100 protein-coding genes and 2 tRNA genes (2 of these 102 cut by a window edge) are annotated in these 115,343 nt (G+C 42.4%); 68 read left to right on the plus strand and 34 right to left on the minus strand.

The window, feature by feature from the left end; translation table 11 throughout:
- The 14 genes from glmM to F0227_RS01170 form a co-directional block, all read left to right on the plus strand.
- Nucleotides 1–584, plus strand: partial view of a phosphoglucosamine mutase gene (gene glmM, locus F0227_RS01105; protein ID WP_171751314.1) — the 3' portion only. Its footprint begins 754 nt before the window's first position; the window shows 584 of its 1,338 coding nt (coding positions 755–1,338); its start codon lies beyond the left edge, outside the window; it ends in the stop codon at nucleotides 582–584.
- A 254-nt stretch (nucleotides 585–838) separates the two neighbouring features.
- Nucleotides 839–1,177 (plus strand): preprotein translocase subunit SecG, encoded by a 339-nt coding sequence (gene secG, locus F0227_RS01110; RefSeq protein ID WP_171751315.1) that lies wholly within the window; start codon nucleotides 839–841, stop codon nucleotides 1,175–1,177.
- Between the two features lie 16 nt (nucleotides 1,178–1,193).
- Nucleotides 1,194–1,278: transfer RNA gene (locus F0227_RS01115), tRNA-Leu, on the plus strand.
- Nucleotides 1,279–1,364: 86 nt separating this feature from the next.
- Nucleotides 1,365–1,441 (plus strand) — tRNA-Met (locus tag F0227_RS01120).
- Nucleotides 1,442–1,677: 236 nt separating this feature from the next.
- The gene (gene rimP, locus F0227_RS01125) at nucleotides 1,678–2,133 is read left to right on the plus strand and encodes a ribosome maturation factor RimP (RefSeq protein ID WP_171751316.1); all 456 of its coding nucleotides are present in this window, start codon (nucleotides 1,678–1,680) and stop codon (nucleotides 2,131–2,133) included.
- 37 nt (nucleotides 2,134–2,170) lie between these two features.
- The gene (nusA, locus tag F0227_RS01130) at nucleotides 2,171–3,658 is read left to right on the plus strand and encodes a transcription termination factor NusA (RefSeq protein WP_171751317.1); all 1,488 of its coding nucleotides are present in this window, start codon (nucleotides 2,171–2,173) and stop codon (nucleotides 3,656–3,658) included.
- 21 nt (nucleotides 3,659–3,679) lie between these two features.
- A complete protein-coding gene (infB, locus tag F0227_RS01135; RefSeq protein ID WP_171751318.1) occupies nucleotides 3,680–6,367 on the plus strand; it encodes a translation initiation factor IF-2 in 2,688 nt (895 codons plus the stop codon).
- A gap of 108 nt (nucleotides 6,368–6,475) precedes the next feature.
- Nucleotides 6,476–6,871: a 30S ribosome-binding factor RbfA gene (rbfA, locus tag F0227_RS01140; protein ID WP_171751319.1), complete on the plus strand. Its 396-nt coding sequence runs from the start codon at nucleotides 6,476–6,478 to the stop codon at nucleotides 6,869–6,871.
- On the plus strand, nucleotides 6,871–7,827 hold the full coding sequence (gene truB / locus F0227_RS01145; RefSeq protein ID WP_171751320.1) for a tRNA pseudouridine(55) synthase TruB: 957 nt from the start codon (nucleotides 6,871–6,873) through the stop codon (nucleotides 7,825–7,827). The genes rbfA and truB overlap by 1 nt, the downstream gene beginning before the upstream one ends.
- Nucleotides 7,828–7,935: 108 nt before the next feature.
- The gene (gene rpsO, locus F0227_RS01150; RefSeq protein ID WP_171751321.1) at nucleotides 7,936–8,205 is read left to right on the plus strand and encodes a 30S ribosomal protein S15; all 270 of its coding nucleotides are present in this window, start codon (nucleotides 7,936–7,938) and stop codon (nucleotides 8,203–8,205) included.
- A 375-nt stretch (nucleotides 8,206–8,580) separates the two neighbouring features.
- Nucleotides 8,581–10,707: a polyribonucleotide nucleotidyltransferase gene (pnp, locus tag F0227_RS01155; RefSeq protein ID WP_171751322.1), complete on the plus strand. Its 2,127-nt coding sequence runs from the start codon at nucleotides 8,581–8,583 to the stop codon at nucleotides 10,705–10,707.
- A gap of 92 nt (nucleotides 10,708–10,799) precedes the next feature.
- Nucleotides 10,800–11,696 carry a lipoprotein NlpI gene (nlpI, locus tag F0227_RS01160; protein WP_171751323.1) on the plus strand — a complete coding sequence of 299 codons (897 nt, stop codon included), beginning with the start codon at nucleotides 10,800–10,802 and terminating at the stop codon, nucleotides 11,694–11,696.
- A 114-nt stretch (nucleotides 11,697–11,810) separates the two neighbouring features.
- Nucleotides 11,811–12,224 carry a MarR family transcriptional regulator gene (locus F0227_RS01165; protein WP_171751324.1) on the plus strand — a complete coding sequence of 138 codons (414 nt, stop codon included), beginning with the start codon at nucleotides 11,811–11,813 and terminating at the stop codon, nucleotides 12,222–12,224.
- Nucleotides 12,225–12,296: 72 nt separating this feature from the next.
- Nucleotides 12,297–13,646, plus strand: a complete 1,350-nt coding sequence (locus F0227_RS01170; RefSeq protein WP_171751325.1) for an MATE family efflux transporter — start codon at nucleotides 12,297–12,299, stop codon at nucleotides 13,644–13,646.
- A gap of 68 nt (nucleotides 13,647–13,714) precedes the next feature.
- Here the strand turns inward: F0227_RS01170 and F0227_RS01175 are convergent, their stop codons facing one another.
- From F0227_RS01175 to F0227_RS01185, 3 genes are all read right to left on the minus strand, one after another.
- On the minus strand, nucleotides 13,715–14,587 hold the full coding sequence (locus tag F0227_RS01175) for a U32 family peptidase (RefSeq protein ID WP_171751326.1): 873 nt from the start codon (nucleotides 14,585–14,587) through the stop codon (nucleotides 13,715–13,717).
- A 23-nt stretch (nucleotides 14,588–14,610) separates the two neighbouring features.
- Complete coding sequence (locus F0227_RS01180) at nucleotides 14,611–15,624, minus strand: peptidase U32 family protein (protein WP_171751327.1); 1,014 nt, start codon at nucleotides 15,622–15,624, stop codon at nucleotides 14,611–14,613.
- Between the two features lie 134 nt (nucleotides 15,625–15,758).
- Complete coding sequence (locus tag F0227_RS01185) at nucleotides 15,759–17,795, minus strand: bifunctional diguanylate cyclase/phosphodiesterase (protein WP_171751328.1); 2,037 nt, start codon at nucleotides 17,793–17,795, stop codon at nucleotides 15,759–15,761.
- 190 nt (nucleotides 17,796–17,985) lie between these two features.
- Between F0227_RS01185 and F0227_RS01190 the strand changes: the two genes are divergently transcribed.
- From F0227_RS01190 to F0227_RS01210, 5 genes are all read left to right on the plus strand, one after another.
- Nucleotides 17,986–18,513, plus strand: a complete 528-nt coding sequence (locus F0227_RS01190) for an SCP2 sterol-binding domain-containing protein (RefSeq protein WP_171751329.1) — start codon at nucleotides 17,986–17,988, stop codon at nucleotides 18,511–18,513.
- On the plus strand, nucleotides 18,497–19,000 hold the full coding sequence (locus F0227_RS01195; RefSeq protein ID WP_171751330.1) for an N-acetyltransferase: 504 nt from the start codon (nucleotides 18,497–18,499) through the stop codon (nucleotides 18,998–19,000). Before F0227_RS01190 ends, F0227_RS01195 begins: the two co-directional genes overlap by 17 nt.
- 2 nt (nucleotides 19,001–19,002) lie before the next feature.
- Entirely contained in the window at nucleotides 19,003–19,404 is a 402-nt protein-coding gene (locus F0227_RS01200) for a DNA polymerase III subunit psi (protein ID WP_171751331.1), read from the plus strand.
- Entirely contained in the window at nucleotides 19,394–19,840 is a 447-nt protein-coding gene (gene rimI / locus F0227_RS01205; protein ID WP_171751332.1) for a ribosomal protein S18-alanine N-acetyltransferase, read from the plus strand. Before F0227_RS01200 ends, rimI begins: the two co-directional genes overlap by 11 nt.
- 100 nt (nucleotides 19,841–19,940) lie before the next feature.
- Nucleotides 19,941–20,132, plus strand: a complete 192-nt coding sequence (locus F0227_RS01210; RefSeq protein WP_171751333.1) for a ribbon-helix-helix protein, CopG family — start codon at nucleotides 19,941–19,943, stop codon at nucleotides 20,130–20,132.
- Here the strand turns inward: F0227_RS01210 and F0227_RS01215 are convergent.
- Together F0227_RS01215 and F0227_RS01220 are read right to left on the minus strand one after the other, a co-directional pair.
- On the minus strand, nucleotides 20,107–21,750 hold the full coding sequence (locus F0227_RS01215; RefSeq protein WP_171751334.1) for a SulP family inorganic anion transporter: 1,644 nt from the start codon (nucleotides 21,748–21,750) through the stop codon (nucleotides 20,107–20,109). The genes F0227_RS01210 and F0227_RS01215 overlap by 26 nt on opposite strands.
- A 154-nt stretch (nucleotides 21,751–21,904) precedes the next feature.
- Nucleotides 21,905–24,175 (minus strand): FAD-dependent oxidoreductase, encoded by a 2,271-nt coding sequence (locus tag F0227_RS01220; protein WP_171751335.1) that lies wholly within the window; start codon nucleotides 24,173–24,175, stop codon nucleotides 21,905–21,907.
- Nucleotides 24,176–24,236: 61 nt separating this feature from the next.
- Between F0227_RS01220 and F0227_RS01225 the strand changes: the two genes are divergently transcribed.
- From F0227_RS01225 to prfC, 6 genes are all read left to right on the plus strand, one after another.
- A complete protein-coding gene (locus tag F0227_RS01225) occupies nucleotides 24,237–24,926 on the plus strand; it encodes a helix-turn-helix domain-containing protein (RefSeq protein ID WP_171751336.1) in 690 nt (229 codons plus the stop codon).
- A gap of 406 nt (nucleotides 24,927–25,332) precedes the next feature.
- A complete protein-coding gene (locus F0227_RS01230) occupies nucleotides 25,333–26,589 on the plus strand; it encodes an extracellular solute-binding protein (RefSeq protein ID WP_171751337.1) in 1,257 nt (418 codons plus the stop codon).
- Nucleotides 26,590–26,601: 12 nt separating this feature from the next.
- Complete coding sequence (locus F0227_RS01235; RefSeq protein WP_171751338.1) at nucleotides 26,602–27,525, plus strand: sugar ABC transporter permease; 924 nt, start codon at nucleotides 26,602–26,604, stop codon at nucleotides 27,523–27,525.
- A 3-nt stretch (nucleotides 27,526–27,528) separates the two neighbouring features.
- Nucleotides 27,529–28,365 (plus strand): carbohydrate ABC transporter permease, encoded by an 837-nt coding sequence (locus tag F0227_RS01240; protein ID WP_171751339.1) that lies wholly within the window; start codon nucleotides 27,529–27,531, stop codon nucleotides 28,363–28,365.
- 23 nt (nucleotides 28,366–28,388) lie between these two features.
- Nucleotides 28,389–29,468, plus strand: a complete 1,080-nt coding sequence (gene ugpC / locus F0227_RS01245; protein ID WP_171751340.1) for a sn-glycerol-3-phosphate ABC transporter ATP-binding protein UgpC — start codon at nucleotides 28,389–28,391, stop codon at nucleotides 29,466–29,468.
- A gap of 355 nt (nucleotides 29,469–29,823) precedes the next feature.
- Nucleotides 29,824–31,413, plus strand: coding sequence for a peptide chain release factor 3 (prfC, locus tag F0227_RS01250; protein WP_171751341.1), 1,590 nt, complete (start codon nucleotides 29,824–29,826; stop codon nucleotides 31,411–31,413).
- Between the two features lie 133 nt (nucleotides 31,414–31,546).
- Here the strand turns inward: prfC and F0227_RS01255 are convergent, their stop codons facing one another.
- The 4 genes from F0227_RS01255 to F0227_RS01270 all read right to left on the minus strand — a co-directional run bounded on the left by F0227_RS01255 (nucleotide 31,547) and on the right by F0227_RS01270 (nucleotide 36,285).
- Nucleotides 31,547–32,512, minus strand: a complete 966-nt coding sequence (locus F0227_RS01255) for an ABC transporter permease (protein WP_171751342.1) — start codon at nucleotides 32,510–32,512, stop codon at nucleotides 31,547–31,549.
- Nucleotides 32,513–32,514: 2 nt separating this feature from the next.
- Nucleotides 32,515–33,627, minus strand: a complete 1,113-nt coding sequence (locus F0227_RS01260; protein WP_171751343.1) for an ABC transporter permease — start codon at nucleotides 33,625–33,627, stop codon at nucleotides 32,515–32,517.
- Nucleotides 33,624–35,195, minus strand: coding sequence for an ATP-binding cassette domain-containing protein (locus tag F0227_RS01265; RefSeq protein WP_171751344.1), 1,572 nt, complete (start codon nucleotides 35,193–35,195; stop codon nucleotides 33,624–33,626). Before F0227_RS01265 ends, F0227_RS01260 begins: the two co-directional genes overlap by 4 nt.
- Nucleotides 35,196–35,286: 91 nt before the next feature.
- Nucleotides 35,287–36,285, minus strand: coding sequence for a BMP family ABC transporter substrate-binding protein (locus tag F0227_RS01270; RefSeq protein WP_171751345.1), 999 nt, complete (start codon nucleotides 36,283–36,285; stop codon nucleotides 35,287–35,289).
- Between the two features lie 378 nt (nucleotides 36,286–36,663).
- Between F0227_RS01270 and F0227_RS01275 the strand changes: the two genes are divergently transcribed.
- From F0227_RS01275 to deoD, 8 genes are all read left to right on the plus strand, one after another.
- Nucleotides 36,664–36,801, plus strand: coding sequence for a DUF5363 family protein (locus F0227_RS01275; RefSeq protein WP_171751346.1), 138 nt, complete (start codon nucleotides 36,664–36,666; stop codon nucleotides 36,799–36,801).
- Nucleotides 36,791–37,591: a TatD family hydrolase gene (locus tag F0227_RS01280; RefSeq protein ID WP_171751347.1), complete on the plus strand. Its 801-nt coding sequence runs from the start codon at nucleotides 36,791–36,793 to the stop codon at nucleotides 37,589–37,591. Before F0227_RS01275 ends, F0227_RS01280 begins: the two co-directional genes overlap by 11 nt.
- 202 nt (nucleotides 37,592–37,793) lie before the next feature.
- On the plus strand, nucleotides 37,794–39,062 hold the full coding sequence (locus F0227_RS01285; RefSeq protein ID WP_171751348.1) for a NupC/NupG family nucleoside CNT transporter: 1,269 nt from the start codon (nucleotides 37,794–37,796) through the stop codon (nucleotides 39,060–39,062).
- A gap of 222 nt (nucleotides 39,063–39,284) precedes the next feature.
- The gene (locus F0227_RS01290; protein ID WP_171751349.1) at nucleotides 39,285–39,455 is read left to right on the plus strand and encodes a DUF1427 family protein; all 171 of its coding nucleotides are present in this window, start codon (nucleotides 39,285–39,287) and stop codon (nucleotides 39,453–39,455) included.
- A gap of 282 nt (nucleotides 39,456–39,737) precedes the next feature.
- Complete coding sequence (gene deoC / locus F0227_RS01295) at nucleotides 39,738–40,514, plus strand: deoxyribose-phosphate aldolase (RefSeq protein ID WP_171751350.1); 777 nt, start codon at nucleotides 39,738–39,740, stop codon at nucleotides 40,512–40,514.
- Between the two features lie 83 nt (nucleotides 40,515–40,597).
- Nucleotides 40,598–41,929, plus strand: a complete 1,332-nt coding sequence (deoA, locus tag F0227_RS01300; protein WP_171751351.1) for a thymidine phosphorylase — start codon at nucleotides 40,598–40,600, stop codon at nucleotides 41,927–41,929.
- Nucleotides 41,930–41,950: 21 nt separating this feature from the next.
- Nucleotides 41,951–43,171 carry a phosphopentomutase gene (gene deoB / locus F0227_RS01305; protein ID WP_171751352.1) on the plus strand — a complete coding sequence of 407 codons (1,221 nt, stop codon included), beginning with the start codon at nucleotides 41,951–41,953 and terminating at the stop codon, nucleotides 43,169–43,171.
- A gap of 80 nt (nucleotides 43,172–43,251) precedes the next feature.
- The gene (deoD, locus tag F0227_RS01310; protein ID WP_171751353.1) at nucleotides 43,252–43,968 is read left to right on the plus strand and encodes a purine-nucleoside phosphorylase; all 717 of its coding nucleotides are present in this window, start codon (nucleotides 43,252–43,254) and stop codon (nucleotides 43,966–43,968) included.
- Between the two features lie 113 nt (nucleotides 43,969–44,081).
- Here deoD and F0227_RS01315 read toward each other — a convergent pair whose 3' ends face one another.
- Nucleotides 44,082–44,696 (minus strand): AhpA/YtjB family protein, encoded by a 615-nt coding sequence (locus tag F0227_RS01315; RefSeq protein WP_171751452.1) that lies wholly within the window; start codon nucleotides 44,694–44,696, stop codon nucleotides 44,082–44,084.
- Nucleotides 44,697–44,802: 106 nt separating this feature from the next.
- Between F0227_RS01315 and serB the strand changes: the two genes are divergently transcribed.
- A complete protein-coding gene (gene serB, locus F0227_RS01320; RefSeq protein ID WP_171751453.1) occupies nucleotides 44,803–45,753 on the plus strand; it encodes a phosphoserine phosphatase in 951 nt (316 codons plus the stop codon).
- 31 nt (nucleotides 45,754–45,784) lie between these two features.
- On the opposite strand, the gene F0227_RS01325 is transcribed toward serB, so the two are convergent.
- Nucleotides 45,785–48,133 carry a PilZ domain-containing protein gene (locus F0227_RS01325; RefSeq protein ID WP_171751354.1) on the minus strand — a complete coding sequence of 783 codons (2,349 nt, stop codon included), beginning with the start codon at nucleotides 48,131–48,133 and terminating at the stop codon, nucleotides 45,785–45,787.
- A gap of 109 nt (nucleotides 48,134–48,242) precedes the next feature.
- Between F0227_RS01325 and radA the strand changes: the two genes are divergently transcribed.
- The gene (gene radA, locus F0227_RS01330) at nucleotides 48,243–49,622 is read left to right on the plus strand and encodes a DNA repair protein RadA (protein WP_171751355.1); all 1,380 of its coding nucleotides are present in this window, start codon (nucleotides 48,243–48,245) and stop codon (nucleotides 49,620–49,622) included.
- A 238-nt stretch (nucleotides 49,623–49,860) separates the two neighbouring features.
- A complete protein-coding gene (fusA, locus tag F0227_RS01335; protein ID WP_171751356.1) occupies nucleotides 49,861–51,948 on the plus strand; it encodes an elongation factor G in 2,088 nt (695 codons plus the stop codon).
- Between the two features lie 174 nt (nucleotides 51,949–52,122).
- Here fusA and F0227_RS01340 read toward each other — a convergent pair whose 3' ends face one another.
- Nucleotides 52,123–52,332, minus strand: coding sequence for a VF530 family protein (locus tag F0227_RS01340; protein ID WP_171751357.1), 210 nt, complete (start codon nucleotides 52,330–52,332; stop codon nucleotides 52,123–52,125).
- 203 nt (nucleotides 52,333–52,535) lie between these two features.
- On the opposite strand from F0227_RS01340, the gene F0227_RS01345 reads away from it, so the two are divergent.
- Complete coding sequence (locus F0227_RS01345) at nucleotides 52,536–53,000, plus strand: ASCH domain-containing protein (protein WP_171751358.1); 465 nt, start codon at nucleotides 52,536–52,538, stop codon at nucleotides 52,998–53,000.
- Nucleotides 53,001–53,063: 63 nt separating this feature from the next.
- On the opposite strand, the gene F0227_RS01350 is transcribed toward F0227_RS01345, so the two are convergent.
- Together F0227_RS01350 and F0227_RS01355 are read right to left on the minus strand one after the other, a co-directional pair.
- The gene (locus tag F0227_RS01350) at nucleotides 53,064–54,788 is read right to left on the minus strand and encodes an AMP-binding protein (protein WP_171751359.1); all 1,725 of its coding nucleotides are present in this window, start codon (nucleotides 54,786–54,788) and stop codon (nucleotides 53,064–53,066) included.
- Between the two features lie 144 nt (nucleotides 54,789–54,932).
- Nucleotides 54,933–55,697, minus strand: a complete 765-nt coding sequence (locus tag F0227_RS01355) for a helix-turn-helix transcriptional regulator (RefSeq protein WP_171751360.1) — start codon at nucleotides 55,695–55,697, stop codon at nucleotides 54,933–54,935.
- Nucleotides 55,698–55,877: 180 nt separating this feature from the next.
- Between F0227_RS01355 and F0227_RS01360 the strand changes: the two genes are divergently transcribed.
- From F0227_RS01360 to F0227_RS01430, 15 genes are all read left to right on the plus strand, one after another.
- Nucleotides 55,878–56,042, plus strand: a complete 165-nt coding sequence (locus F0227_RS01360) for a hypothetical protein (protein ID WP_171751361.1) — start codon at nucleotides 55,878–55,880, stop codon at nucleotides 56,040–56,042.
- A gap of 691 nt (nucleotides 56,043–56,733) precedes the next feature.
- The gene (locus F0227_RS01365; protein ID WP_171751362.1) at nucleotides 56,734–56,931 is read left to right on the plus strand and encodes a Flp family type IVb pilin; all 198 of its coding nucleotides are present in this window, start codon (nucleotides 56,734–56,736) and stop codon (nucleotides 56,929–56,931) included.
- Nucleotides 56,932–57,019: 88 nt separating this feature from the next.
- Nucleotides 57,020–57,517: an A24 family peptidase gene (locus F0227_RS01370; protein WP_171751363.1), complete on the plus strand. Its 498-nt coding sequence runs from the start codon at nucleotides 57,020–57,022 to the stop codon at nucleotides 57,515–57,517.
- A 36-nt stretch (nucleotides 57,518–57,553) separates the two neighbouring features.
- The gene (locus F0227_RS01375) at nucleotides 57,554–58,882 is read left to right on the plus strand and encodes an AAA family ATPase (RefSeq protein ID WP_171751364.1); all 1,329 of its coding nucleotides are present in this window, start codon (nucleotides 57,554–57,556) and stop codon (nucleotides 58,880–58,882) included.
- The gene (gene cpaB / locus F0227_RS01380) at nucleotides 58,879–59,631 is read left to right on the plus strand and encodes a Flp pilus assembly protein CpaB (RefSeq protein WP_171751365.1); all 753 of its coding nucleotides are present in this window, start codon (nucleotides 58,879–58,881) and stop codon (nucleotides 59,629–59,631) included. The genes F0227_RS01375 and cpaB overlap by 4 nt, the downstream gene beginning before the upstream one ends.
- An 11-nt stretch (nucleotides 59,632–59,642) precedes the next feature.
- On the plus strand, nucleotides 59,643–61,094 hold the full coding sequence (locus F0227_RS01385) for a type II and III secretion system protein family protein (protein WP_171751366.1): 1,452 nt from the start codon (nucleotides 59,643–59,645) through the stop codon (nucleotides 61,092–61,094).
- Between the two features lie 11 nt (nucleotides 61,095–61,105).
- On the plus strand, nucleotides 61,106–61,384 hold the full coding sequence (locus tag F0227_RS01390; RefSeq protein ID WP_171751367.1) for a hypothetical protein: 279 nt from the start codon (nucleotides 61,106–61,108) through the stop codon (nucleotides 61,382–61,384).
- A gap of 70 nt (nucleotides 61,385–61,454) precedes the next feature.
- Nucleotides 61,455–62,672, plus strand: coding sequence for a pilus assembly protein TadG-related protein (locus F0227_RS01395; protein ID WP_171751368.1), 1,218 nt, complete (start codon nucleotides 61,455–61,457; stop codon nucleotides 62,670–62,672).
- Nucleotide 62,673: 1 nt separating this feature from the next.
- Nucleotides 62,674–63,099: a TadE/TadG family type IV pilus assembly protein gene (locus F0227_RS01400; protein WP_171751369.1), complete on the plus strand. Its 426-nt coding sequence runs from the start codon at nucleotides 62,674–62,676 to the stop codon at nucleotides 63,097–63,099.
- Nucleotides 63,096–63,587 (plus strand): TadE/TadG family type IV pilus assembly protein, encoded by a 492-nt coding sequence (locus F0227_RS01405; RefSeq protein WP_253822002.1) that lies wholly within the window; start codon nucleotides 63,096–63,098, stop codon nucleotides 63,585–63,587. The genes F0227_RS01400 and F0227_RS01405 overlap by 4 nt, the downstream gene beginning before the upstream one ends.
- 10 nt (nucleotides 63,588–63,597) lie before the next feature.
- Nucleotides 63,598–64,812 carry an AAA family ATPase gene (locus tag F0227_RS01410; RefSeq protein ID WP_171751370.1) on the plus strand — a complete coding sequence of 405 codons (1,215 nt, stop codon included), beginning with the start codon at nucleotides 63,598–63,600 and terminating at the stop codon, nucleotides 64,810–64,812.
- A 17-nt stretch (nucleotides 64,813–64,829) separates the two neighbouring features.
- On the plus strand, nucleotides 64,830–66,284 hold the full coding sequence (locus F0227_RS01415) for a CpaF family protein (protein ID WP_171751371.1): 1,455 nt from the start codon (nucleotides 64,830–64,832) through the stop codon (nucleotides 66,282–66,284).
- Between the two features lie 9 nt (nucleotides 66,285–66,293).
- Complete coding sequence (locus F0227_RS01420) at nucleotides 66,294–67,259, plus strand: type II secretion system F family protein (protein ID WP_171751372.1); 966 nt, start codon at nucleotides 66,294–66,296, stop codon at nucleotides 67,257–67,259.
- Between the two features lies 1 nt (nucleotide 67,260).
- Complete coding sequence (locus F0227_RS01425) at nucleotides 67,261–68,211, plus strand: type II secretion system F family protein (protein ID WP_171751373.1); 951 nt, start codon at nucleotides 67,261–67,263, stop codon at nucleotides 68,209–68,211.
- A gap of 16 nt (nucleotides 68,212–68,227) precedes the next feature.
- Nucleotides 68,228–69,241 carry a tetratricopeptide repeat protein gene (locus tag F0227_RS01430; protein WP_171751374.1) on the plus strand — a complete coding sequence of 338 codons (1,014 nt, stop codon included), beginning with the start codon at nucleotides 68,228–68,230 and terminating at the stop codon, nucleotides 69,239–69,241.
- A gap of 25 nt (nucleotides 69,242–69,266) precedes the next feature.
- Here the strand turns inward: F0227_RS01430 and F0227_RS01435 are convergent, their stop codons facing one another.
- From F0227_RS01435 to ugpC (F0227_RS01445), 3 genes are all read right to left on the minus strand, one after another.
- The gene (locus tag F0227_RS01435; RefSeq protein ID WP_253822003.1) at nucleotides 69,267–70,424 is read right to left on the minus strand and encodes an HD domain-containing phosphohydrolase; all 1,158 of its coding nucleotides are present in this window, start codon (nucleotides 70,422–70,424) and stop codon (nucleotides 69,267–69,269) included.
- A gap of 213 nt (nucleotides 70,425–70,637) precedes the next feature.
- The gene (locus tag F0227_RS01440; RefSeq protein WP_171751375.1) at nucleotides 70,638–71,696 is read right to left on the minus strand and encodes a phosphatase PAP2 family protein; all 1,059 of its coding nucleotides are present in this window, start codon (nucleotides 71,694–71,696) and stop codon (nucleotides 70,638–70,640) included.
- A 178-nt stretch (nucleotides 71,697–71,874) separates the two neighbouring features.
- Nucleotides 71,875–72,960 (minus strand): sn-glycerol-3-phosphate ABC transporter ATP-binding protein UgpC, encoded by a 1,086-nt coding sequence (ugpC, locus tag F0227_RS01445; RefSeq protein WP_171751376.1) that lies wholly within the window; start codon nucleotides 72,958–72,960, stop codon nucleotides 71,875–71,877.
- Between the two features lie 322 nt (nucleotides 72,961–73,282).
- On the opposite strand from ugpC (F0227_RS01445), the gene F0227_RS01450 reads away from it, so the two are divergent.
- The 9 genes from F0227_RS01450 to galM all read left to right on the plus strand — a co-directional run bounded on the left by F0227_RS01450 (nucleotide 73,283) and on the right by galM (nucleotide 86,590).
- Nucleotides 73,283–74,203, plus strand: coding sequence for a sugar ABC transporter permease (locus F0227_RS01450; RefSeq protein ID WP_171751377.1), 921 nt, complete (start codon nucleotides 73,283–73,285; stop codon nucleotides 74,201–74,203).
- Complete coding sequence (locus F0227_RS01455; RefSeq protein WP_171751378.1) at nucleotides 74,203–75,054, plus strand: carbohydrate ABC transporter permease; 852 nt, start codon at nucleotides 74,203–74,205, stop codon at nucleotides 75,052–75,054. Before F0227_RS01450 ends, F0227_RS01455 begins: the two co-directional genes overlap by 1 nt.
- 147 nt (nucleotides 75,055–75,201) lie before the next feature.
- The gene (locus tag F0227_RS01460) at nucleotides 75,202–76,428 is read left to right on the plus strand and encodes an extracellular solute-binding protein (RefSeq protein ID WP_171751379.1); all 1,227 of its coding nucleotides are present in this window, start codon (nucleotides 75,202–75,204) and stop codon (nucleotides 76,426–76,428) included.
- 179 nt (nucleotides 76,429–76,607) lie between these two features.
- Nucleotides 76,608–78,725 (plus strand): alpha-galactosidase, encoded by a 2,118-nt coding sequence (locus F0227_RS01465; RefSeq protein ID WP_171751380.1) that lies wholly within the window; start codon nucleotides 76,608–76,610, stop codon nucleotides 78,723–78,725.
- A gap of 28 nt (nucleotides 78,726–78,753) precedes the next feature.
- Nucleotides 78,754–81,891, plus strand: coding sequence for a beta-galactosidase (locus F0227_RS01470; protein WP_216613291.1), 3,138 nt, complete (start codon nucleotides 78,754–78,756; stop codon nucleotides 81,889–81,891).
- A 278-nt stretch (nucleotides 81,892–82,169) separates the two neighbouring features.
- On the plus strand, nucleotides 82,170–83,180 hold the full coding sequence (gene galE / locus F0227_RS01475) for a UDP-glucose 4-epimerase GalE (protein ID WP_171751381.1): 1,011 nt from the start codon (nucleotides 82,170–82,172) through the stop codon (nucleotides 83,178–83,180).
- 63 nt (nucleotides 83,181–83,243) lie between these two features.
- Nucleotides 83,244–84,296: a UDP-glucose--hexose-1-phosphate uridylyltransferase gene (locus F0227_RS01480; RefSeq protein WP_171751382.1), complete on the plus strand. Its 1,053-nt coding sequence runs from the start codon at nucleotides 83,244–83,246 to the stop codon at nucleotides 84,294–84,296.
- A gap of 61 nt (nucleotides 84,297–84,357) precedes the next feature.
- On the plus strand, nucleotides 84,358–85,518 hold the full coding sequence (gene galK, locus F0227_RS01485) for a galactokinase (RefSeq protein WP_171751383.1): 1,161 nt from the start codon (nucleotides 84,358–84,360) through the stop codon (nucleotides 85,516–85,518).
- Between the two features lie 34 nt (nucleotides 85,519–85,552).
- Nucleotides 85,553–86,590 carry a galactose-1-epimerase gene (gene galM, locus F0227_RS01490; RefSeq protein WP_171751457.1) on the plus strand — a complete coding sequence of 346 codons (1,038 nt, stop codon included), beginning with the start codon at nucleotides 85,553–85,555 and terminating at the stop codon, nucleotides 86,588–86,590.
- A gap of 55 nt (nucleotides 86,591–86,645) precedes the next feature.
- Here galM and F0227_RS01495 read toward each other — a convergent pair whose 3' ends face one another.
- From F0227_RS01495 to F0227_RS01525, 7 genes are all read right to left on the minus strand, one after another.
- The gene (locus tag F0227_RS01495; protein ID WP_171751384.1) at nucleotides 86,646–87,071 is read right to left on the minus strand and encodes a C-GCAxxG-C-C family (seleno)protein; all 426 of its coding nucleotides are present in this window, start codon (nucleotides 87,069–87,071) and stop codon (nucleotides 86,646–86,648) included.
- A gap of 1 nt (nucleotide 87,072) precedes the next feature.
- On the minus strand, nucleotides 87,073–88,071 hold the full coding sequence (locus F0227_RS01500; protein ID WP_171751385.1) for a substrate-binding domain-containing protein: 999 nt from the start codon (nucleotides 88,069–88,071) through the stop codon (nucleotides 87,073–87,075).
- 356 nt (nucleotides 88,072–88,427) lie between these two features.
- Nucleotides 88,428–89,564, minus strand: a complete 1,137-nt coding sequence (locus F0227_RS01505; RefSeq protein WP_171751386.1) for a glycerate kinase — start codon at nucleotides 89,562–89,564, stop codon at nucleotides 88,428–88,430.
- 148 nt (nucleotides 89,565–89,712) lie between these two features.
- Nucleotides 89,713–90,837: a sugar diacid recognition domain-containing protein gene (locus F0227_RS01510; protein ID WP_171751387.1), complete on the minus strand. Its 1,125-nt coding sequence runs from the start codon at nucleotides 90,835–90,837 to the stop codon at nucleotides 89,713–89,715.
- A 179-nt stretch (nucleotides 90,838–91,016) separates the two neighbouring features.
- On the minus strand, nucleotides 91,017–92,048 hold the full coding sequence (dapD, locus tag F0227_RS01515; protein ID WP_171751388.1) for a 2,3,4,5-tetrahydropyridine-2,6-dicarboxylate N-succinyltransferase: 1,032 nt from the start codon (nucleotides 92,046–92,048) through the stop codon (nucleotides 91,017–91,019).
- 201 nt (nucleotides 92,049–92,249) lie between these two features.
- The gene (locus F0227_RS01520; RefSeq protein WP_171751389.1) at nucleotides 92,250–92,891 is read right to left on the minus strand and encodes a MarC family protein; all 642 of its coding nucleotides are present in this window, start codon (nucleotides 92,889–92,891) and stop codon (nucleotides 92,250–92,252) included.
- Between the two features lie 141 nt (nucleotides 92,892–93,032).
- Nucleotides 93,033–93,326, minus strand: a complete 294-nt coding sequence (locus F0227_RS01525; RefSeq protein WP_171751390.1) for a YebG family protein — start codon at nucleotides 93,324–93,326, stop codon at nucleotides 93,033–93,035.
- Nucleotides 93,327–93,539: 213 nt separating this feature from the next.
- On the opposite strand from F0227_RS01525, the gene recC reads away from it, so the two are divergent.
- The 3 genes from recC to recD are packed head-to-tail and all read left to right on the plus strand — an operon-like array spanning nucleotide 93,540 to nucleotide 102,565.
- Nucleotides 93,540–96,980: an exodeoxyribonuclease V subunit gamma gene (recC, locus tag F0227_RS01530; RefSeq protein WP_171751458.1), complete on the plus strand. Its 3,441-nt coding sequence runs from the start codon at nucleotides 93,540–93,542 to the stop codon at nucleotides 96,978–96,980.
- A 1-nt stretch (nucleotide 96,981) separates the two neighbouring features.
- Nucleotides 96,982–100,695 (plus strand): exodeoxyribonuclease V subunit beta, encoded by a 3,714-nt coding sequence (recB, locus tag F0227_RS01535; RefSeq protein ID WP_171751391.1) that lies wholly within the window; start codon nucleotides 96,982–96,984, stop codon nucleotides 100,693–100,695.
- The gene (gene recD / locus F0227_RS01540) at nucleotides 100,688–102,565 is read left to right on the plus strand and encodes an exodeoxyribonuclease V subunit alpha (protein WP_171751392.1); all 1,878 of its coding nucleotides are present in this window, start codon (nucleotides 100,688–100,690) and stop codon (nucleotides 102,563–102,565) included. Before recB ends, recD begins: the two co-directional genes overlap by 8 nt.
- Nucleotides 102,566–102,701: 136 nt before the next feature.
- Here recD and F0227_RS21885 read toward each other — a convergent pair whose 3' ends face one another.
- Both F0227_RS21885 and argA read right to left on the minus strand, forming a co-directional pair.
- A complete protein-coding gene (locus F0227_RS21885; protein WP_253822004.1) occupies nucleotides 102,702–102,881 on the minus strand; it encodes a hypothetical protein in 180 nt (59 codons plus the stop codon).
- Nucleotides 102,882–103,160: 279 nt separating this feature from the next.
- Nucleotides 103,161–104,498, minus strand: a complete 1,338-nt coding sequence (gene argA, locus F0227_RS01545) for an amino-acid N-acetyltransferase (protein ID WP_171751393.1) — start codon at nucleotides 104,496–104,498, stop codon at nucleotides 103,161–103,163.
- A gap of 160 nt (nucleotides 104,499–104,658) precedes the next feature.
- Here argA and F0227_RS01550 point away from each other — a divergent pair, with 160 nt between their 5' ends.
- The 4 genes from F0227_RS01550 to F0227_RS01565 all read left to right on the plus strand — a co-directional run bounded on the left by F0227_RS01550 (nucleotide 104,659) and on the right by F0227_RS01565 (nucleotide 107,595).
- Entirely contained in the window at nucleotides 104,659–105,090 is a 432-nt protein-coding gene (locus tag F0227_RS01550; protein ID WP_171751394.1) for a DUF2850 domain-containing protein, read from the plus strand.
- Nucleotides 105,080–106,258 carry a murein transglycosylase A gene (mltA, locus tag F0227_RS01555; protein ID WP_171751395.1) on the plus strand — a complete coding sequence of 393 codons (1,179 nt, stop codon included), beginning with the start codon at nucleotides 105,080–105,082 and terminating at the stop codon, nucleotides 106,256–106,258. Before F0227_RS01550 ends, mltA begins: the two co-directional genes overlap by 11 nt.
- Nucleotides 106,259–106,348: 90 nt before the next feature.
- Complete coding sequence (tcdA, locus tag F0227_RS01560; RefSeq protein WP_171751396.1) at nucleotides 106,349–107,158, plus strand: tRNA cyclic N6-threonylcarbamoyladenosine(37) synthase TcdA; 810 nt, start codon at nucleotides 106,349–106,351, stop codon at nucleotides 107,156–107,158.
- Between the two features lie 14 nt (nucleotides 107,159–107,172).
- Nucleotides 107,173–107,595 carry a SufE family protein gene (locus F0227_RS01565; RefSeq protein WP_171751397.1) on the plus strand — a complete coding sequence of 141 codons (423 nt, stop codon included), beginning with the start codon at nucleotides 107,173–107,175 and terminating at the stop codon, nucleotides 107,593–107,595.
- Nucleotides 107,596–107,648: 53 nt separating this feature from the next.
- Here F0227_RS01565 and F0227_RS01570 read toward each other — a convergent pair whose 3' ends face one another.
- The 8 genes from F0227_RS01570 to F0227_RS01605 all read right to left on the minus strand — a co-directional run.
- Nucleotides 107,649–108,857, minus strand: a complete 1,209-nt coding sequence (locus F0227_RS01570; protein WP_171751398.1) for a cysteine desulfurase — start codon at nucleotides 108,855–108,857, stop codon at nucleotides 107,649–107,651.
- A 1-nt stretch (nucleotide 108,858) separates the two neighbouring features.
- Nucleotides 108,859–109,455: a DJ-1 family glyoxalase III gene (locus tag F0227_RS01575; RefSeq protein ID WP_171751399.1), complete on the minus strand. Its 597-nt coding sequence runs from the start codon at nucleotides 109,453–109,455 to the stop codon at nucleotides 108,859–108,861.
- Nucleotides 109,452–110,372, minus strand: coding sequence for a 2-dehydropantoate 2-reductase (panE, locus tag F0227_RS01580; RefSeq protein WP_345775786.1), 921 nt, complete (start codon nucleotides 110,370–110,372; stop codon nucleotides 109,452–109,454). Before panE ends, F0227_RS01575 begins: the two co-directional genes overlap by 4 nt.
- A 78-nt stretch (nucleotides 110,373–110,450) precedes the next feature.
- Nucleotides 110,451–111,212: an outer membrane protein OmpK gene (locus tag F0227_RS01585; RefSeq protein WP_171751400.1), complete on the minus strand. Its 762-nt coding sequence runs from the start codon at nucleotides 111,210–111,212 to the stop codon at nucleotides 110,451–110,453.
- Nucleotides 111,213–112,008: 796 nt separating this feature from the next.
- A complete protein-coding gene (locus F0227_RS01590; protein WP_171751401.1) occupies nucleotides 112,009–113,358 on the minus strand; it encodes an MFS transporter in 1,350 nt (449 codons plus the stop codon).
- Nucleotides 113,359–113,559: 201 nt separating this feature from the next.
- A complete protein-coding gene (locus F0227_RS01595) occupies nucleotides 113,560–114,108 on the minus strand; it encodes a peptidylprolyl isomerase (RefSeq protein ID WP_171751402.1) in 549 nt (182 codons plus the stop codon).
- Nucleotides 114,108–114,680 (minus strand): YajG family lipoprotein, encoded by a 573-nt coding sequence (locus F0227_RS01600; protein ID WP_171751403.1) that lies wholly within the window; start codon nucleotides 114,678–114,680, stop codon nucleotides 114,108–114,110. The genes F0227_RS01595 and F0227_RS01600 overlap by 1 nt, the downstream gene beginning before the upstream one ends.
- A gap of 130 nt (nucleotides 114,681–114,810) precedes the next feature.
- Nucleotides 114,811–115,343, minus strand: the final stretch of a protein-coding gene (locus tag F0227_RS01605) for a methyltransferase (protein WP_171751460.1). It continues 598 nt past the right edge of the window; the window shows 533 of its 1,131 coding nt (coding positions 599–1,131); its start codon lies off the right edge, out of view; the stop codon is at nucleotides 114,811–114,813.

Below are 115,343 nucleotides of genomic sequence, written 5' to 3' on the forward strand. Positions count from 1 at the left end.
CCGAAGGCAACGTGATTGACGGTGACCAAATAGCATACATTATTGCCCGGGATGCTCTTCGTAGAGGGGAACTTAAAGGTGGTGTTGTTGGCACACTAATGACTAATCTGGGTATGGAAAATGGTCTGAAACAGTTAGGCATTCCATTTGTTCGTGCCGCGGTTGGCGACCGTTATGTTATGGAACTACTGAAAGAGAAAGATTGGTTGATTGGTGCCGAAAACTCAGGCCATGTCATCTTACTGGATAAAGTGACCACAGGTGATGCGATCGTCGCAGCATTGCAAGTACTGGCATCGGTAGTTGGCAGCGATATGAGCCTTAAAGAGTTGGCGGAAGGTATGACACTTTATCCACAAGTGTTGGAGAATGTGCGCTTTGCAGGAAGCTCGAACCCTATTGACTCTGATTTAGTAAAAGCTGCTGTAGAGAAAGTAGAAGCGGAGCTGGGTAGTAAAGGCCGTGTGTTATTACGTAAGTCGGGCACGGAGCCTCTTATTCGAGTAATGGTTGAAGGGGAAGACGCTCAACTAGTACAACAATCTGCTCTTGATATCGCCGATGCGGTTAAAGCCTGCTGCTAAACCAGTGTTACACAAGCATATTATTGAGGTGTAGTGCCTCTCTATTTTGAGTGAATACCGTGTCACCAAAGCAATAAAACTGGCTTTTGTTGCTTTAGTGACCGATTAGACGAAATCTTATCGATTTTGCTTTTTTTTACTTGTCAGTATCGAGGCATTCCTATAGTATTGCTCGGCCTTCGATACTGGAGGAAGCTTGTTTTTTCAGTGAAACTGAAATCTCGAGCAAAACGATTAGAAACATAGGTGGAAAAATGACAACCATTCTACTTGTGATTTACCTGTTAGCAGCCGCCGGTTTAATTGGCTTAGTGTTGATTCAACAAGGTAAAGGCGCAGACATGGGAGCTTCATTCGGAGCTGGTGCTTCAAACACAGTGTTTGGCGCTGGTGGCTCAGGTAACTTTTTAACCCGAATGACCGCAATTTGTGCAACAGTATTCTTTGCTGTAGCTTTAGTTTTCGGTAATTTAGCAACACATAAAACCGAATCTGTATGGGTTGATCCTACTCAAGGTGAAGTCGTTCAGGAACAAGTTACAGAAGTACCGAGTGAAATTCCTGCAGAAAAAGGCAGTGAAATTCCTCAGTAAGCGTACCGCTTAAAATGCCGAGATGGTGAAATTGGTAGACACGCTAGCATGAGGTGCTAGTGCCTTAGGGTGTGAGGGTTCAAGTCCCTCTCTCGGCACCATTAAATTATATTGACAAAAAACGTGTTTATAATTTGATGGTAACTTGTAAATCAATCTGTTGAGCGTATAATGCTCGGCAGTCGGACGCGGGGTGGAGCAGCTTGGTAGCTCGTCGGGCTCATAACCCGAAGGTCGTCGGTTCAAATCCGGCCCCCGCAACCATTACTCACTGAGTCTGATTTTCAAGTAATCATAGCTAATGTAGATTTACAGAGTCGCATTAACTATGAGCTAAGTAGATTTGATAAAGCTACTTGGTGTATCAGGGTCCAGCAATAAAAAACCCCGACTATCGGGGTTTTTTATTATCTAATTTTCTGTTTTTGCAGTTTATTAGGTATTTTTGCTTGGAATTTAGATTGGGCTCTGAGCCCTTTTTTTGTTTCTGGAGTGGTTAAATGACTGGTTTAGAAAGACAATTAACTGAAATGCTGACATCACCTGTTGAAGCATCAGGATATGAGTTAGTTGGATTAGAGTTTATTCGCGCAGGCGAACACTCAACACTACGTGTATACATAGATAGTGAGAATGGGATTAATGTTGATGATTGTGCAGAAGTAAGTCATCAGGTAAGTGCTGTTCTTGATGTTGAAGATCCCATCTCTGTTGCATACAACTTGGAAGTTTCTTCACCAGGTCTGGAACGACCACTTTTTAAAACTGAACACTATCAACAATTTATTGGTCACGAGGTCAGTGTTGTTCTGAAGATGGCTATGGGTAACCGCCGTAAATGGAAAGGTGTTATCCAATCAACTGATGGTGACACCATCGTTATTGCTGTGGAAGGACAAGATGAAGAATTTGCTTTGAGCAATATTTCAAAAGCCAACCTGATCCCTAAATTTTAGTTCTCCTAGAGAGAAGAACTAGTAAGAGGCTAGATTAATGAACAGAGAAATTTTAGCGGTAGTTGAAGCCGTTTCTAACGAGAAAGCTGTTCCTCGTGAGCGAATTTTTGAAGCGTTAGAAATTGCACTAGCGACTGCGACTAAGAAAAAACACGAAATGGAAATCGAAGTTCGTGTAGAAATCGATCGTAAAACAGGTAATTTTGATACTTTTCGCCGCTGGATGGCTGTTGAAGAAGTAGAAAATCCAACAAAAGAGATTTCTATTGAAGCGGCTAAGTATGAAGACGAAACTCTTGAAGTTGGTGATTACGTTGAAGATGACATTGAGTCAGTAACTTTTGACCGCATTACAACACAAACGGCTAAGCAAGTTATTGTACAAAAAGTTCGTGAAGCTGAGCGTGCTCAGATAGTGGAACAATTTATCGATAACGAAGGTGAGCTGGTTACGGGTGCAGTTAAAAAAGTGACTCGTGAATCCATCATTCTTGACCTAGGTAACAATGCAGAAGCTGTGATCATGCGTGATGATCAACTTCCGCGTGAAAACTTCCGTCCAGGTGACCGTATTCGTGGTCTGTTGTATGCCGTTCGCCCTGAAGCGCGTGGTTTCCAACTATTTATTACTCGCTCTAAGCCTGAAATGCTGACTGAGCTCTTCCGTATCGAAGTGCCAGAAATTGCAGAAGAGCTGATTGAGCTTAAAGGCGCAGCACGTGATCCAGGCTCTAGAGCTAAAATCGCAGTGAAAACGAACGACCGTCGTATTGACCCAGTGGGTGCATGTGTTGGTATGCGTGGCGCACGTGTTCAAGCTGTATCAGGCGAACTTGGTGGCGAGCGTATTGATATCGTGCTTTGGGACGATAACCCAGCACAGTTTGTTATCAATGCAATGGCTCCAGCGGATGTTGCATCTATCATCGTAGATGAAGACACCAACTCAATGGATATCGCTGTTGAAGCCGATAACCTAGCACAAGCGATTGGCCGTAGTGGTCAGAATGTTCGTCTTGCTTCTCAACTTACCGGTTGGGAACTGAATGTTATGACGGTTGAAGACCTAGCTAAGAAGCACCAAGAAGAGTCTGTCGCCTCTATTGAGAACTTCATGAAGTATCTTGATATCGAGCAAGATTTTGCTGAGCTTTTGGTTGAAGAAGGTTTCTCTACTCTAGAAGAAGTTGCCTACGTTCCAGTAAGCGAGTTACTAGAAGTTGATGGCTTGAACGAAGAGATCGTTGAAGAATTGCGTGGCCGTGCGAAAGACGCACTAACCACACTTGCCTTAGCGCAAGAGGAGTCATTTGAAGGCCTTGAGCCTGCGGAAGATCTACTAGCACTAGAAGGTCTTGAGCGCGAAATGGCATATAAGTTAGCAGCCAAAGGGGTTGTTACACTAGAAGATTTAGCAGACCAAGGTATTGATGACCTAGAAGGTATTGATGACTTATCAGATGAGAGAGCGGGCGAGTTAATTATGGCTGCGCGTAATATCTGTTGGTTTGGTGACGAAGAATAATTTCAGCAAGGAGGTAGCGTAATGACGCAACTTACAGTTAAAGCACTGAGTGATGAAATCGGAACGCCGGTGGAGCGCTTATTAGAACAACTTGCTGATGCTGGGATGAAAAAGACCAGCAAAGACAATGTTACAGATGAAGAAAAGCAACATCTTCTCGCTCATCTTAAAAAAGAGCATGGCGATACGACTGGCGAAGCTCAGCCTACTCGTCTGACACTACAGCGTAAAACTCGCAGCACATTAAGTGTTGCAGCGAGCGGCGGTAAGAGTAAGAATGTACAAGTCGAAGTGCGCAAAAAACGTACATACGTAAAACGTAGCGCCGTTGACGAAGAAGCCAAGCGTGAAGCTGAAAAACGCGAAGCAGAAGAGGCAGCAAAACGTGAAGCGGAAGCAGCAGCAAAACGTGAAGCTGAAGAAAAAGCAAAACGTGATGCAGAAGCAAAACGTCAAGCTGAAGAAAAAGCCAAGCGTGAAGCAGCTGATAAAGCAAAACGTGAAGCTCAAGCAAAAGCAGAGCCAATGACAGATCCTAAAGAAAAAGCGAAACAAGATGAAGCTAAGCGTGAAGCGGATGCTCTTCAACGTCGCCAAGAAGAAGAAGCGAAACGAAAAGCGGAAGAAGAAGCAGCTAAGCTTGTTGAAGAAGCTCGTAAGTTAGCGGAAGAGAACCAAGAACGCTGGTCAGAAGAAGAGAAGAAGAAGAAAGAACGTGAAGAGTCTTCAGATTATCACGTAACCACTTCTACTTATGCGCGTGAAGCGGAAGATGAAGCGGATGCAAAAGCATCGGCGGGTCGTCGCAAGCGTAAAAAGAAAGCGGCTGGTGCAGACAAAGCTGAAAACAACCAAGCTCGCGGTGGTCGAAACCAACGTGGTAAAGGTCGTAAAGGTAAGCTAGCGAAACCAACTTCTATGCAGCACGGTTTTGATAAGTCAGCAACAGTGGCTAAGCAAGATGTTGTGATCGGTGAAACTATCGTTGTTTCTGAACTGGCGAATAAGATGTCAGTTAAAGGAACCGAAGTCATCAAGACCATGATGAAAATGGGCGCTATGGCGACTATTAATCAGGTTATTGACCAAGAAACAGCACAGCTTATTGCTGAAGAAATGGGACACCGTGTTGTTCTACGTAAAGAGAATGAGCTAGAAGAAGCGGTACTGTCTGATCGTGATGACACAGCAGATGCAGTGCCTCGCGCTCCAGTTGTTACTATCATGGGTCACGTTGACCATGGTAAAACATCAACACTTGATTATATCCGTAAAGCACACGTTGCTTCGGGTGAAGCGGGTGGTATTACTCAGCATATCGGTGCTTATCACGTTGAAACTGACAACGGCATGATCACTTTCCTAGATACTCCGGGACACGCCGCGTTTACCGCTATGCGTGCTCGTGGTGCTCAAGCTACCGATATCGTTGTTCTTGTTGTTGCTGCAGATGATGGCGTAATGCCACAAACAATTGAAGCAATCCAGCACGCCAAAGCTGCTGAAGTGCCTCTAATTGTTGCTGTAAACAAGATTGACAAAGAGGGTGCTAACCCTGACAACGTTAAGAATGAGCTTGCTCAATATGACGTTATTCCTGAAGAGTGGGGCGGTGAGAACATGTTTGTTCACATCTCTGCTAAAGAAGGAACCAATGTTGAAGGGTTGCTAGAAACGATTCTTCTACAATCTGAAGTCCTAGAGCTTAAAGCGGTTGCTGATGGTATGGCGTCAGGTGTTGTTGTTGAGTCTCGTCTTGATAAAGGCCGTGGTCCAGTAGCAACGGTTCTTGTTCAGTCTGGTACTTTGAACAAAGGTGACATCTTACTATGTGGTCAAGAGTATGGCCGTGTTCGTGCAATGCGCGATGAAAATGGTAAAGAGATCACTCAAGCTGGCCCATCTATCCCTGTAGAAATCATCGGTCTATCTGGTGTTCCTTCTTCTGGTGATGAAGCGACAGTTGTTCGTGATGAGCGTAAAGCACGTGAAGTAGCGAACTACCGTCAAGGTAAATTCCGTGAAGTGAAACTTGCTCGTCAACAGAAAGCGAAACTTGAAAACATGTTCTCTAACATGGAAGCGGGTGAAGTTGCTGAGTTGAACGTAGTATTGAAAGCTGACGTACAGGGTTCTGTTGAAGCGATTACTGACTCTCTACACAAACTATCAACTGAAGAAGTGAAAGTAAGTGTGGTTGGTTCAGGTGTTGGTGGTATTACAGAAACTGATGCTGTACTAGCGGCGGCATCTAATGCAATCATCCTTGGCTTCAACGTTCGTGCTGATGCTTCAGCTCGCCGCACTATTGAAGCGGAAAACTTAGATTTACGTTACTACTCCATCATCTACCAATTGATTGATGAAGTGAAACAAGCCATGGGCGGTATGCTTGCGCCAGAATTCAGACAAGAAATCATTGGTCTTGCTGAAGTGCGTGACGTATTTAAGTCACCTAAACTGGGTGCAATCGCAGGTTGTATGGTTACTGAAGGTCTAATTAAGCGCAACAACCCAATTCGTGTTCTTCGTGAAAACGTCGTTATCTACGAAGGTGAGTTGGAATCATTACGTCGCTTTAAAGATGATGTTCAGGAAGTTAAGAACGGTTACGAATGTGGTATCGGCGTGAAGAACTACAACGATGTTCGTGTTGGTGACCAGATTGAAGTATTTGAAGTGGTTGAAATTAAGCGTACGCTTGATTAATCAACATAACTGACATTATCTGCTACACATCTTGTGTATCGGTAATAGGTTGTTAAATACACCATGGGGGGCATAGCGCCCCCCATTCTTTCTATAATGAGAAAAGAAATGTCAAAAGAATTTAGTCGCACACAACGTGTGTCGCAACAGCTACAAAAAGAACTCGCGTTGATTTTGCAACGTGAAGTAAGAGACTCTCGCATTGGTATGGTTACCATTTCAGATGTGGAAGTTTCTCGAGATCTTGCTTACGCAAAAGTATTTGTTACCTTCCTGTGTGTTGGTGAGCAGACTCCAGAGAAAAGCCTTGAAGCGTTAAAAGAGCATGAAACCCATATTCGAATGATTTTGGGTAAGCGTATTCGTCTGCGTTTAACACCAGAGGTTCGCTTTACTTACGATAATACACTTGTTGAAGGTATGCGTATGTCTAACCTTGTAAGTGAAGTGATCAGTGATGATAAGCGTAGAGCGAAAGATTCTGGTCGAGAGGACGAAGAGTAATGGGTCGCAGAGGTCGTCGTAAAGGTCGCCCTGTTGATGGGGTTATTCTTCTAGATAAGCCTACGGGCATAACATCTAATGATGCACTGCAAAAAGTAAAGCGTATCTACTTTGCAGAGAAAGCGGGCCATACCGGCGCGCTTGATCCTCTTGCTACCGGTATGCTTCCTCTCTGCTTTGGTGAAGCGACAAAGTTCTCTCAGTTTCTACTTGATTCCGATAAACGTTATCGGGTTATCGCTAAGCTGGGTGAGCGTACCAACACTTCTGATTCGGATGGTGAAGTGGTGGAAACTCGTGAAGTAAAAGTGGATCGAGGCCAACTCGAACGCTGTATCGCTAAATTCCGCGGTGAAACGGATCAAATTCCTTCTATGTACTCTGCTCTCAAATATCAGGGTAAGCCCCTGTATGAGTATGCAAGGGAAGGTATAGAGGTTCCTCGTGAGTCTCGTAAAATTACCGTTCACAGTATTGAGCTGGTCCGTTTCGAAGGCAGTGAAGTTGAAATGGATGTCCATTGTTCTAAAGGGACCTATATCCGAACTATCGTTGATGACCTTGGTGAAATGCTGGGCTGTGGTGCTCATGTAATTTATCTACGTCGTACTGGTGTGTCTAATTATCCCTATGAAAAAATGGTGACATTAGAGCAACTAGAAGCTTTGCTAGAAAAAGCACGAGAAGAAGATATTGCTCCAAGAGAGCTGCTGGACCCATTACTTATGCCAATGGATTCTGCGGTACAAGATCTGCCTGAAGTTAACCTCATAGCTGAACTGACGGATATGATCCAGCATGGACAGCCCGTTCAGGTGTTTGGTGCGCCTTTAGATGGTGTTGTTAGAATGACTAGCGGTGAAGAGAAGACCTTTATCGGCATCGGTGAAATTGATGACGATGGTAGAGTGGCTCCTAAGCGCTTAGTTGTTTTTCGAGATCAAGAGCAGGAGTAAATCCTGCTTGCATTTTATCGGTGAACCCCTTAGAATGCGCGCTCCTCGTGTCGGCTGAATCAGAGATTGGCGGCACAGTGTTAAACTAACTCTTATTAGGAGAGATTTATGTCTCTGAATGCAGAAACAAAATCAGCTATTGTAGCAGAATATGCACAAGGCGAAGGCGACACAGGTTCACCAGAAGTTCAAGTAGCTCTACTTACAGCTTCTATTAACCACCTACAAGGTCACTTTGCAAACCATAAACAAGATCACCACAGCCGTCGCGGTCTTTTACGTATGGTTTCTCGTCGTCGTAAGCTTCTAGATTACCTTAAAGGTAAAAACCTAGAGCGTTACCAAGACCTAATCAAACGTCTAGGCCTACGTCGCTAAGATAAGTTTGTTGAAGAAGGGAGCTTTTTAGCTCCCTTTTTTTATTATTTATTGCTTAATAATTTGGATGATTACTTATCTAGATTGGTATTAAGTTGGCTTAAGCTAACCCCTTTAAGTTACTTGGGTATACCGTTTAAGTAGTTTATACTATGCAACGTCAATTTTGACCTAAGTAGGTTGAAATGACGCTATCAGAAATTCTTAGTAATACTGTCACAGATGTCGGCCACTTGGTCGCGACTATTACAAATCTATTTAGCAATATTCACTTTAGCTTGAATAGAGTCGATTTGTACTAGTCGCGATGAGTATTGCTTTGAGTTATTAACTCATAATCGAAGCTAATAAATAGCTTTGAAATAAGGAAATATAATGTTCGCGAATCCAGTCGTTAAAACATTTAAGTACGGTAACCACACCGTTACTATCGAAACAGGCGTAATTGCACGTCAAGCTACTGCAGCAGTTATGGTTACTATGGACGATACCGCAGTATTCGTATCGGTTGTAGGTAAAAAAGAAGCGGTAGAAGGTCAAGACTTCTTCCCTCTTACCGTTAACTACCAAGAGCGCACTTATGCAGCAGGTAAAATCCCAGGTGGTTTCTTCAAGCGTGAAGGTCGTCCTTCTGAAGGTGAAACACTAACGGCTCGTCTAATCGACCGCCCAATTCGCCCGCTTTTCCCTGATTCGTTCAAAAACGAAGTACAAGTTATTGCCACAGTAATGTCTGTAAACCCAGATGTTCAACCAGATATGGTAACAATGATCGGTACTTCAGCTGCTCTTGCAATCTCAGGTATTCCGTTTAACGGTCCTATCGGTGCTGCACGTGTAGGTCACATCGATGGTCAGCTTGTTCTTAACCCAAGCAACACTGAACTTGAAACATCTAAGCTTGATCTTGTTGTTTCAGGTACTGAAGGTGCTGTTCTTATGGTTGAGTCTCAAGCAGACAACCTAACAGAAGAAGAGATGCTATCTGCGGTAGTATTTGGTCATGAACAACAACAAGTTGTTATCAATGCCATCAACGAATTCAAAGCTGAAGTTAATACTCCAGCATGGGATTGGGAAGCGCCAGCAGAGAACACAGTTTTAGTAAATAAGATTACTGAACTAGCAGAAGCTAAGCTTGTTGAAGCTTACCAAATCACTGAGAAGATGGCTCGTTACGACCGCATTCATGATATTGCTGCAGAAGTAAACGACGTTCTACTTGCTGAAGATCCAGAAGCAAACAAGAAAGAAATCCACACTATCTTCCACGATTTAGAGAAAACTGTTGTACGTCGCAGCATCATTGCTGGTAACCCACGTATCGATGGTCGTGAGAAAGATATGGTTCGTGCGTTAGACGTACGTACTGGTGTTCTTCCACGTACACACGGTTCATCTCTATTCACTCGTGGTGAAACTCAGGCTATCGTGACTGCTACTCTAGGTACGCAGCGTGATGCTCAAATCATTGATGAGCTAACAGGTGAGCGTAAAGATCACTTCCTACTGCACTACAACTTCCCTCCATACTGTGTAGGTGAAACAGGTTTTGTTGGTTCTCCAAAGCGTCGTGAAATCGGCCACGGTAAACTAGCTAAGCGCGGTATTGCAGCGGTAATGCCTTCTGTTGATGAGTTCCCATACACAGTACGTGTTGTATCGGAAATCACAGAATCTAACGGTTCTTCTTCAATGGCGTCTGTATGTGGTACTTCTCTTGCTCTTATGGATGCTGGTGTACCAATCAAAGCATCTGTTGCGGGTATCGCTATGGGTCTTGTTAAAGAAGGCGACGATTTTGTTGTTCTTTCTGACATCCTTGGCGATGAAGATCACCTAGGTGACATGGACTTTAAAGTAGCGGGTACTAATGACGGTATTACTGCACTTCAAATGGACATCAAGATCGAAGGTATCACTAAAGAGATCATGCAAATTGCTCTTAACCAAGCGCAAGGTGCACGTAAGCACATCCTATCTGTAATGGATGAAGCTATCTCTGGTGCTCGCGAAGATATTTCTGAGTTTGCTCCTCGTATTCATACTATGAAGATTAGCTCAGAGAAGATTAAAGACGTTATCGGTAAAGGTGGTGCAGTTATTCGTTCTCTGACTGAAGAGACTGGCACAACTATTGAAATCGAAGATGACGGCACGATCAAAATCGCCGCTACTGAAGGTGCAGCAGCACAAGAAGCTATTCGTCGTATTGAAGAGATCACTGCAGAAGTTGAAGTTGGTCGTATTTATACGGGTAAAGTAGCACGTCTTGCAGACTTTGGTGCATTCGTTACTATCCTACCGGGTAAAGATGGTTTGGTTCACATTTCTCAAATTGCTGATAAACGTATTGAGAAAGTGGCTGATCACTTGGAAATGGGTCAAGAAGTACAAGTTAAGGTACTAGAAATTGATCGCCAAGGCCGAGTACGTCTAAGTATGAAAGAAGCAGTAGAAAAACCAGCAGAAGAAGCGCCACAAGCACCTGAAGCTGAATAAGATTACTATTGCATCTGTAGCTAATTAGTTACAAAGCGTGTTATAAAGGGGAACAGAAATGTTGCCCTTTTTTTATGGGTCGAAGGAGATATATGTCAGTGAGATGGTTGAAATTCGTTGTGTTTGGTTTGTTAGTTGCTCTTTCAGGTTGTGCATCTATTAACAATCCGACAAGCAGTCAGTGGGTATATCCTCCGATGGCGGTTCCATTACAGGCAAGCATTCAGCAAGAAGTACAGATTGCTCGACTCACTCAACTTTTACAGCGTGAAGACTTATCTAATGATGTGAAAGCGAAAATGTTTTATGAGCGTGGTAGCTACTTTGATGCCGCAGGGTTAAGGGATCTTGCTCGATTGGACTTTAATCAGTCATTAAGTTTAAATCCAGCTCAACCTGATATTTTCAATATGTTAGGTGTTTACTTTACCCAAGTTGGCGAGTTTGATGCCGCCTATGAAGCGTTTGATTCGACATTAGAGTTAGACCCTGACAATCAGTATGCAGAGCGTAATAGAGCCATTGCTTTGTATTATGGTGGTCGTATCGACCTTGCCTTAGAAGAGATTCGCTCTCACTATAATGATGATCCGGGTGACCCATTTAGGGCACTTTGGCTTTATATCATTGAGAGAGAAAAATCTTCTGAAAAAGCCTTTGCCGATCTCAAGCTTCGTTATGATGACCGAAATGACGAATGGGGATGGGTATTGGTGGCAATTATGCTTAACGAAATTACTGAGCAGCAAACCTTTAAAGCGGTGCTTGATGGAACCAGAGACAACGTGATTCTTGCTCAGAGACTAACGGAAAGCTATTTTTACCTAGCGAAGCGTTACCAGTTTGATGGCTTGTATGCGGACTCTATCGCATTATATAAATTGGCATTGTCATTCAATGTCTACGAATATGTAGAGCATCGATACTCCTTCCTTGAGTTGGGACGTATATTTACCAAGGTTCGGGAAGAGCAGCTAGCGGCTGAATAATAGAAATAGCCGAAAGAGTAGAGTGAAGCGCTGGATATAATCCAGCGTTTTTTTTGTTGCGTGTTTTATTATTTCAGCTAAAATAGTTAGCCTTGCTAACTAAATGGATGCAAAATGAGTCTACAAGAGAGTTTAATTAAACTTGAACGGTTTATGTCGAAAGAGTGGCGTCTATTATCAAAAGTTGATGATCCTCTAGCGATGCTAAGTTTTAATGAGTTTGATTATTTAAAAGTGATTCAGTATGCCAATGAACCGATAAGAATTACTGACTTAGCGGAAGAGATGTTAGTGGCAAAACCATCTGCGTCAAATATGGTGGTAAGACTTGAAAAGAAAGGGCTGGTAAAGCGAATAGCTTGCCCTGAAGATGCTCGTGCTAAGCGTGTTATTTTGACTGAAAAAGCTCAGCGCGGTTTATTGCTGGAAGATGTTGTACATACAGAGATTACACGAAAACTGGAAGCGAAAGTGAGTAAAGAAGAGGTCGCAGAGTTTGTTGCCATCTTTAACAAAATGCTTAAGTAGAAATCACTGTACGCCATATCATGGCGAATATATCAATATAGTTAGCATTGCTAACAAAATGAGAGTAAAGCTATGTCTAAAACGATCACTAAACAGTTTCTAAAATATACGTTACCTACTGTTGCAGCAATGCTGGTGAATGGTTTGTATCAGGTCGTAGACGGGATTTTCATTGGCCAATATGTAGGGGCGGATGGATTGGCTGCGATAAATGTGGCGTGGCCAATTATTGGTGCTGTGTTGGGTATAGGGATGATGGTCGGTGTTGGCACAGGAGCGGTAGTGTCGATTAATCAAGGTGCAGGCAATAAAGATAAGGCGAAAAGTATACTCAGTACTGGTCTTATTTTTCTATTTTTACTGTTTCCTGTGCTCTCGCTGTTTTTGTGGCAGTACGCCGATAGTTTATTGTTAGCGCAAGGAGTTGAAGGGGAAGTATTCCAGCTCGCTAAGCAATATATCGACGTACTAATTGTCAGCAGCCTGTTTTCACTTGGCTCAATTGCGATCCCTTTTCTACTGCGAAATGATAATAGTCCAAACTTTGCCACCGTATTGATGATCATAGGGGCTGTCGTGAACATTGCTCTTGATTATCTGTTTATTGCCGTCATGGGCTGGGAGTTAGAGGGGGCCGCTATCGCGACCGCAATGGCACAGTTCGTGGTGACTTTAATGGGTGTGGGGTATTTCTTCTCCCGCTATGCCACAATGAAATTATCCCTTGCCACTCTTTCATTTCGAGTGAAGGAGTTACCTGAAATTTGCAGTATTGGTCTCTCAAGTTTCTTTATGTACCTTTACGGTTCAGCGATGGTAGCGGTTCACAACTGGATGTTTACTCAATTTGGTAATGTTGTGATGATCGGCGCTTATGCCATTATTGGCTATGTAGTGACCATTTACTACTTAACAGTAGAAGGGATCGCTAACGGTATGCAGCCATTAGTGAGCTTTAATCATGGTGGCAAAAATCGCGAGGCGGTAGCCAAACTGTTCAATTTAGCTGCGTGGAGCTCTGTTTTATTAGGTATTGCCTTTGTTCTTTTATTGAACATTTATCCAGAGCAAATTATCGCAGTGTTTAACTCTGAAGATGCAGAGTTGATGACACAGGCGACACTGGGTATTCGACTGCATATGTTTGCCCTGTTTTTGGATGGCTTTATTGTGGTTGCAGGGGCATATTACCAAGCGGTTGGTCAGAGCAAGAAAGCGATGTTTGTGACTATTGGGAATATGGCGGTACAGATACCTTTCCTATTCACCCTGCCGTATCTCTTTGGCTTGGTGGGCGTGTGGATTGCTTATCCGCTTTCGAATATTGCCCTAAGCATTGTGATTATCTGGATGATTAGACGGGAGTTTACTAACAGTAGCAGTGTCGAAAATGGGTACAGTAAGGTATCAGAAGTAAACTAAATTTGAGTAAAGGGATATTCGATACAATAAGCGTAAGTGAGCAAGGTGCCCACTTACGCGTTTTTATGCTATCTCACATCTAATCCAGCAAGTTGGTGCCAGTAACCGTTGCAGTGACGATTCTCTAACGCTTGTTTTTGTTTGCCATCTTCATTGGCTTTAAACTGATCAACCTTGCTAAAGGTATCCAAGCCTAGCGGACTTAAACGAACCACATCAACCAATCCTTTCATGCTGTCGAGGTCATTGATCAAGTTGTAACAGTAGCCAGATTGCGTCTGAATACCGTTCAAATTAAAGACCGATTGCCCCTCCTGGCTTGCTACTTGCAAACCCGTTGGGTATTTAATACAGCAAGTTTCACACTCATCTTTAGGTCGGTTCTCTGCTCGTGCAGTGAAACAGCGAGCGGAGTAGGCTAGGGGAAGATAGCCGTGACTGAACACTTCAATTTCAAACTTATCTCTGATATTGAGCGAATCGCATTCTGTGGCGACTTGCGTTAACCATTCGCGAGAAAGTTCTACCGGCATACACCAGCGAATCATTCCTTGTTTTACAAATAAGCGTAAGGTTTGTGCATTGTAGGCATTCACCGCAGGGCCAACAACGAAAGGGACTTTCTTCTCAGAAGCCAACTGTATCGCCGATACGTCGTTAGCTTCAATGGCAAACTCGCCATTGTCTATGTACTTTTTCATCGCACTGACTTCACTTGGCGCCTCAAGAAGTGCCATTGTAGAGAGGACCACTTGTTTTCCCGAAGCGGAAAGCTCTTTGGCGATATCGAACCACTGTTTAGGTTTGATCAATCTGCGTTTTGAACATACGGCTTCCCCTAAGTAAATTATGTCGGCACTGGAGTGTTGTGCTTGCTGATAGAAGTCTTCAACATCCTGTTTCGGCCAGAAATAGAGAAGCGGGCCTAGTGCGTATTTCATTTCATTTTCCATACTTAATTCCGTTACTGCCATTTACGGTGATACGCACCGAGTGTTGTCTGGGTCCCTTCTGATACGTTTGCCAGTGCGTTGTCCCACTGAGCTTTAACTTGATAGCTATCAGGGTTGGCTAAATAGTGATCGATGGCGGCTCGCCATGTTCTGGTGACCTGCTCTACGTAAGCCGGGCTTCGCTGTCTACCTTCAATTTTCACGGAAGCGACATTGGCAGCAAATAGTTCAGGCAACAAAGATAAGGTATTTAAACTCGTGGGTTCTTCTAGTGCATGAATGCGCTTGTCTTCTCCATCAACATGAAGATCAAAACGGCCTTTACACAGTGTTGGGTAGCCCGCATTTTCACCTGCTGAATAACGGTCAATTAATATGTCGTTTAGTCTCGACTCAAGTCCATCATCTGTCTCTTGCCAGCGAACGTATTTTGCCGGAGAACAGGCTCCAACCGTGTTGGGTGATTCTCCTGTCATGTAAGAAGAGAGGTAACACCGCCCTTCCGCCATAATGCATAGACTGCCAAAAGCAAACACTTCTAACTCTACATGGTCAGGAATGTTTCGCGACAGCTGTTTTACTTGATGGATGGAAAGCACTCTTGGCAGTACAACACGTTTAACGTTGAAATTCTGATAGTAGTAGTCAATGGCGGCAATATTGGTTGCAGATGCTTGAACGGACAAGTGCAGTTCTAAATCTGGGTACTTACTGGCTGCGTACTCAAGAATCGCAATATCGGCAACAATTAAAGCATCAACTCCCATTGATGCGGCATTATCAACCGCTTTTGTCCAGCGGTCAAAACCATCTGGATGAGCGAATGTATTTAAGGCAACGTGAAGTTTTCTGTTGTGATCGCGTATATATTCAACTGCGCGATCCAGTTTTTTTCCTGTGAAATTTAATCCGGCAAAATGACGCGCATTGGTATCATCCTTAAAACCGATATAGACAGCATCAGCACCACAATCTACTGCTGTTTTGAGGGCAGGCAAATTTCCCGCAGGACATAAAAGCTCCATAAACTCAAACCATGTTATTTAAAGTCGTTTAGTGTTGGCATTTTATTGAGGATTCGTAACGGAAAAGTTGATGTAAGGCAGGTTTGGTTGACTCTGCCTTAGGAAAATTGAATATGTGCTGGAAAAATCGTCAATTAGTTTTTATGTCGGCGGTTTTGTGCCAGTAATTCTTCGATTTCATGTTTAGGTTGTGGTCGATGAAAATGAAAACCCTGAATAGAATGGCAGTTCAAATTGGACAATAAGGTGGCTTGCTGGCGAGTCTCTACCCCTTCAGCGACAACAGAGAGATCCAAAGAGCGCCCTAAGTTTATGATATTTTCAATGACCGTCACCTGCTTTGGTAGCTTATCAATATCGTTGATAAAGGCTCTGTCGATTTTGAGCTCATCAATAGGGAATCTCGCCAAATAAGAGAGTGACGAGTAGCCCGTACCAAAGTCATCAATGGAGAGAGCAAAACCTAGTTTTTTGATGGCGTTTAGCATTTGTAGTGTGTGCTCACTATCACTCATCACCGCACTTTCGGTCAACTCAAAGGTGATGCAACTTGGGTCTAGCTCTGTGGTACGCAGTAGTTTTTCCATATAATCAATAAGCTTTGGATTACCAAACTGCTCTGGAGATAAATTAATGGCGACTCTACCGGGCAAAATACCTTGAATTTTCCAGCGTTTAACCGTGGTGAATACCTCCCGCATTACCGAGCGGCCTAAGTGCTCAATAAGCCCGGCTCTTTCTGCGACAGGGATAAACGCACCTGGACTAATATAGCCCTCAATCGGGTGCTTCCAGCGAACCAGCGCTTCTGCACCATTAATGCTGAAATCACGAGCATTAACTTTAGGTTGGTACCAAACTTCTAACCCATTCTGCTGCAAGGCTTTTTGTAACTCAATCTCTAGCCATAAGCGCATGCGAGCTTCTTTGTTCATTTGATCATGGTAATTAATTAATCGGTTACGACCACGATCTTTTGCTTCATACATGGCAGTATCAGCATTTTGTAGCAACACTCGCGCATCGTTACCATCTCTCGGATAACTGACAGCGCCAATAGAACAGGCTAACCGCTTGCTAAAGTGGTGAAGGTCAAACGGTTGATTAATTAAAGAGATGATTTTTTCCGATAAGGATTCTGCCGCTTTGTTGTGCTCTGGATTTGGCACGATCAGTCCAAACTCATCACCACCAAGGTGACCAAGAATCGCTTCTGCCGGTAGCAACCGTTGCAAGCGTGCTGAGACTTCTTTGATGACTTTATCACCAATATGATGACCAAGAGAGTCATTGATATTTTTGAAATTATCAATGTCTAGATACAACATGACCAAAGGGGTTTCGTTGTCGATAAAGTGCTCTAAACGTCGAGTGAAGCCAAATCGGTTATACAGTTTCGTTAAAGAGTCGTAATGAGAGTCGTGTTTATCGTCAGGAACGCCGCCAACCTCACTATCTGCATCTTCAATGATGATGATTTGTGACTGGTTACCTAGAACCGTAATTTTGTCTGCTCTCAGGGTTACTTTTCGTTCAACGCCACAACGAGCACCGGTTAAGCAGGTGATGATCTCTTTCTCTAAAATTGACGATAAAGAGCGAGCAAATACGGTCTTGGTTTTTTCATCAATAAATAATCGACTGATCTGTTCTCCAAGCAACTCTTCATTTTCGTTAAAACCGAGCAAACGAACGGCCATCGGATTAGCCGAAATAATCGTGTCATTTTCAATCAGTATGAGGCCATCAGGAAGCAGTTCAGATAAAACAGAAAACTTACTTTCAGACTCTTCTAAAGATTTGGCGATAATCTGTTTTTCGGAAGTGTCGATAGCATGAAAGGTTATCGATTCTACATTATCATCAATGATGATAGGGGAAACACTAAAATGCAGGCTGGTTTCGTGTTCATCGTCGTTTAAAATGATTTCTGCTTCGACATTTTCACCCTGAAGGGCTTTATCATAGAAAGGCTTTAGCGATTGATAAAATTTATCACCGAGCACTAAAGAGTCATTCATGCCAACTAGCTCGTTTTTAGACAGTCCCGCGATTTCACAATAACGCTGGTTAACGTTACTGTAGTTGTGTTGTTTGTCTAAAATGGCAAAGAGAAACGGACTGCTGTCAGTCAGTTTGGCAAACCATTGTTGTAACTGCGTTGTTGGCATTAAAATTCTACCGATTTCATACTAAATATGTTGCTTATTTTATAAACTATAGCCTGATAACTATAACCTTGATACATCAGATGTGAAAGCTATCAGTATTATAGCGATTCTTTTTTGATACATAACAGGAATTCTGATGCGATATCCACTATTATGGCGAAACGACAAAACAAGGTAACGGATATTTAGTGTGTTAAACAAGATTCGAACCCATTTAGTGCAAAATGCTGCACAATTTTTGAGATCTCCAGTCCAATTATTACCGAATGCCATACAAAATAAAGCATTGCTGGAAGGACTTAAGCAGGTTTTCCGTGATTCACTAGAAGACGGTGATTTTGAGTTTCTTGAAGACAAATGGTTAAAAGTATCCATTAGCGACTTATCACTTGATTGGTTTATTAGCTACCAAGATGAGAAGCTTTTGGTTTCTGAATCCGTTGAACAGTATGATGTGAGCTTTTGCGGTAACTTAAATGATTTGGTATTGATTGCCGGTCGAAAAGAAGACCCTGATACGTTATTTTTTCAACGACGCTTAAGCATTGAAGGAGACACTGAATTGGGTTTGGAAGTGAAAAACTTGATGGATAGTGTGGACTTAGATGCCCTTCCGAAAGGGTTGACTCTATTGCTGAATCAGTTGGCCGACTTTGTGTATAAAGGTGTTCACCCAGAACTAACCAATGATGGAGCCACAAATGCTTATCAGAACTGAAGCGCCAGCAGACATTCTGCCAATTAATAGTCTATTAGAGGCCGCGTTTGATACGGATGCGGAAGCTAAACTGGTTATGTCACTGCGTGAGAATAGCCGTTTTACCCTATCGCTTGTTGCATGCAGTGATGAAGGTGAAATCATTGCGCACCTGCTGTTTACTCCTATATTGATCGATGGTGAAGATATTGGTTGGCAGGGAATGGCGCCAGTGGCTGTTAAGGCTGAATATCGGAAACAAGGCATTGCAGGCAAGTTGATTAGAGAAGGTTTTGACTCTCTATTTGAGTTAGGTTACCCCGCCTGTTCGGTTTTAGGCGATCCTGCATTCTATGGTCGTTTTGGCTTTGTTGATGCAGAGAGCTATAACATGCATTGTCGCTGGGATGTTCCTCAAGGGTACTTTCAAATGATCGAGTTAGCGGAAGGTACTTGCCAAGGCAAACAAGGTTTAATTGAGTATTGTCCGGAATTTTCAGAGCTTTAGTTATGTTATCAAGTGAGGCGGAATATCTGCAAGAAATGGGAATCAGTCGCTGGGATGTTATTCATCCTCAACGACTTGAAGGCTATCATGCAGAGTCAATAGTATTACCAGAAGAGTGCAAATTACTGCTTGTATCCGCAGTAAAGCCAAAAGGTGAACTAGCAGAGCTGTTTGAACGGGTGTTAAAAAGTATGGGACTGACTTTAGATCAGTCATTGCATCTATTCCCTAACCAGATGCCCTATTTAGGCAAACAGTCACTTGACTGGATTTGGTTTTCCGGAGGGGAAGCCATTGAACTAGAAGGGGTAAACCTTATTAGTTCCCCATTATTAGCTGACATTCAAGGAAACACTCAACAGAGACGCCAGTTATGGCAACAAATTTGTAAATATGACCATTAATATCTCCCCTTTAGCCGAGTCGCATCTAGATGCGGTTTGGCGTATTGAACAGACCGCCCATTCACATCCTTGGACACAATCCATGATTAATAATCTCAATAGCCGTGGTGCCTGTCACTATGCGCTGCTGGATGGTGAACAGTTGATTGGCTATTTTTATGCGCAAAATATTGTGGGGGAAGTGACTCTACTAAATGTGGCGGTGGATCCCTTGTTACATGGTAAAGGGTTTGGACGTTGCTTAATGGAGCATTTTCTCGACATTTGCCAAAACGCTAAAGCAGATAGTGCATGGCTGGAAGTAAGAGAAAGCAATAACAAAGCATTTCAGTTGTATGAATCGCTTGGGTTTAATGAAGTTGATCGACGAGTAAATTATTACCCATGTAAACAGGGTAAAGAAGATGCCATTATTATGAGTTACCTGTTTTTTTAGCTTTAGAATCATCGCGAAAGGTCAACAGACCCTAGTAATTGACATATTATTTAATGATAATAGCATTATCATCTTTTTCTGAACTAGAGAACCATGAGTTATGGAAACAAAAAGCGCAAGATTGACGGTACTAATTGACCCAAATAAGAAGCAAGCCTTAGAGCAACTCTGTGCCACTCAAGACGTGACGCCTTCTCAAGTCGTTAGACAGTTAATTCGTGATTATTTGGATAAACATGGTGTTGATTATGGTTTGCCAACACAGGTTAAGAATCCGAAAGTAAGCAACTAACCGCTGAATTTACATCGCTAAAGTAGTTTGTTTCACCCAATAGGCAAATTATCTCTGCTTTAGCTAATTTCCCCGCCACTCTATTGTTTGCTCCTGCTAGCACAACTTTAATATGACGTTTTTGCAGCGCGATGATGCTGTTTTCAAGTGCTTGCAATCCAGTGATATCCATAAAAGGAACTCTGTGTAAGTCGATTACAACTGTTTTCGGGTCGGTATGTGTGTCCGCTAGGGCATGATCAAATTTATCTACCGCGGCAAAGAAAAATGGCCCATCTAGAGTAAAAATTATCATATCTTCAGGAACAGCGTTGATTCCTAATTTGGTCAGGGATGAATCTAAACTAACTGAGGAGGATCGCGTAACTTGAACGCTACTCGCCATGCGTCTTAAAAAGTGCAAAGTTGCGAGTATTACGCCAATATTGACCGCGACAACGAGATCGGAAAAAACCGTCAAGCTAAAGGTGATTAGCAAGATCACAACATCAGCACGAGGAGCCTGTTTAACCATTCGGATAAAGTGGCCGGCCTCGCTCATGTTCCAAGCCACAACAAATAGGATAGCAGCGAGGGTTGCCAAAGGAATATGTACCGCTAATGGAGCAAGGACCAGCAAGATGAGAATCAACGTGATTGAGTGAATGATACCTGAAAGGGGACTATTACCACCATTTCTGATGTTGGTTGCTGTTCGAGCAATGGCGCCTGTTGCAGCAAACCCGCCAAATAGAGGCGCAATAATGTTTGCTAACCCTTGTCCAATGAGTTCTTGGTTAGAGTTATGTTTTGTACCAGCCATACCGTCAGCGACAACAGCAGAGAGAAGAGATTCAATGGAACCCAGCATAGCGATAGTAAATGCTGGACCAATTAACTGAATAATCTGCTTCCCTTCTATCTCGGGAAAAGAAAACTCTGGTAAACCTTGTGGTATTCCTCCAAATGCACTGCCAATGGTTTTTATTGTTTCGAACTGAAATAGATACTGAATGACAGTCGCAAAGACCAGCGCAACCAAAGGCCCTGGTACTTTTCTAATTAGCGGTATTCGATTGCTGTAAATGACCAATAGTAGAGAGGTGATCGCTAGCAAGGTCGTGGCTGAGTCGAACAGTGGTAACGCTTTGAATAATAACATGAGTCGTTCATGGAAAAACTCAGCGGAGACGGAAGGTAGACCAAAAAAATCTTGCCACTGACCCACCCAAATAGTGACGCCAATACCTGATGTAAAGCCAATGATTACCGGAGCAGGGATAAATTTAATGACCGTGCCCATTTTTGCAAAGCCAAACAGTAGCAAGATGACCCCAGCCATCATGGTGGCTATCTGTAAGCCTGTGATGCCATATTTACTGGTAATGACTGATAGAACGACAATAAATGCCCCGGTAGGACCCGCAATTTGAACTCTGCTTCCGCCAAATAGAGAGACACAAATAGCGGCAATGATCGAAGTATAAATACCTTGCTCAGGTTTAGCCCCAGAAGCAATAGCGAATGCCATTCCAAGAGGGAGCGCGACCACACCAACAATAACACCGGAAATGAGATTGCGAATCCAGAATTTCTTGCTTAATAAATGGTTTTGTTGGGCTTCGATGATAGCAAACACAGCTTATACTCAAGTGCTAATTAAATGATAATGGCATTATAATGATATGGTAATAATTAGCCAGAAAGATCATTTGCAACAGAGAAAATAAGTAAAATAACGGCGACGTGGAGAGAGTCGCCGTCATTTATGAAGAATGAGTAGAAGAAAGAGGCTAGTGGCAATGAAGCGCATAGATACAAGCCAATCCTCCATGAGTGCTATGTATCTTTATTTCAATACACTGAACTTGATTTAAGAGTTCAATCTGATGCAGGTTGGTAGAGAGGTGATTACCTTTCACTTGCTTATACAGTTGGCCATCAATATAGAGATCGTAATCTTTGACACAGTTAGGAGATACATTTTCGTGGTGTCCCCATTGAGCGGTTTCCATCGCGTGATCAAAATCATTATCGAACATCAAGGTTATATGATCGAGAGTGGTTGGAGAAGGGAACGTTAGAGTTACGGTTGGATTACGATCTTCTTCACTTGGTGCCCAAGCATGAGAGTGATCATTTGGGCGTAATTGGCCATTAAGCATATTTTCAGCAGCGTATGCTTGTAATGGTCTATTTAATTTGAATGCTGGTAAGTATTTGTTAGGTCTACGTTTTGGTAACCAAAATTCAAATTCATCTACTCCCCAATCACCGTTGGCAATCTGCTTGGGTTGTTTTGCGACTTTTGGGTTAACCGTATTATATACTGTCAAAATAGCCGGCAGTTCTGTTGTTGAACTGGCGATAGCAAGATCGAGGTTCTCTTCCAGCTTAATAAAGAGATATTGATCTATTGGTGAGATGTAATTGAACGATAATACATACTCGTTATCCCCTTTTTCAATAGCTATATCGTGACCCGTATTAACTATCTCCGGAGTATGATTGAAAGGTTTAGTCGCAGTCAAAAGACGCGCTTTAAGTGTTGTCGTTTTAACCGCAGTGATGGCCAAGGTGATATCGGGAAGTTGCTCTCCTGATTTTATGGGTAGCATCAATGCTTGGCTTTCTGCCAACTGCCGATAGCCGGCATTCTTTTTAACAGATTGCACTTGGTAGGTTGAAGATGCGGTAATGGTTCCGGAAAAGTGCGTAGTAGAAGAGAGTCTCGGTATATAAAAACCTTTGCTGATCAATTGTTGTTGAAGCGTATTGATATGTTCTGGTTTACTTAAATCAGCAGGGTGAAGTTTTAGCCTGTTGGCAAGTGCCGCTGCTTCTCCTATTACTTGTCCATTTTGTCCTGATGTACACATTACTCTTGTCGAACCAAAGGCTACATGTGTGGTTGAAAGTGTTCGGCCTCCAAGAAATAAATTAGTGATATCTTTAGCGTACATAGTCCGGTAAGGGATGGTGTATGTGCCTTTACTGTGAAATTGTCGGCAGCCATCATGCTTACTATACACACCATCAGCAGGGTGAAGATCGATTGACCAACCGCCAAAACTTACTGCATCATAATGATCGATCTGATTGATAATATCTTTTTGAGTTAATAGATAATCACCGATAAAGCGACGACTTTCTCTCTTTCCGGGAATTAACCCTACCCACTCAAGCGTCATATTGTTTGCTTCTGGAAAATGGCCACTGTTTTTAATGTGATCCCATACCCCCCATACGATTTTCCATAATTCCCATTTGATAGTTTCACTATCATGAACGGTGTTTAATCTGCCGCCCCATTCAAGCCACCATAAATCACAACCATTTAGGTTTGAGGAGAGTTTTTTGTAGCGTGGGATTTCGGTGATGTCCTTCAAGGCAAAATCGGGAGCTGTAAAGGTCACAGGTTCTGCTACATGTTTGGTATAAAAGTAGATTGAGTGTCCCAGTTTCTGGCCGAAGCTGTCATCTGGTGCCATTCGTTCATCAAACTCGCTGCTCTCTTCTGCACCAACTCGATGGCTTGCTCCTGAAAGGTAAGCTAAGATACCATCTCCAGTACAGTCGCAGAACATGTCTCCGCTAAGTGTGTACTGCGTTTCATTGATGGCATTAAATGCAGAAATAGAGTGTATTGTTCTCCCCTCGTCACTGTCTGTATGAGAGACTTGAAACACCGCTGTGTTGAGGAAAAGATCAATTTTTTTTTCTTTTTTAACTAGGTCGAGTAAAATCATATCGAATATAACTGGGTTGCCTTCTTTGTTTCGATATAGGTTTTCTTCTAAGATTTCGCCCATAACACCGCCTTCTCTGGCAAATCGATTGTTATTGCCCATATGAGAAGTTGCACCAAGAGCCCATAACCTAACTTCGCTTGATGCGTTGCCACCTAGTACAGGACGATCTTGAACTAATGCTACAGATTGACCATTTCTTGAAGCGCTTATGGCAGCACAGATACCAGCTAATCCACCTCCAGCGACTACTAAATCGAAAGAACGTTCGAGCTGGTTAAGTTCTCTTTGTGAGTCGTACGAATAAATATCCATGTTGCTTTCTTAAGCCTCTAGTTTTATTTTGTAAAAAGCCAATCAACTTTCAGGAATACATATGTCTTCACAGCCAAATCAAAGCCTTATTGATGGGATACGTTGTTTACAATATCTCGCATCAAGTGATGAGCCACTAGGATGCAGAGAGTTGGCAAGGCAACTGGATATGAATCCAAGTAAAGTCAATCGACTACTCATGACAATGGCTTCAATTGGACTGACTACCCAAGATAATAAGCGACGCTATCTCCCTGGTTCAGGCATTCATGCTTTAGGTGCCCAAGCTATGCGGAGCTCGAACTTATTTCGTAAATCAATTACGGTGCTAGAAAACATCGCACCACATGATCATATCGTTGCGCTTGGTGTCTTATGGGAAGATAAAGTGGTGTATCTCTACCACTCAAAACCCGGCCAAGACAGATATGAAGCACTTCTTGATTACAAAATTCAGCCAGCAACAAATTCGGTTATTGGTATCTGTTTATTGGCTGAGCACAGCAATGAAAAACTGACACAACTCTTAGGTGAAGATCGCTTGCAATCTATACGTCCATTGATTGAAAAAATGCGTACAGATAAACATGTTTTCTTAAATCATTCTGACGGAGAGCTTTCAATGGCTGTTCCTATTCAGTCTGCAGATAAGGCTGCTTTAGCATTTGCGGGCTTCTATGGAATTACCACCGAGCAAACGCAAAATAAGCTACAGAGACTAGAAGTACTTGCCAGCATGCTATCCAGTTAGAATGCTATTATCCATCACGTTAATCCACTGTGTTTCTATATTAGAAACAAAATAATATTATTTCAAGTTGGTTAAGATCGCAATGTCTTTCTAAGATATTGTGATCGACATACCAATACCTCAATGGAATAATGCGACCAAGCCCTTGTAAACCCGCGTCTGAATGAGTTTTGTAAGACCATACCCTTATAAGAAACTGTGGATGTCACAGAGAAAGGAACGATTTGGAGGGAACTTGTGCGCCCTATCAAACTTTTCTCAATTCGATATTGATGAGTTCAGGTAAAGATATTAGTGTCTCTAATATAGAGACGGAGTGAATTTATTTGATACCCTACATTTCAGCTAGATTTATATAGATCTCTCTCAATCAGGAACAACACTTATACTCTACATTGAGGTAACTATGAATAAGTTAAAACTATGTGTATCAGCAGGATTGCTGGCGGCATCATCGGGTGCATTTGCATCTGAAGTGACATTTTTAAACTGGGTAACAGCTGAGCCTAGTAATAAACCTATTGTTGATGCGCTTATTGCAGAATCTGATCAAGATGTAAAAGTACTGTCTAGTTCTTGGGGAGACATGCAAAAAAATGTCTACTTAAGAGTAAGAACCAAGCAACCATTAGATGTATTTCAAAGTTCGGCAAAGTGGCTGCCTACCTTCGCGCAATTGCCAAATTTAGTAGATTTTAATGATGTATTCGGTAAGGAGTTTCTTGAAGAGCATATACCTGCATCGGTATTAGCGGCAGGAAAGTATAAAGGCAAGCAGTATGGTATGCCTTGGAATATCGGTTCAATAAGTTTAGTTGCAAACAAGAAAATGCTGCAGGAGAAAAACATCTCCGTAGCGCCTGAAACGATCGACGAATTTGTTTCTACCCTAAAGCAAGTAAAAGAAGCCTACCCAGAGAGCACTCCTTACGCAATGATGACGAAAGGTGGCAATCTTATCTCTAGTGATTTCCAACTGTGGCTTTGGGCACATAACGGGTCAATATTCGATGAGCAAGGCAATGTAACTATTGATTCGGACGCCACTGTTAACACACTGAATTTTATGAAAATGCTGGTGGATGAGAAATTGGCTTCACTGGATGTTGACCGTGGTGCTGCCCGTCGTATGTTTGGGCAGGAAAATGCCGCTTATTATTTTGATGCCACCGTTGCACGCGGGTTTGCTCGAGACTTTTCAGGAATGGGCGAAGAGTATGATCAATATGTTTACCCTATTGAGACGCCAACATTAACAAAGGATATGCAGTCACACTCTATGGAGTGGGGACACCTGCTCATTATGTTGAATAGTGATGCCGCAAAAGTGGCGGGTAATATCAGCTCTGATAGCGCTGCCGCTAAGTTAATCAAAACATTATCGATGAACAAGCAAGTGCAGATCGATTATTTCCAGAAAGCGGGAGCGATTCCGGTAACTTATGAAGCACGAAGCGCTCAAGAAGTGACTCAAGACAGCTATATCGTAAACTGGAATGCATCAATGGGGATACCTAAACGAAACGAACTTTCACCACTGAAGAATAGCGCGAACTATGTTGCCGTGGTAAGCGAAGAAGTGCAGTCGGTTATTCTTGGTCAAAAAGACGCTAAGGAAGCAGCAGCTTCGATGGCAAGTCGTATTAAGAGAGCAATGAAGTAAGAGGCGCATAGAATGGATATGGCATCTAATCACCATAAAACGAAAGCTCAACATTCGGCAAATAGTTTAAAACATGGTGATCGTAAATTTGCTTACGTAATTTTGGTTCCAGCATTGACTGCATTTATGGTAATGGTTTTCTACCCATTTATAGATGCCATGTCTATGTCTCTTTATCAATATACTATTTTTGATACTGAACCTATCTTTATTGGTTTTGATAACTTTGCCAATATTTTGACCGACCCCTATGTCTTGGGCTCTTGGTTAACAACCGCAATATTCGTTGTGTTAACAACGGCACTTACTATGGTATTGGGTTTATCTTGGGCATTGATGATGTATCAGGATTTCCGAGGTAGGGCAGTGTTTCGCACTATGACGCTTTTACCTTGGATATTGCCAAGTACAGTTAGCGCATTTATTTGGGCTTGGATGCTAAATGGCAAGTATGGTGTGGCAAATGTATTGTTAGCGAGTGTCGGTATCATTGATGAAAATATTCAGTTTTTATCTAATGACATTGGTGCTATGGCAGCGATTGTAATGACTCGAGCTTGGATATCCATTCCGCTATTTATGTCTTTCTTTTTAGCCGGTTTGCAGGGGATGGATTACCAACAGATAGAAGCTGCGCGAATAGATGGAGCCGGTAATTTCTTAGTCGTTCGTAAGTTAATTTTACCTCACCTTCGCCCTGTATTTCTTGTTACAGGAGCACTAGGCATGATAGGGAACCTGCAACAGTTTGACATCATTTATGCGTTGACTGGCGGTGGGCCAGTGAGAGCAACCTCAGTTTTATCCATTGAGGTGTTCCGTCAAGCATTCCAGAACTGGGATCTAGGTATGGCGTCAGCGATTGGTGTGCTTTGGGTGTTTACTCTGATGCCGTTGGTTGTTTTCTATCTTCGTAGCTTATTTAAAGAGGACTAATTGATGTTTGAATTACGTTCGTTAAAGGCGAAGGTAGGATTTATCTCTCTACTGACCCTTATCGCATTTTTTCTGTTTTTTCCTGTCTATTGGGCATTGAGTAGTGCATTTAAAGCAAACTCGGAACTTTATCTTGCTGATCCGACGATGTTTCCAGCTAAGTTTTACTTTGGGCATTTTATTGATGCCATTGTTGGTGGCGATATATTGTTACAACTTAAAAATAGCCTACTGACCTCAACAGCGTCAGCAACCTTGAATGCTGTTTTGGCGGCTTTGGCAGGATATAGTTTTGCTAAGTTTGATTATCCGGCTAAGAAGCCATTGATGTTATTGATTCTCTCTGCGCAGATGTTTCCCTTTGGTGTATTACTTATTAGCATTTATCCCATGCTACAAAGTGTTGGACTGCTAGATACCAAAATTGGCTTGACCATCTCTTATATTGTTTTTGCATTACCTGTTAGTACTTACATGATGTATAGCTACTTTAAGCAGTTACCAAATGAGCTGATTGAAGCGGCAAAAGTCGATGGGGCAAGTAATATGAGGATATTTATAAAAATTGTTATGCCAATCTCTTTCCCTGCTTTTATCACGGTAATGCTTTATGCCTTTATGTGGTCATGGAATGATTTACTTTACTCAATGACTCTTATTACTTCGGAAGAGAATAGAACGATAGGCCCAGGACTATTACTTAGATACATAAACGAAAATAACGCTGATTGGGGAGGAGCCATGGCCGCTTCATTCCTAGCTGCTGCGCCTGTTGTTGCTGTGTTTGCGATGCTACAGAAACAATTTATTGGTGGGGTGACAAGTGGCGCAGTTAAATAACAAGAATTATTGAGGAATAGAAGATGGCCGATTTACAGTTAAACAAAGTAGTTAAACGTTATGGTGATATAGAAACAATTCATGGCGTCGATCTTGAAATAAAGAATGGTGAGTTTGTCGTTTTTGTGGGGCCATCAGGCTGCGGTAAGTCGACGTTACTTCGCATGATCGCTGGATTAGAAGAGGTGACGGCGGGGGAAGTTTCTATTGATGGTCAGGTGGTAAACAACAAGCAACCGAGTGAACGTGGTATTGCAATGGTGTTTCAATCCTATGCGCTGTATCCACATATGACGGTGAAAGAGAACATGAGCTTTGGCTTGGAAGTGGCAAAGTCACCGAAAGAGTACATTGAACAAAGAGTGAGTGAAGCGGCCAAAATATTGAAGCTTGAAGAGCTACTTGATAGAAAACCTAAACAACTTTCAGGTGGGCAGCGCCAGCGTGTGGCTATTGGTCGAACTATTGTTCGTGAACCAAAGGTGTTTCTATTCGATGAACCACTCTCTAACCTAGATGCTGAACTGCGTGTTCAAATGAGGATAGAGATATCTAAGCTGCATGAAGATTTGGGTAATACCATGATTTATGTCACCCATGATCAAGTTGAAGCGATGACCATGGCAGATAAGATTGTGGTACTTAAAGATGGCCATGTTGAGCAAGTTGGCTCTCCGTTAGAGTTATACAACTATCCAGATAATATTTTTGTTGCCGGTTTTATCGGTTCACCAAAGATGAATTTCTTAACGGTGCAGGTGAATGAGGTGACTTCTGAAAGCACTTCGGTAACGTTAGTGGATGGGCAGAGTTTAACTTTACCGTTAACAAATAAGGGTGTAGCCGTTGGTGATACGCTCTCACTCGGTGTTCGTCCAGAGCACTTTTTTGAAGATGGGCAGGGAGACATGGCTATTAATATCGACATTGATGTCATTGAGTGTCTTGGTGGAACATCGTATGTGTATGGGAACAGCGGTGAACAACAGGTCATTATTCAATGTGGTGAGAGCTTTAATCATAAACGAGGTGATCAAGTCAGTTTTGGCTTCGATATTCGTCGTTGTCATCTTTTTGATAGCAAGGGTATTGCATTCAAATAGAGCAGAATGAGGTGATGGAAACATCACCTGCATCCTTTCCACTTCATTTTAAACCCTCAGTTCGAGAGTAAAAAAGTCAACATACTCTTAATTTTAAATCATAAGTTGTATGCATTACTTAGCAACACAAATAGACGCTAAACAATGTGCAGAGAGGCTTTAACAATCTCGAGCTGAGATCCGGTAGCAAAATTATCACCATTTAAGTAAACAAAAGCCCTTTGATTAGCGCAAAGTAACAGCAATTCTGTAAAACTGGTTAAGACCTGATATAATCCCGCGAAATTCTATAACAGACGATAAGTGCGCAATAAAAAGGGCGCTTAACTGTGGTCATCACTGAAGATTCAATAACATGTCAAATAGTCCATTTATAGGCGAAGTTTCCAAGCGTAGAACGTTCGCTATTATTTCTCACCCGGATGCGGGTAAAACAACCATTACCGAAAAAGTACTTCTTTTCGGACAAGCGATTCAGTCAGCAGGTACCGTAAAAGGGCGTGGCTCAAATCAGCACGCAAAGTCAGACTGGATGGAGATGGAAAAAGAGCGTGGTATCTCGGTGACTACCTCTGTTATGCAATTCCCATATAATGAGTGCTTGGTTAACCTTTTGGATACTCCGGGACACGAAGACTTTTCGGAAGATACCTACCGTACATTAACCGCAGTAGATTCATGCTTGATGGTTATTGATGCGGCAAAAGGGGTAGAAGATCGTACCAGAAAGTTAATGGAAGTTACTCGTCTTCGTGACACGCCCATCGTAACCTTTATGAACAAGTTGGACCGTGATATTCGAGATCCAATGGAGCTGTTAGATGAAGTTGAGAGCGAATTAAAAATTGCTTGTGCTCCAGTTTCTTGGCCAATCGGATGCGGAAAAGAGTTTAAAGGTGTTTATCATATTCACCGCGATGAATCGATTCTTTACGCTACAGGTCAAGGGCATACCATTCAAGAAGAGAAAATTATCAAAGGACTTGATAATCCACAACTTGATGAGGCCATTGGCGAAGAGCTTGCTGAGCAACTGAGGGATGAGCTTGAATTGGTGATTGGCGCTTCTCACGAATTTGACCAAGAGCTGTTTCTTTCTGGTGAGCTTACACCTGTATTCTTTGGTACAGCATTAGGTAACTTCGGTGTTGACCATATGCTGGATGGACTAACTCGTTGGGCTCCTCAACCTATGTCTCGCCAAGCCAATGAACGTGAAGTGACGGCAACGGAAGAAAAATTCTCAGGCTTTGTATTTAAAATTCAGGCCAATATGGATCCGAAACACCGTGACCGTATCGCTTTCATGCGCATAGTGTCTGGTACCTATAAGCAAGGTATGAAGATGAACCATGTTCGTCTAGGAAAGCAGATTAACATCTCTGATGCTGTTACCTTTATGGCCGGTGATCGTTCTCGTGCTGAAAATGCATTTGCAGGGGACATTATTGGTTTACATAATCACGGGACTATCCAGATAGGTGACACCTTTACTCAAGGTGAAAATCTTAAGTTTGCCGGTATTCCTAACTTTGCGCCTGAACTGTTTCGCCGTATTCGTTTAAAAGATCCACTGAAGCAGAAACAGTTATTAAAAGGGTTAGTGCAACTTTCTGAAGAGGGTGCAGTACAAGTATTTAGACCTCTACAAAATAATGATCTTATTGTGGGCGCGGTTGGTGTTCTTCAGTTTGATGTGGTGGTTGCGCGACTTAAGTCAGAGTATAACGTTGAAGCTATTTACGAAGGGGTAAATGTGGCAACGGCTCGTTGGGTTGAGTGTGACGATGAGAAGAAACTGGATGAGTTTAAGCGTAAGAACCAAGCAAACTTAGCGTTAGATGGTGGCGATAACTTGTCTTATGTTGCTCCTACTATGGTGAACTTAAACCTAGCCAAAGAGCGCTTTCCTGAAGTTGAATTTAGAGCGACAAGAGAGCACTAAGTTTATAACAAGCTGAGATGAAAGCCGATTTCATCGGCTTTCATCAGGTAAATATAGAATAATAAAAAGGCAAATTCTCAATGAGAGAATTTGCCTTTTTTAATGGCTAGAAGCAAGTGCCCTTAATAACCTGTTATTCTCTTTCTTTAGTGTATGGAACACCAACAGCTTTAGGCGCAATGGCCTTGCCAATAAAGCCGGCTAGCAAGAATACGGTTAACACGTACGGGATGGCTTCGATAGCTTGAACTGGGATTGGGAAATCTCCAATTGATACACCTTGCAGGCGAATAGCTAAAGCATCTAAGAAGCCAAACAATAGACATGCACCCATAGCGGTGAATGGTCGCCATTTACCAAAGATCAATGCGGCTAAAGCCATATAGCCTTTACCGGCACTCATATTAGGAATGAACTGTGCAGTTTGTGCGACAGATAAGTAAACGCCACCTATTCCGACAAGTAGACCACAGACCACCATGGCACCATAACGCATTTTAACTACCGATATACCAGCCGTATCTACCGCAGAAGGTGATTCGCCAACGGCACGTAAGCGTAGGCCAAAACGGGTCTTAAAGAGCGCGTACCATGCCAGCGGCACAATCAGTACAACTAAATACTCAAGAGCAGAGTGACCACTTAGTAACTCTGAATAAAGTAAGCCAATAACGGGTGTATCCGCTAACTCATTTGCAAATGGTAAGTCAATTGGTGCAAAGCGGGCATTACCTGATAGCGCAGGTGTTTGACCTCCTTGATGGAACCAGTGACGACCTAAGGTGACGGTTAAACCAGCAGCAAGGATATTGATCGCCATACCACTAACAACTTGGTCACCTCTATGTGTAATAGAAGCAAAACCGTGTAGTAGCGCTAATAGTATGGAGATAGACACACCAGCCATAAGGCCAAGCCAAGCAGAGCCGGTGACATGAGCCGTTGCGGCACCAGCAAATGCAGAAGCAAGCAGTTTACCTTCTAAGGCGATGTTAACAATACCAGAACGTTCACTGAACATACCTGCCAATGAGGCAAGAATTAATGGCGTTGCAACACGAATGGTTGCATCAAGCATTAGTATAATAGTCTCAAACATGATTAGGCCGCTCCATTTTCAGTTTTAGCGAACAACTTAATGTAGGTACGCTCAAGAGATGGTCTAAACATATGCTCTAGTGCACCAGAGAATAAGATAACTAAACCTTGTAATACCACGACGATGTTTCTATCTACACCATATTCGAAGCTCAATTCGGCACCACCTTGATAAAGGAAGCCAAACAGCAAACTTGCCAGCAATACCCCAATTGGATGGTTTCGACCCATCAAGGCTACCGCAATACCAGTAAAGCCAAATCCTTCAACAAAGTTGAGTTTTATCTGGTGCAGCTCGCCTTGCAGTACGTTAAGGCCAAAGAAGCCCGCAAGCATACCGGAGATGAGCATAGTAATAACGACAATCTTAATGTAGTTAATACCGGCGTAACCTGCAGCCGATGGATTAGAACCTACAGAACGAATTTCATATCCCCAGCGAGAGTGCCAAATAAATAGCCATACAAACACACAGCATACTAAAGAGAAGAAGAAACTGAGGTTTAGCGGGCTTGGAGCCATTTCGATACCAAATACCGCCAGTATCTCGTGCATCTTAGGTAGCCAGCTACTTACGGCAAATACACGGCTTTCTGTTGCCATGGTATTTTCAGGTTTTAGAACGTCAACCAGCAAATACGCCATTAAAGAGGCGGCGATAAAGTTGAACATAATGGTGGTGATTACAATATGTGAACCACGTTTGGCCTGAAGATAAGCTGGAATAAACGCCCAAGCTGCACCAAATAGACCACCTGCTAGAATGGCAAATGGGAAAACAATATACCAAGGTGCATACTCACCCAGTGTCAAACAGATTAAACCTACGCCTAATCCACCAATATAAGCTTGACCTTCACCACCGATGTTAAATAAACCGGCGTGGAATGCAACAGAAACGGCAAGACCAGTAAAGACAAAACCGGTAGCATAGTAAAGTGTATAACCAAAGCCTTCAGCATAGCCAAATGCCCCCGTCCACATGACTTTAGCCGCATCAATTGGGCTAATGTCTATATAGATAAACAGTAGGGCGGAAACCAAGAACGCAACTAAAACGTTAATGGCAGGTAGCAGTGCAACGGTTACCCAAGCAGGAACTTTTACCTGACTCATGATACTTCTCCTTGGGGTTCTTGGTTTTCTTTTAGATGCTCAGGAACGATGTTTGCCATCATTAGACCCAGCGTCTTCTCATCGGCTTGCTCTGCACTGACTTCACCCACAATAGACCCGTCAAAAACAACGATAATTCTATCGGCTAGGCTAAGAATTTCATCCAGCTCTACAGAGACTAATAGAACCGCTTTGCCTTCATCTCTACTGGCAATGATCTGCTGGTGGATATACTCAATGGCACCGATATCAACCCCACGTGTTGGTTGACCTACAAGCAGTACATTTGGGTTTTCTTCCATTTCACGAGCAATAACAAGTTTTTGCTGATTACCACCAGAGAAGTTGGCTGTTTTTAAATGCACATCATTAGGGCGAACATCCCACTTATCCATGCTCGTTTGACAGTGCTCTTCAATAGCGGCTTTATCTTGCAATAAGCCTTTATTGTATTTCGGCAAATTGTGATAACCAAGAATGTAGGCTTCTTGAGCCTCAAACTTATTAATCAAACCCTGTTTATGTCGATCTTCAGGAATGTGACCAACACCAATTGCACGGACTTGTTGAGGATCTTTAGGGCTCTCCGCCGTAAGAGTGTGATTATTTAATGAGATTGAACCTGACTTAGGTTTCAAAATACCAGATAGCAATCCGAGAATTTCAGATTGACCATTGCCCGAAACCCCGGCGATACCAACAATTTCCCCTTCACGTACAGAGAAACTGATCTCTTTGACGCGTTGTACTCCTGCATCATCAAAGTAGCTAAGCTTCTCGACTTGAATGAGTTCTTTCTTAGGATTGGCCGGTTGTTTTTCAACTTTTAGCCGAACTTTACGTCCCACCATTAGTTCGGCCAACTGCTCTTGGTCCGTTTCGGCGGTGACGACGTGCTCTACCATGCCACCTTGGCGCATGACAGAGATATTGTCTGTAATGGCTAATACTTCACGCAGCTTATGCGTGATGATCATGACAGTAGTGCCTTGCTCGCGTAGCTTATTTAAAATGCTAAAGAGATGGTCTGCTTCTTGAGGCGTTAGTACCCCGGTAGGCTCATCCAAAATGAGAATTTTAGCATCGCGATATAAGGCTTTAAGAATTTCGACACGTTGCTGCAAGCCTACTGGAAGCTCTCCAACAATCGCATCTAAAGGAACATCAAGACCGTAATCTTTTTCGATCTGGATAAGTTTCTTTCGTGCTGAACTCAAACTATCTTGTAGCTTCCAGCCATTTTCTGCACCAAGGACTATATTTTCGATAACAGTAAAGTTTTCAACCAACATAAAGTGTTGGTGAACCATACCGATACCCGCTGCAATCGCTTCTTGCGAATTTGATGGTTTGTAGTCTTTATTGTTTACCAGCATTGATCCATTGTCGGCATGATAAAAGCCGTAGATGATGCTCATTAACGTGGATTTACCAGCACCATTTTCACCAATGATACCGTGAATTGTGCCTGCGGGAACTCTCAAATCAATGGCTTTATTGGCATGTACTGCACCAAAGCGTTTATCGATCTGTTTGAGCTCAATGGCGTAATTTGGAGTTTGAGTCACGAGATATACCTGAACTTCAATGTTACAAAATAATACGCCGCTGATACTGAAAGCAGCGGCGCAAAGATCACTGAACTACCAGTAACATAAATTAGTAGTTACAAGTGTTATCAGACATGTAGTCATGAACTTTGATCTTGCCGGAGATGATGTCCGCTTCCAAAGCTGCTACATATGTCTTCATTTCAGGAGTAATTAGGCTAGCGTTGTTGTCATCAAGAGCCCAAGCTACACCGCCTTCTTTAAGACCAAGAACTTTGATACCAGGAGCCCATGAACCGTCCATGCTTTCAGTCCAAGTATTCTTCGCTGCAACACCAACACGTTTAACCATTGACGTTAGCATGGTGCCAGGTTGTAAGTGGTTTTGGTTAGCATCAACACCGATAGCCAGTTTACCTGCGTCTTTTGCCGCTTGATAAACACCCATACCTGTACCACCAGCAGCGGCATAGACTACGTCTGCACCTTGAGAGAACTGAGATTTAGCAAGCTCAGAACCTTTTGCTGGGTCAGCAAATGCTGCAGGCGTTGAACCTGTCATGTTTTGTAATACAGTTGCGTCAGAGTTTGCGTACTTAGCGCCTTGCTCGTAACCACACTGGAACTTACGAATCAGTGGAATATCCATACCACCGATGAAGCCAACAGTACCTGTTTTAGATGCTTTAGCGGCAAGAGCACCCACTAGGAATGAACCTTCGTGCTCTTTAAACACGATAGATTGCACGTTTGGCTTATCTACTACCATATCGATGATAGTAAATTGAATGTCTGGGAACTCAGTTGCCACTTTTTCAACAGCAGAAGCCATGTTAAAACCAACAGCAACGATAGGGCTGAAACCACGGCTTGCTAGACGACGAAGACCTTGCTCACGCTGTGCTTCATTTTGTGGTTCAAATTCACGTACTTTTACGCCTTTTTCTGACTCAAGTACTTTTACACCATTCTGATAAACAGCTTCGTTAAAAGATTTGTCGAATTTACCAGCTGTATCATAAATAACGGCTGGCTTAGGTGCAGCGAAAACACTGAATGAAGAAACAGCGAGTGCTAATGCAGATAGCTTAAGAGTAGTCTTTTTCACTTTATAATCCCTATTTTGTAATCCAATTAAGTAACAGCCTACGTTATATAAACAAGTCTGTTAAAAAAATTAGCGATTTTTTTTGCTTTAGTATAATTCGATAAAGAATTCAGCTTTATCGATTGCTTATGTAAGAACGCGTAAACAACAAGTAATTTTATCGTTTGCTCAGCGAAAAAAAAAGCGATTAGCTCACAGCGAATAAGGGTAAATGGGCGGAAAATCGCCAACTAGATCACGGTGTGTTAAACAAAAGTGTTGATGTTAAGCTAATTTTGTTGAACTAAGTCTAGTTTTTACAAGTGGGTCACACTTAGCATTCATTTATTTTTATAAGAAATAAGTTGGTATTCATTTAGATTATTAGAGGTGATTTGTATGAGAATTAAGATAAAGAAGATGTTGCAGCGTTATGATCAGTGGTGTAAGTCGATGGGGTTAACTCCGGAACAAAAACGTAGCTGTGTGCCGATAAAAAAAGATCCAGTAATAAAGAAGAAAGAGGATGAGAAGTAATTTGAAAGCCCGATTAATTGATAGCCACTGCCATCTGGATTTTCCTCAGTTTGAAGGTGATTTAGCCGCTGTTATCGCTCAGGCACAAGATAAAGGGGTGGAAAAGTTTGTCGTTCCAGCGTGTGGCACATTTAATTGGCAAAAAGTGGTTGCTATTAGTCAGCAATATGACGCGGTTTACTACGCATTAGGTCTGCATCCTTACTTTATGGATAAACACAGTGAAAGCGATATCCAACTGCTAGATGCTCAATTAGCAGAAAGGTCAGATAAATGTGTTGCGGTTGGTGAATGTGGTTTGGATTTTTTTGTTGAACAGCAGGTAAAAGGGCAACAGCAGCAAATTGAGCTCTTGGCTATGCAACTTATGTTGGCTAACAAGCATCACTTACCCGTGATATTACATTGTCGAAAGGCACAACAAACAATGGTGAAGCTGCTTAAACAGGCAAATTTAACCACCGGAGGGGTTATTCACGGCTTTTCTGGCAGTTATCAAGAGGCAATGGACTATATCAAGCTTGGCTATTACATTGGAGTTGGGAGCACGATCACATATTTGCGTGCAAAGAAAACCCGACAAACCATTTCAAAGTTGCCATTACGTTATTTAGTGCTCGAAACCGATGCGCCAGATATGCCTTTAAACGGCTATCAAGGGCAAAAAAATCGGCCAGAAAGAGTTGCAGAAGTGTTAAATGAGCTGATCTTGTTGCGAAGTGAATCTGAGCAAACGGTTGCAGAACAGGTTTTTGAAAATAGCAAGACAGTGTTTACGAATTGTGAATAAAAACAAAACAAAATGTTTGCTTTATGAACAAAATCTAGTGTAAATGCGATTGCCTTCACAAAAACTAATGAATCAACATACTTGGTACTACAAAAGTGTGATTTGTATATTACTTTCTATTGGTGGGTCTGAGTATAATCGCTCCCGCTTTATAGCTCCATTTTGTTACACGCCATTTAACTATATAAGGAAGTCATAAACCATGAGCCTGTTTATGAGCCTAGTCGGTATGGTTGTACTGATTGCAATCGCAGTACTACTATCTGACAACCGCAAAGCAATTAATTTAAGAACTGTTGGAGGCGCTTTCGCTATCCAATTTATCCTTGGTGCATTCGTTCTTTACGTACCTTGGGGTCGTGATTTACTAGGTGGTTTCTCTAGCGGTGTAGCTAGCGTAATCGACTTTGGTAAAAGTGGTACTAGTTTCCTATTTGGTAACCTAGTTAGCTTTTCTGTAGATGGTCTTGGTTTCATTTTCGCATTCCAAGTTCTACCTACATTAATCTTCTTCTCATCTCTAATCTCTGTGCTTTACTACATCGGTGCGATGCAGTGGGTAATCAAGATTCTTGGTGGTGCACTAGAGAAAGCTCTTGGTACTTCACAAGCTGAATCAATGTCAGCAGCAGCTAACATTTTTGTAGGTCAAACTGAAGCACCTTTAGTGGTTCGTCCGTTTGTACCTAAAATGACACAGTCTGAGCTGTTCGCTGTAATGTGTGGTGGTCTAGCATCAGTAGCTGGTGGTGTTCTTGCAGGTTATGCATCTATGGGTGTTCCTCTAGAGTACCTTGTAGCGGCATCATTCATGGCTGCACCTGGTGGTCTATTGTTCGCTAAAATCATCAAGCCTGAAACTGAAGAGTTCCTAGACAACATCGATGCTGACATCGATGGTGATGACAAACCTGCTAACGTAATCGATGCTGCGGCTGGTGGTGCGTCTGCTGGTATGCAACTTGCTCTAAACGTTGGTGCAATGCTTATCGCATTCATCGGCCTTATCGCTCTAATCAACGGTATGCTTGGTGGCATCGGTGGTTGGGTTGGTATGCCTGAGCTAAGCCTTGAGCTAATCCTTGGTTATGTATTCTCTCCACTAGCATTCCTAATCGGTGTGCCATGGGAAGAAGCAACTCTTGCTGGTTCATTCATCGGTCAAAAACTGATTGTGAACGAATTCGTAGCATACTTAAACTTCGTACCATACGTTGGTGAAACAGCACAAGTTGTTGAAGCAACTGGTCAAGTAATGTCTACTAAGACTACGGCAATTATCTCATTCGCACTATGTGGTTTCGCAAACCTTTCTTCTATTGCGATTCTACTTGGTGGTCTAGGTGGTATTGCACCTGGACGTCGTCACGATATCGCTCGCATGGGTGTTAAAGCTGTTGCCGCTGGTACGCTTTCTAACCTAATGGCTGCAACTATCGCTGGCTTCTGCATCAGTCTTGCAGCAATGTAATTACTGATTAAGAAAGAAAGAGTAAACACCGTAACAAGAAATTGTTGCGGTGTTTTTTCGTTTTTAAGCTTTAATTAGATTAAATGCGAAGGTGTAAACGAATAATTTTCAATAACCAAGTGACTTTTTGAGATACAAACCGTTTGCTTGAAAAGTCGATGGTGTCACATTTTTCGTTTATACCTATAATATAAACAATCTAGATAAGTTGGAGATATAACGATGAATGAAGTTATCCTCGCAACAATTGCTGGTTTTGCTGTTGGTGTGCTGTTTTCAGCGATTAAGTTACCAATACCTGCACCCCCTGTATTACCCGGAGTAATGGGTATCGTTGGTGTGTATCTTGGTGGGGTAGCGTACCAATGGATAATTGAACGATTTTTTAGTTAGCTCAAACCGCAAACTGGATTAGATGCTAAGCATCAAGATTTAGACACCGCAATCATTGATGATTGTTGTGCCAACGACCTAATCAGCTTATCGCTATTGAGTCGAAATTATATTGGTACTGTGCGGTGACAAGGATTGCAATTGGTATTTTTAGATACTGAGTCTTCAAGGAACCAAGTCCGTTCATTTCGTAACTGAAATCATTAAGCCTGATGTCATGATTATCAGATGAACAGTTAGTGATTTTGGAAAACAAATTGAATTTATTGATCGGAGATAGAAATGAGCGATTTAAAAGCAGCAGCTCTACGTGCACTTAAACTAATGGATTTAACGACGTTAAATGATGATGACACTGATGAAAAAGTGATCTCTCTTTGTCATGACGCAAAAACAGCAGTAGGTAACACTGCTGCTATCTGTATTTACCCACGATTTATTCCTATCGCTAAGAAAACGCTTCGCGAGCAAGGAACACCAGAAGTTCGTATCGCAACAGTAACTAACTTCCCACACGGTAACGATGATATTGATATCGCAGTAGCTGAAACCAACGCTGCTATCGCTTATGGTGCAGATGAAGTTGATGTGGTTTTCCCATACCGCACGCTTATTGCTGGTGATGAAAAAACAGGTTTCGAGCTTGTAAAACAAGTTAAACAAGCTTGTGGCGATACACTTCTTAAAGTGATTATCGAAACCGGTGAACTAAAAGAAGAAGCGCTAATTAAGCGTGCATCTGAGCTATCAATTGAAGCCGGTGCTGATTTCATTAAAACATCAACAGGTAAAGTACCTGTAAACGCGACACCAGAAGCAGCAGAAATTATGCTGAAGGTTATTCGTGATATGGGCGTTGCTAAAACAGTCGGCTTTAAGCCTGCTGGTGGCGTTCGTACTGCTGAAGATGCCGCTCAGTTCTTAGCTATGGCTGACGACATTCTTGGTGGTGACTGGGCAGACAACATGCACTACCGTTTTGGTGCATCTAGCCTACTAACTAACTTACTAAACACATTAGAAGTAACAGACGAAACTGCAGACCCAGCAGCATACTAATTCGTACTGACTAAGATGGAACCATACTAGGTTCCATCTTCATTTTGCCCTTCATAAATGAATCAACATCGGGAGAAATTCTAATGTTTTTACCTCAAGAAATTATTCGTAGAAAACGTGACGGTGAAGTCCTAACCTCTGAAGAGATCAACTTCTTTATTCAGGGTGTTGCTAAAGAAACCGTATCAGAAGGCCAGATTGCAGCATTCGCAATGGCGATTTTCTTTAATGAAATGACTATGCCAGAGCGTATTGCTCTTACGTGTGCAATGCGTGATTCTGGGATGGTTATTGATTGGGACCATATGAACTTTGATGGTCCAATTGTCGATAAACACTCTACAGGTGGTGTCGGGGATGTTACCTCATTAATGCTTGGTCCTATGGTGGCGGCATGTGGTGGTTTTGTTCCTATGATCTCTGGTCGTGGTCTTGGTCATACTGGTGGCACTCTAGATAAGTTAGAGTCGATCCCAGGTTATAACATTACACCGACAAATGATGTGTTTGGTAATGTAACTAAAGAAGCTGGCGTCGCGATTATTGGTCAAACGGGTGATTTAGCTCCAGCAGACAAACGCGTTTATGCCACAAGAGATATTACCGCGACAGTAGACAACATCTCGTTGATTACTGCTTCTATCCTGTCTAAGAAATTAGCGGCTGGCCTTCAGTCTCTCGTTATGGATGTAAAAGTAGGTTCTGGTGCATTTATGCCAACTTACGAAGCGTCTGAAGAGTTAGCGAGATCGATTGTTGCCGTGGCGAATGGAGCAGGAACCAAAACGACTGCTATTCTTACTGACATGAATCAGGTGTTGGCTTCTTCAGCGGGTAATGCTCTTGAAGTTAAAGAAGCGGTTCGTTTCTTAACCGGTGAATACCGTAACCCTCGTCTATTTGAAGTGACGATGGCATCATGTGCCGAGATGTTGGTGCTAGGTAATCTTGCTAAAGATTCAACAGAAGCAAGAGCGAAACTGCAAGCTGTATTGGATAATGGTGCGGCGGCAGAGAAGTTCGGTAAGATGGTTGCTGGCTTAGGTGGCCCGGCTGATTTTGTCGAAAATTACCAAAACTATCTAGATCAAGCTGAAATTGTGAAACCAGTATATGCTAAAGAGAGCGGTACTGTTTCTGCAATGGATACCCGAGCAATCGGCATGGCTGTTGTTGGAATGGGTGGTGGCCGTCGTGTCGCAACAGATAGCATTGATTATGCCGTTGGTTTCGAGAGCTTTATTCGTCTTGGTGAAATTGCCGATGACAACAAGCCTTTAGCGGTTATTCATGCTCGAAGTGAGCAACAATGGCAAGAAGCTGCGGATGCACTTCAACAAGCGATTACCGTTGGAAGTGATGAATATATAGCAACCCCAGATGTTTACCGCCAAATTCGTGCGGAAGATGTGTAACAGCATCTGATGGAGAATATGATGAAAAGATCGATTATTTTAGTTTTAGATTCATTCGGTATCGGTGCTTCAGCTGATGCAGATAAGTTTGGTGATGTAGGCTCTGACACATTAGGCCACATTGCTGAGCATTGTGCTAATGGCCTAGCCGATAACGAAATTCGTAAAGGCCCATTAACGCTACCTAACCTCTCTAAGCTTGGTTTAGGGCTTGCAGCAAAAGAGTCTACAGGTTCATTCCCTAAAGGGTTAGATGAAGATGCAGAGATTATTGGTGCTTATGGTCATGCTGCGGAAATCTCTTCAGGTAAAGATACTCCGTCAGGTCACTGGGAAATTGCCGGTGTTCCTGTGTTATTTGAGTGGGGCTACTTCACCGATAAGACCAACAGTTTTCCTAAGGAGCTATTAGACCGTATTGTTAAGCGTGCTAATCTTCCGGGTTATTTGGGCAATTGCCATGCGTCAGGTACTCAAGTTTTAGATGACTTGGGTGAAGAGCATATGACAACAGGTAAGCCGATTTTTTATACCTCTGCTGACTCTGTGTTTCAGATCGCTTGTCATGAAGAAACATACGGCTTAGATAATCTATTAGAGCTGTGCCAAATTGCCAGAGAAGAGCTAGAAGACTATAACATTGGTCGTGTCATTGCTCGTCCATTTATTGGGCCAAAAGCCGGTGAGTTTGCACGTACTGGTAACCGTCGTGATCTATCTGTAGAGCCACCAGCAGCCACTGTTCTACAAAAATTGGTTGATGAAAAAGGCGGAGATGTTATCTCTATCGGTAAAATTGCCGATATCTATGCCAACTGTGGTATCACTAAGAAAGTGAAAAAAACGGGCTTAGAAGATCTGTTTAATGCCACGTTAGAGCAAGTGAAAGAAGCTGGCGATAACACCATTGTGTTTACCAACTTTGTTGATTTTGACTCTGCTTATGGTCACCGTCGTGATGTTGCAGGTTATGCTGCGGCACTAGAGTATTTCGATAGCCGTATCCCTGAACTTTTGGCTATTTTGAAAGAAGATGATGTTGTGATTATGACAGCAGACCACGGTTGTGATCCAACATGGCCTGGTACCGATCATACTCGTGAGCATATCCCTGTATTAGTATACGGTGAGAAAGTTGCGCCAGGATCATTAGGTCTACGCACTTCATTTGCTGATATCGGTCAAAGCTTAGCTGAATACTTTGGCACATCCGATATGGATTATGGTAAAAACTTTTTGTAATGAATAACCGCATCAGGCTGTCTGATAAGTTGGCCGCCTGATGTGATTGAACGTTTAATCAAATTTTAAAGGATAAATTGATGGCAACTCCACACATTAATGCTGAAATGGGCGCGTTTGCTGACGTTGTTTTAATGCCGGGTGACCCGCTACGTGCAAAATATATTGCTGAAACATTTCTTGATGATGTTGTTCAAGTGTGTGATGTAAGAAACATGTACGGTTATACGGGTACGTATAAAGGCCGTAAGATTTCTGTTATGGGTCATGGTATGGGTATCCCATCATGCTCAATCTATGTTACAGAGCTTATTAAAGACTTTGGTGTTAAGAAAATTATTCGTGTTGGTAGCTGTGGTGCGGTTAGCGAAGATATCAAAGTACGCGACGTTGTAATCGGTATGGGCGCAAGTACTGACTCTAAAGTGAACCGTATTCGCTTTAAAGGTCATGATTTTGCTGCTATCGCTGACTATAAAATGGTGAAGGCTGCAGAAGAAGCGGCAAAAGCTCGTGGTATCGATGTAAAAGTAGGTAACCTATTCTCAGCTGAGCTTTTCTACACGCCAGATCCAGAAATGTTCGACGTAATGGACAAGTACGGCATCGTTGGTGTTGAAATGGAAGCGGCTGGCATCTACGGTGTTGCTGCTGAATACGGTGCAAAAGCGCTTGCTATCTGTACTGTATCTGACCACATTAAAACAGGCGACCAAACCACTTCTGAAGAGCGTGCAACTACGTTCAACGAAATGATGGTAATCGCTCTAGACTCAGTTCTTCTGGGCGACGAGTAATCGTCTCTTTTGCCGTTATTGTCTGAACATTAGACAGTAGCCAAAATAAAAAACCTCGCTAATCGTTATTAGTGAGGTTTTTTTATATCTGAGGTGATTTTGTCCGGTTGCTATTACGATTTACTTTTTAACTTATTTAGCAGCAGATTATCGCCTTTGGTTTTGGGCTTACGTTTTAAAATGAGAGTGATCAACATACCACTGATAAAGCCCATCACGATCATGATGTACATATAGCGATCGCTTTTACGGTAATGATGATCAGAAATAGCAGTCACCATTCCTTTCTCGAAAGTGATTCGGACATAGCCAATCAATCTGTCACTATCCAAAATAGGTTCAACCAGCTGTAACCTGCCGATACTTGCGGTTTCCAATGGCGTATCTAAGCCCAATATTTCTCTGGCGGATTTCGCGTCAGCACTGGATGCCAGTTTCACTCCTTCGGAGTTATAAATGGTGGCATCGAACACGAGTCTCTCTTTTGCCAGTTGATCCGTAAGAGTTAATAACCTTTCTTGTTCACTATTGGCAATCATATTGCTCGCAGAAAGAGCCGCTTGAGTGACCAAGACCTTAGTGAGAGTTTCTAATTGTCGAGATTGTATCTGTTCATTGCCTTTACTAATGAGCACACTGTTTTGTGCGGTATATATAAACATAAGCACCAAAGCGATGATGGCGATGACTTTTATAAACAATCGAAGGGAGAACAGAGATGTTTTCATAGGCATTTAACTGTATTAGGCTCTTTTTTTAAGCTTTGAACATATTGGCGCTTGCCTTTTGAAATTGCAATAGGGTAACGTTCTTATAATGACAAAAATGATAGGCATGGACGCGGTAGATATGTTGCAGATAGAAAAAAGTGCAGAATTGAAAGAACGTTTTCCGATAACTCGGTTTTCTTCAAAGGAAGTAAGTGGTGATGGTCAGTGGATTGTCTTTTCTTCTTCTTTAACATCAACTCAGTTTGAAGAGCTCGATTTTAAGTTGGGAGAATACACGCCAATTTTGGATGTATGGAAAGTGGGTTCGTATGATGTGGCGTTAATGCCGGGAAGACTAACCAGCAAGCATCAAACGATTCTTAACAGCATGAATATCGATTATGCTGAAGTCGCGGATATTCCTGACTTATCTAAACCGGGATTGATTGTGTTTGATATGGATTCAACGGTTATCCAAATTGAGTGCATTGATGAAATAGCCAAACTTGCTGGTGTAGGTGAGCTGGTATCTGAGATAACTGAGCGTGCAATGCAAGGTGAGTTGGATTTTGAGCAGAGCTTGAGACAAAGAGTCGCGGCTTTAAAAGGAGCGGATGAGGCGATTTTGCAGCAAGTTAGGTTAACCCTGCCGTTGATGCCTGATTTGAAGTTACTGATTGCTTCATTAAAACATTATGGTTGGAAGACTGCGATTGCATCCGGTGGTTTTACCTATTTTTCAGACTACCTTAAAGAGACATTAGAGCTGGATTATGCTCAGTCGAATGTACTGGATATTGCCGACGGTCGACTTACAGGGAATGTTGTCGGAGAGGTTGTTAGCGCGAATAGCAAAGCTGAGATTTTAGAAAAGTTAGCCAAAGAGTATGCCATTGACATGGGCAATACCGTTGCAGTTGGAGATGGCGCCAATGATCTTATTATGATGGGAGTGGCTGGGTTAGGGGTGGCGTACCATGCCAAACCTAAGGTCGAGCAACAAGCTCAAGTTGCAGTGAGGTATGCCGGCTTAGGTGGCGTTCTGTGTGCGCTTTCTGTTTCTATTATGAAATGATTATTGTGAAGTGATAATCACGGCTGATTGATCAGGTTAACTCTAACCTGATCAATACCTCTTCTGATACATCGATAAATTCACCGAAGCCAATAATAGAAGCAAACTCTTTTTCTAATGACTTAGTTTGATGAAAAGAGCCACTGGCGAGTTTACTGAGCTTCTTGCTTAAAATTTTTGTTATTGAGTTTTCTACCGGGATACCTGAAAGTCGTAGTGAATAAAACTCTCCCAGCTGTTTTGACTTTTTAATAAATCGAATTCTTTCCTGCAGATTAGCAAATTCACCTTCAAGCTTGGTATGAATCGTTTCCACTTCGCCAAACTGGTTCTTGATCACGGCAATGTAAATGTCGTTGTAAGTGATATTTAAAGGGGTAATTGGCCGCAGTGGGTCTTTCAATAAGCGGGCGCTGCGTTTTTTAAACACACTTTCTAAAGAGAAGTGATTCTTCTTGGTCTGATCTTGGAACAGTTTCAAGTAGGGAGCTAATGGGTAGTTAACGCCAATGGCGATAGGCTGAAGAATTTTATCTACTTTTGAAACATAGTATGGCGTGCTGACTAGTCGCGTCAGAATAGACTCATAAATGATGTTCAGCATCTCTTCACTTGGCAGTAACTCATCGATAGCGTTCAATTTGTTTTTATTATGGGATATCAATTTTTTCAAAAAGTGAATGGTACGGCTGGTTTTGCTGCTGTCTTCTACTGCTAAGTGAATATTTAAACCATCTGGGCTGATACAAACAATGTTATAAGGTACTTGAGTTAATGGTGCCTTTTCATCGTAAAATTGTAGCTCTTTGAAACTGATTTTTGCCAGATTGCCAATTTTAGATATAAGAGGGGTGTTCAGTTTTACAAACAGGCCTTGTGAAGAAAAGTTGATTGTCGTGCCTGAAATAACAGCGTTTCCTTCGGACTCAAAATTGATCGGGGATTGAAATAGGAATCGTTGCTCTTTGCGGCGAGAAATTGCATCAAAATAGATGCCTTTTGGATTGCCTGTAATTTTTCTTGGATGTCTAAATTTATTTAGAACACTGGTATCGAGATCGGGTTTAGCGGTGAGTTGATAGTCTCTTTTTGAACTGGCATTTGAGATCTCTTGTAACACCCCTAAGTGAGTTATCGGGTTCTTTTCAAGATCGATACCTTCACCATAGTTGGCGAACTTTGCTTTCTCTTCATAGTTGAGTTCAAACATATGAATACGATAGACTTTCCAGCTGCAACGTCTGGCCGCAGTATGCCAAAACAGCTGTCGTTCTTGACGTGTCGCTTCTGGCAACATCATTGAATAATGTAACGTTTTCCCTTGGTGTTCATGGGTAAACGCATAAATAACGTTACTCGAGTTTCTCACCCCTGATTTAGCAAGTTCAGACATACGTTGTGGACTGAACAGTGCACCAAATCCTTGTTGAAATCGTTCATCGTGCCAGTAGCGCCAAGTATCATGGTTATGATTATTTAATAAGGCATATTTGAGTTCGCTACCACAAAAGAGCAGCGGTAGGTTCGGCGTGTGCTTTATATAAGTATGCTCATAACCGTGAGTGCGAGCTTGAAGAATCTTATCTTGATTATCGTGGCTTGCTTTCTTGCTTGAGCTATCTAGAGAGACTTCTATCGCGCGAGCGATAACATCTGTATCGGTCAACCGTAAAGCACGTAACCAACGAATGCTTTCATTTTCTTGGCACTCATCAATACCAATGACGCGATAATCGATTCGGTTATTTAGTTCTGCAATGTCTGTCTCTTGTTCCAGTTCAGTAAAATGCGCTTGAATGACGGCACCCAGGCTGTACTCAAAAGCGGTGGGAACTTTTAACTTAACACCAGAATTGGAAAGGTCGACGCTGGTTGCATGAATGAGATGACCGTCTGGGAGCTCAATGGTAACTTGGGTTGATAGCTTAAGGCGTTTTTCCTGCCGGTGCAGGATCATACCTAGTTTGATGGTCTCTACAGCAAAAGGGCTTTCGGGAGCATCAGAATTAGGGTGATGAGCGGCTTTTTCATTTTGATGCATCACTCGGAAGTTGTTGCGAGTATTGACCATCGCTTCGTAGACACCTTCCGTGTAGCCACCAAAACGTTTTATTTTCTTATGATAAGAGTTAATGGCAACATCATCTAGCCAGTGGATTCTGCCATCGAGCTTATACTCCCTACATTCGCCTTGAACTCTGCCACGTAAGTCTATGGACTTAGTGCATGGAGCCATCAGTCTATTCAGCTCCATTTTTGCGATCACTTTGGCAGAGGGAGGCGCGTCTTCAGTCAACTGACCTAAAACGAGATCGAAATCCGGGGCTCCATATACTGGAATCAGTTTTTCAACGAGTGAGAGTAATTCAGATTGCTGCATATTTTTGATAGAGTTCTGCTAAAGTATCGTCCCTTACGCATTATATCGGCCGTGCTGCTGATTTGTTTAATAGTATAACTCGATAATAATAGGTATTTCTTGAGGTTGTATGGCAAAAGTTAAAAGAGCTTATGTTTGTAACGATTGTGGCGCGGATTTCCCTCGCTGGCAAGGGCAGTGTAATGCTTGTGGTGCATGGAACACCATCACTGAAGTGCGTATGGCCGCTTCACCACAAGTTGCAAGGAATGAAAGGCTTGCGGGTTATGCCGGTTCGGCAACAGAGTCCAGTGTACAAGTTTTATCCGAAATTAATTTACAAGAAGTTCCCCGATTTTCTAGTAGTTTTCAAGAATTAGATCGAGTTCTCGGGGGGGGGATTGTACCTGGAGCGGCAATCTTGATTGGTGGTAGTCCCGGTGCTGGTAAGTCGACATTATTGCTGCAAACAATGTGTCGCTTATCTGCTGATATGCCAACCCTTTACGTCACTGGTGAAGAGTCATTGCAACAAGTGGCAATGCGAGCTTCTCGATTGGGTTTACCCAAAGACCATTTGAAGATGTTGTCAGAAACAAATGTCGATAAAATCTGCCAGATTGCTGAGAAAGAGCAACCTAGAATCATGGTAATCGATTCCATTCAGGTGATGCATGTGGCTGATGTTCAATCGTCGCCGGGTAGCGTTGCTCAGGTTAGAGAGTCTGCAACAACGTTAACTCGCTACGCTAAGCAGAATAATGTTGCGGTTTTCATTGTTGGTCATGTTACCAAAGATGGAACTCTGGCAGGGCCTAAGGTTCTGGAACATATTATTGATTGTTCCGTATTACTTGATGGTGGAACAGATAGCCGCTTTCGTACTCTTCGCAGCCATAAAAACCGATTTGGCGCGGTGAACGAGTTGGGTGTGTTTGCTATGACGGGGCAAGGACTGAAAGAGGTTACTAACCCTTCAGCTATTTTTCTTTCTCGTGGAGAAGAAGAAACCGCGGGCAGCTCTGTAATGGTGGTCTGGGAAGGGACACGTCCGCTATTGGTAGAGATTCAAGCATTGGTTGATTATTCTCAGTTAGCGAACCCAAGGCGTGTTGCGGTTGGACTTGAACAGAATCGATTATCACTCCTGCTGGCTGTATTACATAAACATGGTGGTCTGCAAATGGCGGATCAGGACGTTTTTGTTAATGTAGTGGGAGGCGTAAAGGTGACTGAAACCAGTGCTGATCTTGCGTTGGTTATGGCATTACTATCCAGCTTTAAAGATAGACCGCTGGCAAAAGACGTGGTGGTCTTCGGTGAGGTTGGATTGGCGGGGGAGATTCGTCCTGTGCCTAGTGGGCAAGAGCGATTGATGGAGGCTTATAAACATGGCTTTAAGCGAGCAATCGTTCCATCCGCAAACCTGCCTAAAGGAGGGATTGCCGGCATGCAAATACACGGTGTTAAGAAATTATCAGAGGCATTAGAAGCGTTTGATGAGCTTTAATTGATTAAAAACCAGATGGATGTCGTGTATACTGCCGACCAAAACGTTGTCCTAGGCAACAAAAAAGTTAAAATAGCGTAAATTTTTGCGCTAAAATCTATTAATTACTTACGCCGAATTTCACTGCGTGGTAGGATAAAAAACTTTTTTATTACATATAAGCTCGCAAGGGTATCAGTCCTGTTGGATTGTGATATACTCTGCGCGCATTTTTATACCTTATTAACAGAGTAAGACAATGACTGACTTATCAAAATACAGAAATATTGGTATTTTCGCGCACGTTGATGCGGGTAAAACTACTACAACTGAACGTATCCTTAAACTGACTGGTCAAATTCACAAGACTGGTGAAGTTCATGATGGTGAATCTACTACAGACTTCATGGATCAGGAAGCTGAGCGTGGTATTACCATTCAGTCAGCAGCAGTAAGCTGTTTCTGGAACGATCATCGTCTAAACGTTATCGATACTCCTGGACACGTTGACTTTACAGTAGAAGTATATCGTTCTCTGAAAGTTCTTGACGGTGGTGTTGGTGTATTCTGTGGTTCTGGTGGCGTTGAGCCTCAGTCAGAAACTAACTGGCGTTACGCGAACGAATCAGAAGTATCTCGTCTGATCTTCGTAAACAAATTAGACCGTGTTGGTGCTGATTTCTTCAACGTTGTAGACCAAGTGAAAAAAGTTCTTGGTGCAAACCCACTTGTTATGACACTTCCTATCGGTCGTGAAGATAACTTCGTTGGTGTTGTAGATATCCTAACTCGTCAAGCTTTCGTTTGGGATGACACTGGTCTTCCAGAAAACTTCGAAATTAAAGAAGTTCCTGCTGACATGGTTGATGATGTTGAAGCATACCGTGAAGAAATGATCGAAACTGCTGTAGAGCAAGACGACGATCTAATGGAAGCTTACATGGAAGGTGAAGAACCTTCTATCGAAGACATCAAACGTTGTATCCGTAAAGGTACTCGTGATCTTGCGTTCTTCCCAACATACTGTGGTTCTGCATTTAAGAACAAAGGCGTACAGCTAGTTCTTGATGCTGTTGTAGATTACCTACCAGCACCAACAGAAGTTGATCCTCAGCCTCTAACTGATAAAGATACAGGTGAAGCGACTGGTGAAGTTGCAACTGTATCTGCTGATGAGCCACTACGTGCTCTAGCATTTAAGATCATGGATGACCGCTTTGGTGCGCTTACATTTATCCGTATCTACTCTGGTGTAATGAACAAGGGTGACACTATCCTTAACGCTGCAACAGGTAAAACAGAGCGTATCGGCCGTATGGTTGAGATGCAAGCTGATGAGCGTAACGAACTAACATCTGCACAAGCGGGTGATATCATCGCTGTTGTAGGTATGAAGAACGTTCAAACTGGTCACACTCTATGTGATCCTAAGCATGAATGTACTCTTGAGCCAATGATCTTCCCAGATCCAGTAATCTCAATCGCTGTTGCACCTAAAGATAAAGGTTCTACAGAGAAAATGGGTATTGCTATCGGTAAGATGGTTGCAGAAGATCCATCATTCCAAGTTGAGACTGATGAAGATTCAGGCGAAACTATCTTGAAAGGTATGGGTGAACTTCACCTAGATATCAAAGTTGATATCCTTAAGCGTACTTACGGTGTTGACCTAACAGTTGGTGCTCCTCAAGTTGCTTACCGTGAAACAATCACTCAAGCAATTGAAGATAGCTACACGCATAAGAAACAGTCTGGTGGTTCTGGTCAGTTCGGTAAAATTGATTACCGTATCAAGCCTGGTGAGCCTAACTCTGGTTTCACGTTCTCTTCAACAGTTGTTGGTGGTAACGTACCTAAAGAGTTCTGGCCTGCAGTTGAGAAAGGTTTTGCATCTATGATGGAAAACGGTGTTCTTGCTGGCTTCCCAACGTTAGACGTTGAAGTTGAACTATTTGATGGTGGCTTCCACGCAGTGGATTCATCTGCAATCGCATTTGAAATCGCAGCAAAAGGCGCATTCCGTCAAACTATGCCTAAAGCTGGCGCACAACTTCTTGAGCCTATCATGAACGTTGATGTGTTCACTCCAGAAGATCACGTTGGTGATGTTATCGGTGACCTTAACCGTCGTCGTGGTATGATCAAAGACCAACAAGCTGGCGCTACTGGTGTTCGTATTAAAGCTGACGTTCCTCTATCAGAAATGTTTGGCTACATCGGTCACCTACGTACAATTACTTCTGGCCGTGGTCAATTCTCAATGGAATTTGCTCACTATGCACCGTGTCCAATGAACGTTGCTGAAGCAGTAATTGCAAAAGTTAAAGAAGAGAAAGAGAAGAAGTAATTCTTTTTATCTGATTAAACTTAAAAACCCGAAAGTGAAAACTTTCGGGTTTTTTGTTTATGTACTCAGATGATTCTAAACTCTACTATCCTATTCAGAAGCCAAGTGATCTTGCCGAACAGACAATTCTAGGTGTTTTAGTTAAACCTTGTTGTAAAACCAATCGTTCAGTTATCACTGCATATCAAGCCAAATCTTTTCTACCTTATTTCTTGCCCATTCCGTTTTGCGCAAAAACTTTAAACTTGATTTAATACTTGGATCTTTTTTAAAACAGTTAATATTGACCATATAGCTGAGCTCTTGCCAGCCATAATGTTCAACAAGGTCTGTCAGTAGCTTTTCTAGCTTTACCCCGTGCAAAGGGTTGTTGGGTTGCGACATAATGAGCCTTAATAAAAATGGTGTTGGAATGTTGTACTCAAGTGACCTCAAGGCGCTTGTTCAGCGAGAATGTATTGGCTGCTGATCAAGGCACTGATTTGAAGGCATAGTCATTCTACGGCAAGAATCATATATGCTGAGTCGGCATTTATAGCTAAAATGCTCATCATCACACTGTTGTGTCGATTATAAGGAAACTATGGATGAAAAAGTATCACCAATGTTATTTAGAGAGATATTTGCAAACCGTAGCAAAAGATAAACCAAGTGATAGTAATCAAGTGGTCGCTGAGTATTTTTGTGCCGACGAATATAATGCCAATACTTGTGCGCAACTTGTACTGCAAGGGACCAAAACGGCCACCTGTAGCTTATATGAAGCTTATGCTCTTGATAAAGAAGAGTTGCCTGAATGTGGCCGGCTTACTGTCGTGCTTAACTGGGATGAAGAGCCGGTATGTATTATAGAGACAACAGAAGTGACCTATTTGCCTTTTAACCAAATTAGCCCAGAGTTTGCTTATGAAGAAGGGGAAGGCGATCGCTCTTATGCGCATTGGAAAAAGTCCCATAATGAATTCTTCCAGTCGGTCTGTGATGAACTGGGGTTAACGTGGCATGAAGAGCAATTGATAGTTTGTGAACGGTTTAAGCGAGTTTATGGCTAGTTAGAGTCACCATTAGTGTTGTCAGAAGAGGTACCGCGTTGATCGGGCACCTCTTCTACTGTTTTACTCTTCCCAAACGACCAATTTATCTGATGGCCAATTTACCCCAACATCATGATATTTCTTCTCAAGTATGTGGCGTTTTATTTTTAGTGTTGGCGTCAAAATTCCGTTTTCAATACTCCACGGATCTTTGATCATCAGTACACCTTTGATTTTCTCATGGGACTCCAGTTCTTGATTCATACGCTTAATGACTTTGGTTGCGCGTCGTTCATAGCGTTCTTTATCAAAATTTGGATACTGGTGAGGAACCGCCAGCAGAATAGGTGCAGGCATGCCTAAACCAACCAAGCACATCATCTCAACTCGGCTATATTGATATAATTTATTCTCGATTGGAACGGGGGCGACAAACTTGCCTTTTGCTGTTTTAAAGGTGTCTTTTTTACGCCCTTGGATAGTAAGGTAGCCATCGCTGTCAATGGCACCAATATCACCGGTATGTAACCAACCTTGCTCATCGAAAGAGGCTTTGCTCTCTTGTTCGTTTTTGTAGTAGCCGGAAAACATCCCGTTACTTTTCACTAAAATTTCATCATCTGCGGCAATTTTAAGCTCAATACCGGGGCCAGCATTTCCAACGGTTCCTATTTTATCCGCTCTGAAGGGGTAGTTTATGGTGCTGTAAGCGAATGACTCCGTCATCCCCCATGCTTCGGTAATGTTAATTCCTACGCTGTGATACCACTTTAAGAGAGCAGGAGAAACAGGTGCCGAGCCACAACCAAGTACTCGACCTTGGTCCAGCCCAAGTCCTTCTATGATTCGTTTTTTGACGATAGAGTTAATGAAAGGAATCTTTAACAGGATATTAAGCTTTTTCTGTGGAAGCTTGTCTTGTATTCGCTGTTGGAAGAGTGCCCATAGACGTGGAACCGAAATAAAGAGAGTTGGGCGATGCATTTTTACATCTTCGATAAAGGTATCTAAAGACTCTGGAAATGCGGTTTGGATGCCACCGGATATAGATGAACCAAAAATATACACTCGCTCTGTAATATGCGCTAAAGGAAGATAAGAGAAAAGTCGGTCGTTTGGTTGGATACCAATATGTTCAATCAACTTCTGTGCAGACCAGCTAAATGCGCCATAAGTTAACATAGCGCCCTTTGGAACTCCTGATGTGCCAGAGGTGTACACAATACTCATTAGTTTGTCGTCATAGTGCTGAGGACGTAATTCACTTGGCTCTACTGCTTTGATCAGTTCTTCATATTGATATTGGCATTCAGCGGCGCTGTCATATGGCAGGGCGATGGTGATTAGATCAGGATTATTGGATATGACGTCACTAACAGCTTGGCTATTATCTAACTTTCCTACAATAACAGCCTTACTTTCACTGTGTTTTACACAGTAGTCAATGGTATCGGCACCTGCTGTCGGGAAGATTGGGACGCTAATATAATCCCCTAACATGAGCGCTAGATCCGTAATAAACCATTCTGCACAGTTTTTAGACACTAGAGCAATTTTGTCTCCAGGTTCAAGCCCTTTTTCTTGTAAAGCAGAAACGAGTCTTAACGCACTATCTGCTACTTCCGCGTAGCTAAATTCCACAAACTGACGATTGATAATTTGTTTTAGATAGATCTCATCTGGTCGACTTTCCGCCCACTGCAAAATAAGCTCATTGGGTGGAGGAAGCGTACATTTAGCTTGAGGTTGTTGAAATTGTTCAAAATTGTCAGAGAGTTGAGGCTGAGTCATCTTGTTTCCATCCATGGCTACTTATCGTTTATGTTATAAAAATGTTAATTTAAGTGTAACACAGTATAACAAATACAATAACTTTTAAACGTGCGTTTAAATAACTCTTTAGTCTAAGCCAGAATATGTGGACTGGTTAACATCACTGATGTTGTTCGTTCAGATATGGCTATGACCGTAGTGATTGATCTTTCGATAGTTTCCCGGAGTAAGTCCCGTTTTCTTCTTAAAAATACGAGAAAAATAAGATACATCGTTATAACCACATTGATAGGCGATGGCGGCAATCTTCTCATTTTTCCGCTTAGTTAAAAGGTGCTTTGCGTGATTGATTCGCTTATTGGTCAAGTAATCACGAAAACTAATACCAACAACATTATGGAACAGTTTAGAAAAGTAGCTGATGGAGTAGTGGCATAGCGCCGCCAGTTCTTCCTCCTTTATTTCTTTCTCTAAGTTGTCGTCAATATGTTTGAGAGTGCGAAAAATATCAATTCGGCTACCTGAATGCGTATCGACCTGTTGATTGGTGAGGGTTTCATCCATAGGCGTTAAGTTTGCCTGTTGCATTGATAACTGCAGGGAGAGCGCCTTAATTTTTTCGCTAGCGGTTGAGGAAGAGATATCAATAGATTGAATAATCATGGATTGATCAAATTTGATGATGTCATCTTGGCTTGTGTGAAAGAGAATCAGATGCTTATTAAGGTTGACGCAGATCTTGAGTGCGGTTTCTAGTAAGGGAAAATTGTCTGTGGAAAGACAGAATAAAACATAGTCTACCTCCGAACGGGTTAGCACTGAAATGTCTTCCCCATGTTGAACAATCTCAAATTGCGTCTCTAGCAAACAAGCATCAATTGAAGGTATTGCGTGAAGGTATGGACCCAACCAATGACCTTGAGGGGCACGAAATAGATCCATAAATGTACCTCCTTATTATGCATTGGTTATTAATATTTATATTTTTAGCTTAGTTGTTGGGTAAGTGAACGCAAATAATTCCTGCGTAAAACTAGCGATAGTACATTCTCTGGCCTATTTTTATTTATAGTGAAATGTAAATATTTTGTTATGAGCGAATAAGTTGACTATGGTGGAGTTATGTTTAGTGCAAAAACGGAAATAATTAAGTTTATTAATGATGAAGAAGGTTTAACGGTTGTGGAATATGTGGTGGGAGCAGGGCTATTAGTTGTCGGTTTTACCGGTTTCTTTTCAGATTTTGCTGATGTTCTTATTGCGAAAATGTCATCTTTAATGAAATGATAATAGTTATCAATTTCTCGTCTTTATAGTTTGAAATACCCAGTTTTCTGCCTGATTCAGCTATTTACTAATCGCTAATTTATTTAGTGTAGCTTCTAAATGATGCTTTCAAGTTAGTATAAATAGTACTCCTACTCTAATGTGGATATTCCTTCCAAGTATGAACAAAAGATGTTTCTTATGTGTTCTGTTTGTTACGTAAATGTACGTCTTGATTCGTTGTAGAATGGCGTATCTATTGAGAATATGCTTGTTGATGACGGTATGTTGTTGTTTTTAAATGCTAATTTAGGAAGTATTTATATACTGTAAATCAAATGATGTAAAAATGAAATTATTATCATCTTTGAGACGCATGTGAAATAAAGCTTATTTTGAATTCCCATCTTATACATGAAGTTAAAAGGATAATTTGTTTTTCTTAATATGCGTATAGTTGCCTTTCTTTTTGGTTATATTGTTGATGTGCATGAAGAAATATGCGTTTCATCTCATTTGTATTTGTCTTATACAGTTTAATCTTAATAAAAAAGAACAAAAATTCTTATTGATAAAAATATTTCTTTAAGTGTTCGTGACATAAAAGTACCAGTTGATAATAAAAAAGTCCTAACTTAAATTAATTCAGACTCCTAGATTATAAGGGAAGCCATCAGAAAGTATGGCTAACTAGAATCAGGAGTAACATGCTATGAGTAAATTTATTAAATTTTGCCAAGACTTTTATCAGGATGAAGAAGGTTTAACAGTTGTGGAATATGTAATTGGAGCAGGATTGCTAGTTGGTGGATTCACCGTGCTGTTTGATAGCTTTAGTAGTACTTTGTCCGACAAGCTAAGTTCCATTGCTAACGGTATTGATGACGGCTCCACTACGACAGGTGGTTAATGTAAGTGGCTAACAACAAGCTCGATATAAGTAACAATTAAGACTCTGGATTAATGCAATCTAGGGTCTTAATTTGCGGAGAATGGATGTGCAATTACTGTGGCTGGTATGCTGGGGAATATTATTTGCCATTTCGTTGGTGGACTTAAAAGATAACCGAATCCCAAATCGATTAGTTTTTTTGCTGTTTTTCGCTGTATTGGGTAGTAACGCGTTACTAAAAGATGGAGCTTGGATCTTAGACTCTTTGTTAGGTGGCGCGACAGTTTTTGCGGTTAGTATGTTTTTTTATATCGTCAAAGCTATGGCTGCCGGAGACGTAAAACTGCTAGCCGTAATTGGTTTTTGGCAGGGGTGGCATAATTTATCTAGCCTAGCATTCTACCTAATTATCGCCTCCGCACTGGTGGGGATTTTTTATTACGTTTACAACAGTATCCATTTTGGCTCTTCGTTTAGCGCTAAAAAATTGGCTTATTTGGCCAATAAGCACACCAGACAGTACGTTGATATTCATGTCACTCAGATGCCGATGGCACCAGCAATAATGATAGGGATGGCTCTATATAGCTATTTTACAATTTAAGGAGACAGCTATGGATGCTAGCACTAAGGAGGATGTATGACATGTTCACATCTTACCCCTCAGGCTGATGCGCCTGCTGTACCTGTCTCTATTGAAGACTTAGGTATTCCTGCGGTTGTTCTTGAAAATCTGGTTATAAAACATCTTTCTGCCTATCCTAAATCAAGCATTTTAGAGTTATCAGCTCAATTAGGCGTAGTTAGCCACATGGTTGAAAACATGGTGGCACAATTGCGCCAGCGCTCATGTGTAGAAGTGTATCAAGCGGAACTAAATTCAGGTTACTCCGATACGACTAAGAGCGGTAACGTCAGGTTTGCACTTTCAGAGCAAGGATTGGAAGAAGCAGATAATGCATTTAAAAAAGATGCTTATTTGGGGCCAATGCCAGTCTCTTTAACGCAGTATGAGAAATTGGTTGAATTGCAAGATGTTAGGGCGAACCTAGTCAAGCGTGGAGATGTTGACCGAGCACTGCAAGATGTTTATGGCTCAGAACGTTTGGCATCAGTACTTGGTCCCGCCATTAATTCAGGAAGAGCGCTTTTACTGTATGGTCACGCAGGAACAGGGAAAAGTTATGTTGCTAGCCGTATACTAAATGCTCTAAATACCTCGGTGTACATTCCGTATGCTGTCTTTGCTGCCGGAAATATCATGCGCGTATTTTCACCCCAGCATCATCGCCCCATTCACGTCGCACCTAAAGAGCAGTCTGCCAACCTAAAAGAGCAGTACGATAAAAGGTGGGTGTTGTGTGAACGTCCTAATGTGCAAGTAGGCGGTGAGCTTACCATGGACATGTTAGAAGTTAATCACACTGAACACAGCAAAGTCTGGCTTGCGCCCCTACAAATGATGGCTAATAACGGAATATTTATTATCGATGATCTGGGGCGTCAACCAATGCCAGTTGATACCATTTTAAACCGTTGGATTGTACCGATGGAGTACAGTATCGATCATTTGGGTTTACCTAACGGACAGCAGGTAACGGTTCCATTTGTATTGACCTTGGCTTTTTCCACTAACCTCAATCCGCAGAAAATAGCTGATCCCGCTTTTCTGCGTCGTTTGGGATATAAAATTCAGTTTTATGCACTTGAAGAGGCACATTATCGGGAACTTTGGGAAACAGTGACCGATAAAATCAAAATGGATCTTCTTGATAGTGCTATGTCTACACTGTTTGAACTGCATAGAGAGTTTGATGTTGGTCTCTACCCATGCTTGCCAAAAGATATTGCTGGCATTAGCAAAGACATTGTTATGTTTGAAGAGCTACAACCTGTTATAACGCCGGAAATTATGGCTAAAGCATGGGATCTCTATTTTACAGCAGATGAGCAAGGAGAAGCCTCATGAGTAAAACTCAAGTGATTTTCTTACTTCTACTATCAATTGTATTTGGTTTGGCTGCGGTGTTTGTTGCTAGGCAGTGGATGGAAGAGCAGCAACAGCCTGAAGTCGAAGTAGAAAGGATTGAACGCCACCCAGTGGTTATTGCGGCACAAAATATTCCGGCGGGTGTAGAGCTGAATGAAAACCATCTTACTACCAAGTTACTAGAAGTTGGGTGGCTATCTGACAATCATTACCGCTCGAAAGAAGAGTTAGTCGGAATGATAAGCAAAGATAATGTCTTTGCTGGTGAAATCATTAATGGGCTCAGAATGGCCGGTCCAGGAGAAGGGACCACTCTTGCATCTATGATATCTAAAGATAAACGAGCGATTACGATTCGAGTTAATGACGTTATCGGTGTCGCGGGATTTCTCTTGCCCGGCAATAAGGTGGATATCTTAAACACCATCAAATACAGCGATACCTATGTTAAAACCGCCACTATTTTAAAAGATGTCCGAGTATTAGCGGTGGACCAAACCGCAAGAACGGATGACAACAAGCCCGTTATTGTAAGGGCTGTTACTTTAGAGCTATCACCACTGCAAGCGGAGAAATTACTGTCTGAGAAAAATAAAGGCAGCATTCAGTTGGCATTGAGAAATCCTAAAACGATAGAAAAAAAAGTGGTTCGCAAAAAGTACATTCCAAGACCAACCGTTACCATCATCAAAGGCTCACAAACCTCCAAAGTGAGTGTTAAGGATTGAGGAACGAAACTATGAAAAGAGTCATCGTTGTATTTAGCCTACTGATTTTCTCATGGTCTGTTATCGCAGCTCAGACAGGAAGAAGCATTAATGTTCCTCACCATAAATCAGTACAAATAAAGCTTCAGGGTAAAGCGGCTAAAGTTTCCTTAGGGGATCCTGAAGTTCTGGATATTGTTATTTTAAAATCTAGCGAGTTGTTTTTAATTGGCAAGAAGTTGGGCTCCACCAACCTAAGCGTATGGGATAGAAGTGGGAAGTTAATAGAAACACTTAATATTGAAGTTTCACATGACCTGAATAATCTCAAAGCAAAACTGTATGAGTTTCTTCCCGATGAAACGATAAAGGTGCACAGCTCAAAAAATAAACTGATACTGAGTGGCAAGATAAGCACCCAAGAGAAAATGAATTTGGCGCTAAAAATTGCTGAAACATACTCTGGAGGTTCAACCGCGGATAAAGATGTAAAAACACAGGTAAATAAATCCAGCATTATCAACTTAATGAGTATAGGTGGTGCTCAGCAAGTGATGATAGAAGTGACGGTTGCTGAGGTTCAACGTAGCCTAACTAAGCGCTTTGAGTCTAACTTCAATTATTTCCAGAAAAGTGGTGATTTTGGCATCGGCGGAGGTACGGTTGGCGGCAATTTCACCACCAATGGTTCTGTGGTCACTCCAGTTTTTGGTGTGCCAGGATATGAATCGACCGGTTTCTTAGCCTCTTTAGTTGATGGAAATACTCTGTTTACTCTTGCGTTGGATATTGCCAAAGAGAATGGTGTAGCGAAGGTGCTGGCTGAGCCAAACTTGACCACGTTAAGTGGTTCTAAAGCAGAATTCTTGGCTGGGGGAGAGTTCCCCATTCCTGTTCCTGATGAAGATGGTATTACCATTGAGTATCGAGAGTTTGGTGTCGGGGTTAACTTTATACCTACGGTACTAAGCGATAAGAAAATCAATTTAAACCTCTCAGTTTCGGTTAGTGAACTCAGTACTACCAATGCCGTTACTCTGTCTGGAGGTGATAGCAATGCCACTTATATCATTCCTGCTTTAACGGTTCGTAGCGCTTCATCCACACTAGAGCTGGCAGATGGACAAACCATTGGTATTGCTGGGCTATTAAGTGAAAACTTGCGAGAAAAAGTAAGTAAAACACCCGGACTTGGTGATATCCCAGTATTAGGTCAGTTATTCACTAGTAAGTCATTTGTATCGGGGGAGACCGAGTTGGTTATTTTAGTGACTCCACGGTTAGCGCGCTCTATTGACCGAAGCAAAGTGACTTTACCCACCGATGGATTTGTGGCGCCATCAGACTGGGAGTTTTATCTGTTAGGGAAAAACTCACACTTCGAACGACAAAAGCAGCTTAACCAACCAGAAAAGGCAGAGTATCAAATGCCGATTTCTACTGAGCTGGGTGGTTCGGAAGGTAAGTTTGGGCATAGTTTATAGGGGAGTAGGTTATGAGAATATCACTGTTCAATAAGGTATTGATTGGATTGGTTACCCTACTCGTTGTGGGGTGTGCTAAAGAACCCATGCCGTTAGGTCAGTCTGTGGCGCTTATTAAGCAAGAGCAGATCTATAACCCTAACGCCTCATTAGAGAATAAAGATGTGATTCCTGAAGGAAGTGGAGAGCGAATGCAGGCGACTTTGGATCTTTACCATAAAGAGACGGCAAGTGATGAGAATAAAACCATAAACACTCAAACCGTGTTAGCGATACCGCTGTCTAAGTAATGCTCACGGTTTAGTTAGTATTCGTTATCGAGTTAATAATTATTAGAGCAAGTGGTTAAGGTGAAATGAAATGGATAGATATGTAACCAAAACCCCGTCTCCTTATCGGCGTCAGCGAGGGCTGGTGTTAGTATTGGTGACATTAGGGATGATAGTTTTGGTTGGTTTTGCTGCTTTAGCCATTGATATTAATCATGCGTTACTTAACCGCTCTCGACTGCAAAATGCGGTTGATGCGGCAGCGTTAGCGGCCGCTTCTATCGCGGACGAGCTTGATGATACTGTTAAAGCAACCGCTGCCGCCAAAGAAACCCTAACCACGATAGCGGGTGCGAGCGGAAATGGTGAGCTGGATTTCTCGCAAGGCACCTATAGCTTTACTTATACCAATGATCCGGAAGTATTTCCCGATCCTTCTTTTTCTTTATCCGAAGATATCTATGTTCGGGTCGCAGTAAGCCAATACACTCTGACCAGTTATTTCTTGCAAGTTTTTGGAATTAATAAGCAAGTCAGTGCGAGTGCCGTTGCAGGCCCTAGTGCGGCAAGCAGCAATATATGTAATGTTGTCCCGATGGCCGTTTGTAACAACGGTGGTTCATCTAATGATGGTTGGGGCTACGGTTCTGGTTCCGTTGTAGCTCTAAAACTGCCGGATAGTACATCTAGTCCCATGGGGCCGGGTAACTATCAGTTGCTCGACTTTGGCTCTGGTGGCTCTGATGTTCGGGATTACTTAGCGGGTGGCTATGAAGGATGTGTTGATTTAAATGGTGATGTCTTGACTAAGCCTGGTAATACCGTGGGTCCTGTTGGTCAAGGCTTAAATACTCGTTTTGGTGATTATTCGGCGGGATTAAATGCTGCCGATTTTCCTCCCGATATCTATTTAGGTGAACCCAGTCCTGCAATTTCAGTGAATAACAGTGGAGCGATTGTCAATCCAAGTGGCTGGGGCGCGGCGGATTATGAAGCAGGGCGAGCAGCGTGTATTGATGGCGGATCGTCTTCATGCGGCTCAAATCCAGCTAATGGTCGAAGAATGCTAGCGGTTCCAGTTATTGATTGTGCTAATCCTTCCGGAGGGGTGAACGATTTCCCAGTAGATGGCGTGGGTTGTTTTTTATTGCTGCAAAAAGCACCAACAAATAACGGTGGCAAACAACATGTCTTTGGAGAGTTTTTAAGGGATTGTACCTCAGAAAACTCATATAACGATGGTTCTTCCACAACAGATGGGCCTTACAAGATCGTTCTCTATGAAGACCCATTAAATGAGGACTCTTAATATGTCGAATAGTAAGCATAAACAACAAGGTATTGCGGCTATTGAGTTCTTATGGTCGCTGCCTGTTTTGTTATTGATCATGGCCGGTATATTTGATTTTGGCCAAGCGTTCATTGATTACACGGTACTGAACAAAGCTGTACATGGCGGAGCAAGGTATGCGGTGCGAGGGGTCTCTAATACAGCCGATAGCATTGCTGATGAAAGTGAAATTAAAAATATGGTGGTGTACGGCAATACAAGTGGTACTGGTTCAGCCAAGTTGGATACGTTAACCCCTGCTTCTGTCACTGTGGCTGAGTCAGGTAACTATGTAACGGTGACCGGAGTATATCAATATATTCCCTTTTTCTCACCGTTACCATTCACCACTATTTCTCTTAATATTCCTTTAACGACCTCTATGGTTATGAGGTCAAAACCATGATGTTGATAAATAGAAAAGGCCATCAAAAAGGCATTGCTATCGTGGAGTTCACTATTGTCGCATCGGTTTTATTGTTGGTGCTCTTTACCATTATGGATGCGGGCCGTTACATGTTTACCGCTCAAACGCTTAATGACATTACTCGAAAAGCCGCTCGTTTAGCGACGGTGTGTCAGGTTGGTGATGCAGATATTGCCACTATGCCGAGTATTGTCGAAATAGCTCCCAGTACGTTTAGTGCTTCCAATCTAACTATTCAGTATTTAAATAACTCGGGCGGGATAGTGACGAATCCGGCATCAAATTATGCAGCAATTGCATCTGTACGAGCTACAGTTAGTAATGTGGGGTATCAATCTTTTTCATTATTTCCTCTGTTCACTTCTGGTGATGCGTTTGCAGATTTCGTTACGGAGGTGCCAGCAGAAAATTTAGGGGTACTTAGAGAAACCAAAAATCGCACTGGCGATAAAAAGACCGACTGTTAGGAGTACATCAATGGGTGAAGCGGTAAAGCTATCAATCAATGGAGACAATAAGTTTACCTTAAAGGCAAACTTATCGATCTGGCTTGTTTATGCCACGGAGATGTTTCGTAACCATATGCAGGCAGAGTTAGCTCAGTGTCGCAATTTGAATGTGGAAGTCATCGCATTAACCTCTTTCACCGTAGATGGATTAGCATCTAAAAGTGAACCCGATATTGTCTATGTAGAAACAGGCGTTAATTGGGCAAAGAAAATTATAGATATACAAAATGAAGAGCCAGGTATGCAGGGACATGAGGCATCTTTGATTGTATTTGGTAACGAAGCGGACAATGGTGCCTTACGAATCGCGTTGAGAATGGGGGCTTCGGATTTCTTTTCTGATAAAGCAACCATCAGCGAATTAATGCCGATGTTGAAGAAAACGGCTGAGGATAAGGTTGCAAGTCGGGATTTGGGTGACTTGATTCTGTTTATTAATACTAAGGGAGGCTCAGGCGCCACTACCATTGCACTGAATACAGCGGTAGAGTTGGCTCGTTACCACTCTGATGAAGTATTGCTGGTGGATTTGGATCTGCAATTTAGTGTGGTACCTGAGTATTTAGATATTCGCCCTACCTACAGTATTGTCGATGCGATTGATGCTTTACCTGAGTTAGATGAAGTCTCTTTAGGTTCCATGGTGAGTAAGCATAGTTCAGGGCTACACACTTTAAGTTTTTTTGAAGGTTCATCCGCAGAAAACTATAAACATGCTAAAAACTTCAGCCGTTTATTGCCCATATTACGACAACACTATGCCTATGTGGTGCTTGACCTTTCTAGAGGGATAGATAGTACTTTTGCACCAATCGTCGCGCCGGCGACTCGTCTCTATCTGATTGCTCAACAAAATCTTATCTCCATTAAGCGAACCAATCAGTTGATCAACTCTCTCCAGTTTGACTATGGGCACCCAAAAGAAGATATCGAGGTGGTACTTAATCGGTTCGAAAAACGATTGCCTATTCGTCTTAAAGATATAGAAAATACCATTGCAGATGTCGCGCTTCATCTTGTTCCTAATGAGTATAAAGTCGCAGTTGAGTGCGCCAATCTTGGCCACCCTATTGTGATAACAAAAAAGAAGAGTGCTATTGCAAAATCCGTTGCTGAAATATCTCACCATATTTCTTCACCAGCCAAAGAAAGAAAGGGTTGGTTGTCACGGTTCTTTTCATAACTGCTTAGGGGGAAGAGATGTTTTTTAAAAGAAAAAATATCGGTTCAGAGTTTGACGATAAACTGCAACAAGCCAGTATAGAAGAGGCGAAAGAGCAGAAAAAAGAACTAGATGAAGCGAACTCTGGTGAAAGTGCTCTGGATAAAAAAATTCGTGAAAGAGAAGAAAAAGAGAAAGCGGTTGATGAAAGTCGAAAAATTATTGAGCAAGAGTTGGATACCAAACACTACTTTCATAAGCGGTTATTAGAAACTCTAGATCTTGGTTTGTTGGCAAACTTAGATGAGCGACGTGCTAAGAATGACCTACATGAAGCCATTGTTCAATTAATGTCTGGAGACAATACTCATCCATTAAGTGCTGAAGGGCGTAAGCGCATCATCAAACAGATTGAGGATGAAGTATTTGGTCTTGGACCTCTGGAACCATTGTTAGCGGATTCAACGGTATCAGACATATTGGTTAATGGTGCGAAAAGTGTCTATGTGGAACGGTTTGGTAAGTTGGAGAGGACGCCTCACACCTTTTTAGACGATAGACATTTAAGAAACATTATAGACCGAATTGTAAGCCAAGTAGGCCGACGTATTGATGAATCATCACCTATGGTGGACGCCCGTTTGCTCGATGGTTCTCGTGTTAATGCCATCATCCCTCCTTTAGCGATCGATGGCCCTTCTGTTTCTATCCGTCGATTTGCAGTGGATAAATTGACAATGGAAAACCTGCTGAGCTTTAACTCATTATCACCTGCTATGGCTCAGTTTGTTGAAGCTGCGGTTGAGGGAGAACTGAATGTACTGATTTCTGGTGGTACTGGCTCAGGTAAAACGACCACTCTGAATATATTTTCCGGTTTTATTCCTAGCGATCAACGCATTATCACTATTGAAGACTCGGCAGAGCTGCAACTTCAACAGCCGCATGTTATTCGGTTGGAGACTCGACCTGCAAATTTAGAAGGTAAAGGTGAAATTGGTCAGCGAGAGTTAGTTAAAAACTCATTACGTATGAGGCCGGATCGAATTGTACTTGGTGAGGTTCGCGGCAGTGAAGCGGTTGATATGTTGGCGGCAATGAATACCGGGCATGATGGTTCATTGGCGACAATACACGCCAATACCCCTCGTGATGCGCTAAGTCGGGTAGAGAACATGTTTTCAATGGCTGGTTGGAATATATCGACTAAAAACTTACGTGCACAAATTGCGTCGGCAATTCATCTCGTTGTACAGATGGAACGCCAAGAGGACGGTAAGCGTAGAATGGTCAGCGTTCAAGAGATTAATGGCATGGAAGGGGAGATAATTACCATGTCAGAGATCTTTAAGTTCCAACGACAGGGTATGGATGAAGAGGGCGGTATTATCGGTAGTTATGTTGCCACCGGAATCGTTCCTGCCTGCCATGAGCATTTAAGGCAACGGGGCTTAAATCTACCGTTCGATATTTTTAATGATGTCGGTAAATAGGAGAAAATGATGCAAGATACAACGCTCTTTCTATTATTGCTGTTTTTTTCCATTGTATTTATCTCGCAAGCATTGCTATTGCCTGCAGCAGGACAGAAAGCCAAACATAAGGAACTCGCGGCTCGCTTAAGAGAGTCGCAACAAGAGCTAGACGAAGAGAGTCGTTCCCTGCTTCAAGAGCAGTACCTTAAAGGGCTAACACCTTTTGAAAAGAAACTTGTTCAATGGTCTTTCTTTTCTGATTTAAAAAAACTGCTGGAGTTATCCGGTATTGGCTGGGGCTTAAGTAAAACGTTAGCAATGACATTACTTGTCAGTCTTATGGTGATGCTAATTCTTGCTTTAATGGGACAACTATTGCTGCTTGTGTTGGGAGCTGGTGTCGCGGTATGGATCATGCTGTTTGTTTTTCTTAATAAGCGTATTTCGGCTCGACTCGCTAAATTTGAAGAGCAGCTTCCAGAAGCATTGGATATTATTCGTCGAGTTTTGCAAGCGGGTCAGCCGCTGAATCAAGCATTTAATGAAGTCGGGATGGAAATGCCACCGCCAATCGGGGTTGAGTTTAAGAACACCTTTAATCTACTTAATTATGGTTATGATCTACGTTTGGCTATTTTGCAGATGGCAGATAGAACTCCTACGGTTTCTATGTTGGCTTTTTCAAGTGCGGTGTTATTACAGAAAGAGACTGGGGGGAACTTGAGTGAAAACCTGCAGAAAGTCTCCGATGTGTTACGAGGCAGGTTTAAGTTAGCGCGTAAAATTAAAACCTTGTCAGCGGAAGCGAGAATGTCAGCTTGGATATTAACGCTATCACCTTTTGCTCTGTATTTGGGGTTGCGGATTATTAACCCGGGCTATGTAGCACCGTTACATGAAGAGCCTATCGGGCTACAAATGGTAACCGGAGGTATTGTGCTGCTGTTTTTGGGTTCGCTCTGGATTCGAAAAATAATCAATATAGGAGTGTAAAATGGATGCCCTGTTTCAACTCCTCACTCAATTCGATATAACCGAGCTTGGTATCAGTTCTCAGTGGTTATTGTTAGGGGCCATCGCTATCGCCACCTCCTTACTTGTTATTGCCATTGGTCTAATCATTATTGGTAGCAAAGATCCATTAAAAAAACGTTTAGAAGAGGTGTCAGCACAAGAGCTTCATAACCGAAAACGCAGCCATAAGCTGGAGAACACCTTAGAGTCTTTGTCGCCAGTGTTTACGCCCTCTAGCAGTAAAGAGAGAGAGTCCGTTAGTGTGAAATTGATGAACGCTGGTTTTCATCAAAAAAATGCACTCTCCATCTATTATGCGATAAAAACCTTAACAGGGGTTGTCGGAGTCATTATCGCAGTGGCGCTCTATTTCTATATGAGTGAGTTTAAATACACCAATATCTTAATACTGCTCTCCGTCGCTGTAGGTCTGTTTCTGCCCAACCTGATACTTGAACGATATATTGGTAAACGAAAAGAGCGAATGCGATCTGCGGTTCCTGATGCGTTAGATCTTCTTGTGGTATGTACGGAGTCTGGATTGGGGTTTAATGCTGCCATGCAGAGAGTGGCTAATGAGCTGACGGTTTCTCATCCTGACTTTGCCGATGAACTCGATACGGTTTGTGTGAAAATTCAAGCCGGGGTGACCATTAAAGACGCTTTTAATGAGCTGATTCGTCGTACTGGTCTGCATGAAATTACCGGTTTAGTAAAAATGTTAAACCATGCTTCTCGGGTTGGAGGGAGTCTGGCAAAAACATTGCGAGACTATAACGAAGATTATCGCGATCGTCGCCAACAGGAAGCGGAAGAAGTTGCGGCAAAAATTCCGACAAAAATGTTGTTTCCTATGATTTTACTTATCTGGCCATGCTTCTTTATTGTCGCCATCGGACCAGCACTTATTACGATATTTACCACATTATGATCGCCAAGGAGTCGATATGACTGTCAAACAACGACTGGCAATACTATTTCTGAGCAGTATTTTGACCGCTTGTGCAAGTGATGACAAAACAGCGGATTTTGATAGCGAACTCTATGCTGGAGATCCTATTGATAGTTTATTGGCAGAGGAAGCTCCAGTAAGTGAGATTGAAGCAATCCAGCGAGGGGATGCCGCACTGGATAGTCAAAACTATGATTTAGCGTTATACGAATATATTCGTTCTTTGGCTTTTTCTGATGGTAAGTTTCAGGATCGCAGTCTAAATACCATAGGAGAGATACACCTAGCACGAGGGAATACTGAGCTGGCAGAAAAATCCTTTTTGCGTGCGTTAGACTTTAACCCTAACAATGTGGTGACTTTGCAGAGTTTAGGCGTTTTATACAGTAAAAGAGGCATGATTCCGCAGGGAAGAAACGCCTTTTTTAAATCCATCTCTGTCGATCAAATACGGTTAACCAGTGGGGCGTTCGTTCGGGACTATGGTGAACTAACGGAGTCTGTAGTCGCTCAGCTATTGATTGATAAAGATTCTCCGCAAATGAGTTATATGGGGTTGGGCGTATTAGCGGATATTGACGCGCAATATGGTCTCGCTAAGCGTTTTTATGAAAAAGCGTTGGAGATAGATCCGCGTTCATCAAAAACCATGATTAACCTAGGTTATTCTCACTATATGAGTGGTAATTACCATATAGCTAAACGGCTAATGACCTCTGCATTGCAGATTGATCCCAGTAACCAAAGGGCGCTGAATAACTTAGCGCTGACTCACCTTGCATTAGAGGAAGTCCCTCAGGCACTGAATGTTTTTATGCGTCAAATGGGGCCAGCAGAAGCACTGAATAATGTCGGCTACTTTCTTATGCTCCACGGCAAACCTGAGCAGGCAATACCTTATTTACAGCAGGCTATCGACAAAAAGCCGTCCTATTATAAGGTGGCTAATGAGAATTTAAACAGAGCGTTAGCTGAGGTGAGAGCAAAAAGTAAAACCAAAATCAAATAGTGGATTTTGGTTTTTATAAGTGATTTCAGTGTTGTTCACTAGGATCTAACTCTGGATGCTGCTTTATAATATCAGCCAGATAGCTTTGGTGGTTTCTTAACGCCGATACACATTTTCCATCCAGTTTGCCATTGGCGACCATCTTTTCTAGTTCCAGCATCGCCGCTGCAACAGAGCACGCCTGCTTATAAGGTCTGTGACTGGTTAATGCATCAAAAATATTGGCGACCGTAACAATACGGGCTGCGACGGGTATATCTTCATGGCTTAATCCATTTGGATAACCAGAACCATCAAGGAACTCTTGGTGGCAGGCAATAATGCTTTTTAGCGTATCGACACAAGGATGAATCGGAGAGCCAAGGTTATCTATGATGTTATCAACCAAGTCGATACCATCGGCAATATGATTCCTCATTTTCTTACGTTCACTACCAGCTAGCGAATCCGGCTTGAGTAAAATATCGGTAGGCAGTGCCGACTTGCCAATATCGTGCAGCCGGGCGAATAGATGAATGGTTTCTATCATCTCATCATCTAATTGATAGACGTCGGCCACTTCTCGAGCTATCACTTTAGAGTAATATCCTATGCGTTCCATATGCTGTTTTGATTCATTCTTATAGCCGGGAGATAACTCTTTGGTTAGCTCCGCAGATGCAACAATGGCATGAAGTAATGAGTATTCAGCGTTTACAACAAAACTGATTAAGTCGCAAAATGGCACTAATTCTTGCTGTACTGCCGTGGTAAATAGCCCTTTCTGTTTTGAGTTAAAGAAAATAAAACCGATAAACTGTTGTAAGTGATACATGGGAACGGTAAAGGATGAGTGAAACCCGTGTTCTATCAGCCAGTTTGAATGGACGGAATCTGGGCTATATTCATTAGGAATATCGTCGGTGATTCGAGGTTCATTATTATCGGCACACTGCTTTAGTGTGCGGCACTCTTTTAACGGAAATTCGTGATGAGAAAAAATGTCTAAAGATTGAGTACTCTCTGCGAATGTTTTTAACAGGTCGTTTTTTTGGTCGTAGGCCACAACCGCAATGCGATCTAACATTGGTATTGTTGTCATTACCCGAGCATGCAACTCTTCCAGCTCGTGGTGTAGAGAGCTTATTTGGTTTGGATGAGAATGATACATGGCGGTTGTGTCATTATTATTTAATCTTTGCATACTGATTTTCCAACAAAACAACGGTCAGGTAATGAGAGGGCCTGACAAAAAATACGACAATCTTAGTTTAATTCTAGTTGCTAAAGGAGGAATGTGACCAATTATCTCGCTTTCTAAGCCGCGATTATTTGCACTTGATCCGTTAAAACTGAGCTAGATAACCATTTCAATTTTGTTTGCTCTATTGCTGGACGTTGATTCAATTACCGGCATTTACAAAAGATGTTTGTCGTAATAACGATTGACGACGGTCCAGATGACAATAGTGGCGACAATGCTCGCGTATCCATCTACAGCATAATGCCAACCAAGATGAACAGAGCCAATTAAAATCGCCAAAGCGTAAATCCAAAACAGCCAACCTAGGGCTCTGTTTTGAGCTGAGACACCAAGTGCCATAAGCGTCGCCATTGAAACATGCATACTTGGCATGGCTGAGATGCCACTGCCTAAATCAAGCGTATTGTTTGTGTGCGCTTGCCATAATGCTTGCTGGGTTTCCAATGCCCACAATTGAGGCCAGTTTTGTAACTCTAATACTTGATTTTGCTCTGCGAGCCGTTGAAAGAGTGGTTGATAATGCATGCTGTTGTTCTCTAGCAGTGCCAGATAGCAAGGTCCAGACGAGGCTAGTAGTATCGCTATTACTCCTCCTAAGATAATCCAGCAGCTAATGAATGAGATGAGGAATTTTTCTCGGCTAGCTTTTGGCTGCAACATGAAGACCAATAGTGTTCCCCAGACAATAAAAAACCACAAATTATATAAGATGTTGATCACTGATGATGCATAGGGAGAAGGAAACAGTGCATGGGTAAACTGCCATGGAACAGTTTCAAAGTGTATGAGTTTATCGAGGTTGTGTAAGGTCAAATCTAACTGGAAAGGGTAGATGGCCCCAATGGTTGATTTGATCGAAGTATAGAGGGATAAAATTAAGTTGATAGCGATAAAAAGTAACAGGAAAGAGACGATTCGTTTCGGTTGTCTTATCTGAACACGCAGCTCATTAAGCAGAGCTTTAACTGGTGAAGGGTGTTTTTTAATGGCCATTCTTATTAGGAAATAGCTTAAGTACGATAGGATGAGCGTCGCAGCAACCGTATCGATAGTATCAATATAGAGTGAAAAACGGATAGAAGAAAGCGAGCCTTGATAGAAAAAAAAGCCAGTGACAGAAAGAAGAATAAAAGTGCTGTATTTGTAGACGTTGTTGTTATCTTGGTAGAGAGCAACAAGAGCACGAAAAATGGAACGAATATTAATAGACACTTAGGCGACACCTCTATTGTTAACTTAGCAGAGAATGTCAGAAAACCAAGCTGTGACAGAGCTGAGATTGTAATTAATCGGCTGAAATTTCAAAAAAGTTAGCATCAAAAAAAGGCGAACCTAAGTTCGCCAAAAATACAATATAGAGAAAAACTCTGCAATTGCTTAAGGAAAGTCGTTAACTGGTGATGCAAAGACCTTGTTTATCGAAAAGATGTACGTCACTAGCTACACAGCTAAGTAGCACTTTTTCGTAACTGTTTACCTCTTGGTCTCCCGGCAAGTGAACTTTAAAGCTATCCACTCCAGATGACTGTCCAAACATATAGGTACTGTTGCCAAGCCTTTCAACAACTTCGCTCTGGAAGTTGATTTTGATGTCAGCTTCATCGTTAATTAACAGGTGTTCAGGGCGAATACCGAAAGTAATCTCTTCACCTATTGTTACGTCACGTTTTGGTAGTGGAACAGTAAACTGCTGTTCATCATTTGTGGTGAGAGTGAGCGAGCTCTCTTCAATAGCGGTAACTTTAGTAGGAACCAAGTTCATTCGTGGGGAGCCAATGAAACCAGCAACAAATTCGTTGGCAGGTTTATGATAAAGCTCTAACGGGGAGCCTACTTGCTCTACTTTCCCATCTCTTAATACCACGATTTTATCCGCTAGTGTCATCGCTTCCACTTGATCGTGGGTGACGTAGATCATGGTGTTTTGTAGTTCTTGATGCAATTTGGCTATTTGGAGGCGCATTTCAACACGCAACTCTGCATCTAGGTTGGATAGTGGTTCATCAAATAGGAACACTTTTGGATTACGAACAATCGCACGTCCAATGGCCACACGTTGACGCTGACCACCTGACAACTCTTTTGGTTTACGTTTACGCAGTTTATCCAGTTGTAGGGTCTTAGCAGCAAGATCAACTTGCTTCTCTATTTGCTCTTTCGGCACTCCATTCATCTTAAGGCCGAATCCCATGTTCTCTTCAACCGTCATATGTGGATAGAGAGCATAAGACTGGAATACCATAGCAACCCCGCGTTCAGCTGGATCAATATCGTTTACCAATGTATCACCAATATGAATGTCACCTTCGGTAATTTCTTCCAATCCGGCTACCAGACGTAATAGCGTTGATTTACCACAACCGGATGGCCCAACAAATACAACGAATTCGCCGTTTTCAATTTCTAAATCGATGCCATGAATTGTTTGTACATCACCAAAACGTTTTATAACTTTCTTTAACGTAATGTCTGCCATTACTGACTCCTTTGCTACAGTTTGGCTGGTATATGCAATTTCTGCTTGTGTATAAAACATACTCGATTTGTTGAGATTTGTTAGTGGCGAAACTGGAATTGTTGATCTTTGTCATACTTCTAACACGATTTCAGACGATTTTTGTGGAAACGTTTACAAAATGGCATCTTAACTGTGCAAAATTTCTACCTTGGTTCTATTATAAATTCGTAAGCTGTCGAAATTATGGCTGTATGTCAGTTTAGTTGCTGTCTAGATGCTTTGGTTTAGACAGGTCAATCGAGTACAGAATTTCGACGTATCTAGTGGGAGTGTCGGAAAAATGGAGCCTTCAGTGAAAACGATCTACCCAGAGAACCGTATGCCTTCGGTCAGTAAGAAAAGGCGAGTGAGCTCGAAACTATCACCATGGCTATTTTTAGCACCAGCTATCGTGGTTTTTTTGATTTATGTTATCTATCCAATTATCGATAGTATCATTTTAAGTTTTTATAACTGGGATGGTTTAGGTGATAAAACGTGGGTTGGTTTCGATAACTATGTAGAGCTATTTGACTCTGATACTTTTTATACCTCATTGAAAAACAACTTTTTATGGTTGGTTTTCTTTATGCTAGCGCCTCCTATTGGTATGGCCATCGCATTATTCTTAAACCAACAGGTGAGAGGGATTCGAGTTGTTAAATCACTTTTCTTTTTCCCATTTGTCATCTCTCAAGTTGTTGTTGGTTTGGTGTTTGCGTGGTTCTACGATCCAAGTTTTGGTCTGTTAAATATCGCTCTAGGGTGGTTCGGTATTGCGCCGATCTCTATCCTCGCCAATGAAGAGTATGTGACCTACGGTATTATCGCGGCAGGTTTATGGCCTCAAATATCTTACTGCATGATTCTGTATTTAACCGGGTTAAACAATTTAGATCCTGAACAACTTGAAGCCGCTCGATTAGATGGTGCCAAAAAGTTAAAAATGCTTTGGTATATCGTCATTCCTCAGCTTCGTCCTGCTACCTTCATTGCCATAGTGGTTACGGTTATTGGCGCGTTACGTTCATTTGACTTAGTCGCCACTATGACCGCGGGTGGTCCATGGGGCAGCTCTACGGTACTGGCATATCAAATGTACGAAGAGTCAATTTTTAACTATCGCATGGGTTACGGTGCAGCTGTTTCAGTGGTGCTATTTTTAATTATGGATGTTTATATCGCTTACTTCTTGTGGCGTATGTTGAGGAGTGAAAAATAATGTATCCGCAACCAATTCAAAAATCAGGACGCTTTACCAATATAAGCTACCGAGTCGCACTACCTATCTCCATTATTATGTGGTTGTTGCCGTTGATAGCGGTGATGATGACCTCTATTCGCTCTATGGATGACATCAATAAAGGTAATTACTGGGGTTGGCCAAGCGAAATTCAATTTATTGAAAACTACACTCAGGTTTTTACTGCAACACCAATGGGACAGTACCTGCTAAATAGTTTGATGATCACTCTTCCGGCCGTCGCGGGTGCAGTGGCATTGTCAACGTTAGCAGGGTTTGCACTGGCTAAATATAACTTTAAAGCGAACATCTGGATCTTCGCTATGTTTATTGCTGGTAACTTTGTTCCTTTCCAAATTCTAATGATTCCAGTGCGTGATCTCACCATCGCGTTTGGGCTCTATGATACGCATTGGGCGCTGATATTTTTCCATATCGCTTTCCAATCCGGTTTTTGTACCTTATTTATGCGCAACTTTATTGTCGGCATTCCTGATGCACTGATAGAAGCGGCGCGTGTAGAAGGTGTGAATGAGTGGAAGATCTTTTGGCATATCGTATTGCCGCTAGTTCGTCCTGCTCTAGCTGCGCTTTCTGTACTGGTATTTACCTTTATCTGGAATGACTTTTTCTGGGCATTGGTGCTGGTACAAAGTGATGAAGTACGTCCGGTAACGGCAGGGTTAAGTTCTCTACAAGGACAGTGGTTAGCATCATGGCAGTTTATGTCTGCTGGTGCAGTTGTTGCTGCAATACCGCCTGTTGTGCTGTTCTTTACCATGCAACGCCATTTTATTGCCGGGCTAACTTTAGGTGCGACCAAAGGGTAATGAGTCGGTGCCGATAATAGCGATTGGCACCACTGATTTGTCGTACTGATACCTAAGTGTATTAACCCTAATTAATTGAGATATAAAGCTAAAAAAATAATTAGTTGGACCAACTTGAGCTTCGGCTCTAATAACAAGGACCTCAATATGAAATATGTGAAACATATTGCTACATCTGCAATGCTTACCGCTACTCTCTCAGCATCAGCTTATGCAGGTACTCTGGTAATCAACTCTGATGCATCTGATCCAGCGCCAAAAGCGGCGTGGGGTGAGATTGTTAAGCGTTTTGAAGCAGAAAACCCAGACATTACAGTGAAATATAATTTGTATGACCATGAGGCGTACAAAACAACCATTCGTAACTGGTTGGTAACGTCTCCACCGGATGTGGTTTTCTGGTATGCGGGTAACCGTATGAAGACATTTGTAGACCGTGGTTTGTTTGAAGATGTCAGTGACATCTGGGCAGACAACAATATGAAGCAAGACTTCAAATCAGCGGCCCCTGCAATGACGATAAACGACAAGCAATGGGGTGTGCCATATACATATTATCAATGGGGTGTTTACTACCGTAAAGATCTGTTTGAGAAGTATGGTATCTCTGAGCCGAAAACGTGGGAAGAGCTAAAAGCGGCGTCTGCAACATTGAAGAAAAATCAAATTGCACCGTTTGCTATCGGTACTAAGTACTTATGGACAGCTGCGGGTTGGTTTGATTACATCAATATGCGTACCAACGGTTTAGATTTCCATATTCAGTTGATGGACGGAAAAGTGGCTTATACTGATGATCGCGTTAAGAAAACGTTTGAGAATTGGAAAGAGTTGGTTGAGCCAGGCTATTACCTTGATAACCATGCATCTTACTCTTGGCAGGAAGCTCAACCGTTCCTATATAACGGCAAAGCGGCTATGTACCTAATTGGTAACTTTATCACGCCGAGCTTCCCGAAAGAGCTTGATGGAAAAATGGGTTTCTTCCAGTTCCCTATGATCGACTCAGCTGTACCGATGGCAGAAGATGCGCCTATGGATACAGTACATATTCCATCAAAAGCGAAGAACAAAGTGGATGCGCGTAAATTCCTTGAGTTCGTAGCCCGTGCGGAAAATCAGCAATTAATCAATGAAAAAATGTTGCAGATCCCTACCAACAGTAAAGCGAAAGCGAAGGACAACGAGTTCCTAAATAAAGGTGTAACTATGCTTGGTAATGCTGCGGGTACAGCGCAGTTCTATGACCGTGATACCACTCCTGCCATGGCGAAAGAAGGCATGAAAGGTTTCCAAGAGTTTATGGTTAAGCCTGAGCGTTTGGATAGCATTCTTAAGCGTTTAGAAAAAGTGCGTCAAAGAGAGTTTAAATAACCTCGAAAAATAGTTATCGCGGCTCGGTAGGGCCGCGATTTTTTCCTATATTACTTCGAATAATAAATTATCAGCGTTCAATTCAGTTTCTTATTCAAATTAATATAGCCAAGCGTTTGTTACTGTTGATTTTGTTCAAGTGGTATGGCTATTGTCGTCAAATTAACAGGCTAAAGAATATGGACACTCAAACTATTCATCTGAGCTGCGCTGATGTGAGCGTAGTGCTTCTCTCTCACCCTATGCCTCAAATTATTTACTGGGGTAAGAAGCTTACCAATACCGATGAGATCATCGTCTCTATGATTGATAGGGCTGTGCCTCAAGCAAGATTAGATGTCGATATTCCGTTAACACTGTGTCCTGAGAACGGCCGCGGCTTATTTAATAAAGCGGGAATTGAAGGGTTTCGGGTTGCCGATAACGGCCTCAACCTAGATTGGGCTCCAGTATTTGAAACCGTGTCGCAGAGCGTGACGGATTGTACTGCCAAGTTTGTTTGCAGTGATCTCGTCGCAGGACTTGAACTCATTATTGACCTCAACCTGAGTGTCGATGGTGTACTAAAGAAAAAGCTCACCTTAACTAACTTATCGAAGCAAAATTACCACTTGTCTCATATGACGAATACCTTGCCATTGCCTAACCGAGCAGATGAGCTGATGAGTTTTCATGGTCGATGGAGCAGAGAGTTTCATAGCCAGAGAGTTCAGTTAAATCATGGGGCGTTTGTGCAGGAGAATCGCAGAGGGCGTACCTCTCATGAATACTTCCCCGGCATGATGGTAGGTAAGAAAGGCTTTTCTGAACAGCAAGGCGAAGTGTGGGGATTCCACTTAGGCTGGAGTGGAAATCATCATCTAAGGTGCGAAACCAAAAGCGATGGTCGCCGATTTGCGCAGCTAGGAGAGTTATTGTTAGCGGGTGAATCAGTGCTGGAAACGGGTGAAAGTTATACAACACCTGAGTTGTATGCTTGTTACAGCCAGAGTGGGTTAAACGGTATTCGTCAAAAGTTTCATGGTTATGCCCGTAAAAATATCATTTCTTTTGAAGAGAATAAGGTAAGACCTGTTCACCTTAATACGTGGGAAGGCATCTATTTCGATCATGACCCGAAATACATTATGCAGATGGCCACGCAAGCTGCCGAAATAGGGGTGGAACGATTTATCATTGATGATGGGTGGTTTGTTGGGCGTAATGGTGAGAAAGCGGCTTTAGGTGATTGGTTTTTAGATAAAGAAAAATACCCCGATGGTCTTGAGCCTGTTATTGAGCATGTTAACCAGCAAGGAATGGAGTTTGGCATATGGGTTGAACCAGAGATGGTCAACAAGGATTCTCAATTATTCCGTAAACACCCAGAATGGTTGCTAGGCATTGATGGCTATGAACAGCCTAGCGGCCGTTGGCAATATCTGTTGGATTTGCAAAATACAGAGTGCTTTAGCTATCTGTATAACTGTCTGGATGATCTGTTAAGTCAATATAATATCGGCTACATCAAGTGGGATATGAATCGAGAGTTGGTTCAGCCTGCTCATAATGGAACCCCTGCTGTGCATGGTCAGACTTTAGCATTTTACCGGCTAATAGATGAGTTAAGCAAAAAGCATCCTAATGTAGAAATTGAGTCTTGTTCCTCTGGTGGTGGTCGTATTGATTTTGAAGTCCTCAAGAGAACCAAACGTTTTTGGACATCAGATTGTAACGATGCGCTAGAGAGACAGGCCATTCAAAAAGGATTCAGTTACTTTTTCCCTCCTGAAGTTATGGGGGCACACATTGGCCCTTATGAAAGCCATACAACTAGGCGTAAGCACGATATCAACTTGCGTGGTATTACAGCGTTAGGTGGTCATATGGGAGTAGAGTTGGATCCGGTTAAAGAGAGTGACGATGAGAAGGCGCAGTTTGCTCGATATATTCAACTACATAAACAGTACCGAAATTTACTGCATAGCGGCGATGCCTTCTATCTTGATTGCAATGACTCAACTCGCAATATTTATGGGGTGAAAAATAACAATGAAATGTTGTTATCTATTTGCCAGCTTGCCATGCCTGACTACGCGGTATCCGAACCATTAAGAACCATTTACTTAGATGGCGATAAGTCGTATCGAGTGGAGGTGGTTGATTTCCCTAATTCTAGCAATGCGCTCATGAAAAAAAGGCCGGCATGGATGGACTCGGATACGCCTATTCGCGGTGAGTTATTAAATGAAATTGGTCTGGCTATGCCAGTTCAAGATCCTGAAACCGCTCTGCTGATTTATATCAAAGCCGTATAAAGGACAATAACAATAAAGGACAATATCAATGATAACTTTTGAGTCAGTGATTGCTCGTCGTGATTGGGAGAACCCACAATCTTTTCAAGCCAATCAGCTAGCAGGGCATAGCCCTCTAAATCATTTTGTCAGTTTAGATGATGCGCTAAAAAAACAAAACTCATCCAGAGTGAGCCTTAATGGTGACTGGAAGTTTAATCTGTATGCTAAGCCTGAGTTAGTGCCAGCAGAATTTATAGCGGTTGGTTTTGATGATACAGCTTGGAACGCCATTAGGGTTCCCAGTAACTGGCAACTTGAGGGGGATGAATTTACTCTCCTTGAAGGTGAAGAAGAGGGAAAACGAGATAACCCTATCTATGCCAATATCAAATATCCGTTTGAGATTAATCCACCATTTGTCCCACAAGATAATCCGACTGGCTGTTATCGTCGTCATTTTTCAATCTCTAAAGCTGAGCTTGAGATGCAAACCAGAGTGGTTTTTGACGGTGTAAACTCAGCATTTCATCTCTGGTGTAATGGTAAGTGGGTTGGGTATTCACAAGATAGCCGTTTACCCGCAGAGTTTGACTTAACTTCTTATTTGTCCCTGGGAGAGAATACTCTCTCTGTGATGGTGCTGCGTTGGAGCGATGGCAGCTATCTTGAAGATCAAGACATGTGGTGGTTGAGTGGCATATTTAGAGATGTCACTCTGTTATCAAAACCTCACTGCCAGATAGCAGATGTCTTTGTTCAGCCTAAACTTGATGCTTGTTACCGTGATGCCGTGTTGGATGCAGAGATAACCTTAGTTAATCCACATCATCATCAGGTACAAATGCAACTGTTTGACGGCCTTACTCCCGTTTCTGAGCCTGTCATAGCGGGTGTGCAAAATCGTGTTGTTGATGAGAAAGGGGGGTGGGATGATAAAGTTTTCTTATCCACGACTATTCGCCAGCCTAAGCATTGGAGTGCAGAGGTACCAAATCTTTACCGCTGCGTTATAACCTTAATTGATGAACAAGGTCTCAGTGTAGACATTGAAGCGTATGACATTGGTTTTCGCAATCTAGATATTCAATCGGGGCAACTGCGTCTCAATGGTAAACCTCTACTAATTAAAGGGGTTAATCGTCATGAGCATGACCAACACAAAGGTCATGCGATAGACGAACAGAGTATGATTGCGGATATCAAGCTGCTTAAACAGTCCAACTTTAATGCTGTAAGAACGGCGCATTATCCTAACCACCCAAGATGGTACGAACTGTGTGATGAATATGGCTTGTATCTGGTAGACGAAGCTAATGTAGAGACGCATGGTATGTTCCCTATGGAACGTTTATCCGTTGATCCTCAGTGGGCTGGAGCGTATATGATGCGTATGACCAAGCTTGTTGAGCGGGATAAAAACCACCCTAGTGTGATTATTTGGTCATTGGGCAATGAGTCTGGTCAGGGGGGCAATCATAATGCTATGTATGCCTGGACGAAACAGAGAGATCCGTCGCGCCCTGTGCAATATGAAGGTGGTGGTGCAGATAGCAGTGCTACAGACATTATTTGCCCTATGTACTCGCGAGTTGACCAAGACCAACCATTTCCTGCTGTGCCTAAATGGGCCATTAAGAAATGGATCAGTATGCCGGATGAAACACGACCGCTTATCCTCTGTGAATATGCCCATGCTATGGGGAATAGTATCGGGAGCTTTGACAAATATTGGCAAGCCTTTCGTCAATATCCTCGATTGCAGGGTGGCTTTATCTGGGATTGGGTTGATCAAGGAATCGTTAAGCAGGATCAACAAGGTCACTCCTATTGGGGTTACGGTGGCGATTTTAATGATAGTCAAAATGATCGTCAGTTCTGCATTAATGGTCTTATCTTCCCTGATAGAACCGCGCATCCAACGCTATTTGAAGTCAAGTACTGCCAACAACCTTATCAATTTGCTTTGCTTAGCGAGCAAACAGATAAGTCGACATTACGTTGGGATATTGAAGTAACAAACGAACAGTTATTTGATGATAGCTCTCAATACAGTTTTTACTGGACCTTGTTAGAAGATGGTATGCCTGTTGCCCTTAATTCAGAGGCACTAAAAATTGCGGCAGATTCAAGCTTTAATTGGAAAATACGGTGTGATTATTTATTAAAAGCGGGTTGTGATTACCAACTTAATATTGACGTCAAACTTATCGCCGATAATCGGTGGGCAGAGGCTGGCCATACTATTGCAACCGAGCAGTTTAAAGTCATTAACCAACAGAGCTTAGTTATTGCGTCTTCACCCACAAAAGCCACGCCTATAGAGATAACTGAGACAGATGAGCAGTGGTTGATTCATTTTGCTGACAAGCAACAGCTTAGCTGGAACCGCAAAAATGGTGAGCTGGTTGGGTGGGATAAAACCGGTAAACCGTTATTAGCCGCTGCACCTAAAGATAATTTTTATCGTGCTCCACTAGACAATGATATCGGTACTAGCGAAGCCGATTTCGTCGATCCTAATGCGTGGGTCACTCGCTGGGGAAATGTATCGTTAGGAGAGTGGGATAAAGAGTGCTACAGCTGCGAGCTGAATAAACTTGCCGATAAAGTACAAGTGAGTAGTCGCTTTGCTTATCGTGTTGGTCAGCAGTTAATGGCACTGACTTGTTGGCAGTATCTGGTTGATATCGATGGGTCAGTAACATTGACGGTGGATGTACAGTTTAGTGAGCACTTGCCGCCATTACCTCGAGTGGGTATTGAACTCGCGTTAAACCCTGACATTGTCTACAGCGATGTCGCTTGGTACGGACTAGGGCCGTTTGAAAACTATCCCGACAGGTGTGCAGCTGCGAGAATAGGCTACTATCAAAAGCCGTTATCGGAATTATTCACCCCATATATTTACCCAACAGAGAGCGGTTTGCGTTGTAAGACTCAGTGGTTGGAAGTGGGTAATATCACTGTGAAAGGGGAGTTTCAGTTCTCTATCAATGCTTATTCGTCACAGCAAATTACAGACGTTAAGCACCCTAATGAACTGGTTGAAGAGGGGGCCGTTTATTTACGGCTTGATCATCAGCATATGGGCGTGGGTGGTGATGACTCTTGGAGTCCGAGTGTTCATGACGAATATCTATTGCAGGATAAGCATTATCGTTATCAACTGACGATCAGTGGATAATGTAGAAAAATTAAGCCTCGCGTAAGTGAGGCTTTTTTCACCAATAGGACGGTGTTTTATAACCATAAAGAGCGCCTATCAATTTACTGTTTGGTTAGTGATTGTTTTTTAGAGCCTTCTTGTTTTGTTGGTAAGTTTAAATATTAATGGAAACGTTTACACAAGTTTGATTTTGATCACAGCATAACTAAGGGATAGACTCTACACTTCATATATGTTCGAAATGAGAACATTAAAAATGTAATTGTTAGCATGCAGAGCATGTAAAGAGAGGCAATGTGAAAGTTCTTGTTACTGGTGGAATGGGATATATCGGCAGTCATACTTGTGTTCAAATGATACAGGCTGGCATTGAGCCCATCATTATTGACAACCTTTGCAACAGTAAGCTAGCGGTGCTTGATCGAATTGAAGCGCTAACTGGCGTTCGTCCTGTTTTTTATCAAGGGGACATTCGTGATAAAACTTGTCTCGCTGACATTTTCAGTCAACACGATATTACATCTGTAATCCATTTCGCCGGGCTTAAAGCGGTCGGTGAATCAGTCAGTATGCCGATTGAGTATTATGACAACAATGTTAACGGTTCACTGGTATTAGTTTCTGCTATGCGGGATGCTGGTGTAAAGAGCATCATATTTAGTTCTTCTGCCACTGTTTATGGCGATCCGACTTCTGTGCCTATCACCGAAGACTCACCCGTTGGCAATACAACCAACCCATATGGCCGAAGTAAGTATATGGTAGAAGGCGTTTTATCAGATTTCTTTGACTCCCAGCCTGATTGGAGTATCACTCTACTTCGTTACTTTAACCCTGTTGGTGCACATCCGTCTGGCACCATGGGAGAAGACCCTCAAGGTATTCCAAATAACCTAATGCCGTTTATTGCTCAGGTCGCCGTCGGCCGTAGAGAAAAATTGTCAGTATTTGGAAACGATTACCCTACGCCTGACGGTACTGGTGTCCGTGATTACATTCATGTAATGGATTTGGCGGACGGACACATAGCTGCGTTAACATCGGTGGGCAAAAATGCGGGACTGCATATCTATAACTTAGGTACAGGGAATGGCTCTAGCGTGCTGGAAATGGTGGATGCCTTTGCCCATGCGAGTGGAAAGCAGATTCCTTATGAGCTTTGTCAACGTCGTGCAGGTGATATAGCCGAGTGTTGGGCAAGTACAGCTAAAGCAGAGAAAGATCTTGGTTGGAAGGCGACACGCACAGTAAAAGATATGACCGCTGATACTTGGAACTGGCAATCACAAAACCCGACAGGGTATTAAACAAACACTATTCGGATAGCTGGGCTGCAGTTGTCTGAACCATCGCAATTATTGAGAGCTTGTATGTCTGATATAAAATTTAATCCGGTGGATCATCCACATCGTCGGTATAACCCATTAACTGGACAGTGGATTTTAGTTTCTCCACATCGTGCTAAACGTCCGTGGAGTGGGCAAGATGAAAAGCCGTCGGTCGAGCAACTTGCTAGCTATGATGCGGATTGTTTTTTATGTGCAGGCAACACTCGTATATCCGGGGATGTTAACCCAGACTATCAAGGAACATACGTTTTCTCGAATGATTTTGCAGCATTAATGGTGGACTCTCCTGAGGCACCAGAGTCGGATAATCCTCTGTTTAAAACTCAGGGTGTTCAAGGATTAAGTCGCGTCATCTGTTTTTCCGCCGATCATAGCCAAACCTTACCAGAACTACCTGTGGCAAAAATCCGTGGTGTTATCGACACTTGGAATGAACAAATTGAAGAGTTAGGTAAAGATTTTATTTGGGTTCAAGCTTTTGAAAATAAGGGTGAAACAATGGGCTGCTCTCAGCCTCATCCACATGGTCAAATATGGGCCAATAGCTTTCTACCTAATGAAATTGAGCGCAAAGAGCGACACCTCAAAGAGTATTACCAGCAATATGGCCGAAACCTGTTAGTTGATTATGTTCAAGCTGAGCTAAAAGATGGCGAACGAACAGTCGTAGAGACAGAACATTGGATAGCGGTTGTTCCGTACTGGGCTGCTTGGCCGTTTGAAACCATGCTATTGCCTAAACGTCATATTCGTCGATTAAATGAACTTAGTGATGAGCAGCGAGATGATCTTGCTCTGGCGATTAAGAAGCTAACTAGCCGATACGATAATCTATTTCAATGCTCTTTCCCTTACTCCATGGGCTGGCATTATGCACCGTTTTTTGAACAAGGAACGGACATTGAGCATTGGCAACTCCACGCGCTATTTTATCCACCTCTGTTACGTTCTGCTTCGGTACGTAAGTTTATGGTGGGATACGAAATGTTGGCAGAGTCTCAGCGTGACTTAACCGCAGAGCAGGCCGCAGCTAAATTGCGTGAATTGAGTGATGTTCATTATAAAGATCGATAAACAGCAATTAATGATTCGTGTTCCAACTGAACATGATGCGAAAAATTGAAGAGAAATGATTATGACTACATTATTTGACAGGGTGAATGCTGCATTTAGCCAAGTGCTGGGTTATGACGCCAGCTGTACAATTCAGGCGCCGGGAAGAGTAAATTTAATTGGTGAGCATACGGATTACAATGATGGTTTCGTATTGCCTTGTGCCATTAATTATCAAACGGTAGTTGCGGCGGCAAAACGAGATGACAATATTGTTAGAGTCGTGTCTGTTGATTACGATAATCAGGTAGATGAGTTTGATCTCACCAAGACGATTGAGTTTCAACCTGATCGTATGTGGGCTAATTATATTCGTGGCGTTGTTAAATGTCTGATCGAGCGAGGCTATCGCTTTAAAGGTGCCGATATCTCTGTCAGTGGTAATGTACCGCAAGGCGCGGGTTTAAGCTCTTCTGCTGCACTGGAAGTTGTGATTGGTCAGACTTTTAAAGAGCTATACTCGTTGGATATCTCTCAAGCAGAGATAGCACTCAACGGTCAGCAGGCTGAGAATGAGTTTGTCGGCTGTAATTGCGGTATCATGGATCAGCTTATTTCTGCTGAAGGTCAAGAGAACCATGCACTGCTTATTGACTGTCGAACGTTGGAGACCAAAGCGGTCTCAATGCCAGACAATATGTCAGTGGTCATTATTAATTCCAATAAAAAGCGTGGTTTGGTTGATAGCGAATACAATACTCGTCGCGAGCAGTGCGAAGAAGCGGCCAGAATCTTTGAGGTAAAAGCCCTTAGAGATGTGACCATAGAGACTTTTAATGCGCGACAATCTGAGTTAACAGAACTCGTTGCAAAACGTGCTCGTCACGTTATTACTGAAAATGACCGTACTGAGAGAGCCGCTAAAGCGTTAATGCAAGGCGATATGAAACTGATGGGAGAGCTGATGGCGCAATCCCATGCTTCGATGCGAGATGATTTTGAAATTACCGTTATGGAAGTCGATACCTTGGTTGATATGGTCAAAGATGTTATTGGAGAACAAGGTGGTGTGCGGATGACCGGCGGTGGTTTTGGTGGCTGCATTGTGGCACTTATTCCACCCACACTGGTTGATGAAGTAACTCGAGTGGTCACTGAAAACTATCAAAAAATGACGGGCTTAAAAGAATCTATTTATGTGTGTCAGGCAAAAGATGGAGCAGGGCTAGTTAAAACCTTATAAGGAAGATTTCGTGGACAATAAGCGAGTAAACACTATGGAACAAGAGGCTGCCTTTGATGGGCAGCCTGCTAGGTTAATAAGGCTGGAAAATAGCGTCGGTATGTCAGCAACATTTATGGACATTGGTGCTACTTGGCTTAGCTGCACACTTCCGGTAAACAATCTTGATAGAGAAGTCTTACTAGGCACGTCTACCATGGCTGACTTTGAAAAAATGAGCGCCTATATGGGGGTAACCGTAGGTCGCTACGCCAACAGAATTGCCAAAGGGCAATTTTCGATTGACGGACAGCCGTATCAATTGGAAGTCAATCAAGCGGGAAATACACTGCATGGTGGTGTGACTGGATTCGATGCTTATCGTTGGGCCGTTGAGAAACAAGCTGCGGATTTTGTTCAGTTTTCTCTGTTTTCAGAAGATGGTGATCAAGGTTTTCCTGGTAATGTTACTTGCTCGGTGCGATATACATTAACCGATGATAATGAAGTTGTTATTCAATATTTGGCGAATACCGATAAAGCCACGCCCGTAAATCTAACCAATCACGCCTATTTTAATCTTATGGGTGAAGAGTCGGGTGTTGAATGTACTTCCTATTCTCTTCAAATTAATGCTCAGCATTATCTGCCTACCGATAACGTGGGTATTCCACTTGGTGATCTTATGCCTGTTGAGGGCACTAGCTTTGATTTTCAGCAGTTAAAAACAGTGAATAGTGATTTTCTTGCTGATGAGCAACAGAAGAATGCTCAGGGGTATGATCACTCATTCTATCTAAACTCATCTTGCTACAAAGGCGATTGTGCCGCAGTCGTTACCACAGAAGATAGCAGCGTAACCATGAAAGTGTTTACTGATAAACCCGCTATACAGCTTTACACGGGAAATTGGTTAGCAGGTGAACCTAATAAAAATGGTGGCAGATACCAAAACTATGCAGGTATTGCCTTAGAGACGCAGTTTTTACCTGATTCACCGAATCATCCTGAATGGCAACAACAGAGCTGTATTCTACTCCCAGAGCAAGAGTATCGCTTTAAAACCATCTATCAGTTTGAATTTGAGAAGTAGTTTTATCGGTCTCAAGCTAGCATGATCCAGTTTGAGACCTTAACTAGGATTGAGTTTATTTGGCAGGAGTTTCACTAGGTTGAGGTAACATCTCTATCTCGCGTTGCTCACGAGCTGTTCGATAGTCTGAGTTATTGCCGTCAACGTTATCTAGATAAGGCTCCGTCAACTTTGCTGCATGTGCAACAAACTCTCGACAGCCGCATTCGGATTTTTTTATATCAGAACACTTATTCGAACCAGTTAATGCCGTGAATTGTTGATCAACAGTTTTCATTGCCTCTGGGTCGCCTAAGATAATTTGTGCAGCGTAAAGAGCACCGCACACGCCATCTTTCGCTCTACCACCCCCTGCTACTGTTGCAGAACGTATGGTAAGTTCTGACATACCAGAATTGGACTGATAGGCTTTTAATACAGCCTGCGCGCAGTTATACCCTTCTTCGCCATGAAAATACTTTGCCGCTTGCTTAGACTTCATATTATCCCTTTTCTACCGAGTCACGTCTTACAATCGTAGGAGAGAAGCGATTGGCCTCAGGTTCAACTGTTTCACCTTTCGCTAATGCTAATGACAGTCTAGCTGCTTTTTCTGCCATTAGCTGTATTGGATAACGAATGGTGGTCAATTTTGGGTGAACATAGCGTGCAATAAGACCATCATCAAAACCGACAATAGACATCTCTTTTGGTATTTTAATACCGTTCTCTTCAAAGACAGAAATAGCACCTGCTGCCATGTAGTCGTTATAAGCAACGACGGCGGTAAAGGGAACCGATTTGGTCAGTAGATTGGTTGCAGCGTACTCACCACCATCACTGTTCGGCTCACCGTACTCAATGAAACTCTTAGGGGCTTGTAAGCCATTGTCATGCATAGCGGCAAGGTAGCCGTTTATGCGCTCATCAGCATCTTCAATTTGGTGAGAAGAAGCAATGCAGGCGATTTTTTTATGGCCATGGCGAATTAAAAATTCAGTGGCGAGATAAGCCCCTTTCTGGTTATCAAGGGAGATACAGCGCTCAGCCATTTCAGCAATATGCCGATTAACAACAACCATCCCTTTTACTTCATTGGCAAAGCCAATGAGCTCTTGGTCGGACAAACTCTTTGAATGAATGATTAAGGATTCACAGCGACTATTGATCAATAGCTCAATGGCCTCTTTCTCTAAGTTATGGTCGTGATAACCATTACAGATGAGAATATGCTTACCACTGGCTTGCGCTATGGTGTCGATGGCTTTAACCATAGTGCCAAAAAATGGGTCTGAAACATCAGAGACAAGTACACCAACCGTGTTTGTGCTTTTGTTTACCAGAGCTCTAGCGTTGGCATTTGGCCGATAACCAAGTTTGCTCATCGCTTTCTTCACCGATTCTACAGAAGCTGCACTGGCTTTTGGTGATTTATTAATAACGCGTGAAACGGTGGCAACCGAGACCCCCGCCTCTCTGGCGACATCTTTAATCGTTGACATACTTACCCTAGCTTGCGCTGAAAAATGAGTTGAAAGGATTTGTAGGCCAGCTCTATTGCAATCTGCATATACCAGCAATAAGGCGATAAAGTGTCAGTAAGTAGAGATGAACAAATCCTAATTATCATGTTATTTAACTATGGGTGTGAAAATAACGCAATGTTCAATATCGCACAATTAATAGTCGAATTTAACTTGTTGATTATTAATAGTAAAACTCAGTGTAAACGTTGGTTTTATTTTATTGGCTGGTCAAGAAGTATACAGTTGTCGGGTTAAAAAATGAGAATGCGGATCTGTTTGCCGTTAAGGGCTCGTATGAATTGAGCCCTTTGTCACTTGAGTATAAGTGTTAACTATCTACGGCTAATTGACCATGTTCTGGCAACGTTTTCCGCTAGGTTTTCTAAATTGATGGCGGCTTCGGCAAATGCACTGTCGAGAGAAAATGCCCTTGGTATTGCAACGAATACGGCGTCAATTCCGCATTGATATACTGCTTGATAGTTGTCGCCAACGCACCCTGCCATAGCGATAACCGGGATCTGATATTTTTTGGCGGCTTGAGCAACGCCCATCGGCGTTTTACCGTGCACCGTTTGCCCATCAATACGTCCTTCACCAGTAATCACGAGATCTGCACCAGCCAGTTTCGCCTCAAGCTCGACCGTTTCAATCACAATTTCAATACCAGGTTTTAATCTGGCAGAGGTAAAGCCTAATAATGCTGCTCCCATTCCTCCCGCTGCCCCTGCTCCGGGAATATCTGCTATCTGTCTGTTTAGCTGTTTCTTAACAAGCTGTGCATAGTGAGCAAGGCCTTGATCAAGTATCTCTATATCTTGTTCATTCGCGCCTTTTTGAGGTCCGAATGTTGCCGACGCACCACTAGGGCCACACAATGGATTATCGACATCGCAGGCGACTAAAATTTCACAATGATGCAGCCTGTCATCCATTGCCGAAATATCGATGGAGTGTATGCTGCTTAGCCCTGCACCATTGGTAATAACAGGTTGGTTGTTTTGGTCGCAGAACTGAACACCAAGTGCCGCTAGCATACCGATGCCACCATCATTGGTCGCACTGCCACCAAGACCAATGATTAGCTTTGTTGCACCTTGATTGAGTGCATCTAGAATAAGTTCACCGGTGCCGTAACTGCTGGTGATTTTTGCATCGCGTTGAGCTGGTGGAACATGGTGCAAGCCGCTGGCAGCCGCCATTTCAATGACAGCGGTTTTACCATCACCCAGCACACCATAAAATGCCGTTACTTGTTCACCGATAGGACCGCTGACCAGCTGCTCAATGATCTTTCCTCCGGTCGCATCAACAAGAGATTGCACGGTACCTTCGCCACCATCCGCAACCGGAACATGAATAATGTCGGCATTTTTCCAAACTTTGCTGACACCCTTTTCGATGGACTGACACACTTCTTTTGCAGAAAGACTCTCTTTAAATGAATCGGGGGCAATAACAATTTTCATAACAACTCCACGGATAAATGTAACGGATCATATACTCAAGCACCTTGAGGCTACCTGAATATAGTATTTGCTAATTAGCTACCTATGTCATTGTGCTATTGCATATAATAGTTTTGGTTTTTTGTGATTTTATTGGTCTTATGCACAATTAGTTGAGTTTGTTGATGTGAAAAGCGAGATATAGTTCCACTAAACCAGAGAAGTGCTGGGTAGAGAGCCCAGTTAAAGTTTCTATTTTATCTAATCTATATCTAAGGGTGTTGCGATGGATGGATAGAGAGTCTGCACAGCTTTTTAAGTTGCCATTGTGCTCAAAAAGCGCGAGCAGCGTAGCGCGTAGCTGTCCTGAGCGGTCATGTTTCTCTAGTTGTCGATAAGGAAGCAGTAATTGGTCTTGCTGCCAGTGATTCTTAACGGGAGCAAGTAACATTGCCATGCGAAAGTCGTCAAACAGATAGTATTTTTTTTCTGGATAGTGGCATTCGCCAAACTGTAAGACTTGTTCACTGCTCGCAAAAGAGTGGTGAATGTTTGATACCTCAGTAAAGGTTTTACCCAGCGCCAGTTTACAGTCTGCAAACCCAGAAAGAGAGAGCAGTCGCCCTAGTCGCTGAACAAGGTCTGATTCAGTATAAGAGGGAGATGGCGGCCGTTTTTTAAGTAGCACTATCTCTGCAAGAGACGTAACGGCTAATAAGTTGTCTCTGTCTTCATTTTCCAGTAGTTCAATGACGGATCGAACCGTATCTTGACCAGCAGTGGAGTGATTAAATTTAATAATAATGACGTATCTGGCGGATTGAATGTCCACATTTAGATGGTGAGCCTGCTTCTTTAACTGGGGCTGAGTTAGTTGATCCGTTAACCATAACTGAACCAGCTCTTCTCTATGTCGTTTATCCCACTGGAGTTTTTCGCTAAGAATGGCTTGTTCAATGGCCATCTCTGCGGTCATCTTTACCAGTTCAGCGTAGTTTCTAATGACGTTGGGTTCTCCCGTGATACCCACAACCCCAACGATATCGTCACTGTGTTTAAGTAGCAGGTTGATGCCTTGTTTGACTCCCTGCAAAGATGATTTACTGTCTAGAGTGACTTCAACAGTATCCTTACGTTTTAGCGCCAGTAACGCGCCATCATGCAGTTGTCCTATACGCTCTTGATCACCGCTAGCGATAATAATTCCAGCTTGATTCATTACGTTGATATTGTTGCCAATGATGCTCATTGTTCGATCAACGATTTGCTGGGCCAGTTGGTGGTCTAAAATCATAGCGATTGCGCTTATAGTAAAAACGGAATGTTTGTTATAACGATTGCAATTAAAAAAGTCTATATTGAGGGGAAGATAATGCTCAAGCACATTGAGGGACTTGGGTGTAAGAAGAGCTAACCAAAGGCTAGCTCTTACTATAAAGACTTAACTATAAAGACTTGACTATAAAGCGGAGCTTAGTTGTTGCTATGAAGCTCGCTGTTAAGTTCAACCGCGCTTTTATTGGTTAAACATTCAATTTGCCCCGATACTGAGTTGCGGCGGAAAAGTAAGTCTGGTTTGCCCGCCAGATCACGCGCTTTTACCACTTCTACTTGCTGACCATTGGCGTCTAGCATTGCCACTTTTGCACCTGCGGTTACGTACAGACCAGACTCAACGGTACAACGATCACCAAGAGGGAAGCCTAATCCAGCATTGGCACCAAGAAGAGAGTTATCGCCAATAGAGACCACAACAGTTCCGCCACCTGAGAGTGTCCCCATAATTGAAGCACCACCACCAATATCTGAACCATCACCGACTACAACACCAGCAGAGATACGGCCTTCAACCATGCTCACGCCTTTAGTACCTGCATTGAAGTTAATAAAGCCTTCATGCATCACGGTCGTTCCTTCACCAACATGTGCACCAAGTCTTACACGAGACGTATCGGCAATACGAATACCTGCTGGAACAACATAGTCCACCATCTTAGGAAACTTATCCACACAATCGACGCTAAGTACTTGCCCCGCAAGACGAGCTTCAATTTGACGCTCTGCCAGTTCAGGTAGGTCAATGGGACCTTGGTTTGTCCAAGCGATGTTGTGCAATAGGCCAAAAATACCATCCAGTACTGTGCCGTGAGGCGCAACTAAACGTTGTGAAATCAATTGTAACTTCAAGAAACCTTCAGCAACGGATTGAGGTTTTTCATCACTTTCTAGTACAACAAGCACAAGAGGTTGTTGTGATGCTGTGGCCTTTTCTGCAAAAGAAGCGTTGGCTACATCGCCATTGGCTGCAAATGCATTGGCAAGCTCACTACTAAGTTGATTAGTAATTTCAATCGTTTGGTTACCGGATGTGTAGCCAGATACTTGTGCTACTGCCGAGACAAGCGCATTACTTGGATTAAGAATAGGGTTGGGGAAAAATGCTTCGATTATTTTTCCGTCACGGTTTTTTGTTGTGGTGCCAAATGCGAGAGAAAAGTGTGCCATTGTCTACGTATCTCCGTAATGTAGAGGATGAATATCAAGGTCGCTAATCTGATAGCGGTTAGATAAGTCTGTGAATCAGTTGCAGACCATCATAAAGAGAGCCTGCATAAGTTAAAAGAGTGCGATAAGAGAAAGTCCGCTATTTGATATCTTTTGTCTTTTTAGCGATATATTTTGTTAAAAAGAAAAATTGTACGGCGATTAACTGAACGCTTTTATGGCTTGATCAATGCCTTCAATTAGCATCTGCACGCCAATGACCGCCAAAATTAGCCCCATCATTTTTGTTATGACATCCATAATACTTGGGCCGATAACTTTGACCAGCTTCTCTCCAGAGATAAAGATAAAGTAAGAAATGGCACATAAAATAGCAAAAGAAGCGATGGTGACAAATACTGCTCCTGTGCCAGGAGACGAAGCAAAGTTCATTGCGGTCGCGATAGTGCCAGGGCCTGCTAAAATTGGCATTGCCAACGGTGAAATAGCAATGCCTAATACCGCTTTCTTTTGCGATTCACTGTTCTCTTCTCCACTAGGAGAATGAACCGCTGACGCGTGTCCTTGCAGCATATGAAAACCAATTTGGAAAACTAAAATTCCGCCTGTAATGCGCAGTGCATATAGGGTAATTCCAAATAGATCGAAGATCAGTTTTCCGCTAATGGCAAAAGCAGAAATAATGATAAAGGCCACGAACACTGAGCGAAAGGCGATGGCCTTTACGGTGTTACGATCGCTGTCGCCAGTCAGGCTAAGAAATATAGGAGTGTTGGCGATAGGGTTCATTATGGCAAAGAAGCCCATAAAAACAGTCGCGCCGTGGATAATAAGCTCTTTCATGAATGTATCTCTGCGTGTCTATATAAAGACCGTGATAGTACAGAATCAACGGATAGAAAAAAACCATATTAATAAACGTGGCTAATACCGCGTTTATTAATATGGTTAAGTATAATAGCAATAAAATTATGTTAGCGAATGTTACGCTGCGTCTTCTTGAGGCTTTTCAATTGCTGCTACTTTGTTTGCTTTTTTAGGTGCTGGTTTACGTTTGGCGCCTAGAGCAAACAGAACATCTTCTTTATGTTGAGCTAAGTAGAGAGACAGTTCTTCTTGCTTTGCTTCATCTTCAATAAGATCGCTTTTGCCAATTAGCTCGAATAGCTCATCAGCCATGTCCAACATTTTATCATAAGCGTCAGCTTCAGCTTTAGAGGTAAAAGTCATCTTTTCTTCTCCGTTGCGCTCCACCACGTACTTGACGATTACAGCCATGGTTATCCTTAAAAAAGTTTATAAATCACTGTGTGTTTATACAGTTTTACTGCGGGTAAGTCCAGTCAACTTATCTGTTTTGAGAGCTAAGAACGGTTGATATTTCTATCTCTACTCGCTGTTAATACATGGGATTAACAGCGGTGCCTTGAAGTCGCGTCAGACTATGCTAGTCTGGTGACCAAACTTGATTCAGCAATATACAGGCCAGCCTTGTTTACGGTTTATCATTCAAATCAAATTGATCTCTTAAAGTCTCTTTTAGTGGAGTTGATTCGCTCATCGCCATTGGATAATCCTTTTGAAAAAGAGCAGATCTTGGTGCAAAGCCCGGGGATGTCGCAATGGCTAAAAATGGAGATGGCTGCTGAGCTCGGTGTGGCTGCGAATATAGAGTTTCCGCTGCCAGCTACTTTTATCTGGAACATGTTTGTGCAAGTACTGGATGACGTACCAGAGCGTAGTGCATTTAATAAAGAGTCGATGACGTGGAAGTTATTGCTGTTATTACCAAGCTGTTTGCATCGCGAGGAGTTTGCGCCACTAGCGAGCTACCTTGCTAACGATGATGATAAGTCCAAACTGTATCAATTGGCTGAGAAAATAGCGGATATTTTTGATGGTTACTTAGTGTATCGCCCAGAATGGATAGCGGCTTGGGAAGCTGGCTTGCCGGTTGATGAGTTGCAAGGGGAACAAGAGTGGCAACCAATACTATGGAAAACACTATACGACCATACTCTTGCTCAACAGGAATCACATTATCATCGTGCGAATCTTTACCACGATTTTATTCATTGTTTGCAGCATAGTGACTTGTCAGAGCTAACCTTTCCTAAGCGACTTTTTGTATTTGGTATCTCTTCACTGCCGCCAAGATATATGGATGCGTTAAAAGCGCTCGGCGAACATATGGATGTACATCTGATGTTTACCAACCCATGCCGATATTACTGGGGAGACGTTAGAGACAGAAAGTATCTCGCAAAATTGCAAATGAACAGTCGTCAACATTTGCAATGGCGCGCCGGGCAGTCGGAACTCATCGGTGAGACTGCTCAGCTCAAAGGGACGCTAGAACACAATCTGTTAGAGAATTTTCATAGCGATGTTATTGGCAACAGTCTCTTGGCATCGATGGGGAAACTGGGTAGAGATAATATGTATCTGTTATCTCAGCTTTCATCTAATGAGGTTGAAGCATTTGTTGATATTCCTAGAGACAGTTTACTGCATCAAATTCAAGCGGATATCCTCAATTTAGAAGAGCGACAAGATGATAAAAACATTGCAGATAGTCAGCATAAACTTACGGTGTCTGCTGCTGATGACTCTTTGATGCTACACGCATGCCACAGTCCGATGAGGGAAGTGGAAGTGCTGCATGACAATTTATTGGCGATGTTTGATGGCAATTCACAGCTTAAGCCAAGAAATATCATTGTTATGGTTGCGGATATCAATGCCTACAGTCCGGCCATTCAAGCGGTATTTGGTAATGCCCCTAGTGATAGGTATATCCCTTTTTCCATTTCTGACAGAACCGTCGCAGATGAGAGCCCTGTATTAACTGCGTTCCTCGATTTAGTGAATCTACCTAGTAGTCGTTGTCTCTCTTCTGAACTGATTGAGTTGTTAAACATTCCGGAGGTGTTGGCAAAATATCAGATCACGGAACAAGAATTTGAACGTCTTAGAATGTGGATAGAAGAGGCGGGTATACGTTGGGGGATGAACTCCCATACCGCAGAAGAGTTTGATTTGCCGGAAATGCCACAAAATAGCTGGCTGTTTGGCGTGCAACGTATGCTACTTGGTTATGCAATGCACAATAGTGTTGGATTTTATCAAGACGCCCAACAATTGATTGCTCCCTACAATGAAGTACAGGGACTGGATGCCGAACTTGCCGGAAAGTTAGCTCATTTTATCGATAAAATTACCTATTATCGCCAAGAGTTGGCTCTCTCTTTGACGGTAGAACAATGGCAACAAAAGCTTATTGCATTAATTGATGATTTTTTTGAGGTTGAGCTGGATGGTGAAATTGCGTTAAAAACAATCAGAGATACATTACAACAGCTAAGAGAGCAGTTAGACAGCATCTCCTATACTGACACTATTGCACCACGAGTCATTATCGAATATCTCACCAGTAAACTCTCTAGCTCTCGAGTTAGTCAGCGATTTCTTGCTGGACAAGTTAATTTTTGTACCTTGATGCCGATGCGTTCTATTCCTTTTGACGTAGTCTGCTTACTTGGCATGAATGATGGTGTGTACCCTCGTTCTATGCCCGCAGAAGGGTTTGATTTAATAAATGGCCGTGCCAGAGCCGGTGATCGCAGTCGAAGAGATGATGATAGGTATCTGTTTCTTGAGGCCTTATTATCAGCACAGCAAAAACTGTATATCAGTTATATTGCTCAATCAATTCAAGATAACAGTGAAAGAGTTCCCTCTACACTGGTGTCTGAATTACTGGAGTATTGCGCTGCCAACTTCTGCCTTAAAGGAGAGGACGTATTGGCAAGCGATGACTCGGCAGAAAACATGATCAGAGCACTAACCACTCATCATGCCATGGTGCCTTATAGTCAATCTGCATTCGACGGCTCAACCCCAAGTTATGCGGCTGAGTGGTTGGGAGTTGTTAATAATAGAAGAGCAGAGCAGAAGCCTTTTATTCAGCCATTGCCGGAACTGCTGCAAAGAGATGAAGTGAGCAGTGATGACTCAAAGCTTGAACTAGACCTCAATGAGTTGCAACGTTTCTGGCGCTTACCCGTAAAATATTTCTTTAATCGTCGCTTAAAAATCTATTTTGAACCCATAGAGAGCTTCACGGATAGCAATGAACCATTTGTACTTGATGGGCTGCAAAGCTATCTGCTTAGAGATGAACTACTGGCAGAAACATTGGCGGCTAGAGTCAACGGTACAGATGAGCAGCAAGTTGCCAATGACTATTTAACTCTGCAACGAGCTAAAGGTGTACTGCCTGTTGGTGCTTTTGGTGACTTGGAGTTTGAGTTAAATAGCAATAAAACTGAGCAGTTGGTGAATCGACTTGCTGAGTTGTGTCAGCAAAAGCGTGCAGATATTGAAGTGGATACAGAGCTGTTTTTGCCTGATCTTCCATTACCTTGTTCATTGTCGGGGTGGGTAAAGAATCACTACTCGTCAGGTATAGTACATTATCGCAGTGGTAAAATCCGTAGTCAGGATTGGTTGGCTGCATGGATAGATCATCTCTGTTGCGCCACAATGTCGATGCCGTTAAAAACGCATCTTATTGGTTATGATAATAAAGCGGGATTAGAGCATCACATTATTGCTGAAGTAGATAAAGAGCAAGCTGAGCAGTGGTTGATGGAACTGCTTACTCTCTATTATCAGGGATTAAATGCACCGTTAGCCTACTTTCCAAAAACGGCCTTATCAGGGGTTAAGCAACTATTAAAAGGTAAGGAAGACATGGAAGATAAAATGTCGGCGACTTTCCATGATAGTTTCTTTTTTGCTGGTGAAGGAAGTGATGATTATATTTCTCGGGTTTGGCCGGAATGGGATCAAGCGTTGTACGAGGTATTATGGCACAACGCTCAATTAGTCTTATTAAATGTGTTTGCCAATAGTGAAGATAACTGCTGATATGAATAGTAAACAGAAACCAATGGCCACATCGTTAGATACCATGACATTTCCGCTTCATGGGGCTCGTTTAATTGAAGCCTCTGCGGGAACGGGAAAAACATTTACCATTGCAGGTTTATATTTGCGATTGTTGTTAGGACACGGCACAGAGAGTAGCCGCCATCAAATGCCGTTAACGGTAGAACAAATTTTGGTGGTGACCTTTACTGAAGCCGCCACCGCTGAGTTACGTGATAGAGTTCGTTCTCGAATACATCAAGCTAGAATCGCGTTTCTTCGTCATAGCAGCAACGATCCTGTTATTGCACCGCTGCTGCTGGAAATAACGGATCATCAATGGGCTGCACAAACCTTACTTAATGCTGAAAGATCCATGGATGAAGCGGCAATCTTTACCATTCACGGTTTTTGCCAAAGAATGCTGACTCAAAATGCGTTCGAGTCCGGAAGTCGCTTTAGTAATGAATTTATTACTGATGAGAGCAAGCTGAAACAACTGGTTGTATGTGATTATTGGCGACGTTATTTTTACTCACTACCTAAAGCTCTGGCGGCGGAAATTGATAACCTTTGGGCATCTCCAGAGGCGCTATTAAAAGAGGTTGGATCATACCTAACTGGGGTGCCGGTAACCTTAACCGTACAACCGATGGTGGGTACTCTAGAACAACTCCATCAGCAAAACCTCAATGTTATTGAGCAACTTAAAACTGAGTGGCGTCAGGCCAGTCATGATATCGCTGATGTTATTACTGCCTCAGATGTGAGTAAGCGTACATTCAGTAAAAAAAGCCTACCAAGCTGGATTGAGGAGTTAAATCGATGGGCAAACAGTCCGACTACGGATTATCGGCTTTGTGACAAATTAGTAAAGTTTCGCCACAGCTTCCTGATTGAGAAAACCAAGCAAGGAGAAGTGGTTCCTTGTCATCCAGTTTTTGATTCCATAGAACAGTTTTTGTCTAATAAACCGAGCATCAAAGAGCCGCTAATTGCTCATGCAATAGAGTATTGTCGGCTAAGGTTAGCGGAAACGAAAAGGGATAGGCAGTGGCTCTCTTTTGATGACTTGTTGACTCAGTTGTCTGACGCAATCAACGGTGATGAGTCTGGTCAATTAACCAGTAGAATTAAACACTTGTATCCTGTCGCTATGATTGATGAGTTTCAAGATACCGACCCACTTCAATATCAGATTTTTAGCCGCATATATTTGCAAGATACACGCTGTGGATTATTTATGATTGGTGACCCTAAACAAGCGATTTATGCTTTTAGAGGGGCGGACATATTTACCTACATTCAAGCAAGAAATGAGGTGGCAGACCACTATACACTTGGCACAAATTGGCGCTCTTCTGCTGATATGGTTCAATCAGTCAATCAATTGTTTAAGCAAGCCGATTCACCTTTTTTGTATGATGACGATATCCCTTTTATTGAAGTCTCTCCAAGTAAAGGGGCAGAGGAGCGGAGTTGGTGCTACCAAGATCAGCGCCAAGATGCGTTGACATTTTGGCTACTTGATAGTGATAAACCGTTAGCAAAAGGTGACTACTTATCGCAGATGGCCCAATCGACCGCGGTGAAAATAAAGTCAATATTAGACAGCGCAGAGAACAACAGTGCCTACTTCAGTGGTGGGAAAACAGCCAATAAAAAGAAGGTTGAGGCAAATAATATCGCGGTACTGGTGAGAACGGGCTCAGAAGCTCGTCTGGTTAAGCAGCAACTGGCGAGTTTAGGTGTCTCTAGCGTCTATTTGTCCAACCGAGATAGCGTGTTTGTCAGTCCTATTGCTCAAGCAGTACTGCGAATTCTCAATGCGGTATTAAATCCTGATGATGATAGTGCGTTGCGAGCGGCGTTAGCCAGTCATATTTTTGCTTATACTAGCGTAGAACTTGATGCGCTTAATGTTAGTGAGTCCAAGCTAGAGCAACAAATTTATCAGTTCCAGCAGTTTCATAAACTTTGGAAGCAGCGTGGTGTTATGCCGATGTTAAGAACGGTTATGACACAGTATCAAATTGCAGAAAATATACTGGCTAGAGAATTTGGTGAAAGAGAGTTAACCGACTATCTGCACTTGAGCGAACTGCTGCAGCAAGCGTCTACAACGTTAGATAGTGAATATGCGCTATTGCGCTGGTTTAGTGATCAGATTGAGCAGGCACAAAGTGGCGCCTCTGGTGTTGTTGATGATCAAATTCAGAGACTGGAGTCGGAGAGAAACCTTGTACAGATCGTCACGATTCATAAATCCAAAGGGTTAGAATATGATCTGGTCTTTCTTCCTTTCCTAAGCGCTTATCGAGAGGCTCAATCAGGCAAGTATTATGATTCGCAACAAAAACAAACCATAGTTGATATAACCAATCAATCCGCCTCTATAGAAAAGGCCGACAAAGAGCGGTTGGCTGAAGATCTCCGCTTACTGTATGTTGCGGTTACTCGTGCGGTATATGGCTGTTTTATTGGTGTTGCCCCCTTAAGAAAGGGACGCTCAAGTAGAGATCCTAGTAGCGCACATTTAAGCGCTATTGGCTACCTGATACAAAATGGTGAGTCGCTGGCGAGCAGTGAGCTAAATCTATGCTTACAAAAATTCTCGGCGAGTTACTCTGATGGCATCACAGTAGAGCAACCTGCGGAAATAGTCGATGTTCAACCTCATGATTTACCTGAACAAATAGGGCTTTTTGATCATGATGATCTTTTTGCCCATGGTAGTGCAAAAGGTGGTGAAATCTATCGTGCCAACCAGCTGAAAAACGAGATAGACAGACAGTGGCGTATCACCAGTTATTCCGCTCTAGTCAAGCAAGGGCACTCAAGCCACAGAGCGTTGGCGGAAACGATTATCGATACTCAAGGGGTAGATATTGATGCGATCTCAGATGACGCATTGGAGTCTGAAGAGGAGCAAGAACTGTCGATATATACTTTTCCTAAAGGGGCGAGGGCAGGCACCTTCTTACACACGTTATTTGAACAGATCGAGTTTACTTTAGCCGCGGATAGTAGCGAAACTACCGAAGTGATTATTAAACTGCTCGATGCTGAGCAGCTTGAGCGCCACTGGTTACCTGTGTTGCAAAAATTAATTGATGATGTTCTCAATACTCACTTAAACCGTGCTCAACCAGACGATAACCCGCTGCAGAGCCCGCCGTTAGCAACTCATTTGCAGCTTGGTAAACTTGCTTCTAATCAAAAACTAGTAGAAATGGAATTTTTGCTACCGATAGTCTTTTTGTCATCGTCTCATTTGGCCCACTTAAGCCAGCAGTATGATCATATATCTAAATTGGCTGGTGAGCTTGGATTTCATACTGTTCAAGGGATGATAAAAGGTTTTATCGATTTAATTTTCGAGCATCAGGGAAAATTCTATGTACTGGACTGGAAGTCAAACTTTCTTGGCGATCAAAGCTCAGATTATGGCCTTGAAGCATTGGAACGAGCAATGGCTGAGCATAGATACGACTTACAATATCAAATATATTCACTAGCTTTACATCGATATCTTAGTTCGAGAATAACGGATTACGATTATGATCTTCATTTTGGTGGCGTGTACTATCTGTTTTTGCGGGGGATAGAAAAACAGGGCAGCAATGGCATCTTTTTTCAAAGACCGGATAAAGCATTCATTCAGGCACTAGATGCCTTAATTGATGCAGATACGCAAGGAGAGAGCAATGCTTAGTTTACTTGAGTCTCTATGCCAAAAAGGCACTCTTCGCCAGCTAGATTATCAGTTTGCTAAATTTATTGCCTCTATGGAACATCACCACCCACAGCCAGTTGCTCTGCTGGCTTGTGCGGTCAGTCATGAACTTGCAAAGGGTAATATTTGTCTTAATGTAGAACAGTTTAATGTCGCCGCTTGTTTTGGCTTGTATGGTGAGAGAGCGAAAGAGATCGAGCAGAAGTCCGAAAGCATTAACTGGCGGGAGATTGTCACTTCCTCTTCGACGATCGGGGATGGTAAAGGGCAGCAGCCTCTGGTCTTTGATGGCAAAAGAGTCTATCTACAGCGCTACTGGTATTATCAGCAGCAGTTAGCGTCTAAGCTGAACCAGTTAGCTCAACCTATCCCTTTAACGCAAAGCGAGATGCTTGCTTTATCGGCTACTTTAACGACACTATTTTCAGATTCAGAGTCGTTGAACTGGCAAAAAGTGGCAGCAGCCGTGGCATTGACGCGTCGACTTGCGGTTATTTCTGGTGGCCCTGGAACCGGAAAAACCACAACAGTAACTAAACTGCTTTCTGCGATATCAGAGCAAGGTTTAAATCAAGCAGAGGCACCCGTTATCAAATTGGTTGCGCCGACAGGGAAAGCGGCAGCAAGACTGACCGAATCTATTGGTAATGCGGTTGGAAAGCTTGGATTGTCTGACGAAGTGAGAGCGCTTATTCCTAACAGCGCTACCACCATACATCGATTGTTAGGTGCAATGCCGAATCGGGCTGAATTTCGACATAATGAGAGTAATCCTATCCATGCTGATGTTTTGGTGGTGGATGAAGCTTCTATGGTGGATCTCCCTCTAATGTATAAGTTGCTGGATGCGTTACCAAGCAACGTGCGCTTAATCTTATTAGGGGATAAAGACCAATTAGCTTCAGTAGAAGCGGGAGCTGTGTTGGGGGATCTCTGTTCTTACATAGATCATGGGTATGGAGAGCATCAACACTTCACTCTAAGCCAGTTAACGGGCTATCAGCAGCTTCCTAGTGCTGAAACGACCAACGTGATAGCAGACTCTTCATGCATGCTGAGAAAGAGTTATCGTTTTGATGAGCGTTCTGGTATTGGGCAGCTAGCGAAGCAGATCAATCTTGGTAGCGTTGCTGAAATAAAGTTAATTTGGCAGAAAAAGTATGCGGATATAGAGATGAGCCAGCTTTCTGACAGTAGCTATCAGCAGTTGATTACTCAATTGGCAGAAGAATATAGTGGTTATTTGTCGTTATTATTACAGTCTGATGCGTTGTCAAAAGAGCAGATCGCACGTAAAGCGCTTGCTGAGTTTGCTAGATGCCGTTTGCTGTGTGCTAATCGGCAAGGGCCATTTGGTGTGTCTGGATTGAATGAAAAAATAGAGCAAGCTTTAACCTCGAAGCGTGTTTTACCTAGCCATAAAGAGTTGTGGTATCCCGGACGTCCAATCATGATTACTCGTAATGATCACGGTTTAGGTCTGTTCAACGGTGATATTGGTTTATGCATTGCAGTAGAGGAAGAGGGAATAAGTCGCCTTAAGGTCTTTTTTGAGTTAGCGGATGGTTCGATAAAAGAGGTATTACCGGCTAGGGTACCAGCGCATGAAACGGCATTTGCTATGACTATTCATAAGTCTCAAGGAAGTGAGTTTGAGCATACTTATATAATGCTGCCGGATGAATACACTCCAATACTGACCCGAGAGCTGATCTATACAGGGGTAACGAGAGCGAAGCATCAGTTGACGCTATGCATAAATAATTCCGTATTTATGAGAGCGGTGAAAACCAAAACTGAGCGGTTTAGCGGACTAAAAGAAGCCTTATTGAGTTGTAAAATAAATTAAATTTAGTTTTCTTACATAATTAACGAAATCGTTAACATGATAAACAATGTATGAAATTATGAGCTAATTTGGAAAGGATGAAAAAATTAAAGGCTTAGGAAAACCTAAGCCTTTAATAACAAAGTTTTATTTTACTTTATGACACGTTTTCAGAGAAGGAAACGTGTTTTATGCTGTGTCTTCTCTGACAGTGCATAATCATTTTCTTGACGCTGTCGCTTACAGGAAACACACAGTGTACATTCAATCCATTGAGAAAATCATTTTCGGCCATATCAATAAAACTCTGGACCGAGTTACATATAATCGTTCTCATAGTTTACCGCTCATCAAGATTAAACTGATACTCTCTTTGAGTTTTGTGATTGTTCAGAGGCATGTTTAGATACTATCTTGAGCCAACTGAGCAACACGAATTTTAACAGTAATTGTACAAAAATATAGCAAAAAATGATTTTTTCTTATTATATTTGGTCGCAATTAAAGTAGGTGAATGATTTTAAATATAATTTATATACTTGAGTATTACTTGAGTATAACGCCACTCGGGTATAAATCGGCTCTGAAGTCTGTTTCATTAGTCAACTTGCCAATGCTAGACATCTAATACAAGGATTTTCGAACGACGTTGAAAGTTATAAAGGTCCTGTTTTTTCATCGGCAGTTCGGACACGTCAACTTCATAGAAACCTTGTTCTCTAAACCAATGTAGGCTGTGGGTGGTTAAGACGAAGATCTTGTCGAGTTGCTGCAATCTTGACTGCTGCTTCATCTTGTTGAGTAGATCCACACCTCGGTTACCATCGCGGTAGTCTGGATGAATAGCCACACAAGCCATTTCAGCCATTCTTTCCTCTTTATATGGATAAAGAGCTGCACAACCTATGGTAAGGCCATCTTTTTCCGCAATAATGAATTGATGAATTTCTTGTTCTAGCTGTTCCCGTGAACGACGAACTAAAATGCCTTGCTCTTCCAACGGACGAATAAGGGAGAGGATGCCTCCAATATCATCGATTTGAGCATTACGAATTCGTTCCGCGCTGGCCATCACCACTTGGGTACCTATGCCATCAATGGAGAACAGTTCTTGAACTAGTGCTCCATCTACTTTGTAGCTGATTAAGTGGCTGCGACGAACCCCTGCACGACAAGCGGTAATAGAACCTCTTAAGAACCGTAGTGTTCCAGAGCTATTATCTTCAGATAATGTCTCTTCCGCTTCTAATGTGTGAAGGATCTCTTCAGCGTGGTTAGGAAGAAGCTCGGGAATAACTTGTTGCTGCTCATCTAATATGCCAAGTTCAGAACAGAAACCAATTAATTTATCTGCCTTTAGGCGAATAGCAACTTGAGTTGCAACCTCTTCAGATAGCAGGTTAAAACTTTCACCGGTGACCGAACCAGCTACAGGCCCTAATAGAACAATTGAACCATGATTCAGAGCTTGATCAATGGCTTCAGTATCAATTCGTCTGACTCGCCCGCTATGGCAGTAATCGATGCCATCATCAACCCCTAATGGCTGTGCGATCACAAAGTTGCCGCTGACAACATTGAGTTGTGTTCCCGCCATTGGGGTATTATTCAAACTCATGGAGAGACGCGCTGAAATGGTTAGCTGCAATTGGCCAGCCGCCTGCATAACCATATCTAATGTTTTTTCGTCGGTGATTCGAACACCATTATGGTAAGGCGTGACATAATTATGTGTATCTAGAATGCGATTAATTTGTGGTTTAGCACCATGTACGATGACGATTTTAACGCCAAGGCTATGTAATAGAGCAATATCGCTGATAATACTGGTGAAATTATTGGCATCAACCGCTTCTCCTCCCAGCATTATTACCATGGTTTTGCCTCTGTGGGCATTAACGTAAGGGGTAGATTGTCTAAAGCCTTTAACCAAGGCAGTGTTACGTATTTTCATCTCACCAACCGAATGAATTAATATCTAGATATAATGAATTATAATGCATGCCACTTCAATGGCTTTTTGCATCTAGCGATGCTTTGACGGTAAAAAGCTTACCATCCCTTATATTTCTGTATTAATATGCTGCGAATCCATAATTAATAACGTATGAAATATGAACGAAGAATTCAATGAAAAGCAATTAAAGAGTGAGCTAAGAATTAAGCGAGCCGTGATTGCAGTGGTTGTGATTTTGTTGTTGTTAATTGTGTCGGTTGCCAGTGTATTGATCAGCCGACAGCTGGATAGAAACATTGATTACTCAACCATATACGGTGTATGGGATGAACAGGATGTCCCTGAGTATGACAAGGATACATTTGCCGTTCGTGAAGAAGGTATTTACATTGATGAACGAATCGTGGATACCCACTACTCGTTTGATGGTAGTACACTCATTTATCACTACGATGAAGATGAATATATTTATATCATTAAAGATGAAAAAAACACCGTGATGCAAAGAATTGCCCCTTTGCATTATGAATCAGTGTTTCATTTACGTGGAAAATACCGCCCCGAATTAGACCAGAGCAATGAAGAATAATCTTCCCGCCACCGTTAGGAAAAAAATAGTGCACAAAATCGTCATCCCCAGTGTCTGCTTAGCCTTGTTATTTGGTTGTGCAAAAAATACCGATCTCGCTCAACAGTATTCAGATCAATCATTTGAGAATACCCTGAATAAGACGGAGGCTATAAGTAGCAATACACCGAGAAGTTTTGCGACTTTTTCTCAGCAAGCAGAACAGGTGGTGATTAACTCTCCTTCATTGGCGACAAAGTATCAGCATCTGTACGAACAATTAAACAATTGGGTATTACAGAGTGGTCGCCCAGAGGATCTGGCTGGTTACGGTGTACAGAGTGCACAACTTGGAGGGGGGGATAAGAAAGGAAACGTACTTTTTACTGGATATTTTTCGCCAGTAATGGAGTTAAGACACCAAGCTGATGAGACTTTTAAATACCCTGTTTATGGTTTGCCTGAATGTGTCGAAGAGTGCCCAACGAGAGCCGAGATTTATGCGGGTGCGTTACAAGGGCAGAACCTAGAACTCGGCTACGCATCCAACATGATTGATCCCTTCATAATGGAAGTGCAGGGCAGTGGATTTGTACATTATGATGATGACGATACCTTGCAGTACTTTGCTTACGCAGGAAAGAACAACAAAGCGTATGTAAGTATCGGTAAAGTGCTAATCGATAAGGGTGAAGTGGCAAGAGAAAACATGTCACTCAAAGCAATTAAAGAGTGGGTAATGGCTAATGATGAACAGACAGTGAAAAGTTTGTTAGAGCAGAACCCTTCTTTTGTTTTCTTTGCCCCTAAAGAGGACAACGCTGTTCGTGGAACGGCTGGTATTCCTTTGCTTCCTTTAGCATCTGTGGCTGGTGACAGAGAACTATTTCCAATGGGAACACCGATTTTAGCAGAAGTCCCGCTCATCAATGCGGATGGTACTTGGAGTGGTGCGCATCAACTTAGACTACTCATTGTTCTTGATACGGGTGGAGCGGTTAAAGATAACCATTTGGATCTCTACCATGGTATGGGGGCGAGAGCAGGAACAGAAGCCGGGCATTATAAGCACTTTGGCCGGGTGTGGAAGTTAGGACTAACCGGTACCCCTAGTGAGTCACCATGGTTTACAGTAACAGAAGCCAAGCTGGCAGAAATAGAACAGCCATTAGTTAACGATGATAAGTAGTGTAAGGTTAACTAGGGCCTAGACATTTTAATAAAGAGTGCGTATAAAACGCGCTCTTTCTCGTTAAACATAACCAAGTGATGATTAATTATGCGTGATGTTGAATCCCCTGCCTCTGAAAGCCATCAACAAAGATTTGGCGGCACTCGCCGACTATATGGCATATCAGAAGTAGAGATATTTCGGGCTGCTCATGTCTGTGTTATTGGCATTGGCGGAGTGGGATCATGGGCTGCTGAAGCCTTGGCGCGTACAGGTATTGGAGAGATAACATTAATTGATATGGATGATATCTGCGTAACCAATATCAACAGACAGATACATGCTATGTCTAACACGGTCGGTCAGAGCAAGATTGAAGTGATGCAGCAGAGAATTGAGCTAATAAATCCGGACTGTAAAGTTAACCTTATCGATGATTTTATTACTCCAGACAATCTGTCGGAGTATATAACTAAAGATTTTGATTATGTTTTGGATGCGATTGATAGCATTAAAGCAAAATCGGCATTACTGGCTTACTGTAAAAGAAATAAAATTAAAGTGATTACTACTGGCGGAGCGGGTGGTCAGATTGATCCTACTCAAATTCAAATTGCTGATTTAGCCAGAACCATTCAAGACCCATTAGCGAAGAAAGTGAAAGAGAATTTACGTCGCTTTTACTCTTTTAGCAAAAATCCTCAACGTAAGTTTGGCATTGAGTGTGTCTTTTCTACCGAGCAGTTGAAATACCCTCAGCCAGATGGTTCTGTTTGCGGGGTAAAATCAACCGCAGAGGGACCCAAGAAAATGGATTGTGCGAGTGGTTTTGGTGCAGCAACTGTGGTGACCGCGACGTTCGGTTTTGTTGCTGTATCTCGTATCGTAGCCAAACTAATTGAAAAACATAAAAAGTAAACGACGAAGCAACGATGATGACGAATACTGCTTTTGGTAATGAAATTACCGCTAAAACCATTGTTGATACAATGCAGTCCTTCAATCACTGGGAAGACAAGTACCGTCAAGTGATTAAGTGGGGGAAAATGCTGCCCATGATGGATGATAGTTTTAAAACCGAACAGGTCATGGTAGCGGGCTGTGAAAGTCAGGTTTGGCTCATCAGTAAACAGAGCCAGAATGTTTGGTATTTTCAAGCTGATTCTGACGCCAGAATTGTGAGAGGATTGATTGCGCTTGTCATGGCTGCATTTAATGGAAAAACCAGCCAAGAAATCCAACAATTTGATGTAGAAGACTATTTTGAAAAAATAGGTTTAATATCACATCTAAGCCCGTCACGAGGCAACGGACTGTATGCGATAGTGGAGCAGATTAAAAATCGAGCTCAGTAGAGCTACTGCGTGGGTATTTTGCTGCACGCTGTTGCCTGTTTATCTCTTCTAGGCTAAAGCATATCGACCGCTTTTTTTACGGCTTTAACTAACTTATCTACATCTTCTAGCGTGTTATAGATAGCAAATGATACACGCACCGTTCCTTTTATTCCTAGTGCGTCCATAAATGGATGAGCACAGTGATGCCCTGAGCGCACTGCGATACCTTGTTGATCGAGCAGGGTATCGATATCTTGATGATGAACGCCATCAATCGTAAAACTAATAATGGCTCCATTGGGTTGATAGCCAATGATATTGATATCTTCGATGGCCGATAATTGTCGAAACGCTTCGTGCTGTAATGAGTGCAAGTGTTTTTCTACTTGGGCTAAATCAAACTGTTTTAACCAAGTGATGGCAGATGCCAGTGCGATTGCACCAGCAATGTTTGGTGTTCCGGCTTCAAATTTACCCGGCAAAGAGGAGTAGGTTGTTTTTGTAAAAGAGACCTTTTCCACCATTTTGCCACCACCGTGCCATGGCGGCATTTGCTCTAGTATGGATAGTTTTCCGTACAGTACGCCGATTCCAGTTGGAGCATATAGCTTATGGCCGGAGAAAAGGTAAAAATCAGCTCCTAATTCTTCCAGATTAAGCGGTTCGTGCACAATACCTTGAGCTCCGTCGATTACAGTGATAGCGCCCACCTCGTTCGATAAGGCGATGATCTCTTCAATCGGGTTACGAGTCGCCGTCACATTGGTAATATGAGCAACGGCAACGATCTTGCTTTTATGGGAAAGTAGATGTTTAAACGCCTGCATATCCAGAGTGCAGTCGCTAAGCATCGGGATTTTTACCACTTTCGCTCCCGTCTGCTCTGCGACTATTTGCCACGGTACAATATTGGCGTGGTGCTCCATCTCGCTCACCAATATCTCATCATCTGGCTTTAGGGTATTTCTTGCGTAGGTTTGAGCAATCAAATTGACCGATTCTGTTGCTCCTTTTGTCCAGATAATCTCTTTACTGTAACGAGCGCCAACAAATTGCTGAACAATTTCTCGGGCTGACTCAAATGAGCTGGTTGCTTGGGCTGTTAACTGATGGCTGCCACGATGCACATTAGCATTTTGATTTTGATAGTAATGTTGAATAGTGTTGATCACATGATCGGGTTTTTGGGTCGTTGCAGCACTATCAAGATAAGTTAAATTCGTCTTGTCTTTGGACGTTAGCGCTTTAAATTGGTTACGAATTGAGGATATATCTAACATTCTATTTGCCCAGAATATGATAGTGAAGAGTTGGCAGGGTAACCATGGGTTCTGCAATTGACCAAGCGTGCGCTTTTCCTGATAAAAGAATGATGATTTCCATCGCAAATTCTATCGCGGTGGCGGGGCCTTGGCTGGTGATGAGTTTATGAGTGACATCGATAGTGACACGTTTAGGTCGCCAGTTATTCGCCGCAATATCAGATTGAAAATTCGGATGACAGGTCATTAATGCATCGGGATAGAGGTTGTGAGTTTGCAATACAATAGCAGGTGAGGCGCAGATAGCGGCGACCCAACGACCATCGTATTTTTGTTGTTTGATCATCTCTATGAGAACAGGGCTATCTCTAAAGTTTTCCGCTCCTTCAACGCCACCTGGTAGCGCGATGACGTCAAACTCTTCATCAGCAATATCCACTAATTTACAGTCTGCTGTTAAGGTCACACCTCTTGACGCTTTCATTGATAATTTGCCGTCAAAATCAGCACTGGCAACGGTTACTTTGTACCCAGCTCTAACTAGGACGTCAATAATGGTTATTGCTTCCATCTCTTCTGTTCCAGGAGCAACTGGAACAAGGATACTATGGCTCATGAGGTTCTCCACAAATCTTCGGTCTGTTTTATCTTATTATATAGCGACAAATTGGTGTCTACATTAAGTTGATGTTTTTTGGCTGTGCGGCATAGGTAACCGGTAATATAATCTATTTCGGTTGTTCTATGGTTCAGAACATCTTGGTGCATGGAAGAATAATTTTCTGACGTTGCCTTGATGACCTTATATACCGTTTCCAGCAGTGTATCGGTCTCTATATTTATTTTCTCGGCTGTTATCACGGCAGATGCCTCTTCAACAATCGTCGAAATTGTATGCTGGTACTTTTCTTTGGCTAATACTCCATTTTTACACTTTTCTATTGCTGTTAATGGATTAATGGCACAGTTAATGACTAGCTTTTGCCATAGGCTTTGGCGAACATCGTCGCTCCATGTAACTTCGGCAAGAGCGTGTTGAAGTACGGGCTGCAAAAATTGACACTGACGACCTTTTTCATTGTGCCCTCCGAGATGGGTGACGCCTTTACCAGTATGATAAAATTCCCCATGACCTTTCTTTAAGCATGCATGAGTTGTCGTCGCCAACACAATTGGAGAGTGTTGAAAGAGATGGTCAATCTGTTCGACAGCCCCCATACCATTATGCATAAAGAGTAGAATGGTATCGGGATGGAGTATTGTTTTCAGCGGTAAGATCGCTTCTTTAACTTGCCAAGATTTTACCGTGACTAACACCATATCGGCTTGAGACAACACCTGCTTGTTATTCACTGGAAAATTTACAGTGGCTGCTTGGTCTAGGCGGATACTTTGATTAGAAGAGGTTGGATTTCTTAACCAGAGACTGACGTTATGTCCGGCATTATGTAAGTAGTTGGCCCACAGTGAACCAATTGCCCCTGCTCCTAAGATGGTGATATTCAATGGAACGTTCTCTGATGATGTTTGCACAAAGGATAGCGATAGGGAAATGGAATGCAATAAAAAAGGCGCTTAAATGCGCCTTTTTTGTCCGTTTTTTACAGAAACTTAGAAAGTGTACTGTACACGATATATTAATAAGTCTTGGTAATCTTTACGTGCTAGTTTGTTAACAGTAAAGCGGTATAGCACACCCGTTGACCAATTTTCGTGGAAGTTCCACATAGCATTTAAGCTACCATTTAGACCCCAGCTCTCGCTGCTAGTGCTTTGAGCTTTAGAATAAGCATCGTTACGTGCAAATTCGTATTCACCCCAGCTTGAGAAAGTAAATTTCTCACCAGCGATCTCAGTGGCATAGTAACCTACCCAACCAACCATGCCGCCATTGGCACCAGTGTTATCTTTGGTGTTGATTTGGTGGGCACCAATAAATGGTGTAAAGCCCCAACCGTCACCTTTTAAGCCAGTGTAGCCTAAACCAAGAACACGGTTTTGCTCGTGGAAGTTTGATTTATCTGCATCGGTATTATAAACCTGAGCGTATAAACTAACGCCTGATTCAGTTAGGTTGTAGTGAATGGTTCCTTTTGCTGATGCACCGCGGTCATCACCAGCACGATCAACACCTTCATAGTCATAGAAACCGTAGATTTGACCCCAGTCGAATACAGCACCACCGTCAATACCAATTACTGCTTGGTTACGTTTGCTAATATCTCCACCAAAGTTATCGTCATCATTACCAAAACCTTGGTCCCATACTTGGTAGTCAACATACATGCTACCAAAACCAAATAGATACTCTGCTTGAGCTGGAACTGAAGCAGCTGCAGCTAAAACGCCAAGTGCAATAATTGATTTACGCATAAAAGGATACTCTTTTCAAAAATGTGAATTTAAATATAGCGGATCCTTCCGTGACCTGCTTATTCCATAGGCGGCAAATAATAGCGATAAAAGTTCAAATTAAAAGTGAGTTTTAATATAAAAGTGGAAATAATTAGTGATCTGGATCTTATTTCTTTGATCTATTTTGTTATCGTTGAGTAATTGGTTTTGTTTGCATAAAAGTTGCATTGTAAATGTGATTTATGTCCCATTATATTTCTTATTGATATAGTTGTTGTTAAATATAATTCATATGTATATTTTGTTGATGATATGCTTTGTTTGCACTTAAGTGTTTGTTTCGTATGTGCTTTTGTGTTTTTGTGGCGTTTGTTGTTTGCTGAGTTTTTAATCGTTAACCATAATTGTTGTTTTTGTAAAAGCAAACGTATTTATTGAAAAGGTGATCTGTGTTGCTTGTTTTGTTTATTGTTATTTATATCAATTACTTAGGTAAAATATATTGATATTTACTATTAATAATTGATTAGAGTAATAAAACTAAAATGAGTGTTATATATATAATTAAAATAGGTAGTGTTATTTTACTAATGAGGAAGTCAGCTTGTTTTATTAATTTAACGGATTAAATAGGCTAAGAAATAAATAATTTGTATGAGTGATATATAACTGGAGAAATTGGAGAAATTTTAGACATTTGTGCAACAGGTAACATTTTCATTATCCCAAGCTAGCTAGATATGCCACCTCAGGAGCGTGGAATCTTGCTACGGTGAATGGGGTTTCTACCGCAGCAAGATAGATTAAAGTATGACTACTCTTTCTGTGAACGAGCTTTTTCTAAGATATCGGCGAAATAGTGACGCAACGAATAGAGCATAACTAAGCTTGGAATAACCATTACGGCAGTAAGAACGAAGAACAGTGGCCAGTTGTTTAAATAGTCAGCGAGTTCACCACTGAAAGAGGCTAAGGTTGTCCTGCCAAAATTGCCAAGAGATGCAAGGAGCGCATATTGAGTGGCAGAAAAGGCTTGTCCAGTCAGTACTGTTAGGAAGGAGACAAAAGCGACGGTTGAGAATGCGGTAGTAAAGTTATCGACTATGATAGTGGCTAAGAACAAGTGTTCATTAGGACCAACAGAGGCTATCCATGCGAACATTAAGTTACTGGATGCCATGGCGATCCCACCGATCATCAGCCCACGTATAATGCCAAATTTAACATTAAACATGCTACCCACAAGGGTAAAGAAGATAGTCACCCACCATCCCAACAGCTTTGAATAGTGACCGATTTGCTCATTGCTAAAGCCAACTTCTTTATAGAAGGTTATGGACATTCTGCCTAAAAAGGCTTCACCGATCTTGAATAAAAATACAAACAGCAGCAGTGTGACGGCAACTTGAACACCATTCCTTTTAAAGAAATCGAGAAATGGTTCAATAACCGTAACAGTAAACCAAGCGCCTATCCGAGAACCAACGACTTTGCTGTGTCTTTGCTCTGCTTTCTGTTGTAAGGCTTCCCTGTCCGTTTTAGGTTCACCCACCAGTAGGGTAAATATGATTAAAACGGCTAGCACTCCTGCCATACCATAAAATACACCGTTCCAGCCAATGCTGTCGGCATTGATAAAGGCGAGATAACCTGGCAGTGAATAACCTGTCCACCATCCCATTACTGCCATTGCAGATGCTTGAGGGAGTTTACTTGACTGAGATTTTGGAAATGTATCGATACGGTAGGCATCAATAGCGATATCCTGCGTAGCAGAAGCGATAGCAATGCCGAGAGCCAGCATCGAGGTAAACATCAAATCGTTAGCAGGGTTCACTCCCGCAATAAAGAGCGTGCAGATCAAAATGACAAATTGGCATAGTATGATCCAGCTTCTTCTCTGCCCTAGTGAACGATGCAGTAGAGGGAGCTTCACCCTATCAACAAGTGGCGCCCAGAGAAAATTAATGGCGTACACGGCGAAGACAGAGCCAAAGTAACCAATTGCGGCTCGAGTTAGCCCTGCATCTTTTAGCCAGCCAGACATATTAGAGCCAATTAGCACCCACGGAAAACCGCTTGAACAGCCGAGCATGAATACCCAGATAAGTTTTCTGTCTAAATAGCTTTTGAATGTCTCACGCCAAGACATTTGCTGTGTCATCAAACACTCCTTGTTACACCTATCACAGGTCGTATTGCGAAATTAAACCATAGCAACTATTTATGGCTAATGTCGTTAAATTGATAACCAAAACAGATTGAGTGGGTACTCACTATAAAGAAGTGATGAACCACAGGGAAACGAGTTGGTTATTAAGATTAAAAAAGGCCGATATATTATCGGCCTATGGGTAGGATGGTTTTATTTTTGTACGGTTACTTTATTGATAACAATTGCGGTAGCCGGTACGTCATGATAACGCCCAAAAGATTTGGTTGGTTGTTTAGCCATAGATTGAACGTTCTCAAAACCTTTCGTTACTTTACCAAATACGGCATAACCCGGATTGCCGCCTTGTTGATAATCTAAAAAGTCGTTATCGGCATAATTTATGAAAAACTGTCTAGTCGCTGAATCTGGATTTGATGTTCTTGCCATGGCGATTGTAGCGACTTTATTTTTTAACCCGTTGCTGCCTTCATTCTTAATTGCTGGATAAGAAGGTTTCGATTTCATATCCGTATCAAAACCACCTCCTTGAGCCATGAATGTCGGGATCACGCGATGAAAAATGGTACCTTCATAGCTTCCATCTTCAACATACTTAAGAAAATTTTCTGTCGTCACGGGAGCATTTTCTGAATCTAACTCTACGGTAAAATTACCCTGAGTGGTTTCAAAAATAACGTTAGGAGCCGCCATTAAAGAGGCGCTAAATAAGCATGCTAGGGCGATAATCGTCTTTTTCATTAGAAGCGTTCCTTCATGTAGCTGTTTAATTCTTTATCGGTTGCAATTTCAGCGAGAACTAAGTTGGTAATATTATTGATGACTTGTTCAATTTCAGCATCTGAAGCACTAAATGTCCCGCTTTTGCTTGCGGTACCATTGAATGTTTTAACCAATTTACCTTCTGGTGTTTCAGCGGTGATTTGAAGCGTCACCTTTGCGTCCATCTCATTGGACATTACACTGTGCTTAACATTGACCAATAACTCAACAATTTCCAATGTAAGCGTGTTTTGACTATTAACGGTGATTTTATAGCCTTGAGACAGTAATTGATCAGTCAGTGCGGACTCTAACGTGATGCGCACGTTCTGTTTTGCATGTACGGGTTGAATATTGTTTCGGCCAGTATCAATAAGTGCAACATATTGGGCTGAGCGCACGTCTCTGCTGTCTAGTGAGACGGCTAGGTTATCAACTACTCTGTTTTGACTCGTGGTAGCGTTAGGCATGAAGTTGACTTGTGGCTCTTCTGGAGATGATGAACATGCGGCTAACAGAACCAGAGAGGCTGCGAAGATCAATTTTTTCATGGTTAATTTCCTTTATGTTTTGCTCGTGCCTAGATTTTTCTCAATCCACACTCATTTGAACACTATACGGGCGTATGGATTTATAACCTAGGCTGTATTTTGCTGTAACAGCTCAATAGGGTGTATTCTACTATTTAGTTGCTTGTAAAATAACAAATTTATTGTTCGATGCAATCAGTGAAACCTTATTGTTTCCAAATAGCCTCGTCAGTTTCTTATCGTAGCCTAGGTGACGGTTACCGATAACCAATAATTTACCATCAGTGTTAAGAACATGCTTAGCGTCACAGAACATCTGCCAAGCAATATGATCCGTTATGGCATTTTGTTGATGAAACGGAGGATTGCAGAGCACGAGATCAGCACAACTTTTGTCAAAACCATCTAAACAGTTGTTTGCAATGCAGTCTATTTCTCTGTCGCTTCCTAGCGCAGATGTTAAGTTGATTCTTGCTGATTCAACCGCCATAAAGCTTTCATCAACAGAAGTAATCTTAGCTTGAGGGTTTAATTGCCCTGCTTTAATAGACAAAACACCGTTACCGCAGCCTAGATCTATTATGTGTTTAATGTCAGGGCTTGCTGGGATGTGTTGCAGCATAAATCGAGCACCTAGATCAAGACTCTCTCCTGAGTAAACATTGGCAAAATTCTGTAGCGAGT

It is taken from the genome of Vibrio sp. 99-8-1 (assembly GCF_013114595.1).
Lineage (GTDB): Bacteria > Pseudomonadota > Gammaproteobacteria > Enterobacterales > Vibrionaceae > Vibrio.

Coding starts and splice junctions, on each gene's coding strand:
- F0227_RS01275 (WP_171751346.1), top strand. CDS start 36,664: ATGAGAATTAAGATAAAGAAGATGTTGCAGCGTTATGATCAGTGGTGT.
- F0227_RS01400 (WP_171751369.1), top strand. CDS start 62,674: ATGTCGAATAGTAAGCATAAACAACAAGGTATTGCGGCTATTGAGTTC.
- F0227_RS01405 (WP_253822002.1), top strand. CDS start 63,096: ATGATGTTGATAAATAGAAAAGGCCATCAAAAAGGCATTGCTATCGTG.
- F0227_RS01285 (WP_171751348.1), top strand. CDS start 37,794: ATGAGCCTGTTTATGAGCCTAGTCGGTATGGTTGTACTGATTGCAATC.
- recB (WP_171751391.1), top strand. CDS start 96,982: ATGAATAGTAAACAGAAACCAATGGCCACATCGTTAGATACCATGACA.
- F0227_RS01365 (WP_171751362.1), top strand. CDS start 56,734: ATGAGTAAATTTATTAAATTTTGCCAAGACTTTTATCAGGATGAAGAA.
- F0227_RS01340 (WP_171751357.1), bottom strand. CDS start 52,332: ATGTCGCAACCCAACAACCCTTTGCACGGGGTAAAGCTAGAAAAGCTA.
- F0227_RS01550 (WP_171751394.1), top strand. CDS start 104,659: ATGAACGAAGAATTCAATGAAAAGCAATTAAAGAGTGAGCTAAGAATT.
- deoD (WP_171751353.1), top strand. CDS start 43,252: ATGGCAACTCCACACATTAATGCTGAAATGGGCGCGTTTGCTGACGTT.
- galM (WP_171751457.1), top strand. CDS start 85,553: ATGGAACAAGAGGCTGCCTTTGATGGGCAGCCTGCTAGGTTAATAAGG.
- F0227_RS01280 (WP_171751347.1), top strand. CDS start 36,791: ATGAGAAGTAATTTGAAAGCCCGATTAATTGATAGCCACTGCCATCTG.
- F0227_RS01175 (WP_171751326.1), bottom strand. CDS start 14,587: ATGAAATACGCACTAGGCCCGCTTCTCTATTTCTGGCCGAAACAGGAT.
- nusA (WP_171751317.1), top strand. CDS start 2,171: ATGAACAGAGAAATTTTAGCGGTAGTTGAAGCCGTTTCTAACGAGAAA.
- fusA (WP_171751356.1), top strand. CDS start 49,861: ATGACTGACTTATCAAAATACAGAAATATTGGTATTTTCGCGCACGTT.
- F0227_RS01210 (WP_171751333.1), top strand. CDS start 19,941: ATGGAAACAAAAAGCGCAAGATTGACGGTACTAATTGACCCAAATAAG.
- radA (WP_171751355.1), top strand. CDS start 48,243: ATGGCAAAAGTTAAAAGAGCTTATGTTTGTAACGATTGTGGCGCGGAT.
- deoA (WP_171751351.1), top strand. CDS start 40,598: ATGTTTTTACCTCAAGAAATTATTCGTAGAAAACGTGACGGTGAAGTC.
- serB (WP_171751453.1), top strand. CDS start 44,803: ATGGACGCGGTAGATATGTTGCAGATAGAAAAAAGTGCAGAATTGAAA.
- F0227_RS01290 (WP_171751349.1), top strand. CDS start 39,285: ATGAATGAAGTTATCCTCGCAACAATTGCTGGTTTTGCTGTTGGTGTG.
- F0227_RS01360 (WP_171751361.1), top strand. CDS start 55,878: ATGTTTAGTGCAAAAACGGAAATAATTAAGTTTATTAATGATGAAGAA.
- rimI (WP_171751332.1), top strand. CDS start 19,394: ATGACCATTAATATCTCCCCTTTAGCCGAGTCGCATCTAGATGCGGTT.
- F0227_RS01575 (WP_171751399.1), bottom strand. CDS start 109,455: ATGAGCCATAGTATCCTTGTTCCAGTTGCTCCTGGAACAGAAGAGATG.
- prfC (WP_171751341.1), top strand. CDS start 29,824: ATGTCAAATAGTCCATTTATAGGCGAAGTTTCCAAGCGTAGAACGTTC.
- F0227_RS01425 (WP_171751373.1), top strand. CDS start 67,261: ATGGATGCCCTGTTTCAACTCCTCACTCAATTCGATATAACCGAGCTT.
- F0227_RS01375 (WP_171751364.1), top strand. CDS start 57,554: ATGACATGTTCACATCTTACCCCTCAGGCTGATGCGCCTGCTGTACCT.
- argA (WP_171751393.1), bottom strand. CDS start 104,498: ATGAAAATACGTAACACTGCCTTGGTTAAAGGCTTTAGACAATCTACC.
- F0227_RS01390 (WP_171751367.1), top strand. CDS start 61,106: ATGAGAATATCACTGTTCAATAAGGTATTGATTGGATTGGTTACCCTA.
- F0227_RS01415 (WP_171751371.1), top strand. CDS start 64,830: ATGTTTTTTAAAAGAAAAAATATCGGTTCAGAGTTTGACGATAAACTG.
- mltA (WP_171751395.1), top strand. CDS start 105,080: ATGAAGAATAATCTTCCCGCCACCGTTAGGAAAAAAATAGTGCACAAA.
- infB (WP_171751318.1), top strand. CDS start 3,680: ATGACGCAACTTACAGTTAAAGCACTGAGTGATGAAATCGGAACGCCG.
- rbfA (WP_171751319.1), top strand. CDS start 6,476: ATGTCAAAAGAATTTAGTCGCACACAACGTGTGTCGCAACAGCTACAA.
- F0227_RS01525 (WP_171751390.1), bottom strand. CDS start 93,326: ATGGCTGTAATCGTCAAGTACGTGGTGGAGCGCAACGGAGAAGAAAAG.
- F0227_RS01600 (WP_171751403.1), bottom strand. CDS start 114,680: ATGAAAAAATTGATCTTCGCAGCCTCTCTGGTTCTGTTAGCCGCATGT.
- F0227_RS01505 (WP_171751386.1), bottom strand. CDS start 89,564: ATGAAAATTGTTATTGCCCCCGATTCATTTAAAGAGAGTCTTTCTGCA.
- ugpC (WP_171751376.1), bottom strand. CDS start 72,960: ATGGCAGACATTACGTTAAAGAAAGTTATAAAACGTTTTGGTGATGTA.
- pnp (WP_171751322.1), top strand. CDS start 8,581: ATGTTCGCGAATCCAGTCGTTAAAACATTTAAGTACGGTAACCACACC.
- F0227_RS01220 (WP_171751335.1), bottom strand. CDS start 24,175: ATGGATATTTATTCGTACGACTCACAAAGAGAACTTAACCAGCTCGAA.
- F0227_RS01420 (WP_171751372.1), top strand. CDS start 66,294: ATGCAAGATACAACGCTCTTTCTATTATTGCTGTTTTTTTCCATTGTA.
- F0227_RS01450 (WP_171751377.1), top strand. CDS start 73,283: ATGGAGCCTTCAGTGAAAACGATCTACCCAGAGAACCGTATGCCTTCG.
- F0227_RS01315 (WP_171751452.1), bottom strand. CDS start 44,696: ATGAAAACATCTCTGTTCTCCCTTCGATTGTTTATAAAAGTCATCGCC.
- truB (WP_171751320.1), top strand. CDS start 6,871: ATGGGTCGCAGAGGTCGTCGTAAAGGTCGCCCTGTTGATGGGGTTATT.
- F0227_RS01165 (WP_171751324.1), top strand. CDS start 11,811: ATGAGTCTACAAGAGAGTTTAATTAAACTTGAACGGTTTATGTCGAAA.
- F0227_RS01460 (WP_171751379.1), top strand. CDS start 75,202: ATGAAATATGTGAAACATATTGCTACATCTGCAATGCTTACCGCTACT.
- F0227_RS01240 (WP_171751339.1), top strand. CDS start 27,529: ATGTTTGAATTACGTTCGTTAAAGGCGAAGGTAGGATTTATCTCTCTA.
- F0227_RS01585 (WP_171751400.1), bottom strand. CDS start 111,212: ATGCGTAAATCAATTATTGCACTTGGCGTTTTAGCTGCAGCTGCTTCA.
- F0227_RS01465 (WP_171751380.1), top strand. CDS start 76,608: ATGGACACTCAAACTATTCATCTGAGCTGCGCTGATGTGAGCGTAGTG.
- galK (WP_171751383.1), top strand. CDS start 84,358: ATGACTACATTATTTGACAGGGTGAATGCTGCATTTAGCCAAGTGCTG.
- F0227_RS01180 (WP_171751327.1), bottom strand. CDS start 15,624: ATGGAGCTTTTATGTCCTGCGGGAAATTTGCCTGCCCTCAAAACAGCA.
- F0227_RS01590 (WP_171751401.1), bottom strand. CDS start 113,358: ATGACACAGCAAATGTCTTGGCGTGAGACATTCAAAAGCTATTTAGAC.
- F0227_RS01170 (WP_171751325.1), top strand. CDS start 12,297: ATGTCTAAAACGATCACTAAACAGTTTCTAAAATATACGTTACCTACT.
- F0227_RS01510 (WP_171751387.1), bottom strand. CDS start 90,837: ATGATTTTAGACCACCAACTGGCCCAGCAAATCGTTGATCGAACAATG.
- deoC (WP_171751350.1), top strand. CDS start 39,738: ATGAGCGATTTAAAAGCAGCAGCTCTACGTGCACTTAAACTAATGGAT.
- F0227_RS01195 (WP_171751330.1), top strand. CDS start 18,497: ATGCTTATCAGAACTGAAGCGCCAGCAGACATTCTGCCAATTAATAGT.
- F0227_RS01230 (WP_171751337.1), top strand. CDS start 25,333: ATGAATAAGTTAAAACTATGTGTATCAGCAGGATTGCTGGCGGCATCA.
- F0227_RS01500 (WP_171751385.1), bottom strand. CDS start 88,071: ATGTCAACGATTAAAGATGTCGCCAGAGAGGCGGGGGTCTCGGTTGCC.
- ugpC (WP_171751340.1), top strand. CDS start 28,389: ATGGCCGATTTACAGTTAAACAAAGTAGTTAAACGTTATGGTGATATA.
- dapD (WP_171751388.1), bottom strand. CDS start 92,048: ATGGCACACTTTTCTCTCGCATTTGGCACCACAACAAAAAACCGTGAC.
- F0227_RS01225 (WP_171751336.1), top strand. CDS start 24,237: ATGTCTTCACAGCCAAATCAAAGCCTTATTGATGGGATACGTTGTTTA.
- F0227_RS01325 (WP_171751354.1), bottom strand. CDS start 48,133: ATGCAGCAATCTGAATTACTCTCACTCGTTGAAAAACTGATTCCAGTA.
- F0227_RS01480 (WP_171751382.1), top strand. CDS start 83,244: ATGTCTGATATAAAATTTAATCCGGTGGATCATCCACATCGTCGGTAT.
- cpaB (WP_171751365.1), top strand. CDS start 58,879: ATGAGTAAAACTCAAGTGATTTTCTTACTTCTACTATCAATTGTATTT.
- deoB (WP_171751352.1), top strand. CDS start 41,951: ATGAAAAGATCGATTATTTTAGTTTTAGATTCATTCGGTATCGGTGCT.
- F0227_RS01385 (WP_171751366.1), top strand. CDS start 59,643: ATGAAAAGAGTCATCGTTGTATTTAGCCTACTGATTTTCTCATGGTCT.
- F0227_RS01235 (WP_171751338.1), top strand. CDS start 26,602: ATGGATATGGCATCTAATCACCATAAAACGAAAGCTCAACATTCGGCA.
- F0227_RS01455 (WP_171751378.1), top strand. CDS start 74,203: ATGTATCCGCAACCAATTCAAAAATCAGGACGCTTTACCAATATAAGC.
- F0227_RS01470 (WP_216613291.1), top strand. CDS start 78,754: ATGATAACTTTTGAGTCAGTGATTGCTCGTCGTGATTGGGAGAACCCA.
- rimP (WP_171751316.1), top strand. CDS start 1,678: ATGACTGGTTTAGAAAGACAATTAACTGAAATGCTGACATCACCTGTT.
- secG (WP_171751315.1), top strand. CDS start 839: ATGACAACCATTCTACTTGTGATTTACCTGTTAGCAGCCGCCGGTTTA.
- F0227_RS01395 (WP_171751368.1), top strand. CDS start 61,455: ATGGATAGATATGTAACCAAAACCCCGTCTCCTTATCGGCGTCAGCGA.
- F0227_RS01410 (WP_171751370.1), top strand. CDS start 63,598: ATGGGTGAAGCGGTAAAGCTATCAATCAATGGAGACAATAAGTTTACC.
- F0227_RS01345 (WP_171751358.1), top strand. CDS start 52,536: ATGAAAAAGTATCACCAATGTTATTTAGAGAGATATTTGCAAACCGTA.
- F0227_RS01495 (WP_171751384.1), bottom strand. CDS start 87,071: ATGAAGTCTAAGCAAGCGGCAAAGTATTTTCATGGCGAAGAAGGGTAT.
- rpsO (WP_171751321.1), top strand. CDS start 7,936: ATGTCTCTGAATGCAGAAACAAAATCAGCTATTGTAGCAGAATATGCA.
- F0227_RS01435 (WP_253822003.1), bottom strand. CDS start 70,424: ATGCAAAGATTAAATAATAATGACACAACCGCCATGTATCATTCTCAT.
- F0227_RS01430 (WP_171751374.1), top strand. CDS start 68,228: ATGACTGTCAAACAACGACTGGCAATACTATTTCTGAGCAGTATTTTG.
- F0227_RS01595 (WP_171751402.1), bottom strand. CDS start 114,108: ATGAAAAAGACGATTATCGCCCTAGCATGCTTATTTAGCGCCTCTTTA.
- F0227_RS01200 (WP_171751331.1), top strand. CDS start 19,003: ATGTTATCAAGTGAGGCGGAATATCTGCAAGAAATGGGAATCAGTCGC.
- F0227_RS01260 (WP_171751343.1), bottom strand. CDS start 33,627: ATGAGTCAGGTAAAAGTTCCTGCTTGGGTAACCGTTGCACTGCTACCT.
- F0227_RS01355 (WP_171751360.1), bottom strand. CDS start 55,697: ATGGATCTATTTCGTGCCCCTCAAGGTCATTGGTTGGGTCCATACCTT.
- nlpI (WP_171751323.1), top strand. CDS start 10,800: ATGTCAGTGAGATGGTTGAAATTCGTTGTGTTTGGTTTGTTAGTTGCT.
- tcdA (WP_171751396.1), top strand. CDS start 106,349: ATGCGTGATGTTGAATCCCCTGCCTCTGAAAGCCATCAACAAAGATTT.
- F0227_RS21885 (WP_253822004.1), bottom strand. CDS start 102,881: ATGAGAACGATTATATGTAACTCGGTCCAGAGTTTTATTGATATGGCC.
- F0227_RS01255 (WP_171751342.1), bottom strand. CDS start 32,512: ATGTTTGAGACTATTATACTAATGCTTGATGCAACCATTCGTGTTGCA.
- F0227_RS01520 (WP_171751389.1), bottom strand. CDS start 92,891: ATGAAAGAGCTTATTATCCACGGCGCGACTGTTTTTATGGGCTTCTTT.
- F0227_RS01185 (WP_171751328.1), bottom strand. CDS start 17,795: ATGCCAACAACGCAGTTACAACAATGGTTTGCCAAACTGACTGACAGC.
- F0227_RS01570 (WP_171751398.1), bottom strand. CDS start 108,857: ATGTTAGATATATCCTCAATTCGTAACCAATTTAAAGCGCTAACGTCC.
- F0227_RS01565 (WP_171751397.1), top strand. CDS start 107,173: ATGATGACGAATACTGCTTTTGGTAATGAAATTACCGCTAAAACCATT.
- F0227_RS01350 (WP_171751359.1), bottom strand. CDS start 54,788: ATGGATGGAAACAAGATGACTCAGCCTCAACTCTCTGACAATTTTGAA.
- recD (WP_171751392.1), top strand. CDS start 100,688: ATGCTTAGTTTACTTGAGTCTCTATGCCAAAAAGGCACTCTTCGCCAG.